General features: G+C 74.9%; 101 protein-coding genes (1 of these 101 running past the window's edge). 53 read left to right on the forward strand and 48 right to left on the reverse strand.

Annotation, left to right across the window (positions count from 1 at the left end):
* Positions 1-207: 207 nt before the first annotated feature.
* Together H299_RS0105705 and H299_RS0105710 are read right to left on the reverse strand one after the other, a co-directional pair.
* On the reverse strand, positions 208-600 hold the full coding sequence (locus H299_RS0105705; RefSeq protein ID WP_027747622.1) for an SCO5389 family protein: 393 nt from the start codon (positions 598-600) through the stop codon (positions 208-210).
* Positions 601-759: 159 nt separating this feature from the next.
* A complete protein-coding gene (locus H299_RS0105710) occupies positions 760-1,722 on the reverse strand; it encodes a nucleotide-binding protein (protein ID WP_027747623.1) in 963 nt (320 codons plus the stop codon).
* 300 nt (positions 1,723-2,022) lie between these two features.
* On the opposite strand from H299_RS0105710, the gene H299_RS0105715 reads away from it, so the two are divergent.
* Both H299_RS0105715 and H299_RS0105720 read left to right on the forward strand, forming a co-directional pair.
* Entirely contained in the window at positions 2,023-3,165 is a 1,143-nt protein-coding gene (locus tag H299_RS0105715; protein ID WP_027747624.1) for a lactonase family protein, read from the forward strand.
* Between the two features lie 111 nt (positions 3,166-3,276).
* A complete protein-coding gene (locus H299_RS0105720; RefSeq protein WP_051262145.1) occupies positions 3,277-4,881 on the forward strand; it encodes a phosphatase PAP2 family protein in 1,605 nt (534 codons plus the stop codon).
* 154 nt (positions 4,882-5,035) lie between these two features.
* Here H299_RS0105720 and H299_RS0105725 read toward each other — a convergent pair whose 3' ends face one another.
* Entirely contained in the window at positions 5,036-5,443 is a 408-nt protein-coding gene (locus H299_RS0105725) for a RidA family protein (protein WP_027747626.1), read from the reverse strand.
* An 82-nt stretch (positions 5,444-5,525) separates the two neighbouring features.
* Here H299_RS0105725 and H299_RS0105730 point away from each other — a divergent pair, with 82 nt between their 5' ends.
* From H299_RS0105730 to H299_RS0105740, 3 genes are all read left to right on the forward strand, one after another.
* A complete protein-coding gene (locus H299_RS0105730) occupies positions 5,526-6,170 on the forward strand; it encodes a TetR/AcrR family transcriptional regulator (RefSeq protein WP_027747627.1) in 645 nt (214 codons plus the stop codon).
* 40 nt (positions 6,171-6,210) lie between these two features.
* The gene (locus tag H299_RS0105735; protein ID WP_027747628.1) at positions 6,211-6,675 is read left to right on the forward strand and encodes a GNAT family N-acetyltransferase; all 465 of its coding nucleotides are present in this window, start codon (positions 6,211-6,213) and stop codon (positions 6,673-6,675) included.
* Between the two features lie 181 nt (positions 6,676-6,856).
* Positions 6,857-7,387, forward strand: a complete 531-nt coding sequence (locus tag H299_RS0105740; RefSeq protein ID WP_027747629.1) for a GNAT family N-acetyltransferase — start codon at positions 6,857-6,859, stop codon at positions 7,385-7,387.
* Positions 7,388-7,619: 232 nt separating this feature from the next.
* On the opposite strand, the gene H299_RS0105745 is transcribed toward H299_RS0105740, so the two are convergent.
* On the reverse strand, positions 7,620-8,351 hold the full coding sequence (locus H299_RS0105745) for an HAD family hydrolase (protein WP_051262175.1): 732 nt from the start codon (positions 8,349-8,351) through the stop codon (positions 7,620-7,622).
* Between H299_RS0105745 and H299_RS0105750 the strand changes: the two genes are divergently transcribed.
* Positions 8,350-9,543 (forward strand): lactonase family protein, encoded by a 1,194-nt coding sequence (locus H299_RS0105750; protein WP_486587160.1) that lies wholly within the window; start codon positions 8,350-8,352, stop codon positions 9,541-9,543. The genes H299_RS0105745 and H299_RS0105750 overlap by 2 nt on opposite strands.
* Before the next feature lie 110 nt (positions 9,544-9,653).
* On the opposite strand, the gene H299_RS0105755 is transcribed toward H299_RS0105750, so the two are convergent.
* Positions 9,654-10,580, reverse strand: coding sequence for a hypothetical protein (locus H299_RS0105755; protein WP_199782395.1), 927 nt, complete (start codon positions 10,578-10,580; stop codon positions 9,654-9,656).
* A 143-nt stretch (positions 10,581-10,723) separates the two neighbouring features.
* Positions 10,724-11,785, reverse strand: a complete 1,062-nt coding sequence (locus H299_RS0105760) for a BadF/BadG/BcrA/BcrD ATPase family protein (protein ID WP_027747633.1) — start codon at positions 11,783-11,785, stop codon at positions 10,724-10,726.
* A gap of 197 nt (positions 11,786-11,982) precedes the next feature.
* On the opposite strand from H299_RS0105760, the gene H299_RS0105765 reads away from it, so the two are divergent.
* Entirely contained in the window at positions 11,983-12,660 is a 678-nt protein-coding gene (locus H299_RS0105765) for a uracil-DNA glycosylase (protein WP_027747634.1), read from the forward strand.
* A 33-nt stretch (positions 12,661-12,693) separates the two neighbouring features.
* Here the strand turns inward: H299_RS0105765 and H299_RS0105770 are convergent, their stop codons facing one another.
* The 8 genes from H299_RS0105770 to H299_RS0105805 all read right to left on the reverse strand — a co-directional run bounded on the left by H299_RS0105770 (position 12,694) and on the right by H299_RS0105805 (position 20,082).
* Complete coding sequence (locus H299_RS0105770) at positions 12,694-13,800, reverse strand: sialidase family protein (protein ID WP_027747635.1); 1,107 nt, start codon at positions 13,798-13,800, stop codon at positions 12,694-12,696.
* A gap of 175 nt (positions 13,801-13,975) precedes the next feature.
* A complete protein-coding gene (locus H299_RS0105775; protein ID WP_027747636.1) occupies positions 13,976-15,328 on the reverse strand; it encodes an FAD-dependent oxidoreductase in 1,353 nt (450 codons plus the stop codon).
* A gap of 128 nt (positions 15,329-15,456) precedes the next feature.
* Positions 15,457-16,116, reverse strand: a complete 660-nt coding sequence (locus H299_RS0105780; protein ID WP_027747637.1) for a TetR/AcrR family transcriptional regulator — start codon at positions 16,114-16,116, stop codon at positions 15,457-15,459.
* A 164-nt stretch (positions 16,117-16,280) separates the two neighbouring features.
* Entirely contained in the window at positions 16,281-16,994 is a 714-nt protein-coding gene (locus H299_RS0105785; RefSeq protein ID WP_027747638.1) for an HAD-IA family hydrolase, read from the reverse strand.
* On the reverse strand, positions 16,991-17,719 hold the full coding sequence (locus tag H299_RS32405) for a phosphatase PAP2 family protein (RefSeq protein WP_051262147.1): 729 nt from the start codon (positions 17,717-17,719) through the stop codon (positions 16,991-16,993). The genes H299_RS0105785 and H299_RS32405 overlap by 4 nt, the downstream gene beginning before the upstream one ends.
* Before the next feature lie 33 nt (positions 17,720-17,752).
* Complete coding sequence (locus tag H299_RS0105795) at positions 17,753-18,694, reverse strand: M56 family metallopeptidase (RefSeq protein ID WP_027747639.1); 942 nt, start codon at positions 18,692-18,694, stop codon at positions 17,753-17,755.
* A 291-nt stretch (positions 18,695-18,985) separates the two neighbouring features.
* Complete coding sequence (locus tag H299_RS0105800; RefSeq protein WP_027747640.1) at positions 18,986-19,600, reverse strand: DUF5134 domain-containing protein; 615 nt, start codon at positions 19,598-19,600, stop codon at positions 18,986-18,988.
* Positions 19,601-19,689: 89 nt separating this feature from the next.
* A complete protein-coding gene (locus H299_RS0105805; RefSeq protein WP_027747641.1) occupies positions 19,690-20,082 on the reverse strand; it encodes a VOC family protein in 393 nt (130 codons plus the stop codon).
* A 91-nt stretch (positions 20,083-20,173) separates the two neighbouring features.
* Between H299_RS0105805 and H299_RS0105810 the strand changes: the two genes are divergently transcribed.
* Entirely contained in the window at positions 20,174-20,710 is a 537-nt protein-coding gene (locus H299_RS0105810; protein ID WP_027747642.1) for a GNAT family N-acetyltransferase, read from the forward strand.
* On the opposite strand, the gene H299_RS0105815 is transcribed toward H299_RS0105810, so the two are convergent.
* Entirely contained in the window at positions 20,694-21,377 is a 684-nt protein-coding gene (locus H299_RS0105815) for a glycerophosphodiester phosphodiesterase family protein (protein WP_027747643.1), read from the reverse strand. The genes H299_RS0105810 and H299_RS0105815 overlap by 17 nt on opposite strands.
* 170 nt (positions 21,378-21,547) lie before the next feature.
* Here H299_RS0105815 and H299_RS0105820 point away from each other — a divergent pair, with 170 nt between their 5' ends.
* From H299_RS0105820 to H299_RS0105835, 4 genes are all read left to right on the forward strand, one after another.
* Positions 21,548-22,945: a DUF6421 family protein gene (locus H299_RS0105820; RefSeq protein WP_027747644.1), complete on the forward strand. Its 1,398-nt coding sequence runs from the start codon at positions 21,548-21,550 to the stop codon at positions 22,943-22,945.
* A 58-nt stretch (positions 22,946-23,003) separates the two neighbouring features.
* A complete protein-coding gene (locus tag H299_RS0105825; RefSeq protein WP_027747645.1) occupies positions 23,004-23,771 on the forward strand; it encodes an SDR family NAD(P)-dependent oxidoreductase in 768 nt (255 codons plus the stop codon).
* On the forward strand, positions 23,768-24,859 hold the full coding sequence (locus H299_RS0105830) for a threonine aldolase family protein (RefSeq protein ID WP_027747646.1): 1,092 nt from the start codon (positions 23,768-23,770) through the stop codon (positions 24,857-24,859). Before H299_RS0105825 ends, H299_RS0105830 begins: the two co-directional genes overlap by 4 nt.
* 68 nt (positions 24,860-24,927) lie before the next feature.
* The gene (locus tag H299_RS0105835) at positions 24,928-25,503 is read left to right on the forward strand and encodes a transglutaminase-like domain-containing protein (protein WP_027747647.1); all 576 of its coding nucleotides are present in this window, start codon (positions 24,928-24,930) and stop codon (positions 25,501-25,503) included.
* A gap of 94 nt (positions 25,504-25,597) precedes the next feature.
* On the opposite strand, the gene H299_RS0105840 is transcribed toward H299_RS0105835, so the two are convergent.
* Entirely contained in the window at positions 25,598-26,317 is a 720-nt protein-coding gene (locus H299_RS0105840) for a lysophospholipid acyltransferase family protein (RefSeq protein ID WP_027747648.1), read from the reverse strand.
* 211 nt (positions 26,318-26,528) lie between these two features.
* Between H299_RS0105840 and H299_RS0105845 the strand changes: the two genes are divergently transcribed.
* The 6 genes from H299_RS0105845 (at position 26,529) to H299_RS0105870 (ending at position 32,890) form a co-directional block, all read left to right on the forward strand.
* Complete coding sequence (locus H299_RS0105845; protein ID WP_037757767.1) at positions 26,529-26,846, forward strand: thioredoxin family protein; 318 nt, start codon at positions 26,529-26,531, stop codon at positions 26,844-26,846.
* A gap of 92 nt (positions 26,847-26,938) precedes the next feature.
* A complete protein-coding gene (locus H299_RS0105850) occupies positions 26,939-27,472 on the forward strand; it encodes a flavin reductase family protein (RefSeq protein WP_051262148.1) in 534 nt (177 codons plus the stop codon).
* A gap of 223 nt (positions 27,473-27,695) precedes the next feature.
* On the forward strand, positions 27,696-28,481 hold the full coding sequence (locus H299_RS0105855) for an electron transfer flavoprotein subunit beta/FixA family protein (RefSeq protein WP_027747651.1): 786 nt from the start codon (positions 27,696-27,698) through the stop codon (positions 28,479-28,481).
* 76 nt (positions 28,482-28,557) lie between these two features.
* The gene (locus H299_RS0105860) at positions 28,558-29,520 is read left to right on the forward strand and encodes an electron transfer flavoprotein subunit alpha/FixB family protein (RefSeq protein WP_027747652.1); all 963 of its coding nucleotides are present in this window, start codon (positions 28,558-28,560) and stop codon (positions 29,518-29,520) included.
* Between the two features lie 179 nt (positions 29,521-29,699).
* Positions 29,700-30,983, forward strand: coding sequence for a DUF6986 family protein (locus tag H299_RS0105865; RefSeq protein ID WP_027747653.1), 1,284 nt, complete (start codon positions 29,700-29,702; stop codon positions 30,981-30,983).
* A gap of 71 nt (positions 30,984-31,054) precedes the next feature.
* Positions 31,055-32,890, forward strand: coding sequence for a serine/threonine-protein kinase (locus H299_RS0105870; protein WP_027747654.1), 1,836 nt, complete (start codon positions 31,055-31,057; stop codon positions 32,888-32,890).
* Positions 32,891-33,233: 343 nt separating this feature from the next.
* Here H299_RS0105870 and H299_RS0105875 read toward each other — a convergent pair whose 3' ends face one another.
* Positions 33,234-33,785 carry a glycoside hydrolase family 25 protein gene (locus H299_RS0105875; protein ID WP_027747655.1) on the reverse strand — a complete coding sequence of 184 codons (552 nt, stop codon included), beginning with the start codon at positions 33,783-33,785 and terminating at the stop codon, positions 33,234-33,236.
* A 120-nt stretch (positions 33,786-33,905) separates the two neighbouring features.
* Positions 33,906-34,892, reverse strand: a complete 987-nt coding sequence (locus H299_RS0105880; protein ID WP_078512507.1) for a LacI family DNA-binding transcriptional regulator — start codon at positions 34,890-34,892, stop codon at positions 33,906-33,908.
* Positions 34,893-35,218: 326 nt separating this feature from the next.
* On the opposite strand from H299_RS0105880, the gene H299_RS0105885 reads away from it, so the two are divergent.
* Positions 35,219-36,169, forward strand: coding sequence for an ROK family protein (locus H299_RS0105885; protein ID WP_027747657.1), 951 nt, complete (start codon positions 35,219-35,221; stop codon positions 36,167-36,169).
* A gap of 289 nt (positions 36,170-36,458) precedes the next feature.
* Positions 36,459-37,481 (forward strand): NUDIX hydrolase, encoded by a 1,023-nt coding sequence (locus H299_RS0105890; protein ID WP_027747658.1) that lies wholly within the window; start codon positions 36,459-36,461, stop codon positions 37,479-37,481.
* 149 nt (positions 37,482-37,630) lie between these two features.
* On the opposite strand, the gene H299_RS0105895 is transcribed toward H299_RS0105890, so the two are convergent.
* On the reverse strand, positions 37,631-39,004 hold the full coding sequence (locus H299_RS0105895) for a M20/M25/M40 family metallo-hydrolase (RefSeq protein ID WP_486587161.1): 1,374 nt from the start codon (positions 39,002-39,004) through the stop codon (positions 37,631-37,633).
* Positions 39,005-39,174: 170 nt separating this feature from the next.
* Here H299_RS0105895 and H299_RS32410 point away from each other — a divergent pair, with 170 nt between their 5' ends.
* Positions 39,175-40,440, forward strand: coding sequence for a geranylgeranyl reductase family protein (locus tag H299_RS32410; protein ID WP_486587169.1), 1,266 nt, complete (start codon positions 39,175-39,177; stop codon positions 40,438-40,440).
* 51 nt (positions 40,441-40,491) lie between these two features.
* Here H299_RS32410 and H299_RS0105905 read toward each other — a convergent pair whose 3' ends face one another.
* Positions 40,492-40,956 carry a nitroreductase family deazaflavin-dependent oxidoreductase gene (locus H299_RS0105905; RefSeq protein WP_027747660.1) on the reverse strand — a complete coding sequence of 155 codons (465 nt, stop codon included), beginning with the start codon at positions 40,954-40,956 and terminating at the stop codon, positions 40,492-40,494.
* Between the two features lie 211 nt (positions 40,957-41,167).
* Between H299_RS0105905 and H299_RS32415 the strand changes: the two genes are divergently transcribed.
* Positions 41,168-41,950, forward strand: a complete 783-nt coding sequence (locus H299_RS32415; RefSeq protein ID WP_051262150.1) for a TetR/AcrR family transcriptional regulator — start codon at positions 41,168-41,170, stop codon at positions 41,948-41,950.
* Here the strand turns inward: H299_RS32415 and H299_RS0105915 are convergent.
* A complete protein-coding gene (locus H299_RS0105915; protein ID WP_027747661.1) occupies positions 41,908-42,714 on the reverse strand; it encodes an AfsR/SARP family transcriptional regulator in 807 nt (268 codons plus the stop codon). The genes H299_RS32415 and H299_RS0105915 overlap by 43 nt on opposite strands.
* A 163-nt stretch (positions 42,715-42,877) precedes the next feature.
* Here H299_RS0105915 and H299_RS32420 point away from each other — a divergent pair, with 163 nt between their 5' ends.
* Genes H299_RS32420 through H299_RS0105930 form a run of 3 tightly spaced genes read left to right on the forward strand, consistent with a single transcriptional unit; the run spans position 42,878 to position 47,129 of the window.
* A complete protein-coding gene (locus tag H299_RS32420; protein WP_051262151.1) occupies positions 42,878-45,157 on the forward strand; it encodes an MMPL family transporter in 2,280 nt (759 codons plus the stop codon).
* Positions 45,158-45,210: 53 nt separating this feature from the next.
* A complete protein-coding gene (locus tag H299_RS32425; RefSeq protein ID WP_078512482.1) occupies positions 45,211-46,467 on the forward strand; it encodes a sensor histidine kinase in 1,257 nt (418 codons plus the stop codon).
* Positions 46,464-47,129, forward strand: coding sequence for a response regulator transcription factor (locus H299_RS0105930; protein WP_027747662.1), 666 nt, complete (start codon positions 46,464-46,466; stop codon positions 47,127-47,129). The genes H299_RS32425 and H299_RS0105930 overlap by 4 nt, the downstream gene beginning before the upstream one ends.
* Here H299_RS0105930 and H299_RS0105935 read toward each other — a convergent pair.
* Positions 47,090-47,404 carry a DUF6332 family protein gene (locus tag H299_RS0105935; RefSeq protein ID WP_486587162.1) on the reverse strand — a complete coding sequence of 105 codons (315 nt, stop codon included), beginning with the start codon at positions 47,402-47,404 and terminating at the stop codon, positions 47,090-47,092. The genes H299_RS0105930 and H299_RS0105935 overlap by 40 nt on opposite strands.
* 115 nt (positions 47,405-47,519) lie before the next feature.
* Here H299_RS0105935 and H299_RS0105940 point away from each other — a divergent pair, with 115 nt between their 5' ends.
* The gene (locus tag H299_RS0105940; RefSeq protein WP_027747664.1) at positions 47,520-48,125 is read left to right on the forward strand and encodes a TetR/AcrR family transcriptional regulator; all 606 of its coding nucleotides are present in this window, start codon (positions 47,520-47,522) and stop codon (positions 48,123-48,125) included.
* Complete coding sequence (locus H299_RS0105945) at positions 48,122-48,682, forward strand: hypothetical protein (RefSeq protein WP_027747665.1); 561 nt, start codon at positions 48,122-48,124, stop codon at positions 48,680-48,682. Before H299_RS0105940 ends, H299_RS0105945 begins: the two co-directional genes overlap by 4 nt.
* 27 nt (positions 48,683-48,709) lie before the next feature.
* On the opposite strand, the gene H299_RS0105950 is transcribed toward H299_RS0105945, so the two are convergent.
* Positions 48,710-50,017: an MFS transporter gene (locus H299_RS0105950; RefSeq protein ID WP_486587163.1), complete on the reverse strand. Its 1,308-nt coding sequence runs from the start codon at positions 50,015-50,017 to the stop codon at positions 48,710-48,712.
* A gap of 17 nt (positions 50,018-50,034) precedes the next feature.
* On the opposite strand from H299_RS0105950, the gene H299_RS0105955 reads away from it, so the two are divergent.
* From H299_RS0105955 to H299_RS0105980, 6 genes are all read left to right on the forward strand, one after another.
* The gene (locus tag H299_RS0105955; RefSeq protein ID WP_027747667.1) at positions 50,035-51,267 is read left to right on the forward strand and encodes an ROK family protein; all 1,233 of its coding nucleotides are present in this window, start codon (positions 50,035-50,037) and stop codon (positions 51,265-51,267) included.
* A gap of 5 nt (positions 51,268-51,272) precedes the next feature.
* Positions 51,273-51,809 carry a GNAT family N-acetyltransferase gene (locus H299_RS0105960; protein WP_027747668.1) on the forward strand — a complete coding sequence of 179 codons (537 nt, stop codon included), beginning with the start codon at positions 51,273-51,275 and terminating at the stop codon, positions 51,807-51,809.
* Positions 51,810-51,864: 55 nt separating this feature from the next.
* Positions 51,865-52,248: a PPOX class F420-dependent oxidoreductase gene (locus H299_RS0105965; RefSeq protein WP_027747669.1), complete on the forward strand. Its 384-nt coding sequence runs from the start codon at positions 51,865-51,867 to the stop codon at positions 52,246-52,248.
* A 143-nt stretch (positions 52,249-52,391) separates the two neighbouring features.
* Positions 52,392-52,679, forward strand: a complete 288-nt coding sequence (locus H299_RS0105970) for an SHOCT domain-containing protein (protein WP_027747670.1) — start codon at positions 52,392-52,394, stop codon at positions 52,677-52,679.
* Complete coding sequence (locus tag H299_RS0105975) at positions 52,676-53,473, forward strand: ABC transporter ATP-binding protein (protein ID WP_027747671.1); 798 nt, start codon at positions 52,676-52,678, stop codon at positions 53,471-53,473. Before H299_RS0105970 ends, H299_RS0105975 begins: the two co-directional genes overlap by 4 nt.
* Positions 53,470-56,046 carry an FtsX-like permease family protein gene (locus tag H299_RS0105980; RefSeq protein WP_027747672.1) on the forward strand — a complete coding sequence of 859 codons (2,577 nt, stop codon included), beginning with the start codon at positions 53,470-53,472 and terminating at the stop codon, positions 56,044-56,046. Before H299_RS0105975 ends, H299_RS0105980 begins: the two co-directional genes overlap by 4 nt.
* Positions 56,047-56,151: 105 nt before the next feature.
* Here the strand turns inward: H299_RS0105980 and H299_RS32430 are convergent, their stop codons facing one another.
* Positions 56,152-56,667, reverse strand: coding sequence for an ATP-binding protein (locus H299_RS32430; RefSeq protein WP_051262152.1), 516 nt, complete (start codon positions 56,665-56,667; stop codon positions 56,152-56,154).
* A gap of 188 nt (positions 56,668-56,855) precedes the next feature.
* The gene (locus H299_RS0105990; protein WP_027747673.1) at positions 56,856-57,170 is read right to left on the reverse strand and encodes a hypothetical protein; all 315 of its coding nucleotides are present in this window, start codon (positions 57,168-57,170) and stop codon (positions 56,856-56,858) included.
* A gap of 133 nt (positions 57,171-57,303) precedes the next feature.
* On the opposite strand from H299_RS0105990, the gene H299_RS32435 reads away from it, so the two are divergent.
* Positions 57,304-58,446: a PLP-dependent cysteine synthase family protein gene (locus H299_RS32435; RefSeq protein WP_037757780.1), complete on the forward strand. Its 1,143-nt coding sequence runs from the start codon at positions 57,304-57,306 to the stop codon at positions 58,444-58,446.
* 27 nt (positions 58,447-58,473) lie between these two features.
* On the opposite strand, the gene H299_RS32440 is transcribed toward H299_RS32435, so the two are convergent.
* Positions 58,474-59,400, reverse strand: coding sequence for a DeoR/GlpR family DNA-binding transcription regulator (locus H299_RS32440; protein WP_078512483.1), 927 nt, complete (start codon positions 59,398-59,400; stop codon positions 58,474-58,476).
* A gap of 181 nt (positions 59,401-59,581) precedes the next feature.
* On the opposite strand from H299_RS32440, the gene H299_RS32445 reads away from it, so the two are divergent.
* A complete protein-coding gene (locus tag H299_RS32445; protein ID WP_486587164.1) occupies positions 59,582-62,056 on the forward strand; it encodes a hypothetical protein in 2,475 nt (824 codons plus the stop codon).
* A 7-nt stretch (positions 62,057-62,063) separates the two neighbouring features.
* Here the strand turns inward: H299_RS32445 and H299_RS0106010 are convergent, their stop codons facing one another.
* From H299_RS0106010 to H299_RS0106020, 3 genes are all read right to left on the reverse strand, one after another.
* A complete protein-coding gene (locus H299_RS0106010; protein WP_027747674.1) occupies positions 62,064-64,490 on the reverse strand; it encodes a right-handed parallel beta-helix repeat-containing protein in 2,427 nt (808 codons plus the stop codon).
* 105 nt (positions 64,491-64,595) lie between these two features.
* A complete protein-coding gene (locus H299_RS0106015; protein ID WP_027747675.1) occupies positions 64,596-65,201 on the reverse strand; it encodes an Rv1733c family protein in 606 nt (201 codons plus the stop codon).
* Positions 65,202-65,577: 376 nt separating this feature from the next.
* The gene (locus tag H299_RS0106020; RefSeq protein WP_027747676.1) at positions 65,578-66,045 is read right to left on the reverse strand and encodes a DUF6643 family protein; all 468 of its coding nucleotides are present in this window, start codon (positions 66,043-66,045) and stop codon (positions 65,578-65,580) included.
* Positions 66,046-66,285: 240 nt separating this feature from the next.
* Here H299_RS0106020 and H299_RS0106025 point away from each other — a divergent pair, with 240 nt between their 5' ends.
* Positions 66,286-67,611, forward strand: coding sequence for a TerD domain-containing protein (locus tag H299_RS0106025; RefSeq protein ID WP_027747677.1), 1,326 nt, complete (start codon positions 66,286-66,288; stop codon positions 67,609-67,611).
* Between the two features lie 13 nt (positions 67,612-67,624).
* On the opposite strand, the gene H299_RS0106030 is transcribed toward H299_RS0106025, so the two are convergent.
* The gene (locus tag H299_RS0106030; RefSeq protein ID WP_027747678.1) at positions 67,625-68,782 is read right to left on the reverse strand and encodes a glycosyltransferase; all 1,158 of its coding nucleotides are present in this window, start codon (positions 68,780-68,782) and stop codon (positions 67,625-67,627) included.
* Positions 68,783-68,854: 72 nt separating this feature from the next.
* On the opposite strand from H299_RS0106030, the gene H299_RS0106035 reads away from it, so the two are divergent.
* Together H299_RS0106035 and H299_RS0106040 are read left to right on the forward strand one after the other, a co-directional pair.
* Positions 68,855-69,652, forward strand: coding sequence for an aspartate/glutamate racemase family protein (locus H299_RS0106035; RefSeq protein ID WP_027747679.1), 798 nt, complete (start codon positions 68,855-68,857; stop codon positions 69,650-69,652).
* A gap of 147 nt (positions 69,653-69,799) precedes the next feature.
* Positions 69,800-70,384, forward strand: a complete 585-nt coding sequence (locus H299_RS0106040) for a hypothetical protein (RefSeq protein WP_027747680.1) — start codon at positions 69,800-69,802, stop codon at positions 70,382-70,384.
* Positions 70,385-70,485: 101 nt separating this feature from the next.
* Here the strand turns inward: H299_RS0106040 and H299_RS32450 are convergent, their stop codons facing one another.
* On the reverse strand, positions 70,486-71,517 hold the full coding sequence (locus H299_RS32450; RefSeq protein WP_078512484.1) for an O-antigen ligase family protein: 1,032 nt from the start codon (positions 71,515-71,517) through the stop codon (positions 70,486-70,488).
* A gap of 179 nt (positions 71,518-71,696) precedes the next feature.
* On the opposite strand from H299_RS32450, the gene H299_RS0106050 reads away from it, so the two are divergent.
* The gene (locus H299_RS0106050; RefSeq protein ID WP_027747681.1) at positions 71,697-72,188 is read left to right on the forward strand and encodes an NUDIX hydrolase; all 492 of its coding nucleotides are present in this window, start codon (positions 71,697-71,699) and stop codon (positions 72,186-72,188) included.
* A 25-nt stretch (positions 72,189-72,213) separates the two neighbouring features.
* Here the strand turns inward: H299_RS0106050 and H299_RS0106055 are convergent, their stop codons facing one another.
* Both H299_RS0106055 and dhaK read right to left on the reverse strand, forming a co-directional pair.
* Positions 72,214-72,648 carry a PTS sugar transporter subunit IIA domain-containing protein gene (locus H299_RS0106055; RefSeq protein ID WP_027747682.1) on the reverse strand — a complete coding sequence of 145 codons (435 nt, stop codon included), beginning with the start codon at positions 72,646-72,648 and terminating at the stop codon, positions 72,214-72,216.
* A 156-nt stretch (positions 72,649-72,804) separates the two neighbouring features.
* Complete coding sequence (gene dhaK, locus H299_RS0106060; RefSeq protein ID WP_027747683.1) at positions 72,805-73,797, reverse strand: dihydroxyacetone kinase subunit DhaK; 993 nt, start codon at positions 73,795-73,797, stop codon at positions 72,805-72,807.
* A 252-nt stretch (positions 73,798-74,049) separates the two neighbouring features.
* Here dhaK and H299_RS0106065 point away from each other — a divergent pair, with 252 nt between their 5' ends.
* From H299_RS0106065 to H299_RS0106075, 3 genes are all read left to right on the forward strand, one after another.
* The gene (locus H299_RS0106065; protein ID WP_027747684.1) at positions 74,050-76,308 is read left to right on the forward strand and encodes a serine/threonine-protein kinase; all 2,259 of its coding nucleotides are present in this window, start codon (positions 74,050-74,052) and stop codon (positions 76,306-76,308) included.
* A 40-nt stretch (positions 76,309-76,348) separates the two neighbouring features.
* The gene (locus H299_RS0106070; protein WP_027747685.1) at positions 76,349-77,932 is read left to right on the forward strand and encodes a phytoene desaturase family protein; all 1,584 of its coding nucleotides are present in this window, start codon (positions 76,349-76,351) and stop codon (positions 77,930-77,932) included.
* A gap of 137 nt (positions 77,933-78,069) precedes the next feature.
* Entirely contained in the window at positions 78,070-79,530 is a 1,461-nt protein-coding gene (locus tag H299_RS0106075) for an amino acid permease (RefSeq protein ID WP_027747686.1), read from the forward strand.
* Positions 79,531-79,545: 15 nt separating this feature from the next.
* On the opposite strand, the gene paaK is transcribed toward H299_RS0106075, so the two are convergent.
* Positions 79,546-80,844, reverse strand: coding sequence for a phenylacetate--CoA ligase PaaK (paaK, locus tag H299_RS0106080; protein WP_027747687.1), 1,299 nt, complete (start codon positions 80,842-80,844; stop codon positions 79,546-79,548).
* A gap of 215 nt (positions 80,845-81,059) precedes the next feature.
* Here paaK and H299_RS0106085 point away from each other — a divergent pair, with 215 nt between their 5' ends.
* The gene (locus H299_RS0106085) at positions 81,060-81,293 is read left to right on the forward strand and encodes a DUF397 domain-containing protein (protein ID WP_027747688.1); all 234 of its coding nucleotides are present in this window, start codon (positions 81,060-81,062) and stop codon (positions 81,291-81,293) included.
* On the opposite strand, the gene H299_RS0106090 is transcribed toward H299_RS0106085, so the two are convergent.
* On the reverse strand, positions 81,286-82,017 hold the full coding sequence (locus H299_RS0106090) for a leucine-rich repeat domain-containing protein (RefSeq protein WP_199782396.1): 732 nt from the start codon (positions 82,015-82,017) through the stop codon (positions 81,286-81,288). The genes H299_RS0106085 and H299_RS0106090 overlap by 8 nt on opposite strands.
* An 86-nt stretch (positions 82,018-82,103) precedes the next feature.
* Between H299_RS0106090 and H299_RS0106095 the strand changes: the two genes are divergently transcribed.
* Positions 82,104-82,601: a hypothetical protein gene (locus H299_RS0106095; protein ID WP_027747690.1), complete on the forward strand. Its 498-nt coding sequence runs from the start codon at positions 82,104-82,106 to the stop codon at positions 82,599-82,601.
* 24 nt (positions 82,602-82,625) lie between these two features.
* Here the strand turns inward: H299_RS0106095 and H299_RS0106100 are convergent, their stop codons facing one another.
* From H299_RS0106100 to H299_RS0106110, 3 genes are all read right to left on the reverse strand, one after another.
* Complete coding sequence (locus H299_RS0106100) at positions 82,626-84,683, reverse strand: peptidoglycan recognition protein family protein (RefSeq protein ID WP_078512508.1); 2,058 nt, start codon at positions 84,681-84,683, stop codon at positions 82,626-82,628.
* A gap of 394 nt (positions 84,684-85,077) precedes the next feature.
* A complete protein-coding gene (locus tag H299_RS0106105) occupies positions 85,078-85,953 on the reverse strand; it encodes a hypothetical protein (protein WP_027747692.1) in 876 nt (291 codons plus the stop codon).
* A gap of 130 nt (positions 85,954-86,083) precedes the next feature.
* Positions 86,084-87,196 carry an aminoglycoside phosphotransferase family protein gene (locus H299_RS0106110; protein WP_027747693.1) on the reverse strand — a complete coding sequence of 371 codons (1,113 nt, stop codon included), beginning with the start codon at positions 87,194-87,196 and terminating at the stop codon, positions 86,084-86,086.
* Positions 87,197-87,453: 257 nt separating this feature from the next.
* Here H299_RS0106110 and H299_RS0106115 point away from each other — a divergent pair, with 257 nt between their 5' ends.
* Positions 87,454-88,923, forward strand: a complete 1,470-nt coding sequence (locus tag H299_RS0106115; RefSeq protein ID WP_027747694.1) for a DNA-binding protein NsdB — start codon at positions 87,454-87,456, stop codon at positions 88,921-88,923.
* A gap of 69 nt (positions 88,924-88,992) precedes the next feature.
* Here the strand turns inward: H299_RS0106115 and H299_RS0106120 are convergent, their stop codons facing one another.
* Positions 88,993-90,528 (reverse strand): SpoIIE family protein phosphatase, encoded by a 1,536-nt coding sequence (locus H299_RS0106120; RefSeq protein ID WP_027747695.1) that lies wholly within the window; start codon positions 90,526-90,528, stop codon positions 88,993-88,995.
* A gap of 296 nt (positions 90,529-90,824) precedes the next feature.
* On the opposite strand from H299_RS0106120, the gene H299_RS0106125 reads away from it, so the two are divergent.
* Positions 90,825-92,333, forward strand: coding sequence for a hypothetical protein (locus H299_RS0106125; protein WP_027747696.1), 1,509 nt, complete (start codon positions 90,825-90,827; stop codon positions 92,331-92,333).
* A 516-nt stretch (positions 92,334-92,849) separates the two neighbouring features.
* Here the strand turns inward: H299_RS0106125 and H299_RS0106130 are convergent.
* From H299_RS0106130 to H299_RS32455, 4 genes are all read right to left on the reverse strand, one after another.
* Positions 92,850-93,671 (reverse strand): SAM-dependent methyltransferase, encoded by an 822-nt coding sequence (locus tag H299_RS0106130; protein ID WP_027747697.1) that lies wholly within the window; start codon positions 93,669-93,671, stop codon positions 92,850-92,852.
* Between the two features lie 127 nt (positions 93,672-93,798).
* Complete coding sequence (locus tag H299_RS0106135) at positions 93,799-94,578, reverse strand: glucose 1-dehydrogenase (RefSeq protein ID WP_027747698.1); 780 nt, start codon at positions 94,576-94,578, stop codon at positions 93,799-93,801.
* A gap of 86 nt (positions 94,579-94,664) precedes the next feature.
* The gene (locus H299_RS0106140; RefSeq protein ID WP_027747699.1) at positions 94,665-95,546 is read right to left on the reverse strand and encodes an MmyB family transcriptional regulator; all 882 of its coding nucleotides are present in this window, start codon (positions 95,544-95,546) and stop codon (positions 94,665-94,667) included.
* Positions 95,543-96,172, reverse strand: coding sequence for an AAA family ATPase (locus H299_RS32455; RefSeq protein WP_051262153.1), 630 nt, complete (start codon positions 96,170-96,172; stop codon positions 95,543-95,545). The genes H299_RS0106140 and H299_RS32455 overlap by 4 nt, the downstream gene beginning before the upstream one ends.
* Before the next feature lie 154 nt (positions 96,173-96,326).
* Here H299_RS32455 and H299_RS0106150 point away from each other — a divergent pair, with 154 nt between their 5' ends.
* From H299_RS0106150 to H299_RS0106160, 3 genes are all read left to right on the forward strand, one after another.
* Positions 96,327-97,838 (forward strand): hypothetical protein, encoded by a 1,512-nt coding sequence (locus tag H299_RS0106150; protein ID WP_027747700.1) that lies wholly within the window; start codon positions 96,327-96,329, stop codon positions 97,836-97,838.
* A gap of 95 nt (positions 97,839-97,933) precedes the next feature.
* Positions 97,934-98,866, forward strand: a complete 933-nt coding sequence (locus H299_RS0106155; protein ID WP_027747701.1) for a hypothetical protein — start codon at positions 97,934-97,936, stop codon at positions 98,864-98,866.
* Positions 98,867-98,969: 103 nt separating this feature from the next.
* Positions 98,970-103,652: a hypothetical protein gene (locus H299_RS0106160; protein WP_027747702.1), complete on the forward strand. Its 4,683-nt coding sequence runs from the start codon at positions 98,970-98,972 to the stop codon at positions 103,650-103,652.
* On the opposite strand, the gene H299_RS40230 is transcribed toward H299_RS0106160, so the two are convergent.
* On the reverse strand, positions 103,582-104,058 hold the full coding sequence (locus tag H299_RS40230; protein WP_486587165.1) for a hypothetical protein: 477 nt from the start codon (positions 104,056-104,058) through the stop codon (positions 103,582-103,584). The genes H299_RS0106160 and H299_RS40230 overlap by 71 nt on opposite strands.
* 236 nt (positions 104,059-104,294) lie before the next feature.
* Between H299_RS40230 and H299_RS0106170 the strand changes: the two genes are divergently transcribed.
* Genes H299_RS0106170 through H299_RS0106185 form a run of 4 tightly spaced genes read left to right on the forward strand, consistent with a single transcriptional unit; the run spans position 104,295 to position 108,546 of the window.
* Positions 104,295-106,979: a nitrate- and nitrite sensing domain-containing protein gene (locus H299_RS0106170; RefSeq protein WP_027747703.1), complete on the forward strand. Its 2,685-nt coding sequence runs from the start codon at positions 104,295-104,297 to the stop codon at positions 106,977-106,979.
* Positions 106,976-107,446 carry a roadblock/LC7 domain-containing protein gene (locus tag H299_RS0106175; RefSeq protein WP_027747704.1) on the forward strand — a complete coding sequence of 157 codons (471 nt, stop codon included), beginning with the start codon at positions 106,976-106,978 and terminating at the stop codon, positions 107,444-107,446. Before H299_RS0106170 ends, H299_RS0106175 begins: the two co-directional genes overlap by 4 nt.
* Before the next feature lie 13 nt (positions 107,447-107,459).
* Positions 107,460-107,948, forward strand: a complete 489-nt coding sequence (locus H299_RS0106180; RefSeq protein ID WP_027747705.1) for a DUF742 domain-containing protein — start codon at positions 107,460-107,462, stop codon at positions 107,946-107,948.
* A complete protein-coding gene (locus tag H299_RS0106185) occupies positions 107,929-108,546 on the forward strand; it encodes an ATP/GTP-binding protein (protein ID WP_027747706.1) in 618 nt (205 codons plus the stop codon). The genes H299_RS0106180 and H299_RS0106185 overlap by 20 nt, the downstream gene beginning before the upstream one ends.
* Before the next feature lie 39 nt (positions 108,547-108,585).
* On the opposite strand, the gene glpK is transcribed toward H299_RS0106185, so the two are convergent.
* The 4 genes from glpK to H299_RS0106205 form a co-directional block, all read right to left on the reverse strand.
* Positions 108,586-110,091, reverse strand: coding sequence for a glycerol kinase GlpK (gene glpK, locus H299_RS0106190; protein ID WP_027747707.1), 1,506 nt, complete (start codon positions 110,089-110,091; stop codon positions 108,586-108,588).
* A 72-nt stretch (positions 110,092-110,163) separates the two neighbouring features.
* Positions 110,164-110,898, reverse strand: a complete 735-nt coding sequence (locus tag H299_RS0106195; protein WP_027747708.1) for an MIP/aquaporin family protein — start codon at positions 110,896-110,898, stop codon at positions 110,164-110,166.
* A gap of 245 nt (positions 110,899-111,143) precedes the next feature.
* Positions 111,144-112,052 (reverse strand): M15 family metallopeptidase, encoded by a 909-nt coding sequence (locus tag H299_RS32465; protein ID WP_078512486.1) that lies wholly within the window; start codon positions 112,050-112,052, stop codon positions 111,144-111,146.
* 21 nt (positions 112,053-112,073) lie between these two features.
* Positions 112,074-113,046, reverse strand: the end of a protein-coding gene (locus tag H299_RS0106205; protein ID WP_037757786.1) for a glycoside hydrolase family 31 protein. 1,361 nt of this gene lie beyond the right edge of the window; 973 of the gene's 2,334 nt are visible here — the last part of the coding sequence; the start codon falls outside the window, past its right edge; it ends in the stop codon at positions 112,074-112,076.

The raw sequence follows: 113,046 nt of genomic DNA on the forward strand, positions 1-113,046 counted from the left end.
AGGGTCGGCCGCCATCCGGATGGGGCCGCACATGCGTCAGAGTATGGCCCGCTCATGGAGCAGCTGCAAAGTAATACGGATGATTACCCATGCAGGTGCGCACCACTTGGGATGAACTGCCGGAGGCGGCGAGGGCCTCCGGCGCGGCGGACCTCCCGCGCGGCCCCGGCACGCGCGGCGCTCGCGCGTGCCGGGCCGCCCCGCCCCTCAGCAGTCGCGGAACTCCGGCGACTGGTTGAGGATCTGCGACCGCTGCGAGGTGAAGCGGGTGTGCGTCTCACCGCCTCGCGCCTCGGGGTGGAAGACGGCGACCCGGTGGCAGTTCATGAAGGCCAGGGTGACGCCGAAATGGCGCTCCAGGCTGCCCCGGATCGCGTCGCTGGAGAGCGCGCGCAGCAGTTGGCCGCGCTCCTTCTCCGAGGGCGGCGGGGTGTGGTTGTCGGCGAACTCGGCCTTCCCCTCGCGCAGTTGGCCGACGAGCCCGGCCACGAGGGTGTAGGCGTAGGGCAGTGAGACGCGGACGGTTTCCACGAAGTCCTCTTCGCGGACCTCGCCGCGTTCGGCTTCGGCGAGCAGCTTCGGGGGGACGTCGAGTGACATGTGAAGGGCTTTCTGTGGAGTGGGTCGGTTCGGTGGTGCGCTTGCGCCGGTAGCGGTGGTAGGGCACCGGCGGAGGGACCGGGCCTGCGGTTGGCGCGGGCCGGGGGAGGGCGGGACAGTCAGGCCAGGGGGTCGGCAAGGCCGTGAAGCCCGGTGAGGTCAGGAGGAGGCGGCCGAGAGCGCGGCCGGGCCGTGCCGGAAGTCCGGGTCGACCTGCCCGGCGAGCCGTGTGCCCGCCGCCTCGTCCCCCTGCGCCGCCGCGTTGCGCAGGTGGAAGGTGACCGCGTGCCGCTGGAACGCCGCCCAGTCCTTCGGGCGGGCGTCGACCGCGCCGCGCAGCTGGTCCAGGGCCCGGACGGTGTGCGCCTCGGGCTCGCCGCCGGTGCGCCCCTGCTCCCGGCCGCGTACCCAGGGGGAGTACCCGCAGCAGGCCAGCAGGTCGTCCCCGACGTGCTCCTTGAGGAAGAGCAGGTCGTCCTCGCCCGTGACCTTGTTGCCCACCACCGCCACCGGGATGCCGAACTCGCGGGCGTGGTCGCGGTACTGGCGGTAGACGGAGATCCCCTTGCGGGTGGGCTCGGCGACCAGGAAGGTCAGGTCGAAGCGGGTGAAGAGGCCGGAGGCGAAGGCGTCGGCCCCGGCCGTCATGTCGACCACGACGTACTCGCCCGCGCCGTCCACGAGATGGTTGAGGTACAGCTCGACCGCGCCGAGCTTCGAGTGGTAGCAGGCCACGCCGAGGTCGCTCTCCTCGAACACGCCGGTCACCATCAGCGGGACGCCGCCCACCTCCTGGACGTGGCAGCCGTGCACCGCGTCGTCCCCGAGCAGCCGCAGCAGCCGCGAACCCGCGCCCGGCGGCGTCGTCTTGACCATGGCGGCGGCGGAGGCGATACGCGGGTTCGTGCCGCGCAGGAACTCCTTGATCTCGCGCAGTCGGGCGCCGAGCGGCGGTGCGCTGAAGGGCTCACCGTCACCAGGCCCCAGGGCCTCGGCGAGGTGCTGGTTGATGTCGCCGTCGATGGCGAGGACGGGCGCGCCGGAGCGCGCCAGCTGGCGGGCGAAGAGGGCGGACAGGGTGGTCTTGCCGCTGCCCCCCTTACCGACGAACGCGACGCGCACGGTCAATCACCGGCCCAGTTGAAAATGAATGTCATGTCGCCAGATTCGCCGAGGTGCTGACCCTCTGTCAAGTCGGCGCGCCCGGACGGAGGGCGAGGCGGCAGGGGTGCGGGCCGCCGGTCGGCGGCCGGGGCGGGGGGTGTGGTCTGGACCTGCCGGGTGGGGGCGGCATGCTCTTGGCAGAGACATGCCATATCCCCCCATCGAGAGGCCCCAGCCGTGCCGTCACACCCCCCACAGGACCACCGGCGTGCCCCCGCGACCCCGGCCGGCGCCGGCCGCCGCTCCTTCGTCGGCGCCCTGGGCGCGGGCCTCCTGGGCACCGCCGCACTCGGCGCCGTGCCCGCCGCCCACGCGTCCCCCGCTCCGTCCGCCGCCCCGCGCCCCGCCCGGCACCCCTGCGGCGCCTCGCGCACCGTCTACCTCGGCACGTACGGCGGCGGGATCGTCGCCTGCTCCTACGACACCGCCACCGGCGCGCTGACCCGCACCGGCGGCTTCGCGGCCGTGACCAACCCCGACTTCCTCGCGCTCAGCCCCTCCGGTGAGGTGCTCTACTCGCTCGACGGCGGCGGGCCCGAAGGCGGGGTGCGCGCCTTCGCCATCGGCGCGGACGCCGCCCTGACCCCGCTCGGCCAGGTGCGGTCGACCGGCGGCCGGGGCGTCACCCACCTGTCCGTCCATCCCGGCGGCGGCCACCTGCTCAGTGCGAACTACACCTCCGGCAGTGTCGCCGCGCACCGGATCGAGGCCGACGGCAGCGTCGGCGAACGCACCGGCTTCGTCCAGCACACCGGCTCCGGCCCCGACCCTGACCGCCAGAGGGGGCCGCACGCCCACCAGATCGTCACCGGCCCGGCGGGGGACTTCGTCCTCGCCGTCGACCTGGGCACCGACTCCGTCCACACCTACGCGCTCGACCCCGGCAGCGGCGCCCTCCAGCACGTCTCGGAGGCCAAGTCGGCACCGGGCGCCGGGCCGCGGCACCTGGTCTTCCACCCCGCGGCCCCGTACGCCTACGTGGCCAACGAGCTGGACAGCACGGTCACCGCCTACGCCTACGACGCCGCCTCCGGCGCGCTCACCCGGGGGGACAGCTGGTCCACGCTGCCCGGCGGCGCAGACCCCGGCGCCAACTACCCCTCCGAGGTGACGATCTCCGCCGACGGCCGGTTCGTCTACCTCTCCAACCGTGGCCACGACAGCGTCGCCTGGTTCGCGACCGAGGCGGGCGGCGCGGGCCTGCGGCTGGCCGGCACGGTCCCGTGCGGCGGCTCCTGGCCCCGGCACATCAGTCTCTCGCCGTCGGGCGGGCTGCTCTTCTCGGCCAACGAACGGGCCGGGAACGTGGGTACGTTCACGGTGGACGCGGAGTCCGGTGCGCCGGCGCCCTCCGGCGCCCCGTTCGCGACCAGCTCACCGGGGTGCGTGCTGCCTCTGTGAGGCGCCGGGGGGCGCGGGCACGGGCGGCCGAGTGTGCCGGATCACTCTTGGTCCGCGCCGGAGCGGGTACCGTCACCGCACGTCAGTACCGCGCCGTCTGCGAGGAGTGTCATGGGAACAGCGGTCACAGCGGCCCGCTTCGACGGTGTCGGCGGCCCGCCCGACACCGCCCGGTGGATACCGCACGCCCGCCGGGTCAGCGCCTGGGACCGCCGCGCCTTCCACGGCGTGGCGTCCCGGCATCTGCCGGGCGCGGACCGGGTGCTTCCCGGGCTCAGCCGCGCGGCCAACCACGGCGGGCTGTGGTTCGCGATCGCCGCCTCGCTGGCGGCGGCCGGCACACCCGCGACCCGCCGCGGCGCACTGCGCGGAGTCGCCTCGCTGGCGGTGGCCTCCGCCGCCGTGAACACCCTGGGCAAGGGCGCCGTGCGGCGGGCCCGGCCGCTGGCCGACGCCGTACCGCTGATCCGCAGGCTGCACCGGCAGCCGGTCACCACCTCCTTCCCTTCCGGCCACGCGGCCTCAGCCGCCGCGTTCGCGGCGGGGGTGGCGTTGGAGTCGCCTCGCTGGGGCGCCGCGGTCGCCCCCGTCGCCGCCGCGGTGGCCTTCTCCCGGGTGTACACGGGCGTCCACTACCCCAGCGACGTGCTCGCCGGTGCCGCGCTCGGCGTCGGCGCGGCACTGGCCGTACGGGGCCTGGTGCCCACCCGCTCACAGCTTCCCGCCCCCGCCCGGCCGCTCGCGAGCGCCCCGGCCCTGGGGGACGGGCGGGGTCTCGTGCTGGTGGCCAACACCTCCTCCGGGCAGCGCTCCGCCGACCGGGGCGGGGCCTCCCAGAGCGGCTCCGACGACGACGCCGCAGCGCAGCCCCCGGTCCTCGCCGCCCTGCGCGCCGCCCTGCCGGAGTCCGAGATCATCGTCTGCGACCCCGCCTCCGGAACCCTCGTCCAGACCCTGGAGGAGGCGGCGGAGCGGGCCGCCGGGCTCGGCGGCGCCCTGGGCGTCTGCGGCGGCGACGGTACGGTGAACGCCGCCGCCACGGCCGCCGTACGGCACGGCCTGCCGCTGGCCGTGCTGCCCGGCGGCACCCGCAACCACTTCGCGTACGCGCTCGGGGTCGAGCGGGCCGAGGACGCCTGCCACGCCGTCCGCAACGGCGAGGCCGTCGCCGTCGACCTGGCCCGCTTCGCACCCGGCCCCGGAGACCCCGAGGGCGCCTCCGGATACTTCCTCAACACCTTCAGCCTCGGCTCCTACCCGGAGCTGGTGCGCATCCGGGAGCGCTGGGCGCCGCGGCTGGGCGCCTGGCCCGCCGGGGTCCTCGCCGCGCTGCGGGTGCTGCGTACGGCCGGGCCGGTGGAGGCGGGGCTCGGCGGCCGGCAGCGGGCGATGTGGCAGCTGTTCGTCGGCAACTGCTCCTACCGTGGATTCGCCCTGGCCCCGGTGCGCCGCCACGACCTGGCCGACGGGCTGCTGGACGTACGGGTGGTGCCCGGGGGCAGGTGGCCGCGCACCCGGCTGTTCGCCGCCGCGCTGACCAGCGTGTTCGGGCAGTCCCCGGTGCACAGCACCGCCCGGCTGCGGCGACTGCGGATCACCGGCATACCGCCGGGCACGCACCTCGCCTACGACGGCGAGGTCGCCCCCGCACCCGGTGAGCTGATCCTCGACAAGTGCCACGAGGCCCTGACGGTCTACCGCCCGCTGCGGCCCTGAGCGGGAGCCGCGCACACCGTCGGGCGGGCGGCCCGACCCGACCCGGCGCGCCCGCCGGGCGGGCGGGTCCGGCGACGCACGGGTACCTCCCGGCGACGCGGGGGAGAGGCGCGGGGCCGGGCCTCGCGGGCCGAGGAGGACCGCCGGGACGGAACTACGCGAGGACCGCGGTCGCCTCGACCTCGACCAGGAGGTCGGGCTCTCCCAGGGCCGCGACGCCCAGCAGGGTGATCGGCTTGACCGGGTCGATGCCGAGCTTCGCCGCCGCGCGGCCCACCCCCTCACCCAGCAGCGGCATCTTCTCGGGCTTCCAGTCGACGAGGTAGACGGTCAGCCTCGCCACGTCGTCGAAGGTGCCGCCGACCGCGGCCAGGGCGGTGGCGATGTTGAGATAGCACTGCTCGACCTGCGCGGCGAGGTCCCCGTCGCCCACCGGCCGCCCGTCGGCGTCGCGCGCGACCTGCCCCGCGAGGAACACCCACTTCGATCCGGTGGCGACCGACAGCTGCCGGTAGACCTCGGGCTTCGGCAACCCGTCGGGGTTGACCAGTGTCACGGACATGGACCGCCTCTTCCTCTTGTCGTCGAGGGCGGCAGGAGCCGCACCCCGTTTAAGCATAGCAATGCTATGTATTATGAGGCTCATGGCGAGGACGAAAGATCCGGCGGTCCGCTCCCTGCTGCTCGACCGGGCCGCGCAGATGCTGCGGACGAGGCAACCGGTCACGCTCCGCACACTGGTGGCCGGTACCGGCGTGTCCACGATGGCCGTCTACACCTACTTCGGCGGCATGGACGGCCTGTGGCGGGCGCTGCGGCAGGAGGGCTTCGTCCGGCTGGCGAGCGGCCTCGCGGCCGTCCGGCCCTCCGCGGACCCTGTACGGGACCTCGCCGCGCTGGGGGCGGCCTACCTGTCGCACGCGCTGGCGAGCCCGGACGTCTACCGCGTCATGTTCGACGCGGGCTTCGAGCTGGAGGATTCCGCAGCCGCGGACGAAACCCTGCACTGCCTTGTCGCCACCGTCGAACGGGCACAGGCGGAGGGCCGCTTCCACGGCGGGGCCGACCCGCTGGCGCTGGCGACGCAGAGCTGGGCCATCGGCCACGGACTCGCCTCACTCGTCGCCACGGGCCCCCTGCCGCATCAGGCACTCGCGCACGGCGTCCCCCTGCTCACCGCGCTGTTCACCAGCGCGGGCGACGAACCCGCACGATGCCGGCGATCGGTGGAGCGCGGCTGGGCACCGATGCCCCCGGCCGGTCCGGGCGCGGAGGACCGGACCGGCTAGCGCCGCGCAACGGTCTCCCTGTTCGTGCCAGACTGCTGGGATGATCGTCAGACTCGCAGGAGATGAGGATTTTCCTGGCTTTCTCGGCCTGGCGGCCCAGGTGGAGCACTGGTTCGGTCCGATGGTCGGGGACGGCGGTTTCCAGGACGCGGTGCGTGAGCATCTGCGTCGGTCCAGGGCGCTCGTCGCTGTCTCCTCGGGGTCGGAACTGCTGGGCGGACTGCTCTTCGGAGCGGAGGCGTCGACGTACCACGTCCACTGGCTCGTCATCTCGGAGCAGGCGCGGGGGAAGGGCGTCGGCCGTGCACTGATGTCGGACGCGATGCGCAGGTGGGTGCGGGGCCCGGGCAACGTCGAGGTGGTCACCTTCGGGGCCGACCACCCCGGTGCCGTCGCCAGCGGCGCGCGGGTCTTCTACGAGCGCCTGGGCTTCGCCCCGGCCGAGGCGGCCGATCCGGGACCCGAAGGCGGGTCCCGGCAGATCTACCGCCGCGCCGTCACCTGACACATGCGAGGGTGGGCCCAGGCGGTCACCGCTCGTAGGCGCTGGCCGTCAGCGTGACCGCTCCGCCAGCCGATGCATCGGCGGAACACGCTGCCCTGTTCCTCGTGGTCGGCGTGGTCGTGCGGTACCGCGGTGGACCCGTGCGAGAGTCTGTCCGCCGGGGGGACCTTAGACTCCCGCCGTGAACGACGCCACAGACGGGTTCCGGACCAGACCGGTCAGTACGGCTGACGCGCCGGCCGTACTCGACATGCTCGACGCGGCCGTGGTCTGGATGAACGAGCGGGGCAACACCGAGCAGTGGGGCACGACGCCGTACTCGCGGCGGCCCGGCGGGCAAACACGGGTCCAGCGGTACCTGGGGCAGAACGCTCCCTTCATCGCGGAGCTGGGCGCCGCCTCGGTCGGAGCCCTGGTGATGGACTCCGGGCCCAGCCCGGAGCTGCCGATCACACCGGCCGGGGAGCCCGAGCGGTATGTCCGGCTGCTGGTCTCCGACCGACGGCGGGCCGGCCGGGGCATCGGGGCGAAGCTGCTCGCTCATGCCGTCGACGAGACGCGGCGTGCGGGCGTCGGACTGCTGCGGGTCGACTGCTGGGCAGGTGGCGGGGGAGAGCTGGTCGCGTTCTACGAGCGCAACGGCTTCACCCCCACCGAGCGCTTCCTGTCCGGGTCCTGGCCAGGGCAGGTGCTGACCAGACGGGTGGGCTGACGGACCGGACCGGACCTTGTGCTCTACCGGGAAGGGCAGCACGTCAGGGGCAGTTCCACCTCGTGGTCATGGGATCGGATCGCGTCGACACACACCCCCCGGTCGCGGCCTCGGCGTCCGCGCACCTGAGCCCCTCCGCCACGGAAACGCCCACGGAAACGCCCACGGCACCGACGAGCGGCCGGTCCCTCTCGTGCTCAGCCGCAGGCCCGGGACCCCTTCCCGGTCAGCGTTAGCCGGCGTCGGGCACCGGCCCGCCGCCCGGGGTGCGAATCCACTCGTACGCCCGCCGCGCGTCGAACTCCCGCTGGCCGCCGGTGAAGAGCAGGCCCGCGCCCCGGAAGCCGTCCGCACCGGCCGACGCCGCGACGTACGGTACGGCGACGCACCGCATCCCCGCCCGCCGCGCCGCCTCCGCCCCCGGTGCCGCGTCCTCCAGGGCGACGCACGTGCGCGGAGCGGCGCCGAGCAGGCCCGCCGCCGCCAGGTAGACGTCCGGCGCGGGCTTGCCCCGGGGCACCTCGTCGGCGGAGACCCAGCGGGTCAGCATGGTGTCCAGCCCGGTGCCGCCGAGGACCGCCGCGATGGCGGACCGCGAGGAGCCGGAGGCGACCGCCAGTGGGTGTCCGCCGGCGTGCAGCAGCTCCACGAGCTTGCGCATCTGCGGGAAGACCTCCATCGAGGTGCGGGCGAGTTCCAGGTAGACGCTGTTCTTCCGGGCCAGCAGCTCCTCCACGGGGGCGTCGATGGAGTGCCGTGCGCGCAGCGTGCCCAGGGTCTCCCGGGTGCCGATGCCGATGAACTCGGTGTGCTCCTGCCAGCTGAAGCCGGGCACGCCGTACTCGGCCAGGACGCGGCGGCCCGCCTCGTAGTAGTGGGGCTCGCTGTCCACCAGCGTGCCGTCGAGGTCGAAGATCACCGGGGGCGGCCCGGTGGCGAGGGCGGGAGCGGGGGAGTGGCGCATGCCGTCCAGCATGCCAAGGCCCGGCGGCATCGGCGTCGCGGACGGGCCGTGGGGTGCCCGGGCGGCGGCTGCTACCGTCGGCGTGATCACCGACGTCGGCGGAAGAGGTGCCTGGGCAGTGAGCAGCGACAGCCAGGGACACGGGCGGGGACGGACAGCTGGGAGCCGGGCCTACATCGGCTCGTTCACCTCGGCCGGCGGCCGGGGCGTCACGACCGCCGCCGTCGATCCGGACACCGGCGCGCTGCGCGTGCTGCGGCACACCGAGACGGCCCTGCCGGAGCCCTCGTACCTCGCCCTGGGCCAGGGCCTGCTGTACGCGGTGTGCGAGACGGCGGACGGAGCGGCGGCCGTGCTCTCCCTGGAGGACCCGGACCGGCCCGCCCTGGTCGGCGGCCCGGTGCCGGTGGGGGGCGCCGCCCCCACCCACCTCACGCTCGCCGCCGGGCGGCTCTTCACCGCGAACTACACTTCCGGGAGCGTCAGCGCGCTGCCGCTGCGTGCCGACGGCACGCTCGGCGGCGGTCACGCGATTGCCTACCCGCACCAGGGCAGCGGCACCGACCCCGAGCGCCAGTCCGCGCCGCACGCGCACGCCGTGGCGGCCGACCCCTCGGGCCGCTGGCTGCTCGCGGCGGACCTGGGCACGGACTCGGTGTGGGTCTACGGCCTCGACGCGTCCGGCGGCGAGGTCCGCCCGCACGCGGAGGTGGCGCTGCCGCCGGGCAGCGGCCCCCGGCAGCTTCGGTTCCACCCCGGCGGCGGATACGCCTACGTCGTGGGCGAGCTGGACTCGACGCTGACGGTCTGCCGCTGGGACGACCGGACGGGCACGCTGGAGCCGGTCGGTGCGCTCCCGGTGCTGCCCGCGGGGGCGGAGGGGCCCAACTACCCCTCGGAGCTGGTGGTGCGCGCGGACGGCCGCCACGCCTGGGTGGCCAACCGCGGGCACGACAGCGTCTCCGTCCTGGAGATCGACGCCTCAGGCGGAGCGCTGACGCTGACCGGCACGGTCGCCTGCGGCGGCCACTGGCCGCGCGGCCTCGCCCTCCACCCCTCGGAGCGCTGGCTCTACGCGGCCAACGAACGGTCCGGCGACCTCACCTGGTTCGCGCTCGACGAGGCCACCGGCATGCCCCGCCGTACGGGGTCGACCGAGGCGCCGGCCGCCTCGTGCGTCGTCTTCGGCTGACGGTGCACGAGGCGGCCGGTCCGGGGAGGCCAGGCGGGCGGTGAGGCACAACGGCTGCCGGACGGGCGGAACAGTTCGGGGGGCTCTGCGGCAGGGCCCGGCCCGCTCGCTCAGCGGGCGGGCATCCCCTGCGCCTGCTGCGGCAGTCCCAGCTTCGCCCCGTACGCCGAGGCGACCAGCTTGCCCAGCGCCGGATAGGGGCCCAGCGGCTCGGCCGACGCGCAGCCCGCCTCCTGGGCGGCGGCCTCCAGCAGCCCCGCCGGGACCTCGGGGCCGATCAGGCAGGGTGCGACGGCGAGCTGCTGGGAGCCGGAGTCGCGCAGTTGGTCGGCGACCCGGGCGATCGCGCCCTCCTCGTCCAGCCCGGCCGCGAGCACCGGCACCGCCAGCCGCGCGGCCAGCAGCATGCCGGTGATTCCGGCGGCCTGCACGGCCTCCTCGCCGCCCAGGGTGGCCAGCACGATGCCGTCCGCCGCCGTCGTCACCGTGAACAGGCGCGCGCGGTCCGCGCGGGCCAGACCCGCCTCGGAGAGCTTGACGTGCACCGCCTCGGCGAGCAGGGGATGCGGGCCGAGCACGTCCGTCAGCTCCGCCCCGGAACCGCTGTTGAGCACCGCCTGCCGGATCTGCCGCATCCGGGCCGCGTCCGGACCGGCCAGCAGCGGCACGACCACGGCCACCAGGTTCTCCGGAGTGGGCGGCACGGCGTCGGCGGGTACGTCGCCCGCGGCCTCCGCAGCGGCCGAACGCTGCGCCGCGGCCTCGGCGAGCACGCTCTCCAGGGACGGGAACTCGTCGTCGCCGCCCTCGGCATAGCCGATCCGCGCGTCCAGGCCGGGCAGCTCGGAGCGCGCGATGCTCACGACCTCGGCGGCCAGCCCGCGCGTCGTACCGGTGGGCTCGCCGGGGACGGCCAGCACCAGCGCCGGAGCGTCCTCGGGGGCGACGACGGGCTCCGGCCGGCGGTGCCGCCCGGACTGGCGGGGACGGGGCATTCGTACAGGCAGGCCATTGCCCGGCCCATTGGGGGAGCTCATATGCCCGCATGTTAATGCCTTGGCGGGCCGCACTGTTCGGGCGGGGAGGTACCGTCCGAATTTGTCTGTTCCATCCCGCGTGTCGAACGGCCCCGCTCCTCGCTGCGCACGGCGGGCGGCGCAGGTCAGCGGCCTGCGGCAGGTCAGTCCACGGTGAGCAGCGCGGGGTCGGCGGGCAGCCGCAGCGAGCCGTCGGTGAGCCGGGCGGCGACCAGCACCGCGCCCTCCAGCGGATCGCTCCCCGAGATGCCGACACGCGCCTGCGGCAGCCGTACGGCAAGCTCCCGCCGCAGGGGCGCCAGCAGCACCTCGCCGACGCGGAAGAGGCCCCCGGTGAGGGCCACCTCCAGCGTCTCCGTGCCGCCGGGGGCCGTGCCGTCCTGGTCCGTGGCCGCCACGGGCGGGCAGGCCGCGGCGGCGGTGGCGGCGATCTCGGCGGCGGCCCGGTGCATGATCTCCACGGCCACCGGGTCCGGCGGCCACTCCGGCGCGCCCTTCGCGTCCGGCGGACCGCCTGCTGCGCACCGGGCGACCTCCGGGGCGAACGAGGCCAGCACCGCGGCCCGGTCGGTACGCGGGTACAGCACGCCGGGCAGTTCGCCGACCGGGCCCAGCAGCCGCTCCGCGCGCTCCAGCAGCGCGCCGGAGCCGCCGCGGCCGTCGTGCGCGCGCAGCGCCGCCTCCAGCCCGGCCCGGCCGATCCAGGCGCCGCTGCCGCAGTCGCCGAGCAGGTGGCCCCAGCCGTCCACGCGGCGCCAGCTCCGCAGATCGGTACCCAGGGCGATCGTGCCGGTACCGGCGGCCACCACGACACCGGGCCGCTGCCCGAGCGCCCCCGCGTAGCCGGTGACGGCGTCGGCGGTGAGCGCGAGCCGCCGGACGCCCAGCGCCTCCCGCAGGGCGGTGGGCAGGACCGCGCGCAGTTCCCGGCCCAGCGTCGCCATCCCGGCCGCGCCCACGCACACGGCGTCGATCCGGATGTCGCCGGGCGGCCCGTCCGCGCGGGCGTCGGCCCACAGGTGGCGGACGGCCGGCAGCAGCTGCCCCAGCAGGCGCCCGGCGGCGATCCCCGAGCCGCCGGTGGGCACCGGTTCCCCCGAGGCGCGCCCCACCGTCTCGTGTGCGCCGTCCGGGGTGACCCGGGCCAGCGCCGTGCGCAGGCCGGAACCGCCGGAGTCCACGCCCAGCACCCAGCCCCGCGTCACGACGGGTCACCGGGCCTGACCACGGGAGGCGGCGTGCCGCCGCCGCTCTCGAACAAGTGCCTGCGGGACCTCATGGGTACGGCTCCGGGGACGAGGGAGGATCGAGGAGTGTGTCGGCGGGAGCCTATCCCGCACCGGCGCGGCCGAGGAGGGAGCGCGTACCGGGCACGCTCCGGGCGCCGGTACAGTAACGGGCTGTGGCAGCACGACCGTTGAGTGAGCTTGTCGAGCCTGGCTGGGCCAAGGCGCTGGAACCGGTGGCGAGCGGTATCGCCGCGATGGGTGACTTCCTGCGCGCGGAGGTCGGGGCCGGCCGCACCTATCTGCCCGCGGGGGAGCACGTCCTACGCGCCTTCCAGCAGCCTTTCGACGAGGTGCGGGTGCTGATCGTGGGCCAGGACCCGTATCCGACGCCGGGCATGGCCGTCGGGCTCAGCTTCTCGGTGGCCCCCGAGGTGCGTTCCCTGCCGGGCAGCCTGGAGAACATCTTCCGGGAGATGCACACGGACATCGGCGCGCCCCGTCCGTCGAACGGTGATCTGACCCACTGGGCCCAGCAGGGCGTGCTGTTGCTCAACAGGGCGCTCACCACGGCTCCGCGCAAGCCCGCCGCGCACCGGGGCAAGGGCTGGGAGGCGGTCACCGAGCAGGCCATACGGGCGCTGGCGGCGCGGGGCCGTCCGCTGGTGTCGGTCCTGTGGGGGCGGGACGCCCGCAATCTGCGACCGCTGCTGGGCGACCTCCCGGCCGTCGAGTCCGCGCATCCTTCGCCGATGTCCGCCGACCGCGGCTTCTTCGGCTCCCGTCCGTTCAGCCGCGCCAACGAGCTGCTGGAGCGGCAGGGGGCGCAGCCGGTGGAGTGGCGACTGCCGTAGGCGCGAGCGCCCTGCGGACGCCGCTCCGGCGCTTCAGCCGATCACCGCCGCCCGTACGCACAGGATGTCCGGCAGGTGCCCGGCCAGCTGCTGCCAGCTGTCGCCCTCGTCCGCGCTGGCGAACAGCTCGCCGTTGCGGTTGCCGAAGTAGAGCCCGGCCGGGTCGGCGTCGTCGGTGCACAGCGCGTCGCGCAGGACCGGACCGAAGTGGGCGGACTCCGGGAGCCCCCCGGAGAGTTCCTGCCAGCTGGCCCCCGCGTCCTCGGTGCGGTGCACACGGCAGCGCCGCCCCGCGGGCACCCGGTCGTAGTCGGCGTTGAGCGGGAAGACGTAGGCCACCCCGCCCCGGCGCGGATGGGCCACGACGGGGAAGCCGAAGTCGGAGGGGAGCGTGTCGCCCACGGACTCCCACCGGGTGCCGCCGTCGTCGCTGCGGTAGACGCCCCAGTGGTTCTGGAGGTAGAGCCGGTCGGGGTCGGCGGCATCCCGGGCGATCTTGTGCACGCACTGCCCGTGGTCGGGGAAGCGCTGCTCCTCGGGCAGGAAAGCCGCCTGCACGCCGCGGTTGCACGGCTCCCAGCTCAGCCCGCCGTCCGCGGTGCGGTACGCCCCGCCGGTCGAGACCGCGATCGTCACCGCCCGCGCGTCACGCGGGTCCACCAGCACCGTGTGGAGGCCGAGACCGCCGCCGCCCGGCACCCAGCTCTCCCGCGTGGGGTGCTCCCACAGCGGACGCACCAGGGAGAAGCTCTCGCCGCCGTCCGACGAGCGGAAGAGGGCACCGGGCTCCGTACCCGCGTACACCACGCCGGGCTCGGCCGCGGTGGAGGGCTGGAGCTGCCACACCCGCTCCAGCGAGGTGCCCGTGTCCGGCGGGAAGCGCACCGCGGGCTCGGCCGGCTCCGACCAGCTCGCGCCCAGGTCGTCGGAGCGGAAGACCGAGGGGCCCCAGTGCGCGCTGTCCCCGCCGACCAGCAGCCGGGGCGCGGTGGCCGGACGGGTGTCGACGCCGACCGCGTAGACGGCCTGCGCGTTGAAGTGCGGCCCGTCCAGCTCCCAGCGCCCATGACGCCGGCCGACGGGCTTCCGGGCCAGGAAGAGGCCCTTCCTGGTGCCTACCGCGAGAAGTACATCCGTCATACCGGCCACCGTCCTGGACGCCGTTGTCCGTCTCGTGTGCGTGGGTGTGAGGTGTCGCAGCGCCGCATCGGGTGCGACACGAGGCAGTCTGCACCCTGCCACTGACAATCACGCCGAGGCGGCGGCACGGGGCGGCGCCGCACCGCCCGCGAGTGCCGCCCCCGTCAGCCGCCGGTCAGCCGCCGTCGGCGGCCGACAGCAACCCCGCCCAGTCCGGGATCTTCACCCGGGCGCGGTCCAGCGAGCGGCCCAGCGCCGCCTCCGCCGCCTCGATGGCCAGCCAGCCCGGCCACTCGACCGGCCGTCGCCCGCTTCGCCGCAGCACCTCCAGCGGGTCCCGCTCGCGCGGCCCGGCCGCGCGCAGCAGCTCCTCGGCGTCGGCCAGCAGCGAGACCACCGTCTCCTTGGCGCACGGCCGGTTGGTCCCGATCACGCCCGTCGGCCCGCGCTTGATCCACCCCGCCACGTACTCGCCGGACGCGGCGGCGCCCTCGCGCAGCACCCGGCCCGCCGCGTGCGGGACCGTGCCCGTCGAGTCGTCGAACGGCAGCCCCGCCAGCGGCACTCCGCGATAGCCCACCGACCGGAGCACCAGCTGCGCCGCGATCTCCTCGTACCGGCCGGTGCCGGTCACTCCGCCGCCGCCGTCCGGCGCCGTACGCTCGAAGCGCACGGCGCGCACCGCTCCCCGGCCGTCGTCCAGCAGTTCGACGGGCCGCAGGAAGAAGCGCAGTTCGACGGAGCGGCCGTGCGCGCGGCCGGTGCGCCGGGCCCAGTCGCGCAGCACCGCGAGGTTGCGGCGGGGCGCGGGCGGCAGGTCCTCCGGGTGTGCGTACGCCGGGTCCAGGGCCAGTTCGGACTCCCGCACCAGGGCGTCGGCGCTGGGCAGGGCGCCCAGCTCGCGCAGCTCCTTGGTGGTGAACTTCGCCTGCGCCGGGCCGCGCCTGCCCACCATCGAGATCTCCCGGACGCCGCTGGCGGCCAGACCGACCAGGGCGTTGTGCGGTACGTCGGTGTGCCGCAGCTCGGCGGCCTCGCGGGCCAGCACCCGGGCCACGTCCACCGCGACGTTGCCGATGCCGATGACCACGGCTGACCTGGCCTCCAGGGCGAAGGAGGGCGCCGCGTCCGGGTGCGCGCTGTACCAGGAGACGAAGTCGGTCGCCGAACGGCTGCCGCGCAACTGCTCGCCGGGGATGCCCAGGTGCCGGTCGGTGGCCGCGCCGACGCAGTAGACCACCGCGTGGTACATGCCCAGCAGCTCGGCGGGCGGGACGCCCTGCTCGCTGACCTCCACGCCCCCGAGGAAGCGCACCCCGGGGCGCTCCAGGACCGTCCGCAGACTGCCTTGCAGCGACTTGATCTTCTCGTGGTCGGGCGCGACGCCGTAGCGCACGAGGCCGTAGGGGCAGGGCAGCCGGTCCAGCACGTCGACCGCCACCGTACGGCCGTCGGCCTCCCGCGAGGTGAGGCCCTGGGCGGTGTACACGCCGCTGGGGCCGGAGCCGACCACGGCGACACGAAGCAGGTCTGACACAGCAGGTCCTTCCCGCCGGGGTCACCAGGATCTCACCGAAGGGGGCACGGGCGGGAGAGTGCGGCACCGGCGCGTCCGGGGGGCGCTCCGGTGCACGCGGAGTGTGGCGGGGCCCGCCGTCAGCCCTGCGCGTACGGCTCGGCGGGCAGCCGCCGCGCGGGGCGGGGCGGCTGCCCGCCGGGCGGCGGCACCCCCAGCTCCCAGTCCAGCCCGTACCGCCCGAACAGCTCGGCGCGCAGCCGGGCGAGCGGCATCGGCGCGCCGGGCAGCAGGACGGCCACCACCGCGCCCATCAGCAGGGCGCGCAGCAGCGGGTAGTCGGTGTCGGGGTCGGCCGAGCCGTACCGGGTGACGGCCCGGTGCAGCAGCATCGCCAGCCTGCGCTGCTCGTCGCACTGCACGAAGCCCTCCTGCTGGAGGATTCCGGCCATGTGGGCCCGCATCAGCACCGGGTGGTCCCGGGCGAGGCCGAGGATCGCGTCGATGGCGCGGGCCAGCGTCTCCCGGCCCGCGTCCGGCCCCTGCGGCGCCGGTTCCCGGTCCAGCGCCTCGGCCAGCGTCAGATGCATCAGCCGGTGCACCGAGGACTGGAACAGCTGCCGTTTGCCGGGAAAGTAGTAGGAGATCAGACCGCGCGCCGTACCCGCCCGGTCCGCGATGTCGCCCAAGGTCGTCGCCTCGAAGCCGTGCTCTCCGACAAGATCGACAGTTGCCTGGAGCAGTCTTTCGCGGGAGCGGCGGCGCAACTCTTCATTGACCGATGCGCGCCGAGGGGACATCCTGTAACTCCTGCGTTGACTGGCTGTGAGCCAATATACTCACGGGACTCCGGGCGCCGTCCTGTCCACCGGACGGAAACCCGGTTCAGCTGCCGATACCGGGGCGACGCGGGGGATCGTCCCGGTATCGGCGTACCACCTGCGGCGGGAGCCGCGGGGGCGGCTCACGCGGGCGCCGCCACCAGGCCGAGTACGGGGAGCAGGCCCCGCGGGCGCCGCCGGGCCGGCAGGTGCTCCACGAGATGGACGGCGCAGCCGACGGCCGCGGCCCCGCCGTCCGCGCGCGCGGAGTCGCCGACCATGAGCACCTCACCGGGCGGGTGGCCGAGCCGCTCGCAGGCCGTGTGGAAGAGCCGGGGATCGGGCTTCTGGACGCCGTGCTCGAAGGAGAGCACGTACGCGCTCACGTACCGGTCCAGTCCGTGCGCGTGGAAGACGGGGCGCAGGTCCCAGCCGATGTTGCTGACCACCCCCATCGGCACGCCCCGCCGCAGCAGCGCGTCCAGCACCCGCACCGTGTCCGGGTAGGGCTGCCACGCCTCGGGCTCCATGTGGCGCTCGTACAGCAGGTCCGCCAGGGCGTCGGGGTCCGGGCCCGGCAGCGCCGCCCGGCGCGTGAGGGCGGTGTACGCCTCCCGGTGCAGCCGCGCGCTGCGGTCGCGCTCCGCCCAGAGCCCCGCCAGTTCGGGCGGCAGCGCGCTGGGCGGTGCGCCGCCGGGCAGCGCCCCCTCCTCCTCCAGCCGCGCCGCACACCGCGCGAACTCCGGCGCGGAGAGCGTCACACCCGCCCGCGCCAACGCGGTGTCCAGCCAGCGCGTCACGGGCTCGACCCGCAGCAGGGTCCCGGAGAAGTCGAAGAGCACCGCGTGTGCAGTCATACCGTGAGGGTGCCCGACTTCCGGCGCCCCCGTACGTCCGCCCCCGCGCACGCGGCGATCGCCGCGCCCAGGAGGGCGCCCACCAGCACGTCGGTGAGCCAGTGCACGCCCAGGTAGATCCGGGTGAACGCGACTCCGGCCACGGACACGGCCGCCACGGCCACCGCCGTCCGCCACACCAGGGCCGGCACCCGCAGGCAGCGCAGCAGCCACAGCAGCAGCCCGCACACGAGCGCGGCCGTCATCACGTGACCCGAGGGCATGGCCGCGTAGTGCGCCGAGTCGACGGGCTCGGCCCACTGCGGGCGGTCCCGGTCCAGCGCCGCCTTCAGCACCTGCTGCGCCCCCGCCCCGAACAGCCCCGCGACCGCCAGCCGCAGCGCGAGGCCGCGCTCGGCGCGCCACCACAGCCACAGCACGGCCGCCGTCAGCAGCGCGCGCATCGTCCAGGTGTCCCACACCCAGTCGGTGAACACGCGTGCCGTCCTTGTCCAGCCCGGGTGGGCGAGCGCGAACTCGTGCAACTCGCGGGCGACCGACGCGTCCAGGTCCAGCAGCGGCTGCCAGCCGGCGGCGACCAGGGCGATCAGCGCCGCCCCGAGTGCGCACAGGATCGGCGCGGCCGTACGCCAGCCCCGCCGCCAGGCCGGCGGTGCGGACCGCGTCACCCCCTCGCCGCGGCCGGTTGTGGGACGGGGGCGGGGGAGCGGACGGGAGGCGGGCATGGTCCGATCCTCACGCACGGGGGGCGGGCCTGGCTAACCCAGGGTGCTGAGGCCGGGGACGAAGGCGACCAGCAGGGGCACGACGGGCACCAGCGAGGCCACCGCACCGGCCCGCAGGCGCTGCCCCACCGGCAGCCGGTGGGCGGGCGCGAGCAGCCGGTGCACGCGCTGCGGCAGCAGGGAGCGGGGCGAGCCGCACGGCCCGAACACGCCGCGGTCCTCGTTGAGTTCGACCAGAGCCATGGCGATGGTCATCCGGCCGTAGCGGCGGGAGGCGACGTCGTCGGCCGCGAGTTCGACCAGCCGGTGCACCTGGTCGCGGAAGGCGGCGAAGACCGGCACCCGGCGGAAGCCGATGGCGAGGGCGTCGGCGCTGTGCAGCAGCCAGTCGTGCCGGGCCCGGGCATGACCCTGCTCATGCTCCAGCACGGCGTCCAACTGCCGTCCGCGCAGGCGCCGCAGGGCGGCGGTCGTGATCACCAGCTGCGGTGCCGCGCCGGGCAGCCACCAGGCGTCCGGCCGCTCGCCTTCCAGCACCACCAGCCGGTCGCCCGCTCCCCGCGGCTCCTCACCGGGCAGCTTCGGCGCGCGTACGCGCAACTCGGCGCGGCGGTGCCGGCGCCGCAGCCGGGCGTCGCGGATCTCGCGCAGCAGCATCGCGCCCGTCCAGGCGCCGCCGCAGGCCAGCAGCACCGCCAGCGGTGCGGCCCAGGTCTCCAGGAGGCCCAGCCGGTACGCCTCTTCCACGCCCTGCGGGGCGGGGGCGAACACCTGGCCGCGCACGACCTGCCACGCCGCGGCGGCGGAGAGCGCCATCGCGAGCACACAGCACAGCAGGACGGCGGCCACGACGCACTGCCACACCCACAGCGCGAGCACCGGCTCGCGGTCGGGCCAGGAGGAACGGGCCAGCAGGCGCGGGGCAAGAGCTGCGGCGACGGCGCCGAGGGCCAGCAACGCGAGCGGGACCAACATGGCACCCAGACTATGCGGGGCGGACGCACCGGCGGTACGCGAACGGACGCGGAAGTGACGCATCACTCACCGGCGGCCGGCGTCTCGGGCCGGCCCGTCGTCACGGGTGGTGCACCGAACAACCTCCGGCAGATTCAGCAGTGCGGAGTTGAGGGAAGTTCCTCGCCGATGTCGGCCATGACCCGCAAGGCCGCAGACGCGGCGATCTCTGCGACTGCCATGCGTGAGCCGGAAGTCCCCGCTTCAGCCCGGGAGGGTGAGGAACCCCCTCCCCTCCGGGGAGGGGAGGATTCACAGCGTCAGCAGCATCGCGAAGGACCCGAGGGCCAGCGCGAGGCGGCACGCCTGCGCCGTTGCCGGCGCCCCTCCCGCGTCTGCGGCTGTGCCCGGGCCCGTTCCCTGGCCCGGCGGCGTTCCCAGGCCCGGCTCCGGCCCTGACGCGGCGGCGGGCGCCAGCCGGGTGCCGGTACGCAGCGCGTACAGCGCGAAGTAGACCAGCAGCGCCCCGGTGACCGCCGGTATCCCGCCGGGTGCGGCCGGGTGCCCGAGGTGCGCGCCGCCGCCCGCCGCCGCGTGCATCGCGACCGCCATGTAGGCCATCGCCAGCGCCTCCAGCACGTGGTGCAGACAGTGGGCGGAGCCTTGCCCGTGCGCGGGCGTCCCGCGGGCGAGCCCGCCCAGCGCGTACGCGGCCGTGGCCCCGAAGAGGACGGCGAAGAGCAGGGGCAGCGGGGCCGCCGCCGTGCCCGGCAGGGCCATCGCGGCCATGCCCAGGCCCATCGCGGCCTCGATCCCGGGGCCGCGCCGCTGCCCCGGGACGCCGCCGCGCACGCGCGCCAGGCAGTACGCTCCGGTCGCTCCGCACAGCGCGACCAGCAGCCAGCTCACCACGGCGGGCCCGTGCATGGGCACCTCCCCTGGCGTCCCCGGTACGAGGCTGCCCCGGCCCGCCGGGCTTACGGGAGCGCACGGGGGCACCGCGGGGGCGTGGCGGCTCAGACGCCCGCGCGGTAGCGCAACGGGTGGTCCGCGGGCACCTCGACCACGCACAGCCGTACGCCGTCCGGAGCCGCGGCCCACAGCTCGATCAGCCCCCACGGTTCGCGGCGCGGTCCGCGCGTGATCCGCACGCCACGGGCGGCCAGTTCCTCGTGGGCAGCGGCGGCGTCCGCCACCTGGAGCCACAGGCGCAGCCCGGCGTGCTCCGGCCGCGGGGCCCGTCCGGACACCTCCAGGAAGCCGCCGCCCAGGAAGTACACCGTGCCGCGCTCCTGACCGGAACCGAACTCCCGGTATACGGACAGCCCCAGCGCCCCGCCGTAGAAGGCGCGGGCCGCCTCCGGGTCGGTGGGCCGCAGCAGGACGCGGCTGCTCAGCACGTGCACCATGCGGCGGACGATACGGCCGCGCGGCGGCCTCCGCCCGGTGGCGCACGAAAGCGACCCTGGGGTGCCCCGGCCTCCGTTAGGCTGTGGCCCCATGGACGACGCCTACGAGCCGGTCTTCCGCGACGCGACGGAGGACGACATACCGGCGCTGGTGCTGCTGATCGAGTCCGCCTACCGTGGCGACGCCAGCCGGGCGGGCTGGACCACGGAGGCCGACCTGCTGGCCGGGCAGCGTACCGACCCCGAGGGCGTGGCCGCCGTCGTCAAGGACCCCGACAGCAGGCTGCTGGCCGTCGAGCGCGCGGGCGAGCTGGTCGCCTGCTGCCAGCTGGAGCGGCGCGAGGGGCACGCCTACTTCGGGATGTTCGCCGTGCGCCCGCACCTCCAGGGCTCCGGCCTGGGCCGGGCCGTCCTGGCCGAGGCCGAGCGCGCCGCCCGTACGCGCTGGGGCGCCACCGAGATGCACATGACCGTCATCACCCAGCGCGACGACCTGATCGGCTGGTACGAGCGGCGCGGCTACGTGCGTACGGGCCGGATGAGCCCCTTCCCGTACGGCGACGAGCGCTTCGGCCTGCCGCAGCGCGACGACCTGGCCTTCGAGCTGCTCGTCAAGCCGCTGCCCTGACGGCCCGCAGGATCTCCGGCTGGTCGGTGACCACTCCGTCCAGCCGCAGCGCGCGGGCGCGGTCCAGCTGCTCGGGGGTGTTCACCGTCCAGCTGATGACCTTGATCCCGAAGCCGTGGCAGCGCTGTACGGTCTCCGCGTCCAGGTGACGCAGGTCCAGCGAGACCATCCCCGCGCCCAGCTCCCGCGCCCGCTCCGGGGCGCTCGGCGAACTCCTGCTCGCCACCAGCACCAGCGGCATCGCGGGCAGCTGCTCACGGGTCTCGCGCAGCGCGTCGTCGTGGAAGGAGATGACGGTGACGCGGTCGTGCAGGTCGTGCTCCCGGACGGCGTCCGCCAGCACCCGGGCCGCCGCCCGGTCCTTGATCTCGGCCTGGAGGGGTGACCGCACCGCCTCCACGACCTCCTCGAACACGGGGACCCGCTCGCCCTGCCCGGCGTCCAGGCCGCGCAGCTCGGCGAGGGTGAAGTCGCCGATGGGGCCGGAGCCGTCGGTGGTACGGGCCACGTCCGCGTCGTGCATCACCACCAGCGCGCCGTCCTTGCTCAGGTGCAGGTCCAGCTCGATGACGTCGAGCCCCTCGCGCTCGGCCCGGAGGAAGGAGCGCAGGGTGTTCTCGGGCTCCACGCCCATCAGCCCGCGATGTCCGACGGTGAGCAGTGACACGGCGCGTCCTCGCTTTCGGTGCGTGCGGAGCGTACGGGCACGTACGCGCGGCCAGCCTAGAGCCTCTCCCGCCGAGGTGGGGCGCAGCCGGTTCGTGAGGGCCACTTGAGCGCGGGATCGTCTTGCGGTTACCGTGTTCGTACGAGATTTTCTCCCGTGGAGGGCTGGTCATGACGGAAATTCTTTCGCCAGTCGGCAAGGGTGGTGACCTCCTGTCCGCGGACCGGGTGGTGGATCAGCCCGCGTGGCCGGTGCTGAAGGCCGCCGTGGAGGCGATCCGCCCCGCGCAGGACAAGCAGGGCGCTATCGACTTCACGGCGGAGGGCGCGCCCGCCCGGGCGGCCGTGGAGGCCGAGCTGGAGCGGGTGGTGACGGCGGTGGTGGAGCTGTCCCCGCTCCTGCCGCACGACGCCGCCTACCTGGAAGCGCTGGTGGCCGATCTGCGCCGGTGGGGCGCCGAGGGCTTCGGCGTGCCCGACTTCCTGGACTCCCTGCTCGCCTTCCAGCCCGCCCAGCAGCGGGCGGACGGCCTCCAGCACCTCGTGGTCTTCCCCATGTACACGCAGAACGGCAACCCGGACCGCAACCTGGAGGCCGTCGCCCTGCGCATGGTCTGGCCGGACTGGCTGGCCGAGCTGGAGCGCACCCGCTACGACAACCCGATGTTCTGCGGCATCACCTTCGAGGACTTCACCGCCGGCTACGACACCAACTCCGCGGTGCTCTTCCCGGAGACCATCGCGGTGCGCGAGGCCCCCGAGCGCTTCACCTGGGGCGGCATCTTCTGCGACCGCGAGGCTGCCCGCTTCCGCCGCGTCGTGGACGCCGCGTGCAAGGTCACCAGCCTGGAGCTGCCCGAGGACGCCCGCGGACTGCTGGCCGACCAGCAGCGCTGCCAGCAGACCTTCGTGCTGTGGGACATGATCCACGACCGCACGCACAGCCACGGCGACCTGCCGTTCGACCCGTTCATGATCAAGCAGCGGCAGCCGTTCTGGATGTACGGCCTGGAGGAACTGCGCTGCGACCTGACCGCCTTCCACGAGGCCGTCGCGCTGGAGGCGGACGGCTTCCCGCAGGGGCGCGACGTCCAGTACGCGGTGCTGCTCGACCGCCTCTTCCGCTTCCCGGTCACCGGCGCGCGCAACCGCAACTACGACGGCCTCGGCGGCCAGCTCCTCTTCGCCTACCTGCACCAGCACGACGCGCTGCGCTGGCGGGACAACCGCCTCACCGTCGACTGGGACCGCGCCCGGGAGGTGACGGTGCGGCTGCGCGAGGAGATCGAGACGCTCTACCGCGACGGCATCGACCGGCCCAAGATCGTGCACTGGTTCAAGGCGTACGACCTGGTGTCCGCCTACCTCGCGCCGCACCCGGGATCGACCTGGGCCAAGGGCCCCGACGCCCTGGACCTGAGCCTGCCGCCGCGCAAACTCGTGGACGACGTGCTCCCGGACGAGTTTCCGCTCAGCATGTTCTACGAGGCCCTCGCGAAGAAGCTGCGCGGTGTGATCACATCGACCAAGGGGATCACGGCGGAGTCCGCCGCCCTCGCGGCAGCGTGAAGGCCGGTACGGCCGGTACGGCGGGCGCGAGGGCGCCTGCGACAAGGAGGCTACGACGATGACGACGACACAGAGCAACGGGGCCGAAGCCCGGCTGGACGGCGCCGTCGTCGCCGTGGCCGGCGCGGGCGGCCCGGCGGGCCAGGCGGCGCTGCTGCGGCTGGCCGAGGCGGGCGCGACGGTGGTCGCCGCCGACGCGGACGCCCAGCGGCTGGCCGAGGCCGTGGACGCGGCGCGCTTCGCGCACGGCGGCGCGACGGTCACGGGGGACACCGTCGACCTGCTCGACCTGGACGCGAGCCGCCAGTGGGCCACCCGTACGGAGAAGGAGTTCGGCCGGGTGGACGGCCTCGTGCACCTGGTGGGCGGCTGGCGCGGTTCGGCGTCCTTCGCCGAGACCGATCTGGCCGACTGGGACGCGCTGCACAGCCTCCTGGTGCGCACCGTCCAGCACACCTCGCTCGCCTTCGAGGGCGGGCTGCGCCGCAGCGGCAACGGCCGCTACCTGCTCATCAGCGCCGCCGGAGCCAGTCGGCCGACGGCGGGCAACGCGGCGTACGCGGCGGCCAAGGCGGCGGCCGAGGCCTGGACGCTCGCCCTGGGCGACGCCTTCCGCAAGGCCGGAGGCGACGGCCCGCCGCCGGCCGCCGCGGCCGTCCTGGTCGTCAAGGCCCTGGTGAACGCGCAGATGCGGGCCGAGCGCCCGCAGGCCAAGTTCGCCGGATTCACGGACGTCAAGGAACTGGCGGAGGCCATCACCGGCACGTGGGCCGAGCCCACCCAGGAAGTGAACGGGACGCGCCTGTGGCTCACCCCCCAGCCGTGACGGCGCACGGCGCGGCCACCGCCGCCACGCAGGCCAAGCGGCGCCACGATCCGCAGGTGCGCGGCTTCGCCAGCGACAACTACGCGGGCGCGCACCCCGAGATCCTGGCGGCGCTCGCGCTGGCCAACGGCGGCCACCAGACGGCCTACGGCGGCGACGACTACACCGCGCACCTCCAGCAGGTGATGCGCAGCCACTTCGGTCCGTACGCGCACGCCTTCCCGGTCTTCAACGGCACCGGGGCGAACGTCGTCGCGCTCCAGGCGCTCACCGACCGGTGGGGCGCGGTGATCACGGCGGACACCGCCCACATCCACGTCGACGAGTGCGGCGCCCCCGAGCGGATCGGCGGGATCAAGCTGCTCACCGTGCCCACCGAGGACGGCAAGCTCACCCCCGAGCTGATCGACCGCGAGGCGTACGGCTGGGACGACGAGCACCGCGCCATGCCCCAGGTCGTCTCGATCGCGCAGAACACCGAACTGGGCACGCTCTACACGGCCGAGGAGATCCGGACCCTGTGCGAGCACGCGCACGAGCGCGGCATGAAGGTCCACCTCGACGGCGCCCGGCTGGCCAACGCGGCGGCCTCCCTCGACGTGCCGATGCGTGCTTTCACGCACGCCGCGGGGGTGGACATCCTGTCCTTCGGCGGCACGAAGAACGGCATGCTCTTCGGCGAGGCCGTGGTCGTGCTCGACCCCGGCCTCACGCGCGCGATGAAGCACCTGCGCAAGCTGTCGATGCAGCTCGCCTCCAAGATGCGCTTCATATCCGTGCAGTTCGAGGCGCTGCTGGCCCGCGACCTGTGGCTGCGCAACGCCCGCCACGCCAACGACATGGCCCAGCGCCTGGCCGCCGGGGTGCGCGCGGTGGAGGGCGTACGCGTCCTGCACCCCGTCCAGGCGAACGCCGTCTTCGCCCGCCTGCCGCACGAGGTGAGCGAGCGGCTCCAGAAGCGCTACCGCTTCTACTTCTGGGACGAGGCGGCCGGGGACGTGCGGTGGATGTGCGCGTTCGACACCACGGAGGAGGACGTGGACGGCTTCGTGGCCGCGCTGCGCGAGGAGATGGCCAAGGCACCCTGATGGCATAAATATACGGCCGACCGCAAATCCATTGACTCGCGGTCGGTCGTATTCCTACGCTGTGGTCCATGATCCTCACCCTGGAGACCGCCGACGAGGGAGCCTTCCTCGCCGCCGACGACGTCATCGACCACGAGCACCCGCTCGTCCGCGCCACCGCCGCCGCCCTGCGCGAGAAGGCCGCCGACGCGACCGGCTACGCACGGGCGGCCTTCACCTTCGTGCGCGACGAGATCCCGCACTCCAGGGACACCGGCGACCCCCGCGTCACCTGCCGCGCCTCCGAGGTGCTGCGCGAGCGCACCGGCATCTGCCACGCCAAGGCCCACGCGCTGGTCGCGCTGCTGCGGGCCGAGGGCATCCCCGCCGGGCTGTGCTACCAGCGGCTCGGCGTCGTGCACGGCTTGATCGCCCTCCGGCTCCCCGGGCACGGCTGGCAGCGCCAGGACCCCCGGGGCAACACCTCGGGAGTGGACGCCCGCTTCCGGCTCGACCGGGAGCAGCTGGCCTTCACCCCGGACCACCGCGCGGGCGAGTTCGACTTCCCGACGCTCTACGCCACGCCGCCCGGTGCCGTGCTCGACGCCCTGCGGCGCGCGCCCGACCGGGCCCGGCTGGAGGCCATGCTCCCAGTCACCCTCTGAACCACGGCACCGCGCGGCCTCCCGGCGCGGCGGCGCTCCCGCGGGGCCGTCCCGGCAGGGCGGGTCCCGCACGCTCCGTGCCGCTCGGCGCGGCTCAGAGCGCCTTCGCCTCCGCCGGGGTCGGCGCGGTGCCGCCCAGATGGGCGGGCAGCCACCACGTGTCGTCCTCGCTCCGGGGTACGCCCGGATACGCCCGCTGCGCCGACTCCAGCAGCTCCTGCACCCGGCCGCGCAGCCGTCTGGTGACACTCGCCGCGTACTCGCCCGGCTCGGCCTGGAGCGTCTCGCCCACGCGGATGGTGATGGGCAGGTGGTTGCGCCCGAAGTCCCGCTTGTGGCCCTTGGTCCACAGCCGCTGCGTGCCCCACAGCGCCACCGGCAGGAGTGGCACCTGGGCCTCCTGCGCCAGCCTGGCCGCACCCGACTTGAAGCTCTTGAGGGTGAAGGACTGCGAGATCGTCGCCTCCGGGAAGACGCCGATGATCTCTCCCGAACGCAGCGCCTTCAGCGCGTGCTTGTAGGCGTGCTCGCCCTGCTCGCGGTCGACCGGGATGTGCTTCATGGCCCGCATCAGGGGCCCGGACACCTTGTGCCGGAAGACCGACTCCTTCGCCATGAAGCGCACCAGCCGCTTGGCCGGCCGCGCGGCGAACCCGGTGAAGATGAAGTCCAGATAGCCGATGTGGTTGCTCACCAGTACCGCGCCGCCGCGCTCGGGCACGTTCTCCGCGCCCTGGATGTCGAACCGGAGGTCGAGGGCCTTGAAGAAGGTGCGCGCGACACCGATCACTGGTGGGTACACGAGCTCTGCCATGCGGGGGGACCCTTCTCGCCGGCGCCTGGGGTGGGGTCTCCCGGCGGCTTCATCGGAATAAGAACCTACGGATACGTAACTTCTGGCTGCCGCAGATCGTGCCCGAAAGACCCGCGGACGGCCACAGCGGGGGGTGGCCGGAGCGCGAGATCCTCATCACGTGCACGGCCTACCCGTGCGCCCGCGCCTCCCGCGCGTGCATCCTGGTGGCATGACCGGGCACCTGTCGGCCGCCGACCTCGGCGCCGAGCGGCTGGGCGAGCGAGCCACGCTCGTGCAGTTCTCGAGCGCCTTCTGCCAGCCATGCCGGGCCACCCGGCGGGTGCTGCGGGAGGTCAGCGCGATGATCGAGGGCGTCGCGCACTTGGAGATCGACGCCGAAGAGCACTTCGCGCTGGCCCGCAGCCTGCGGATCGCGGGTACGCCGACGGTCCTGGTCCTCGACGCGCGGGGGCGCGTCGTGCGGCGCGCGCTCGGGCAGCCTCGCAGGGTGGACGTGATCGCGGCGCTCGGCGCCGCCGTCGCGTGATCGGGCTCCCGAACTCCCGGCGCCGGGTTGACGCCCCGCGCCCAGTATCGTCAGGGTGACACTATGCCGGAGACAGGATCAGGACCAGGGCGTTGAGCGCGCCGAGCGCCGAGGGACCGGTGCGTACGACGGACCGGGCCGCGGAATCCGGGCTGCTGCGGGCCGCCTTCCGGGAGCACGCGGCCGGGGTCGCCGTGATCACCGCGCGCGGGGCGGCCGGGCCGGCGGGCTTCACCGCCACCTCCCTCACCTCCGTCTCCGCCGAACCGCCGCTGGTCTCCTTCGGTATCGGCACCGGCTCCTCCAGCTGGCCGGCCGTCGCCGAGGCCGGGTATGTCGGCGTGCACATCCTGGACGGGTCGTGCCGCGAACTCGCCGCCACCTTCGCGCGCAGCGGCGCCGACCGGTTCGCGCCGCCGACACGCTGGCACCATGGGCCCCACGGCGTACCGGTGCTGGACGGGACCGGGGCGTGGCTGGTGTGCCGGGTGGCGGCGCGGGTGCCGGCCGGTGACCACCGGCTGGTGCTCGCCGAGGTGACCGGCGGGGAGGTCCGCGGTGGCGGCGCGCCGCTCCTCTACCATCGGGGCCGCTTCCGCGTCCTGGGCGACCGGGAGCAGTCCTGAGAAGGCCCGGCCCAGGACGCGCGGAGGCGGCCGGGGCGCAGGCCGTGCAGGGTTGGCAAAGTCACATTCCGGCGCCCTTGATCTCGCCTGGCACGCCGCGTGTACTGGCGAGTAATATTGAGCGCACTGGCAAGCAGTAACGGGCAGCCACGAGTAATAAGCTGAGAGAAGACCGTCCTTCCCGGCCGGGAAGCGTGAGAGACGATGCAGTAGGAGAGCCGGCGTGAGCTTGAGGATCGTTGTCTGTGTGAAGTACGTGCCCGACGCCACCGGCGACCGGCGCTTCTCGAAGGACCTGACCACCGACCGCGACTCGGTGGACGGCCTGCTCTCGGAGCTGGACGAGTACGCGGTCGAGCAGGCGCTCCAGATCGCCGGCGAGGCGGACGACGCCGAGGTCACCGTGCTGACCGTCGGCCCGGAGGACGCGAGCGACGCACTGCGCAAGGCGCTTTCCATGGGCGCGGACAAGGCCGTGCACGTCGAGGACGACGACCTGCACGGCACGGACGCGCTGGGCACCTCGCTGGTGCTCGCCAAGGCCGTCGAGAAGACCGGGTTCGACCTGGTCGTCTGCGGCATGGCCTCCACGGACGGCACCATGGGCGTGCTCCCGGCGATGCTCGCCGAGCGCCTGGGCGTGCCGCAGGTGACGCTGCTCTCCGAGGTCGCGGTCACCGGCGGCACGGTCACCGGCCGCCGCGACGGCGACACCGCCACCGAGCTGCTCGAGGCGTCCCTGCCGGCCGTCGTCTCGGTGACCGACCAGTCGGGCGAGGCCCGCTACCCCTCCTTCAAGGGCATCATGGCCGCCAAGAAGAAGCCGGTGCAGTCGCTGGACCTGGACGACCTGGACATCGACGCGGACGAGGTCGGCCTGGAGGGCGCCTGGACCGCGGTCGACGAGGCCACCGAGCGTCCGCCGCGTACGGCGGGCACCGTGGTCAAGGACGAGGGCGAGGGCGGCAAGCAGCTCGCCGACTACCTCGCGGCGCAGAAGTTCGTCTGACGCCGCCCGGCGGACCGTACCGCCAAACCGTCCGCCCCCGCCCGTCCCGCACTCTTTACCTCGCAGGAGAACCCTCATGGCTGAAGTCCTTGTCTACGTCGACCACGTGGACGGCGCCGTCCGCAAGCCCACCCTCGAACTGCTCACCCTGGCCCGCCGCCTGGGCGACCCGGTCGCCGTGCACCTGGGCCCGGGCGCGGCGGAGGCCGCCGAAGTGCTCGGCGAGTACGGCGCGGTGAAGGTGCTGGCCGCCGACGCCCCCGAGTTCGCCGACTACCTCGTCGTACCGAAGGTGGACGCGCTCCAGGCCGCCTTCGACGCAGTCTCCCCGGCCGCCGTGCTGGTGCCCTCGTCCGCCGAGGGCAAGGAGATCGCGGCCCGGCTCGCGGTCCGCACCGGCTCCGGCATCATCACCGACGCCGTCGACCTGGTGGGCGGGGACGAGGGTCCGGTGGCCACCCAGTCGGCCTTCGCCGCCGGATACACCACCAAGTCGCGCATCACCAAGGGCACCCCGGTCATCACCGTGAAGCCCAACTCGGCGGCCCCCGAGGCCGCTCCGGCGGCCGGCGCGGTCGAGGAGCTGGCCGTCTCCTTCGGTGAGCAGGCGCGGGGCACCAAGGTGACCTCGCGCTCCGCGCGGGAGTCGACCGGCCGTCCCGAGCTGACCGAGGCCGCCATCGTGGTCTCCGGCGGCCGGGGCGTCAACGGCGCCGAGAACTTCCACGTCATCGAGTCCCTGGCGGACTCCCTCGGTGCGGCCGTCGGCGCCTCCCGCGCCGCCGTGGACGCGGGCTGGTACCCGCACTCCAGCCAGGTCGGCCAGACCGGCAAGTCCGTCTCGCCGCAGCTCTACATCGCGGCCGGGATCTCCGGCGCCATCCAGCACCGGGCGGGCATGCAGACCTCCAAGACGATCGTGGCCATCAACAAGGACGCCGAGGCCCCGATCTTCGAACTGGTCGACTACGGCGTCGTCGGCGACCTCTTCCAGGTCGTCCCGCAGCTCACCGACGAGGTGCGCGCCCGCAAGGGCTGAGCCGCCCCGCCGGCCGGCGGCTCGCCCGCCCCGGACCCCCGTACGCGCCGCGTGCGGGGGTCCGCGCTTTCCGCCGCGCCCCCCTTGACGGCCGCGAGGGCCGGGAATAGCGTCCCGGCCAGGAGTTCAACGATTTGTTGATTTCTGCTCGGCGGTACGGCGACGGGAGTGCGGCGCACATGACGCAGGACGAGGACGGCAGGACGGCCACCACCTTCGCGGACTCCGTACACGAGAGCATCGGCGCCTCCCTCGCGGGCGTGGACGCCGAGCTGGCCCGCCGCTACCCCGGTGACCCCGGCACCCGGCAGCCCGTGCACACCGTCTACGTCCCCGCCGACGCCGTCACCGCAGACACCGCCCGCACCTGGGGCGAGGAGGCCCTCGCCCTGCTCGACGCGCACGCCCCCGACGCCGCCGCCCTCGCCGCCGTGCTCGGCCTCCCCGACGACGCCGCCGCGCCCGTCCACCAGCGCCTGCGCGCCAAACTCGAACGGGAGCCCGTCGAGGACCTCCGCATCGACTTCGAGGACGGCTACGGCACCCGCCCCGACTCCGAGGAGGACGCGGACGCCGCCCGCGCCGCCCGCCTGGTGGCCGACGCGTACGCCCCCGGCGCCCCGGGGCCGGTGCCCGTCTGGACGGGCATCCGGATGAAGTGCCTGGAGGCGGCCGTCCGGGACCGCGGCATCCGCACCCTGGACATCTTCCTGACCGGGCTCATGGAGGCGGGCGGGCTGCCCGAGGGGCTCGTCCTCACCCTGCCCAAGGTCACCTACCCCGAGCAGGTGCGCGCGATGGTGCGGCTGTGCGAGGAGTTCGAGGAGGCACGCGGCCTGAGGGCCGGCCGGATCGGCTTCGAGATCCAGATCGAGACCACCCAGGCCGTCCTCGGCGCGGACGGCCGCGCCACCGTCGCCCGTATGATCGACGCCGCCGGCGGGCGGGCCACCTCCCTGCACTACGGCACGTTCGACTACAGCGCCGCCTGCGGGGTGAGCGCCGAACACCAGGCGATGGACCACCCCGCCGCCGACCACGCCAAGGCGGTGATGCAGGTCGCCGCGGCGGGCACCGGCGTACGCCTCTCGGACGGCTCGACCAACGTCCTCCCCGTCGGCTCCGCCGTGCGGGTGCACGAGGCATGGCGGCTGCACTACTCCCTCGTGCGGCGCTCCCTGGCCCGCGCCTACTACCAGGGCTGGGACATGCATCCGGGCCAACTGCCCACCCGCTACGCCGCGGTGTACGCCTTCTACCGCGAGGGGCTCGAACGCGCGGCGGCCCGGCTCGCCCGCTACGCGGGCCGCGCCCCGGGCGACGTGCTGGACGAACCGGCGACCGCCCGCGCACTCAGCGGGCACCTGCTGCGCGGTGTGGACTGCGGCGCCCTCGATCTCGCAGAGATCGCCCGGCTCACCGGCCTCACCCGCACCGAGCTGGACCGGCTGGCCGGGCGGTGAACGCGAGAGTAGCCTCCGCCTGCCCGTAGGCTGGCGTCCGCACGAGGCGCGGACGATGGGGGCATACGTCAGTGAAGTCTTCGGGGGAGAACGGGGCGACGGGGGCCGGCCGGCTGCTCGCCGGCCGCTACCGGGTGATCGACCAGCTGGGCCGGGGCGGCATGGGCGTGGTGTGGCGCGCCCTGGACGAGGTGCTGGGGCGCGAGGTCGCCGTCAAGGAACTGCGGGCGTACCCGGACGCCCCGGCGGCCGAACTCGCCGCCCTGCGGCTGCGGATGGAGCGCGAGGCGCGCGCGGCGGCGCGGGTACGGCACCCCGGTGTCGTCGCGGTGCACGACATCGCGGAGCATGAGGGCCGTCCCGTCATTGTGATGGAGCTGGTCAACGGGCCGTCGCTGGACGACGTACTGCGCGAGCGGGGCACCCTCCCGCCGTCCCGGGCCGCCGACATAGGGGCCAGTGTGTTGGACGCGCTCGCCGCCGCGCATCGCGTCGGAGTGCTCCACCGCGACGTCAAACCGGGCAACGTGCTGCTGGAACACGGGGGTCGGGTGGTGCTGACCGACTTCGGGATCGCCACGTTGGAGGAGTCCGGCGAGGGTTCGGTCACCCGGCTCACGGGCAGCGGTGAACTCGTCGGCTCCCTCGACTACCTGGCCCCGGAGCGGGCGCGCGGAGAGGAGCCCGGTCCGGCGTCCGACGTCTGGTCCCTGGGAGCCACGCTGTACGCGGCGCTGGAGGGCGCCTCGCCGTTCCGGCGCACCTCGACCTGGTCGACGCTGACCGCGATCGTCGTCGAACCGCTGCCGGAGCCGCGCAACGCCGGGCCGCTCGGGCCCGCGCTGGCCGAACTGATGGACAAGGACCCCGCCCGGCGGGCCGACGCGGGATACGCGGCGGCGGTGCTGCGTGCCGCCGCCGCGGGCGAGCCGCGCCCGGCCGCGCCCGGCACCCTGCGGCTCCGGCCGGACGAGGCGGAGGACTCCGGGGACGCGGCCGGCGCCGACGAGGCGGAGGGCTCCGCCGCCGCGGGCGTACCGCATGCCCCGACCGTACGCAGCGAACCTGGCCCGGCGCCGGAGGGTTTCGGGCCGCCGCCCGCCCCCGTCGCGCCCGAGCCGGTGCCGGACCCGGTGGCCGTCGTGTCGGGCGGGCAGGGGACGCCGCCCGCCCGCGGGGCGGCCCTGCGGCGCAGGCGCCGCGCGGCGGTGGCGGCCTCGGTGGCCGCCGTGCTGCTGGCCGGGGCGGGCGCGGCCTACCTCGCCGTGTCCGGAGGCGGCGACGGCGGGACGGCGGCATCCCCCGAGGGTTCCCAGGCACCGGCCGCCGAGGAGCGCGTGGCCGACGACGACGCAGAGGGGACCGGGGACCGTACGGAGCACTCCGATCCCGCCCCGGACAAGTCGGCCCCGGAGAGCGAGGAACCAGCCGGTGTGCCGGACGGCTCCTCGGACGAGGGTGCGGGAGCTGACCGGGGCGAGGAGAAGGATCAGGAGCGGGAGGGCGGCTCCGAGGGGGCGTCAGGCTCCCAGGGCGGCAGCGGGGGAGCGGACGGCGGCTCCGGCGGCGACACGGGCGGCTCGGACACGGGCGGCGGTTCGGACGAAGCGGACCCAGCTCCCGCGCCCACCTGCCACGCCATCGGGGACGGCAAGTACAACTGCGAGGTGTGGCAGACGGCCGACTCCTACAACGACGCGCACCAGGTGGTCGGCACGCTCCGGAAGGGCACCAACTACTTCTTCTGCCAGCAGCGGACGGCCCGCCGCGTGACCTCCGGCCGCTGGACGAACGTCTGGTGGGCCAAGACCGACGACGACAGCGGCAATCGCGCGGTGTGGGTCAGCGTCGTCTACGTCAAGGGCGGCGACAACGACGCGCCCGTGCCGGGCCTGCCCCGGTGCTAGGCTCTGTCGTCAAAATGGCGGCGTCCGGCCGGAGGCCGGGCTGTGCGGCGTGTGGTGCGTGCGCTCGCAAGGCTACGGACTCGTCCTCGTACCGGGCTGTACGTGGGCGGTTCCGACGGCGCGGCGAGCATGGGGCCTCCCCAGGCCCGAAGGGCCGAGGCATGGGGCCTCCCCAGGCCCGAAGGGCCGAGGGGACGCGTGCCAGGTGTCGCACAGCAGGCGACATTGTGACGCATGCCCGCCTTGCGGGCGGACGGCGTCACTTGTCAGTCGCCACCTAGGTGTACGAGCCCACTCGGCGCTGGACGACGCGCCCCGGCGGGCCGGGGCGGTCGCCGGGGGGTCAGGCGGTGGCCCAGTCGCGCAGCGCGGCGCGGCTGGAGAAATCCGCGACGTTCTTGTCGAGCGGGTTGCTCGTGTACTGGTGGATGCGCCACTTCGCCTGGATCCGGGGCTTGCCCGCCGACACGTAGTCGGCGATCCACAGCCCGTCGCCCGCGTACGAGGTGGTGTCGCGGTTGAGCCAGAAGTCGCGGTTGCAGTAGAGCAGGACGCGGTGCGAGGGCCGGAGCTTCTTCACCTCGCGGATGAACTGGTCCTTCTGCGCGTTGCTCGCGGCGCTGCCCTCGCTCGTCCTCTCCCAGTCGGCCGCGAGCAGGTCGCCCTTGCGCTCGCCCGCCTTGGAGACGAAGTACTCCGCCTGCGCCTTGATGTTCCCCGGCCACAGGAAGTGGTAGAAGCCGACGACGCAGCCCGCGTCGCGTGCCTTCTTGGCCTGGTCGGACATGCGTGGGTTGACGTAACTGCGGCCCTCGGTCGCCTTGGTGATCACGAAATCCAGGCCGTCCGGGTCAAAGGAGGACTGGTGCGAACTCACATCGATTCCGCGCAGCATGCGGCCCGCCTCCAAACTGGGGTGGGGGGAGCGGTCCCCACGGAGTGTTCCCGCCGATTGGATGGTTTACGCCGATATCGGAGCATGCAGTGTGCCGAAGCACCCGTATTCGCCCAACTCTCAGTCACGCGGGGGCAGTTCGCCCGATCCTCGGATGATGAGCCGGGTCGGCAGGGTGCGCCGCTGGGTGGTGCGGTCCGCGCCCTCCAGCCGCCGGAAGAGCAACTCTGCTGCGGTGCGCCCCAGTTGCGCCGGGGCCTGGGCGACCACGGTGACCGCGGGCGAGAGCAGGTCGGCCAACTCGAAGTCGTCGAAGCCCACCAGTGCGACCCGTCGGCCCAGGGAGGCGAGCACCCGCACCATCGTCACCGTGACCCGGTTGTTCCCGGCGAAGAGCGCGGTCACCGCGCCGGGCCCGTCCAGCAGGCGCGTGGTCTCCGCCGTCACCCGCGCCGGATCGGTGGAGCCCATGGAGACCCAGGACTCCTCCACGGGCAGCCCCGCGTCCTCCATCGCCGCCCGGTAGCCGCGCAGCCGCTCGGCCGCCGTCTGGATGCGCGGCTGGTCGCCCACGAAGCCGATGCGCCGGTGCCCGTGCGCGATCAGGTGCGCGGTCCCCTCACGCGCGCCCGCGAAGCTGTCGGTGAGTACCACATCGGCCTCGATCAGCCCCGGCGACCGGTCGACGAAGACGGTCGCCACCCCGGCCGCGATCTCGGGCTGGAGATAGCGGTGGTCGTCACCGGCCGGGACGATCACCAGGCCGTCCACCCGGCGCGCGCACAGGGCCAGTACCAACTCCTGCTCGCGCACCGGGTCCTCGGCGCTGGACCCGTTGATCAGGAGTGCGCCGTGCAGTCGCGCCACCTCCTCGACCGCGCGGCTCAGCGGGGCGTAGAAGGGGTCCGCCAAGTCCTCCAGGACCAGCCCGACGCTGGCGGTACGGCCCTTGCGCAGCACGCGGGCGCTGTCGTTGCGGCGGAACCCGAGCGCGGTGATCGCCTCGTGCACCCGGCGCACGGTGTCCGGGGAGACGCCCTCCTCGCCGTTCACCACGCGCGAGACGGTCTTGAGCCCGACGCCCGCGCGGGCGGCGACGTCCTTCATGGTGGGCCGGTTGCCGTAGCGGCTCGCCGTGTTGGCGGCGGTGGGACGAGCGGCGGTGGGACGGGAGGCGGTGTCGGGCACGGGAGGGTTCCTGTTCTCGTTGTCCGCGGAGCGACCGGGACGGTGACGCGGTGGTGGTGCGGTGGTGGCTCGGTGCTGCGGAAGCCTGGCGGGGCGGGTGGTGCCGTAACGGAACCACGCCCCGCCGCGCTGAGCGTGGTGACCGGGACATCCTAGCTGGACAACGTTGTCAGCACGCGCGAGACTGACCTCCGCACCGCTCCCGCCCGGGGCGCGGGAGGGCCTCACCGGGAGAGACGGACAGTATGCACACCGACCTCGTCGCCGCGCTCGACATCGGCGGCACCAAGATCGCGGGTGCCGTCGTGGACGGAACCGGCGCGCTGCTGGCCCGCGCGCGCCGCCCCACGCCCGGGCGGGCGGAAGCCGGGCAGGTGATGGCCGCGGTCGCCGAGGTGCTCGGGGAGCTGACCGCGCTGCCGCTGTGGCCGCGGGTCGGCGGGGTGGGCATCGGCAGCGCCGGCCCGGTCGACGCGGTGGCGGGCACGGTCAGTCCGGTCAACATCCCGGGCTGGCGGGCCTATCCGCTGGTGGCCGAGGTCCGCGAAAGGGTCGGCGGACTGCCTGTGACCCTGGTCGGCGACGGCGTGGCGATGGCCGCCGCCGAGCACTGGCAGGGCGCGGCGCGCGGCCGTACGGCGGCGCTGTGCATGGTCGTCTCGACCGGCGTGGGCGGCGGGCTGGTCCTCGGCGGCGAGCTGTACACCGGGCCGACGGGCAACGCCGGGCACATCGGCCATGTCGTCGTCGACCTGGACGGCGACCGCTGCCCGTGCGGCGCCCGCGGCTGCGTGGAACGCATCGCCAGCGGCCCGAACATCGCGGCCCGGGCGCTCGCGGAGGGCTGGCGGCCCGGCCCGGACGGCGACCGCAGCGCCGCCGCGGTCGCCGCCGCGGCCCGCGCCGGCGACCCGGTGGCCGCGGCCTCCTTCGCGCGCGCGGCCCGCGCCCTCGCGGCCGGGATAGCCGCGACGGCGGCACTGGTCGAGATCGAGATCGCGGTGGTGGGCGGCGGCGTGGGGCGCGCGGGCGAGGTCCTCTTCACGCCGCTGCGCCGGGCGCTGTCGGAGTTCGCCACACTGTCGTTCGTGCGGGAGCTGCGGATCGTCCCCGCGCAGACGGGCACCGACGCCGGGCTGCTCGGCGCGGCGGCGGCCGGCCGGGACCTGTGGCGGCGCAACGCCCCCGCACGCTGAGGGAGTTCTCGGCACGGCGCGGTCCGCGCGACGCCCTTTGCGGCAGTTTTCGTGGCCGGTTCGCTACGGTCCATGGCCCGTCCAGTGCCGCGCCGGATGTCTTGCGCGCCCCGGTGCCGTGGAGTTTCCGCTGCTCCAGGCGCCTGCCACGGCCGCGCCAGGCGGACGGCGTGCGCGCCGTAGCGCGGGGCGCGCGCCGTGCCCGCCCCACGCGGGCGGCGACCCGGCGCGTTTCCGTGGCAGGGTGCAGTGGGCAACTGAACGGAGGGGCGAAGGAAGAGGGGGAAGCGTGATCGTCTGGCTGAACGGCGCCTTCGGCGCAGGCAAGACCACCGCGGCGTACGAACTTCTGGACCTGATCCCGGGAAGCACGCTCTACGACCCGGAGCTGCTCGGCGCGGGGTTGCGTGTGATGCTGCCCAAGGAACGGATGGGGCAGGTGGACGACTTCCAGGACCTGCCCGCCTGGCGGCGGCTCGTCGCCGACACCGCCGCGGCGCTGCTGACCGAGGTGCCCGGCCCGCTGATCGCGCCGATGACGCTGCTGCGCCAGGAGTACCGGGACGAGATATTCGGTGCGCTGGCCGCGCGCCGGGTCTCGGTGTGCCATGTCCTGCTGCATGCCGAGGAAACGATCCTCCGGCACCGCATCGGCAACCGCGCCGCGATCGGCGGCGGCTCCACGGCCGACTGGTGCCTGGACCGGCTCGCGGAGTACCGGGACGCGCTGCCCTGGATCACCGCCGACGCGCACACCGTCGACACCAGCCGTCTCAGCCCGCGCCGGACCGCCGAGCGGGTGGCGGAGGCGATACGGGAGGGCGCCGGGGCGCTGGACATCGTGCAGACACCGGAGCCGCGGGCGGAGACCCTGGCGGCGGGTGTGCTGCTGTTCGACGAACATGACCGGGTACTGCTGGTGGACCCGACCTACAAGCCCGGCTGGGAGTTCCCCGGCGGCATCGTCGAGCCGGGTGAGCCGCCCGCCCGTGCCGGGATGCGCGAGGTCGCCGAGGAGCTCGGGATCGAACTGGCCGATGTGCCGCGGCTGCTGGTGCTCGACTGGGAGGCGCCCTGCCCCCCGGCCTTCGGCGGTCTGCGACTGCTCTTCGACGGCGGGCGGCTGGAGTCGGCGCGGGCCGCGGACCTGCTGCTCCAGGGGGACGAGCTGCGGGACTGGCTCTTCGTGAGCGAGGAGGAGGCGGCGCGGCTGCTGCCGCCGGTGCGGTACCGGCGGCTGAGGTGGGCACTGCGCGCACGGGAGCAGGGCACCACTCTCAACCTGGAGGCCGGCGCGCCGGTCGGCATCTGACGCCGACGGCGCGCCCGCATGGCGGAGGGCCGTCCCCGTGCCGGGCGTACGCGGCTGGTCCCGACGGCGCGGCGACGGATGGGGTCTCCCGCGTGCGCACGCCAGGCGCCATGTGCCGGACACCGGCCCAGGACCGGCCACGCCCCGGCTCAGCCCGCGACGTGCGCCGCCGCGTACTTCCGCAGGAAGAGCGCCTCGCCCACCGACATCGCCTCCAGCTCGCCGGGGGAGACGCTCTCGTCGACCGCGTGGATACGGGCCTCCGGCTCGCTCAGCCCGATCAGCAGAATCTCCGCCTCGGGGTAGAGCGCGGCCAGCGTGTCGCACAGCGGGATCGAGCCGCCCTCGCCGGCGACGGCCATCTCCGTACCGCCGTACGCCTCCCGCAGCGCCTCGGCCATCGCCGCGTACGCCGGGCTGGTGGTGTCCGCGCGGAACGGCTGGCCCTGGCCCACGACTTCGGCCCGCACCCGCGCCTTCCACGGGGCGTGCGACTCCAGGTGCGCGATCAGCAGGGCGGTGGCCTCGTCGGCGTCGGTGCCCGGCGGCACCCGCAGATTGACCAGCGCCCGCGCAGTGGCCGGTACGGACGGGGTGGCGCCGACCACCGGCGGGCAGTCGATGCCCAGCACGGTGACGGCCGGACGGGCCCAGAGGCGGTCGGCCACCGTGCCCGATCCGATCAGCTCCACCCCCTCCAGCACGTGGGCGTCCTGGCGGAAGGCCGCCTCCTCGTACTGGAGGCCGTCCCAGCCGGCGCCCGCCTCCAGTCCGTCGACGCGGGTCGTGCCGTCGGGGGCGCGCAGCGAGTCGAGCATCCGTATCAGCGCGGCGAGCGCGTCGGGGGCGGCGCCGCCGAACTGCCCCGAGTGCAGGTTGCCTTCGAGGGTGTCGACCTGGACGGTGACCTTCGTCATCCCGCGCAGGCTGGCGGTGACGGTGGGCAGGCCGATCCGGAAGTTGCCGGTGTCGCCGATGACCACCGCGTCGGCGGTGAGCAGGTCGGGGTGGGCCTCCGCGTACCGCTCCAGGCCTCCGGTGCCCTGTTCCTCGGAGCCCTCCACGATCACCTTGACGCCGACGGGGATGCCGCCGTTCGCGCGCAGCGCCCGCAGGGCGAGCAGGTGCATGATGACCCCGCCCTTGCAGTCCGCGGCGCCCCGGCCGAACCAGCGCCCGTGCCGCTCGGTCAGTTCGAAGGGCGGTGAGGTCCAGGCGTCCTCGTCCAGCGGCGGCTGCACGTCGTAGTGCGCGTACAGCAGCACGGTCGGCGCGCCCGGCGGGCCGGACAGCTCGCCGTAGACGGACTGGCTGCCGTCGGGCGTGTCCAGCGTGCGGACGTCCTCGAAGCCCTCGGCGAGCAGCGCCTCGTGCACCCAGCGGGCCGCCGCCTCGCACTCGCTCACCGGGAACTGCGCGGGATCGGCCACGGAGCGGAAGGCCACCAGCGCGGCCAGCTCCCGCCTGGCTTCCGGCAGCAGGGAGGAAACGGTGTCCGCCAGCGGGCTCCGGCTCAGGGTCATGGGAACGCTCCTTGGGGGCGCGACGTTGGGCACGTAGTCACGCACATGCGTGCGAGGGTGAGGCAGGCCGATCCTCCCACAGCGCGACCGGGCACCGGGGGCGCCGTAGGATGCGGTCGGGCCTTGGCGGACTACTCGACGTACTCGACGACCGGGAGCGGCAGCACATCGTGAGCAGCGAGAACGCATCCAGTGGCAGTGAGCCGGAGCGCATCGTGTGGGACGTCGTCGTGGTGGGCGCCGGCCCGGCCGGCGCGTCCGCGGCCTACGCGGCGGCCGTCGCGGGGCGTCGCGTACTGCTGCTGGAGAAGTCCGAGCTGCCGCGGTACAAGACGTGCGGCGGCGGCATCATCGGCCTCTCGCGGGACGCCCTGCCGCCGGGTTTCGAGCTGCCCCTGCGCGATCGGGTGCATGCGGTGACCTTCTCGCTCAACGGCAGGCTGAGCCGTACGCGGCGCTCCAAGCGGATGCTCTTCGGGCTGATCAACCGCCCGGAGTTCGACCACGCGCTGGTGGAGTCCGCGATCCGCGCCGGTGCCGCGGTGCGTACGGGCGTCACGGTCTCGCGGGTCGAGCAGCACGGCTCCTTCGTGCCGGACCGGCGTACGGTCGCCGTCGTCCTGGCGGGCGAGGAGGAGCCGGTGCTCGCCCGCGCGGTGGTCGGCGCGGACGGCAGTGCCAGCCGCATAGGGGCACACGTCGGGGTCAAGCTCGAGCAGGTCGATCTCGGCCTGGAGGCGGAGATCCCGGTTCCCGACAGCGTCGCGGAGGACTGGGCGGGCCGGGTGCTCATCGACTGGGGCCCGCTGCCGGGCAGTTACGGCTGGGTGTTCCCCAAGGAGGGCACGCTCACGGTCGGGGTGATCTCCGCGCGCGGCGAGGGCGCCGCCACCAAGCGCTATCTCGACGACTTCGTGGCGCGGCTCGGCCTGGCGGGCTTCCCGCCCAGCGTCTCCTCCGGCCACCTCACCCGCTGCCGGACGGACGACTCGCCGCTCTCCCGCGGCCGGGTCCTGGTGTGCGGGGACGCGGCCGGACTGCTGGAGCCGTGGACGCGCGAGGGCATCTCGTTCGCGCTGCGGTCCGGGCGGCTCGCGGGCGAGTGGGCGGTGCGGATCGCCGAGTCGCACGACGCGGTGGACGCCCGCCGCCAGGCGCTCAACTACGCCTTCGCGGTCAAGGCCGGGCTCGGCGTGGAGATGGGTGTCGGACGCCGGATGTTCAAGATCTTCCTGCGGCGCCCCGGCCTGCTGCACGCGGCCCTGACCGGCTTCCGCCCGGCGTGGAACGTCTTCGCCCGGATCACCCGGGGCACGACCTCGCTCGCCGAGATCGTCCGCGCCCACCCCGTGGCCCGCCGGGCACTGGACACGCTGGACCGGCCGCCGGCGGCGGCGCCCGTCGCGGCGGCGGAGCCGGCCACCCGGGCGGACTGAGGGCCGGACCGCGCGTGGAGCGGGAAGGACGGGCGGAGGGGGCTGGGGTGCTCAGGAGGCGCGCGCCCCGGTGATCACGAAGACCGGGTGCCGGTGCGCCGCCTCGAGCAGTTCCTCGTCGCTGGACTTCGCGGTCACCCCGCCGAAGAAGCGGCCGACCTCCCAGCCCCAGCGCTTGAGGTAGGAGCGCAGCACCTCCACCTTGTCGGCGTCGGCGACCTCGGCGGCGGTGACCGCCTCGGCGCGCCTGCCGACGCGGATCTCGCCCTCGCCCTGTGCGCGCAGGTTGCGCACCCACTGGGTGTTGCCGCGCGGGGCCACCAGATAGCGGCGGCCGTGGAGGCTGAGCGGGTTGACCGGGGTGAGGCGCCATTCGCCGCTCTTCCGGCCGCGCACGGCGAGCACGCCTTTGCCGTTCAGGGCGATGCCGCGCTGGTTGAGCCAGGTCATCGGCCGGTGCAGCAGGGCTAGCTCGAGCTTGCCGGGCTTGATGTAGTGCGCCTGTGTGGTGTCCATCGCCACTGCCTCCTGGTGTGGTGCGCCTGCCCGGGGTCCTGCGCCGGACCGGGCCTGCCTGGCCGCCTGTGCCTGAGCCTGTATCTGAGAGCACTGCTCTCGATTAAGATCAGCGCTTCTGTATGAGGAGAGTGTGGCATCTTCCGCCAGAGAAAACAAGAGCAGTGCTCTCGTATGGGGTCGGTGCTCTGTCAGGTGCGACACTGGTCCCATGACCAGGATCACCGGGGCCCGGGAGCGGGCCCGCAGCGAAATCACCTCGGCCATCAAGGACGAGGCGCGCCGCCAGCTCGCGGAGGAGGGCGCCGCCAGGCTCTCGCTGCGCGCCGTCGCCCGCGCGCTGGGCATGGCCTCCTCGGCCCTCTACCGCTACTTTCCCAGCCGGGACGACCTGCTGACCGCCCTGATCATCGACGCCTACGACGCCGTCGGCCAGGCCGCGGAGAGCGCCCTTGCCGACGCGCCCCCCGCCGCCTCGCCGCTCGCGCGCTGGCAGGCCGTGTGCCATTCGGTGCGCGCCTGGGCGCTGGCGCACCCGCACGAGTACGGGCTGATCTACGGCTCGCCCGTGCCCGGATACGCCGCCCCGCAGGCGACCACGGGCCCCGCCGCACGGGTCGCCCGCACGCTGATCACGGTGGTCCGGGACGCGCGCGAGGCCGGCACTCTCACACCGCCGCCCGCCGACGGCCGGGACGCCGGGCCGCCGCCCGCGCTGCGCGAGGACGCCGAGCGCCTCGTCGCGGAGCTGGACGTCCCGCTGCCCGCCCTGCTGATGGCCGATCTGGTGGCCTGCTGGGCGCAGTTGTTCGGCCTGATCACCTTCGAGGTGTTCGGCCAGTTCCACCGTGTCGTCGACGCCCGCGCCGAGTTCTTCGACCGGGCGGCCACGGCGCTTGCGCTCGGTCTGGGTGTGCCCGGCGACCCGCTGCCCGCCGCGGAGGCGCCGGATCAGCCCGGCGCGGCCGACGCGAGCAGCAGCGAGGGCTCCTGACGGAGAATCCGGCCGTGCAGCGCCCGTAGCGCCGGGCCGGGGTCCGCGCCCATCTCCGCGGCGATCCGGCGGCGGGCGCCCTCGTACGCCACCAGTGCGTCGGAGGACCGGCCGCTGCGGTACAGCGCCAGCATGAGCAGCCACACGAGCCGTTCGCGCAGGGGGTGGGCCGCCACCTGCCGCAGCAGTTCATGGACGCACTCGTGGTAGCGGCCCCGTTCCAGTTCGCCCTCGAGGCGTGCCTCCAGCACCGTCAGCCGCTTCTCCGCCCAGCGCACGCGCTCCGCATCCAGATACGGTCCGGTGAGCCCCTCGGCGAACTCGCCGCGCCACAGCGCCTCCGCCTCCCGGGCGAGCGCGCCGGCGCGGCCCAGGTCACCGGCGCCGCGCGCGTCGAGCGCGGCGCGGATCAGGGCGCGGCGCTCGCGCAGGTCGTCGACGGCGGCGTGGCCGAGCCGGTAGCCGCTGCCGGTCCACACCACCTCCGGGGCCGCCTCGGCGCCCCCGCCGTCCGCCTGCCCCTCGCGCACCGCCAGCGCGCGCCGCAGCCCGGACACGTACTTCTGCACGAGGTTGCGCACGTGGACCGGCGGTTCGGCGCCCCACACCGCGTCCACCAGCGCCTGGTACGACAGGGCGCGCCCGTCCTGGAGCAGCAGCACGGCGAGCACGGTCCGCTGCCGCGGCGGTCCCAGCGCCAGTTCGGTGCCGGCGCGCACCGCCCGCAGCGGGCCGAGCATCTCGAATCTGGTGCTGCCAGTCATCCGCGCCCCTCCCTCGCCGCCGACGAGCCTACGTCCTTGGCCGCGCCCGCCGTTCCGGGGACGTCCGGCGGCCTTCCCGCGGGCGTTCCAGCGGATCTTCCAGCGGACGGTCAGCGGCCCGGGTGAACGTGACCGCACACATCCCGTACGGAGAGGAACCCGCATGGCACGGCAGGAAGGCCGAAGGGACCGGCGCGGTGGCGCCCTGGCGCGCGCCGGAGCACTCGTGGCACGGCGCGCGGGCGCGGTGCTGCTCGCGGCGCTGGTGCTGCTGCTGGGCCTCGGCGCGTACGGGGCAGGGGCGCAGGACGACCTCGAACTCTCCCGCTGGGACGCGCCGGGCACCGAGTCCGTACGGGCGGCGGGGCTGCTGCGCGACGAACACGGCACCGGCAACCCCAATCTCGCGCTGCTGGTCACCGCGCGCGGGGGCGACGTCGACCGCCCGGCCGTCGTCGCCGCCGCCCGGGACCTGGGGGAGGAGCTGGGCGAGCACCCGATGGTCACCGAGGTGACCTCCTACTGGGAGGGCGGCAGCCGGGCGCTGCGCAGCGAGGACGGCGCCCGCGCGCTCATCCTCGCCCGGCTGGAGGGCAGCGCGACCGACACCCGCGCCGAACTCGACGCGCTCTCGCCCGAGCTGGCGCGCGAGACGCCGCAACTGACGGTCGAGGTAGGCGGCCAGGAGGAGGTCTCCCGGCAGGTGAGCGCCCAGGCGCGGCAGGACTTCCTGACCGTCGAGGTGCTGGTGCTGCCCGCCGTGCTGCTCCTGCTGGTCCTGGTCTACCGGCGTACCACGGCCGCCCTGCTCACGCTCGGCGTCGGACTCTTCTCGGTGCTCGGCACGCTGGCCGGGCTGCGGCTGCTGGCCCAGTTCACCCAGGTGTCCACGTTCGCCGCGAACATCGCGCTCGTGCTCGGACTCGGACTGGGCATCGACTACAGCCTCTTCGTCATCAGCCGCTACCGGGAGGAGCGCGCGGCCGGACGCGCCCAGCACGACGCCGTGGTCCGCACGGTCGCCACCGCCGGCCGCACCGTGGTCTTCAGCGGCGTCACGGTGGCCGTCTCGCTCTGCGCGCTGCTGGTCTTCCCGTTCTTCTTCCTCAGCTCCTTCGCCTACGCCGGAATCCTCGTGGTGGTCACCGCCCTCGCCGGTGCCGTCCTCGTACTGCCCGCCGCGCTCGCCCGCTGGGGCCACCGGGTGGAGCGGCCGGGAGCCCCGGCCGTCGGCGGCCGGTTCTGGCACCGCACCGCGCTGCGGGTGATGCGCCGCCCGGCGCTCACCGGCGCGGCCGTACTGGCGCTGCTGCTGCTCGCCGGTTCGCCGCTGCTGGGGCTGCGGTTCGGGCTGCCGGACGAGCGGACGCTGCCCGAGGGCACGGCCTCGCGCACCACCTCGGAGACGATCCGCGCCGAGTTCGCGGCCGAGCCGACCGACACGCTCTACGTCGTCGCCGAACGGGAGACGCAGGCGGCGGAGGCCGGGCAGGTCACCGCGCGCTACGCGGCCCGCCTCTCCCGCATCCCCGGCGTCCACCAGGTCGAGTCCGCCGCGGGCGTCCACCGCGACGGGCGCCTGGCCGTGCCGCCAGGGGCGCGGGGCGCGGAGCCGGCCGTGCTCGCCGTCGTGCCCACGCAGGAGGCGATGCGCGGGGACGTGCCGCGGCTGGTCGAACGCGTCCGCGCCGTCACGGCACCGTTCGACGCCGTCGTCGGCGGCTACCCGGCGGAGACCTCCGACTTCCGGGACACCCTGCTGGACCGGCTCCCGTACGTCGTCGTCCTGGTCCTGGCGTCCACCTTCGTGCTGCTGTTCCTGCTGACCGGTTCGTTGCTGCTGCCGCTGAAGGCGACGGTGCTCAACCTGCTCAGCCTGTCCGTGATGTTCGGCGCGCTGGTGTGGATCTTCCAGGAGGGCCATCTGTCCGGGCTGCTCGGCTTCACCCCCACCGGATCGATCGAACCCAGCATCCCGGTGCTCATGTTCTGCGTCACCTACGGACTCTCGATGGACTACGAGGTCTTCCTGCTGTCCCGGATCAAGGAGGAGTACGCGCGCACCGGCCGCACCGACCTCGCCGTCGCCGCGGGCATCAGCCGCACCGCACCGCTGATCACCGCGGCGGCGGGCATCCTCGCGCTCAGCTTCGCCGCCTACGCCACCGGCGGCGTCGTCTTCCTCAAGGAGCTGGGAGTCGGCACCGCGCTGACGATCCTCGTCGACGCCACCCTCATCCGGACCGTGCTGCTGCCCGCCTCCATGCGGCTGGCGGGCCGGGCCAACTGGTGGGCGCCGCGCCCGCTGCGCCGACTGCACGAACGGATCGGACTCCACGAGGCGCCGCCGCCCGCGCCCGTGCCGGAGCCCGTCTCCGCGTCCGCCCCGGCATCCCCCCAGGAGGCGGCACCGCAGGCCGTACTGCCCGGGGAGTACGGGTGAGCACCGCGTCCGGCTGACGCCGCGGGGGCGGTACCGGGACTAGCGTGGCCGGTATGGAAAAAGCTCCTCCGCGCCGCGGCGCCGCGGACGCACCGCTGTGGCAGCGCCTGGTGGAGCGGCCCCCGGCCATGGCGCGGCTGCCCTGGCTGTCGACCTTCGTGATCACCGTCATCACGCTGGGCGGCTCGCGCGTCGCCGAACGCGAGCACCTGCGGCACGAGCCGCTCGACGTGGTGCCGCTGGACTCGTTCGCCCGGGTCCTGCTCTTCCTCGGCCCCGCGCTGCTGATCGTGCGGCGGCGGCATCCGGTGCTGACCGCCTTCGCCACGGCCGGGACGTGCCTGGTCTACATCGGCGCCGGCTATCCCGTGGGACCGGTCTACCTCTGTGTCGTGGTCGGCGCCTTCAGCGCCGTCGTCGCCGGGTACCGGTGGGCGGCCTGGAGCGCGCTGGGCATGCTCTGGGCCGGTCATCTCCTGGTCGGCGTCTGGCTCTACCGCTGGCTGCCGCCCTCCGGCGACGACGGGCTGGGGTGGAGCGCCGGACTGGCGCCCACCGCCTGGCTGGTGGCCGCCGCCGCCGCGGCGGAACTCGTACGGGGGCGCCGGGAGCAGTGGGTACGCCAGCGCGAGGAGCGGGAGGCGGCCGAGGTGCGCCGCGCCGACGAGGAGCGGATGCGCATCGCGCGGGAGCTGCACGACGTCCTGGCGCACAGCATCTCCGTGATCAACGTGCAGGCCGGGGTGGGCCTCGCGCTCCTGGACTCCGATCCCGAGCAGGCGCGCAGCGCGCTGCGGACGATCAAGTCGGCCAGCAAGGAGGCGCTGGGCGAGGTCCGCCACGTGCTGGACACGCTGCGCACCCCCGGTGACGCCCCCCGGGCCCCGGCGCCGGGCCTGGACCGGCTCCCCGAGCTGTCCGAGCAGGCGGCCGGGGCCGGACTCCAGGTGGTGACCCGGACCGAGGGCGAGGTGGTGCCGCTGTCGCCGGGCACGGATCTGGCCGCCTTCCGGATCATCCAGGAGGCGCTGACGAACATCATGCGGCACTCCGGCTCACGGGAGGCCCGGGTCCTGGTCGGCTACGGGCAAGCCGAGGTGCGCATCCGCATCGACGACGACGGGCCCGCGGCCGAGAACGGCCCCTCCGGCGGCGGCAACGGCCTGGTCGGCATGCGTGAGCGCGCCGCCGTGCTCGGCGGCAGCGTGGCGGCCGGTCCGCGCGCCGGGGGCGGATTCCGCGTACTGGCCCAACTTCCCCTCAAGACCCCGGATACGGTGAGCGGATCATCCCAGAGGGAGGCATCGTGATCCGCGTACTGCTGGCGGACGATCAGCTGCTCGTCCGTGCGGGGTTCCGCGCGCTGCTCGACGCGCAGTCCGACATCGAGGTGGTGGGGGAGGCCGCCGACGGCGAGGAGGCGCTCGCCCTCGTCCGCGAGCGGAACCCGGCGCTGGTCCTGATGGACATCCGGATGCCGATCCTGGACGGGCTCGTCGCGACTCGGCGGATCAGCGAGGACCCGGAGCTGTCCCACGTCAAGGTCGTCATGCTCACCACCTTCGAACTCGACGAGTACGTCTTCGAGGCGATCCGCTCCGGAGCCGCCGGGTTCCTGGTCAAGGACACCGAGCCGGAAGAACTGGTGCGCGCGGTGCGGGCGGTGGTCGAGGGCGACGCGCTGCTCTCGCCCGGAGTCACCCGCCGGCTGATCGCGGAGTTCGCGGCCCGCTCCAAGGAGCCCGCCGAGGCGGCGACGCTGGCCGAGCTGACCGAGCGGGAGCGCGAGGTGATGGCGCTGGTGGGGATCGGGCTGTCCAACGAGGAGATCGCCCGGCGGCTGGTCGTCTCCCCGCTCACCGCCAAGACGCACGTGAGCCGGACCATGGTCAAGCTGGGGGCCCGGGACCGGGCCCAACTCGTCGTGCTCGCCTACGAGTCCGGGCTCGTGCGCCCGGGCTGGCTCGGCTGACGGACGGGGTGGCGCAGCAGCACCCACAGCACCCGCCCGACGAACACGGTGCCCCCGGCCCACTGGGCGTACTGGATCCAGCCGACCGGGGCGTTCCCGAACAGCGCCGGGCTGGCCAGCGCGAGGAAGACGGCGCCGGCCAGCAGCCCGCCGCTGACCAGCGCGAAGCCGATCTCCACGATGGTGGCGTCCCGCTCGGCCTGGGACCGAGGCCCCGGCCGGGGCATGCGCCCGGCCGCCATGGGCGCCGTGCCTGACTGCCGCTTTGAGTCCATGCGGTGATTCTGCCACCGGAGGCACGGGCGCGGTATGCCCGCCGCGGCCCGGAGCGGTTGACCGGGCTGCGCGGCCCGTTAGAATGACTGACCGGTCAGTCATTGGAGGTCGCTGATGTGCGCAAGGAAGGTCGAGGCCGCCGCGCGCCGGGAGATGATCCTGAACGCTGCGGTGCGCGTGTTCGCCCGGCAGGGGTACGCCGGTACCCGGGTCGATGACGTGGCCAAGGAGGCGGGGATCGCCAAAGGCAGTGTGTATCTGCACTTCGACAGCCGGGACGCGCTGCTGGCCGCCGCCTTCGAGGTGTACGGGGCCCGGTCGCGAGCCGTGCTCCAGCAGGCGCGGAGCGGCACCGGGCCGGGTCTGGAGCAACTCGCCGCGCTGGTGCGGTCGGTGGTGGCGATGATGACCGAGGAGCCGGAGGTCACCCGCATCCTGATCGACCTGTGGGCCGCCGGCAGCCAGGAGGCCGGTCCCGCGGTGGACATGTCCGCCGAGTACCGCGAGTACCGGGCCGTGATCGCCGAACTGCTGGCCAGGGCCGAGGCCGAGGGGACTTTGCGGGCCGGGGTGGGCGCGAGCCACGCGGCCGTGGTCGTCGGCGCGATCGAGGGCTGCCTGGTGCAGTGGATCGTCGATCCGGCGCTGCCGGTCGCGGAGCTGGCCGAGCCGATCATCGAGGTCTGCGTCGAGGGTCTGCGTCTCCGGGGAGAGTCATGAGCACGGCGGGAGCCTCGGCGGCCGTCCGGTGGGTCGACGCGCGGCTCGTGGCGCCGCAGGCCGACCGGGGCGAGCGGTTCGTCTGCTACGCGAGCGCGTTGCTCGGCGCGGCCTTCGCCTTCGCCGTCGTCCGGGCGGCCGGACTGCCGCTGGCGGCGCAACTCGTCGTCGCGGCGGTGGCGTTCGACCTCTTCGGTGGGGCGGTCGTCAACGCGACCCGGGCGGCCAAGCGCTGGTTCCACCGGCCGGGACGTACCGCCGGGCACCACTTCGCCTTCGTGGCGGTCCACGTCCAGCCCTTCCTGCTGGCGCTGGCCGTGCCGGGGTTCGGCTGGCTCGCGGCGGCGGTGGGCTACGGGCTGGCGGTCGCCGGGGCAGCGGCCGTGCTGTGCGCGCCGCCGCCGCTGCGGCGGCCCGTGGCCTTCGCCGTCACGGTGCTGGCCGCGGCCGGGGTGCTGGCCCTGGTCCCCGTTCCCCCTGAACTGGCCTGGGTCATCCCGGTCCTGCTGATCAAACTGCTGCTGGCGCACCTGCTCGCCGAGGGGGAGCGGCCCTGAGTCCCGCGCCCGGTGTCCGGGCGCGGGTCACACCATGCGCCGCACCGCGTACGCGACGGCCGAGGCCGTCGCCGCCAGAAGCGCCACGGTGGTGAGTGCGGCGGTCAGCGAGAACCACTCCGCCAGGAAACCGATCGCGACGGGGCCCAGCAGCATGCCGCCGTAGCCCAGGGTGGAGGCGGCGGCGACCCCGCGCGGGCCCGCGAGCGCGCCGGCGCGGGCCATGGCGATGGGGAAGATGTTCGCCAGGCCGAGCCCGGTGATCACGAAGCCGGTCAGGACCAGCCAGACGGTCGGGGCCAGGGAGCCCAGCAGCATGCCGCCCGCCGCCGTCGCGCCGCCTCCCACCAGCAGGCGGGTCTGGCCCATCCGTTGCAGCAGGTAGCTGCCGCTGAGCCGGCCCGCGGTCATGGCCAGGGCGAAGACCGAGTAGCCCGCCGCCGCGACGCTCGTGCTCGCGCCGAGGTCGTCGGTCAGGTGGAGTGCGCTCCAGTCGGCGAGCGCGCCCTCGCCGTAGGCCGTGCACAGGGCGATCAGGCCGAGGACGATGACCAGGGCGCGGGTGCGCTTGGCGGCGGCGTCCCGGGCCGCGGTGGCTCCGGCTGCGGTGCCTTCGGCCGCGCTGCCCGCGGACGCCTCGGCGCGTGTCCCGGCCGGTGCCTCCGTACGCTCCTCGGCCGGCGCCGCGCCCGGGTCGGCGGGGAGGGTGCCCGCCAGCAGCGGGCGGGCGGCGAGCGCGGTGATCAGCAGCCCGGCCGCCGCGAGCAGCGCCAGGTGCGGTGCGGGGCCCAGCGACCCGGCGAGCAGGCCGCCCAGGCCCGCGCCGAGCATGCCGCCGAGGCTGAACGCGGCGTGGAAACTGGGCATCACCGGGCGTCGCAGGGCGGCGATCAGATCCACCGCGGCGCTGTTCACGGCGACGTTGACCGCGCCGTACGCGGCGCCGAAGACGAGCAGGACCAGGCCCAGCGCGAGCGCGGAGTGGGTCAGCGCCGGCAGCGCGATGCTGAGCGAGAGCAGCACGCTGGCCACCACCGTCACCCGTCGGCTGCCCAGGCGGTCGCACAGGCCGCCGGTGAGCATCATGGTCGCCACGGCGCCGCCGGAGACGCCCAGCAGCGCGAGGCCGAGATCGCTGGCGGAGGCGCCGGTCTGCGCCTTGATGGCCGGGATGCGGACTACCCAGCCCGCGAAGAGGAGGCCGTCGAGGGCGCAGAACGCGGTGAGCGCGATCCGCATCCGCCGCAGGACGGGGTCGGTCGGGGGCCGACTGGCGGCGCTTCGGGAGGGTTTGTCACTCGTACGGGTGGTCCGAAGTTTGTTTATTCGCGGCACAAAGCCAGAATAGGGGGGTGACCCAGACTCGGACAACAAGACTGGAGCGGGGCCGCGGCGCCCTGGGACCGGCACTCGAACTCGTGCACACCGGCCGGGCGCCCACGCGCGCGGTGCTCACGGCGGAACTGGGCGTGACCCGCGCGACCGCCGGAGCCGTCGCCGCCGAGCTCGCGGCACTCGGGCTCATCACCGTCGACGCGCGTCCCGGCGCCGCCGTCGGGCACCAGGGCCGCCCCTCGCACCGGCTCGCGGTCGCCCCGGACGGTCCCGTCGTGCTCGCCGCCCAGGTGCACCCGGACGGCTTCCGCGCCGCCCTGGTCGCCCTCGGGGGCCGGATCGTGGCCACCGCCCCGGGCAGCACGACCGTCTCCGCCGATCCGGCACAGGTGCTCGGCGAGGTCGTCGCGGCCGGTGCCGAGCTGCTCCGGCGCTCCGGCCGGCGCTGCGTGGGCGCCGGGCTCGCCGTCCCCTCGGCGGTCGCCGAGCCGGAGGGCACGGCGCTCAAGCCGCTGCACCTGTCCTGGGCCGTGGGCTCGCCCGTACGGGAGATCTTTACCCGGTGCCTCGCCGAGGCGCGCATCCCCGGCCCCGCCGGAGACGCTCCGGCGGCCGGGTTCGCCGCGAACGACGTCAACCTCGCCGCCCTGGCCGAGCACCGGCACGGCGCCGGGCGCGGCGCCCAGCACCTGCTGGTCGTGGGCACCGGGCACCGCGGCGTGGGCGGCGCGCTCGTACTGGACGGCCGGCTGCACAGCGGCAGTTCGGGCCTGGCGCTGGAGGTGGGCCACTTGACCGTGGACCCGGGCGGACGCCCCTGCCACTGCGGCAGCCGCGGCTGCCTGGACGTGGAGGCCGACCCGCTCGCCCTGCTCACGGCGGCCGGCCGGGAGCCGGGCCCGGAGGTCTCGCTGCTGGAGCAGGCACAGGCCCTCATCCGTACGGAGTACGCCACCGACCGGCGCGTGCGCGCCGCCGTCGACCTGCTCATCCAGCGGCTCGGGCTCGGTCTGGCCGGACTGGTGAACATCCTCGATCCCGACCGGATCATCCTCGCCGGGCTGCACCGCACCCTGGTGGAGACGGACGGCGAGCGGCTGCGCGCGGTGGTCGCGGACCGCAGCCTGTGGGGAGGCAGCGGCCAAGTGCCCGTACTGGCCTGTTCGCTGGACCACAACAGCCTGGTCGGGGCGGCCGAGCTGGCCTGGCAGCCCGTGCTGGACGACCCGCTCGGGTTGCTGGGAGGCTAGCCCGCATGCTGATCAGACCGGGCCGCGAGGCCGAGCTGGAAGAGCTGCGCGAGATCGAACGGGCGGCGGGGTGCTGGTTCCGCGACATCGGCATGGCGGAGATCGCCGAGCACGAGCCCCCCTCCGCCGAGGAACTGCGCGCTTTCCAGCGGGCGGAGGGGGTGTGGGTCTGCGAAGGGGAGGACGGCCGCCTCCTCGCCTACGCCCTCCTGGGGCCGGTCGACGGCAGCCTCCACGTCGAGCAGATCTCGGTGCGTCCCGAGGCCGCCCGGCGCGGTGTCGGGCGCGCCCTGCTCGAACACGTCGCGCAGCGCGCCGCCGTCGACGGTGTGCCCGCGCTGACCCTGACCACCTTCACCGAGGTGCCCTGGAACGCGCCTTACTACCAGCGCTGCGGCTTCCGGCGGCTCACCGACGCCGAACTGACCCCCGGCCTGCGCCGCATCCGGGACCACGAGGCGGAACTGGGCCTGGACCGCTGGCCGCGGGTGTGCATGCGGCGCGAGCTGGCCGCGTCGGTCGGCGGCGGCACGGCAGGGTAGGGCCGCCGCGCGGTTCGGGTCCGTACACCCCGCGAGTGCGCCTACCCTCGGCGTCATGGTTCCCCGCCGGATCGCCGACAGCCCCTACGTCAGCCTCGCCACCCGCCGCCGCGACGGCACGCCCGTGCCGACGCCGGTGTGGGCGGCCGAGGACGCCGGTGAACTGCTGGTGTGGACCCGCGAGGACAGCGGAAAGGTCAAACGGCTGCGCCGGGACCCGCGGGTCACCGTCACCCCGTGCGACGTACGCGGGCGCACCGCGGCAGCCGCGCGCCCCCTCGAGGGCACCGCGCGGCTGCTGGAGAGCCCGGCCGAACTGCGGCGGGTGCGCCGGGCGCTGACCGCCAAGTACGGCTGGCGCTTCCGCCTGGTGGACTCCGGCGGAGCCCTGCTGCGCCGGGGCCGCCGCCCGCACACCGGCGTCGCCGTCGCACTCTGACCGCGCGGGGAGCAGCGCGCCGGGCCGCGCCGTACTCCCGGCGGGGTACGCCGGGAGCCGCTGGCCGTACGACGACGCGGACCCCCCTCGGGCGCGACTCTCGGTGGTGTCGAACGCGGTCACTACCGAGGAGCTGAACCGGCATGAACACCATGGCGCACTGGGCCGACGGCGGGGGCCCCGGCCCCTGGATTCTGTTGTTCCCGCTGATCTGGGCCGCCGCCATCGTCGGCGTGGTCACCCTGCTGCGCCGTACCGTCGGGCGGGTCGGCCGCGGCGGTCGCGGGCCCTGGGCGGCGGTGCGCGAGCCGCAGCAGTCCAACGCGCCGCTGGAACTGCTCGCCCACCGCTTCGCCTCGGGCGAGATCGACGAGGACGAGTACTGGATGCGGCTGTCCGTGCTCCGTGAGAGCAAGGGCGGTGCGGAATGAGCGCCGACACCTCCACCGGGACCTCCGCGGGCGTCGCCGCACGCGTGGTCGACGCGGTCAAGATCTACGGTTCCGGCGACACCGAGGTACGCGCCCTCGACGGGGTCTCCGTCGACTTCCACGTGGGCCGGTTCACCGCCATCATGGGCCCCTCCGGCTCCGGCAAGTCCACGCTGATGCACTGCGCGGCCGGACTGGACACGCTCACCTCGGGCGAGGCCCACATCGGCGGCACCGCGCTGAGCACCCTGAGCGACAAGAAGCTGACCTTGCTGCGGCGCGAGCGGGTCGGCTTCGTCTTCCAGGCGTTCAACCTGCTGCCCACCCTGACGGTCGCCGAGAACATCACGCTGCCGCAGGACCTCGCCGGGGCGCGGTCGGACAGCGAGTGGACCGACGCGCTCATCGACGTCGTCGGGCTGCGCGACCGGCTGCGCCACCGGCCCAGCGAGCTGTCGGGCGGTCAGCAGCAGCGCGTGGCGGTCGCCCGCGCCTTCGCGGGCCGCCCCGAGGTGGTCTTCGCCGACGAGCCGACCGGAAACCTGGACTCGCAGTCCGGCGAGGAGGTGCTCGGCCTGCTCGGCAGAGCCGTGCGCCAGATGGACCGCACCGTCGTGATGGTCACCCACGACCCGGTCGCCGCCGCGCACGCCGACGAGGTGATCTTCCTCGCGGACGGCCGGCTGGTCGACCGGATGGAGGCGCCCACCGCCGAGCGCGTACTCGACCGGCTCAAGGCGCTCGACGGGGTCCGCGGCCGCAAGGAGAAGCACAAGGAAGAGGTAACGACGTGAGCGGCACCCGCGCCTCCGTGCGCATCAGCCTGTCCTCGCTGCGGACGCACAAGCGCCGGTTCGTGGGAACGGTGTCCGCGGTGGTGCTGGGCGTCGCCTTCCTCGCCGGCACGCTCGTGATGGGGGACACCCTGCGGGCCAGCTTCGACGACCTCTTCGACACCGCGAGCAGCGGCACCGACACAGTCGTCCGCAGCAGCGACGCCATCACCACCGACGCCGACGCCGAGGGCACCCGGGAGCCGGTCGACACCGGCCTGCTGGCCGCCATCGAGAAGGCGCCCGGGGTGGCCGCGGCGGCGCCCAACATCGAGGGCATGGGCCAGCTGCTGGACGCCGACGGCAAGGGCCTGGGCGGCGAGGGTCCGCCGACCGTCGCCGGGAACTGGATCGCCGACAAGGAGCTGAACCCCTATCAGCTCGCCGAGGGCCGCGCCCCGCGCGCGTCCGGCGAGGTGGTCATCAACAAGGGCGTCGCCGAACTGGGCGACCTGAAGATCGGTGACACCACCACGCTGCGCACCCCGGGCCCCGTCGAGGTGAAGATCGTCGGGCTGGCGACCTTCGCGGGCGAGGACGGCCTGGCCCAGGTGACCTTCACGGGGATGACCCGGGCCGACGCGGAGAAGTACCTCATGCCGGAACCGGGCCTGGCCGCCACCATCAAGGTGCGCGCCGAGCCCGGTACCAGCCAGGAGGAGCTGACCAAGGCGGTGAGCGCCCAGCTCCCCGGCGGCGTCGAGGCGATCACCGGCCAGGCGGCCAGCGACGAGGCCCTGGAGAACAACACCAAGGACTTCCTGACCATCTTCACCACCCTCCTGCTGGTCTTCTCCGGCATCGCGCTGTTCGTCGCGACGTTCTCGATCCACAACACCTTCGCGATCGTCGTCGCCCAGCGCACCCGGGAGAACGCCCTGCTGCGGGCGCTGGGCGCGTCCCGCCGCCAGGTACTGGGCTCGACCATGATCGAGGCCGGGGTGGTCGGGCTGTTCGCCTCCGCCGTCGGTCTGGCAGGCGGCATCGGCATGGCCGTCGGCCTCCAGGCGCTCTTCCCCGCGGTCGGCTTCCCCTTCCCCGAGGGCTCCCTGGTCATCAGCGTGCTGTCGATGGTGCTGCCGCTCATCGTCGGCGTGCTCGTCTGCCTGGGCTCCGCCCTGCTGCCCGCGCTGCGCGCCAGCCGTACGGCCCCGCTCGCCGCGCTGCGCGAGACGGCGGTGGAGAGCGCGGGCGCCTCCCGCTCCCGCGCGGTCACCGGCGGGGCACTGGGCGCGGTCGGTGTCGCTCTCGCCGTGGCCGGCGGACTCATCGGCGGCGACGCGGCGATCATGCTGACCGCGCTGGGAGCGGTCCTGGTCCTGATCGCCTTCGTGGTGCTCGGCCCGGTGGCCTCCTCCGCCGCGATCCGGGCGCTGGGGGCTCCCGCGGCCCGGATGCGCGGCATCTCCGGTTCGCTGGCCCAGCGCAACGCGCTGCGCAGCCCCAAGCGCACCGCGGCCACCGCGACCGCGCTGATGATCGGTGTCACCGTCGTGTCGCTCTTCACGGTCTTCGCCTCGTCGCTGAAGGCGACGCTGGACGACACGGTCTCGCGAAGCTTCGCGGGCGACGTCGCGGTGAGCACCCCCGGCTTCGGCGACGGCGGCAGCGGGTTCAGCCCGCGGCTGGAGCCGGAGGTCAGCCGGCTTCCCGAGGTGGACGCGGCCGTCGGCCTCGGCAACGGGGTCGCCCGTATCGACGGCAAGGGCACCGAGCTGACCGTCACCGACCCGGCCCGGCTCCAGAGCGTGATGAACCTGGGCGAGGTGAGCGGTTCGTTCGAGAACTTCGGCACAGACGGCCTCGCCGTCTCCGAGCAGAAGGCGGACGACGAGGGCTGGAAGGTCGGCTCCAAGGCCGAACTGGCCTTCACCGATGGGGCGAAGCAGACCTTCACCGTACGGGCGCTCTACGAGACCTCGGAGCTGACCGGCCACTACATGGTGACCCGTGAGGCGTGGGAACCGCACCGCACCCAGGACAGCAACCGGCTCATGGTGGTCGCCTTCAAGGACGGCGTGGAGACCGGCGCCGGAAAGGCCGCCGTCGAAAAGGTCGCGCAGAACTTCGGCAACCCGGACGTGCAGACCCGCGACGAGTACATCGAGACCTCGGCGGGCGCCATCGACGCCATGCTGGCCCTGGTCTACGCCCTGCTCGCACTGGCCGTGTTCATCGCGCTGCTGGGCATCGCCAACACCCTCACGCTGGCCGTGCACGAACGCACCCGCGAACTGGGGCTGCTGCGCTCGGTCGGCCAGACCCGCGCCCAACTGCGGTCGATGGTGCGCTGGGAGTCGGTGATGATCGCCGCCTTCGGCACCGCGGGCGGGCTGGTGCTCGGCGGGTTCCTCAGCTGGGCGCTGGTGAGTGCGGCCGACGGGCAGAGCAGTACGCCCTTCTCCTTCGCCCTCCCGCCGACGCAGCTGATCGTCATCGCGCTGGTCGGCGTGGTGGCCGGGCTGCTGGCGGGCTGGCGCCCGGCGCGCCGCGCGGCCCGGCTGGATCTCCTGCGGGCCATCGCCACGGAGTGACCGGGCAGCCGGTGACCGGGCGGGCGGCCAACGGCCGCCCGGTCACCGCGCCACCGCAAGGCCGCCGCCGGGGATGACCGGCGGCGCGTGGAACGGCACGCCTGCTCAGGCGTGCGAGGCGTGCGGCCGTCGCTCAACCCCCGAAGCGCCGGCCGCACCGCCGTCCGGTGCCCACCGCACCACGGGCATCCGGGCCGCCGCCGCGACGGCGCGGGTGGCGGTGAACGGCGCGGGCAGGGTGAACCACACCACCTTGCCCGTGCCGTCCGGCCGTACCCGCATGCCCCAGCTCTCGCTGACCGCGGCCACCAGCGCCAGCCCCCGGCCGTTGGTGGCCAGCGCGCCGGAGGCGCGCACCCGGGGCGGGCTGGGATCGCGGTCGCGCACCGAGATCGTCACCTGGCCCTGGAGCAGCACGAGTTCCACGGTGCAGCGCTTGTCGGAGCCGGTGTGCTGGTGCACGTTGGCCAGCAGCTCGGTGACCCCGAGCGCGGCGCGGTCGATCAGCGGATCGAGGTGCCAGTAGCGCAGCTGGGCGGAGACGATACGGCGGACCTGGCCGATCCGCGACGGCAGCGCCTCGAACTCCACGGCGCAGTGCCTGCTGGGGCGACTGATCACAGCGGCGACTCCCTGGAGAAGGCTCTGGGACACAGAGCTGATCGCATGTGACGTGAGTCACAAGTTCCAGGGTGCGGTCGCGCCGGCCGCGCCGCAACTCGACGCGGGCCGCACCGTCCCGCCGCGCGCCGCAGCGTCGCGCCGTCCGTACTCCCTCACCGCCCCCGGCCCGTACGGACCGGGTCTCCTCAGCGGCCGAGCACGCCCCGTTCGGCGTCCGCCTTGGCGCGGGCCGTGCGCACAGCGGCCAGCAGGCCCTCCCGGTGCGCGAGCCCCAGCCGCAGGAGGTAGCGGGTGCCGCCGAGTGTGGCCACGGCCCGGCCCCGCGAGCCGTACCAGCCGCTGACGCGGACCTGCTCCAGCGGGGCGCTGTCGATCTCCCGGCCGTAGCTCGTCAGCAGCTCCAGCCGCCCGTCGCGGATCAGCACCCGGCCCGCCCTGGTCAGCGAGCGCAACCAGCGCTCGATCCGCACGCCTCCGGCATCGAACTCGGGATCCGCCATGCCGCACCGCCCTCCGCCTCGACACTCGCAGCCGGGGACACACCCGGCCGGGCGCCGCGCACCCTTTCCGGCAGTGTGCCGCGCATCCGGCGCGTCCACCAGAGCCGCCGCACGCCGCTTCTATGATCACCAGGTGAGCGACACCGAACCGGCCCCGCCGCGGCAACCCGCCGCTGCGGCCGTCACCCTCGACGTGGACCGCAGCGACTCCGCCTACCGCTCCTGGCTCAAGGAGGCGGTCCGCAAGGTCCAGGCGGACAACCAGCGCAGCGCCGACACGCACCTGCTCAGCTTCCCGCTGCCCGAACGCTGGGGCATCGACCTCTACCTCAAGGACGAGTCCACGCACCCCACCGGCAGCCTCAAGCACCGGCTGGCCCGCTCCCTCTTCCTCTACGGCCTGTGCAACGGCTGGATTCGCCCCGGCAGGCCGGTCATCGAGGCGTCCAGCGGCTCCACCGCCGTCTCGGAGGCGTACTTCGCCAAGCTGATCGGGGTGCCCTTCATCGCGGTGATGCCGCGCACGACCAGCAAGGAGAAGTCCCGGCTGATCGAATTCCACGGCGGCCGGTGCCATCTGGTGGACGACCCGCGGACGGTGTACGAGGTCTCCGCCGCGCTGGCGGCCGAGACCGGCGGGCACTACATGGACCAGTTCACCTACGCCGAGCGGGCCACCGACTGGCGGGGCAACAACAACATCGCCGAGTCCATCTTCCAGCAGCTGCGCCTCGAACGCTTCCCCGAACCGGCCTGGATCGTCGCCACCGCCGGCACCGGCGGGACCTCCGCGACCCTCGCCCGCTACGTGCACTACACGCAGCACGACACCCGGATCTGCGTCGCCGACCCGGAGAACTCGTGCTTCTTCGACGGCTGGGTGCGCGGCGACCCGGGGGCCACCAGCGACGCCGGCTCCCGCATCGAGGGCATCGGCCGCCCCCGCATGGAGCCCAGCTTCCTGCCGTACGCCGTGGACCGGATGATGAAGGTGCCCGACGCGGCCTCCGTGGCGGCCGTACGGGCCCTGGAGTCGGCCATCGGGCGCAAGGCGGGCGGCTCGACGGGCACCGGCCTCTGGAGCGCCCTGCGCATCGTCGCCGAGATGGTCGGACGGGGGCGGGGCGGTTCGGTGGTCACCCTGCTGTGCGACCCCGGCGACCGCTACCTCGACAAGTACTACTCGGACGCCTGGCTCGCCGGACAGGGCCTGGACATCGCCCCCTACAGCGCCGCGCTGACGGCCTTCCTCGCCACCGGCACCTGGCCGCGCTGAGCGGCGCGCACCGGCGCCGGGGCCGCGCTACGGCCCGTCCGCGGCGCGGTGGTTCGCGGCCTCGCGGTCTGCGGCACGGTGCCCGCTGGCGCTGCGGTCCCTGGTGCTGTGGTCCCCGGTGCTGTGGTCCCCGGCGGTGGCCACGATCAGCCCGGGCAGCTCCGCCGCCATCTCCTCGCGCACCGCGCCGACGGCCCCCGCGTCCGTCACCAGCGTGTCGACCTGCGCCAGCGCGGCGAACGAACACAGCCCCACAGAGCCCCACTTGGTGTGGTCGGCGACCACCACGACCCGCCGCGCCGCACCCACGAACCGCCGGTTGGTCTCCGCCTCGGCCAGGTTGGGCGTGGACAGCCCCGCCTTTACCGATATGCCGTGCACCCCGAGGAAGAGCACGTCGAAGTGGAGCGAGCCGATGGCCGTGTCCGCCACCGGGCCGACCAGCGAGTCCGACGGCGTCCGCACCCCGCCCGTGAGCACCACCGTCGCCGCCGAGGACCCCGGCTGCCGCCCGCCGTCCGCGGCGCCGGGCCGCGCGCGGTGGAAGACGTCGGCCACCCGCACCGAGTTGGTCACCACCGTCAGGTCCGGGACCTCCAGCAGGCGGCGGGCGAGCGCGTAGGTGGTGGTGCCGCCCGACAGGGCGACCGCACTGCCCGGCAGGGCCAGTCCGGCCGCCGCCCGCGCGATGTCCTCCTTGGCGCCCGGCTCCAGCACGGACTTCGCCTCGAACCCGGGCTCGTGCGTGCTGGGTTCCGCCGCCCTGACCGCGCCGCCGTGCACCTTCGCCAGCGAGCCCTGCCGCGCCAGTGCCTCCAGGTCGCGCCGCACCGTCATGTCGGAGACCCGCAGCGTGCGCGTCAGTTCGTTGACCCGGACCCCGCCGCGCCGCCGCACCTCTTCCAGGATGAACGCGCGGCGCTGCTCCGCGAGGAGGTTCTGCCTGTCGTCCACCGCGCTCGTCCGTTCCTTGTTCGTCCGTTCCCTGGGTCCCCACCGGCCGGGGTCATCCTCCCATGGCGGTTTCGTGGCAGCCGGGTCACGATTTCGGGCGCTCTTGGCGGGGTGGGCTGCGCGCCGGCCGCGCGAGCGGGATGCTGTGACGCGGTCAGCAGGCATCTGTGGGGGGAGCGGTATGCGTTCGGACCGGACAGCGGAACCACCCGCGGCACCCGAGGCCGGGTCCCAGGACGCGGACTTGGGCGGGCTCGCGCTCGAACTCCTGGTGCACGGCGTCGGCGGCACCACCCCGCAGGAGATGCTCGGCGACCCGCGCACCGAGCGGATCACCGGCGACGACACGGCCGCCGTCCACCGCCGCACCGCGGACGCGGACGCGGAGGACCGGCCGCGGGAGTACGCCGACAAGCCCATCCCGGAGGCGTACTGCTGGTCCAACCTCACCTCCGGCAACAGCACCCGCGCGCTGTGGCTGATCCTGCTGCCGTTCATGGTCGTCAACCTCGCCCACTGGATGCGCCCGGCGGCCGACACCAGGCACCGGGCCGTACGGCTGCACGGGACGCTGGTGCGGCTGCTGGCCCTGAGCCTCACGGTGCTGCTGGTGGCAGCCGCCTGCGAGGTGGCGCTCGACCTGGCGGCCTGGCAGTGCGCCGGGACCCCGGAGTGCGGGCAGGAGCGCTCCTGGCTCGCCTTCATGGCCGTGGAGGGCGGGGGCGGCGCGGACGGCGCTGGCGGCGGCTGGTGGAGCCAGCCCGGCCGCCGCCTCGCGCTGGCCGCCGTGGTGCCCCTGGCGCTCACCACCTTGCTGTGGTGGCTCTCGCACCGCACCTGGAGCGCGTACGAGTCCCAGCCCCCGTGGCGCGGCCCGGACAGCCGGGAGCGCGCTGAGGCGGCCGACCGCTCGCCGCTGCGCCTGCCCGGATTCTGGTACGGCAGGCGGCTGGTGGCCCGCCTGCGTGCCGCGCACACCGCAGCCGGGCTGCTCACGGTCGCCGCCGCACTGTCCGGCGCCACCGCCCGCTTCGACCGCGAACCGGGCGGCCCGGCCGCCCTGGACGCGCTCGGCTGGGCGACCGGCGCGCTGATCGTGGCCGGCGGCCTGTGGGTGCTGCACGCGGTGTGCCGCCGCGGCCGCAAGGAGAGCGAGGCCGACGAGCGGACCGACCGGCTGACCGTGCGCGGACTGCCCGCGGCCTCCGTGGCGGTGCTCGCCCTGGCGGTCGTGCACGCCGGGTGGTCCCGGCCGGAGTGGCGCAGCGCAGGCGAACTGCCCGGCGACGCGACCTTCAGCGTGCTCGCCGTCGCGCAGGGGGTGCTGGTGGTGGCACTCGGGGCGATCGGCGTCGTGCTCCACCGGGCCGCGCCCGTGCCCCGTACGGCGCTCGCGGGCCTCGCTTCCGCGGCGGTGGCGATGCTCGCCTGCGCGCTGGGCGGGGTGATGTCCGGCGGCGTCGCGCAGTGGTTCGCCGACCGGCTGGTGGGGCCCGTCTCCGGGCCGCCCACGCTGCTGACCTGGCAGGCGTCCACGATCCCGGTGCTGCTGGGCGTGCTGCTGGTACTCCTGTGCGGGCTCGCGGTCCAGGTACGGGTGCGCAGCGGGCGGCTCGCCGGGCAGATCCACCACGCCTACCCCGGCGCACAGCCCGACGCGCCCCGCTCACGCCGCATCGGCCGGTCCATCGCCCGCGCCGCGCTCACCGACTCCGCACCCGCCCTGCTCGGCGCCGTCGCCGCGCTGGGCCTGCTGCTGGGGGCCGCCGCCGTGCTGGGCACCTGGCTGAGCGGGGAGGCGCCCGGCAGCGCGGCCGACGCCGCGCCCTCCGCCGTCGACGGCTTCGCCGACGCCGTGCAGTCGCTGGGCTCCTGGCTCATCGGCTTCGTCTTCCTGCTCTTCCTCACCTGCGGGCGCCGCGCCTACCGGGACGCCTCCGCCCGCCGCACCGTCGGCATCCTGTGGGACGTGGGCACCTTCTGGCCGCGCGCCGCCCACCCCTTCGCGCCGCCGTGCTACGCGGAGCGCGCCGTACCCGACCTGGTGTGGCGCATGGCGACCTGGACACAGGAGCGCGAGAGCGGCCGTATCGTCCTCTCCGGCCACTCCCAGGGCAGCGTCCTGGCGGCGGCGGCGGTCTGGCAGCTCGACCCGGTCACCCGCCGCCAAGTCGCCCTGCTCACCTACGGATCGCCGTTGGAGCGGCTCTACGGGCGCTGGTTCCCGGCCTACTTCGGACCGCAGCCGCTGGAGGCGCTGCACCGCGAGCTGGACTGCTGGCAGAACCTGTGGCGGCTCACCGACCCCATCGGGGGGCCCGTCCGGCTGCCCGGCCACGAGGGCCACCGGGTCGACCGGGGGCCGCTCCAGGACCCGCTGGCCTACGGGCGCACCCCGCAGCGCCCCCTGCCCGGGCCGCTGCTGGGGCACAGCGACTACCAGGCCGATCCGGCGTTCGGGGAGGAGCGGGACCGGCTGCTGGCCCGGCTGCTGACGCGGCGCCGGTACGGCGGGGCCGGCCTCGGTTCCGCCCCCCCCCCCGCCTCTGCACCCGCGCCGGAACCGGAGCCGCCGTCCGGCGGCGGAGGACTGCCCGGCCCGCGCACCCGCGAACCGGCCGGAGAGGGCGCGGAGGGCGGCGCGGACGGGACCTGAGCGGGCGTCAGATCGGCGCGGGCAGGTCCTCGCCGAAGAGCAGCGTCAGATCATCCGTGCTCGGCTCCGCCAGCAGCGACACCCGCCCCGCGTGCCGCTCGACCATCGCCTCGAAGGTCTGCCGGGCGGTGCGCCCGTTCCCGAACGAGGGTCCGCGCGGGATCACCGTGAAGTGCTTCAGCAGGGCCTCCTGCGCGCCCTCGCCCAGCTGGTACTCGTGCTCCTCGGCCTGCTGCTCCACGATGAGCAGCAGCTCCTCGGGGCTGTAGTCGCCGAAGGTGATGGTGCGTGAGAAGCGGGACGCCACACCGGGGTTGACCGCCAGGAAGCGCTCCATCTCCTCGGTGTACCCGGCGGCTATGACCACGACCTCCTCGCGGTGGTCCTCCATCAGCTTCACCAGGGTGTCGATCGCCTCCCGGCCGAAGTCGCGGCCGGAGTCCTCGGGCGAGAGGGCGTACGCCTCGTCGATGAAGAGGACACCGCCGCGCGCCCGGTCGAACGCCTGCTGGGTGCGGATCGCCGTCGAGCCGATGTGCTCGCCCACCAGGTCGACCCGCGACACCTCGACCAGGTGCCCGCGCTCCAGCACGGACAGCGCGTACAGGATCTCGCCGTAGAGCCGGGCGACGGTCGTCTTGCCGGTGCCCGGGGCACCGGTGAAGACCAGGTGGCGGCGCGCGGAGGCGGCCTTGAGGCCGGCGCGCTGGCGGCGGCGGCCGACCTCGATCATGTTCGTCAGGGTGCGGACCTCGCGTTTGACGCTCTCCAGGCCCACCAGGGCGTCGAGTTCGGCCAGCACCTCCTCGGAGGGGCGGGGCGGTTCGGGCTCGCCGGGCGCGGCGGCCCCGGGCTGCTCCGTCCCCCCGGCACCGAGCCCGGCCCCCGCGGCGGCGGGCGCGGTCAGCAGGCCCCCGGCCGAGACGGGGCTAGCGGGCCGGGCCACGGGCGGCGGGGGCACGGCGGCGCTCTCGTCGCTGGTGCAGTCCTCCACCAGCGGCCCGTCCTCGGCGAACTCGAAGCCGCCGCGCGCGCACCGCTCCGTCCGGCAGCGGCGCAGCGTCGTGCGGCAGCCGTCGATGACGTGGAAGCCGTAGCCCTGGGAGCCGGTGACCCGGCAGGCGTGGAAGGTGCCGCGGCCCTCCGCCGAGACGTAGACCCCCGCCTCCTCCGCCGCGGTGACGGTGCAGCGCTCGACGGTCGGATCGGCGCCCTTGGTCACGATCAGGCCCGTCGCGGCGGCGTCGATCGTGCAGTTGGACAGGTGGCCGCCGCTGCCGTGGTCGCGGAACCAGGCGCCCGTACCGGCTTCCCGGATGCGGCAGTCGTCGAGCTGCACCGTGGCGCCGTCGCTCACCGAGACGGCGGTGCCCCGGACCTGGGAGAGGTCGCTGTCCAGCACGTCCGCCCGCGAACCCCGGTCGAGCACGAACAGGGCGTCGGGCACGCTGTGCACCCGGCAGGACTCCAGCACGGCGGCAGCGCCGTCACTGATCCACACGGCCGGGTAGTCGCCCGTACTCTCGTGGATCTCGCAGCTGTTGGCGTCCACCCGGGTGCCCGGGTCCCAGACCGAGAGGCCGTTGCGGCCGAAGCGGCGCACGGTGGAGCGGGTGAGGGTGAGCACGGAGCGGGACCGCAGGTCTATCGCGTTCTCCGGTATGTCGTGGATCTCGCAGTCGGCGAGGGTCAGCACGGCGTCGGTGTCCAGGGTGATGCCGTCGGCCGTGGTGCGGTGCACGCGACAGCCCGTCAGATGGCCGGCCGCTCGGTCGGCGACGAGCAGACCGGTGCCCTTGACCTCGTACACCTCGCAGCCCACCGCCTCCACGGCGGTGCCCTCGCCCTGGAGCGAGAGCCCGGCGCCCGAGGCGTGGTGGACGCGGCAGCGCTCCAGCCGGGGGTGCGCGCCGTCGCGCACCGAGATGCCCGACTGGCCGGCGGCGACCACCTCGCACTCCTCGTACACCCCGCCCGCGCCGCCGCTGACGCTGATGCCCAGGCCCGCCGGGTTGTCCACCGTGCAGCGGCGCACCGTGGGCCGGGCGCCGCCGCGCACCTCTATCCCGGCGGCGGAGCGGGTCAGTACCCGGATGCCGGTCAGCTCGGGCGCGCAGTCCTCGACCAGCAGGGCCGGCACGGACGCGTCCTGGCCCTCCAGCTGGAGGTCGTGCACGACCGCCGAGGAAAGGACCGTCAGCGCCACCCCCTCCGTCGGCGCGACGCGCACCGAACCGCTGCCCGCCCGCTCCGGGCCGCGCAGCGTCACCGCGCGGTCCAGGACGAGGTTCTCCCGGTAGGTGCCCGGCGACACCGTCAGCACATCGCCGTCCGACGCCGCCTGGAGCGCGGCGGACAGCGAACCGTACTCTCCGGTGCGCCGCCGCCAGCGCGAGGTGCCGGTATGCGTGACCTGGACCGAGGGCTGTCCCATGGACTGCTGCGTCCTCACTTCGTGCGATCTGGAACTGCGGTGCCGCGACGCCGCGGCGGGCCGAGACCACCACCGTAGCGTGCGCGGAGCGGCGGCGATGACCGGTCAGTTGCCGGTCCCCGCCCGCCCGGAGTCGGGGCCGATCCGCGCCCACTCGTCGTCCCACCGCGCGTACCGCCGCCGCAGCAACTGCCGTACGGCCAGGCGCCGTCCGGTCTCCACGGCCGCACCGGCGGCCACCGCCGCGACCAGCCCGGCCAGCAGCGCCTGCGAGGAGGCGGTGCCGGCGGACATCGGGGGAGTGGTGATCTGCCCGTCGTCGTCCGTCCACACCCGGAAGCGGTCTCCGGGCAGCACGGGATGGCCGACCTCGGCGGGGCCCGTGCGCGTCGCGCCGTCGGGGCCGGGCCAGTAGGCGATGACCTGCCGCCGCCCCTCGTCCTCCGACAGTTCCTCCGTCTCGGAGTCCAGCGGGCGGCGGGGAACCACCAGCTGCTGCACCGTGGCCCGCACCGAGTGGCGCTCGGCGCGCTGCGCGGCGACGGAGGAGAGCAGCTTCTCGTGTGCCAGGACACCGACCAGCATGCCCACCACCGGTGCGCCGCACAGGATCAGCGCGGCGGCGCCCAGCGAGAGCCACGCCTCGTGGCGGTCGCTGCGGCGGCACAGCGGGTTGCGGCGCCAGCGCCACAGTCCTGCGACAGTCCGCACGTCCTCACCCCCGTTCCCCTCGGCCCGACTTTACTCGGGTGCGGGGGTGTTTCGGGGCCATGGTCGGCGCGGTCGGAATGCGCCTGTGACCTGGCCGTGCTCCCAGGCGCCGGTTTGCCGCGGCCGATGCGTGGCAGCCGGGGTGCCGTACGGCACGCAGAGCGCCCAGAGACGCCCGGGAACGGGGGAGTTACCCGGCTTCGGCGCCGCCCATCCGCCGGGCAGGCTCATCCATCGAGTGAATCGCCAGGGCCGGACCGGCCCAGCCCCCGGCGCCCCCGGACAGCAGTGGGCCGGACGGCGATACGGGCCCCCGCGACAGCGTTCCCCTATCTCCGCCCGGCCCCGGACCTGCCCTACGGGGCGAGCAGTGCGCTCAGTAGCCCCGGCCGGGGTACGGGCGCCCGTACTGCTCGTCGTAGCCGGGCATCTGCCGCGGCGCGGCGGGCCGGGGCGGTGCCACCGGCCGCATCTGCGGCTGAGGCTGCTGCGGCTGCTGTGCCTGGCCGTTCGGATATCCCGGGTAGCCCTGGTACCCGCGCTGCGGCGGCTGCTGCTGCGGTATGTACGGAGCCGGCGCCTGCTGGAGCGGCGACGGCTGGGGTATGGGCTGGGCGACGGGATGCCCCTGCGCCGGGGCCTGCTGGTGGCTCGGCCCGGAGGGCAGCGCGGGAAGCGCCGGAAGTGCGGGGAGGTGGCTCCCCGTGTCGTACGCAGCGGGCACCCGGATGGGAGCGATCTGCGGAGTGCCCCGCTCGGCGACGAGCATGTCGTAGATCGGAGTGTCGGGGAATGGTGGCGCAGCGTAGTAACCGCCGCCGTAGGTACCGCGGGGGGAGGTCATAGTCCATAAGTTAAGCCCACGATGTGCTGGTTGGGGAGTCCGGTAGGAGAGTCATTTTGCGTGCTCGGAGCGGTGGCGAGGGAGTAAGAGTGGCAAACCGGAGCAATACGGTCGTCACGGCACGCGTCGGCGCTGGTCCGGAGGGCGGCGCGCACCGCCGCTGACCGCGACGGGCGGGGTGCAATAGATTGGAGACCGCAGCAGGCACGCAGGCATGAGCACGAGGGGATCGACATGACGATGCGCAAGGGCACCAACGTCCCACTACCGGCCCCGGCGGTCCGGGTCGAACTGGGGTGGCGTACCGGCCCCGGTGTACCGGACGTGGACGCCTCCGCGCTGCTGCTGGTCTCCGGCAAGGTCCGCTCCGACGACGACTTCGTCTTCTACAACCAGCCCCGGCACACGGCCGGAGCGGTCCGGCACGAGGGCAAGCGGCCCGAGGGTGCGGCGGTGACCGACACGCTCGGCGTCGACCTCGACGCAGTCGAGGCCGAGGTGGAGCAGATCGTCATCGCCGCCTCGGCCGACAGCGGCACCTTCGGACAGGTACCGGGGCTCTACGCACGGGTGCTGGACGCGTCGAGCGGCGCCGAACTGGCCCGCTTCGACGTCGCGGACGCAGGCACGGAGACGGCGTACGTACTCGGCGAGGTCTACCGCAGGCAGGACATCTGGAAGTTCCGCGCCGTCGGCCAGGGCTACGACACCGGACTGGGCGGGCTGGCCACGGACTTCGGCATCAGCGTGGACGAGCCGCAGGCCCCCGCGGCGCCCGCGCCCGCCCCGGCTCCGGCGGCCCCCGCGGCCCCCGCGGCGTCGGCCGCCCCCATGCCGTCCGCGCCGCAGGCGCCCGCCGCCCCCATGCCGTCCGCGCCGCAGGCCCCGACCGCCCCCGCTCCCGCAGCGCCGCAGGCCGGTGCGCCCGTCCGGCTGACCAAGGTCACGCTCACCAAGGACGCCCCCTCCGTCTCGCTCAGGAAGCAGGGCGGCACCTCCGGGGCGCTGCGGGTCAACCTCAACTGGGAGGTGCACAAGCAGTTCAAGGGCTGGGGCGCCAAGATCGGCCGCGCCATGGCGATGCACTCCGACCTCGACCTCGACCTGTGCGCGCTCTTCGAACTCGCCGACGGCCAGAAGGGCGTGGTGCAGGCGCTGGGCAACTCCTTCGGCTCGCTGCACCAGCCGCCGTTCATCCAACTCGACGGCGACGACCGCACAGGGGCGGTCTCCTCCGGCGAGAACCTCACGGTCAACCTCGACCACATCAAGGACCTCAAGCGCGTCCTGATCTTCGTCACGGTCTACGAGGGTGCCCGCAGCTTCGCCAACCTCAACGCCACCGTCACGCTCCAGCCCCAGCACGGCGCCCCCGTCGACTTCTCGCTCGACGAGTGCACCGTCCCCTCGACGGTCTGCGCCCTCGCCCTGCTCACCAACGAGGGCGGCGACCTGGTCATCCAGCGCGAGGCGCGCTACCTGGTGCCCGAGCGCGGCGTCAGCCCGCAGCGGACCGTCGACTACGCCTACGGGTGGGGCATGCAGTGGACCCCGGGCCGCAAGTGACCCCGGGCCGCGCTCAGGAGTAGGTGCGCCCCTTCCAGGCCGCCCCGCGCCCCTGGTAGTGCCGTACCGCCGAGTCGACGGTCATCAGCACGTAGAAGACGGCCGTCACCGGCAGCGCCAGGGCCTGCCACCAAGGCTGCCGGTAGTAGCGCGTCATCGGCAGGTAGGTCGCGGTCATCACCGCCCAGGCGAGCCCGCCCGCCGCAGCCGTGGCCGGGCTCCCGGCCGCCGCGCCCGCCAGCGCGGCGGCCGGCGGCACCAGGTAGGTCAGCACCAGGCCCGCGACGGTGCCGAGCAGGAGCAGCGGGTGGTGGCGCAGTTGCGCGTACGCGCTGCGCGCCACCATCCGCCACAGCTCCGCCAGCCCGCCGTACGGCCGCACGCTGGTGACGTCCCCGGCCAGCCCGAGCCAGATCCGGCCGCTCCCGGCCCGCTTGACGGCACGGGCGAGCGTCACGTCGTCGATCACCGCACCCCGGATGCTCTCGGGCACCCGCGCCCGCTCGGCGGCGTCCGCGCGCAGCAGCACGCAGCCGCCCGCGGCGGCGGCGGTGCGTCCGCCCGGCCGGTTCACCCACCGGAAGGGGTAGAGCTGCGCGAAGAAGTAGACGAACGCCGGGACCAGCAGCCTCTCCCAGCCGCGCGACGCGCTCAGCCGCGCCATCTGCGAGACCAGGTCCAGCCGGGCCGCGCGCGCCGCGCTCACCAACTTCCGCAGCGAGTCGGGGCCGTGCGCGATGTCCGCGTCCGTCAGCAGCAGGTACTCGGCGTCGGTGCGGACGCGCGCCAGCGCCATCCCGTGCCGTACCGCCCACAGCTTGCCGGTCCAGCCCGGCTCGGGCGGGCCGGGGGAGTCCACGGTCAGCGGCAGCCCGCCGGGCCGCTCCGCCGCGAGCGCGCGGGCCGCCCGCCCGGTGCCGTCGGTGCTCCCGTCGTCGATCAGGAAGATCTCGGCGCGGCCCGGATACTTCTGGGCCAGCAGTGACGGCAGGCTCAGCGGGAGCACCTCCGCCTCGTCCCGGGCGGGCACCACCACCGCGACCGAGGGCCACCGCTCCGGCTCCCCGGCGCGCGGCAGCCGCACGTCCGTACGCCAGAACCACCCCTGCCCCAGCAGCAGCCACAGCCAGACCGCGAGCGACGCCGCGGCCGTCCAGGTCCATACGCTCATCCGCCGAAGTCTGCCGCACCCGGCGGCCTCCCGACGGCTCGGGCCCGCGCGCCGCACCGTAGTCTTGAGCCCGTGAAGATCGCACTCATGGACTCCGGCACGGGGCTGCTCGCCGCCGCCGCCGCGGTACGCAGGATGCGGCCGGACGCCGATCTCGTGCTCTCCTCCGACCCCGACGGCATGCCCTGGGGGCCCCGTACGCCGCAGGACATCACCGCCCGCGCGCTCGAGTGCGCGCGCGCCGCGGCGGCGCACCGGCCGGACGCGCTGATCGTCGCCTGCAACACCGCCTCCGTGCACGCGCTCGTGCGGCTGCGCGCCGAACTGGAGCCGCAGATTCCGGTGGTCGGGACGGTGCCGGCGGTGAAGCCCGCAGCCGCGGCCGGAGGACCCGTCGCCATCTGGGCCACCCCGGCCACCACCGGCAGCGCCTACCAGCGGCGGCTGATCGCCGAGTTCGGCAACGGCACGCAGATCACCGGGGTGCCCTGCCACGGCCTGGCGGACGCCGTCGAGGAGGGGGACGAGGCGGCGATCGACTCCGCCGTCGCCGCCGCGGCGGCCCTCACCCCGGCGGACGTACGGACGGTCGTGCTCGGCTGCACGCACTACGAACTGGTGGCCACCCGCATCCGGGCCGCCCTCCCGCACCCGTCCGGGGCCGGAGCGCCGCAGGTCACCCTGCTCGGCTCGGCGCAGGCGGTCGCCGCCCAGGCCCTGCGCCGGGCCGGGGCCGCCCCGGACCCGGGGGCTCCGCCCGTCGGCGGCCTCACCGTGCTGCTCAGCGGCGCGCCGGGCGAGCTGTCCGCGCGGGTCCTCACCTACGCCGAGGGGCGGCTGCTCGCCGCCGCCAGCCCGGCCCGCGGCTGATACCGCCACCATTCGCTGACCCCCGCCACCACGTGCCCCGCCCCGGCCACCACGCCCCTCGCGGGCTGTCAAGCGGGCCCGGCCGCCGTCACTCCTCCGGGCGCACGGGCCCGGTCGGCGCGTCCGTGCGGGCGTAGGCTGCCCGTCATGGACGACCACCCCCGGGAGGAAGGGGCGCGCCCCGACGCGGCCCCTGGGCCCGACCCCGTGCCGGAAGTCTGGACGGGCCGTGCCCGCAACCGTCTCCAATGGCCGCTGGCCGCCCTGGGCGCGGGCTGCCTGGCCCTGGGCATCGTGCTCGCCGTGCAGACCGCCTGGAGCCACAGCGCGGCGCCGCTGGCCATGTCCGTGGTCGGCTGCGTCGCGGCCGGGCTGCTGATGCTCTTCGGGACGCTCGCCTTCGTGACCGTGCGGGTGAGCGTCGACAGCGAGGCGCTGGAGGTGCGCTGCGGCTACGCCGGGGTGCCGCGCCGGCGCATCCCTCTGCACCAAGTCGTGGGCGCGCACCACGCGCCCGTGGTCACCCCGCGCCAGTGGGGCGGCTGGGGCTACCGCTGGCGTCCCGAGCGGGGCACGGCCGTCGTGGTGCGGCGCGGCGAGGGCGTCGTGCTCACACTGGGCGACGGCCGGGTCTTCACCGTCACGGTGGACGACGCGGAGGCGGCGGTCCGCGTCATCCGGGACCACCTGGGCCTGCCGCCGCACGCCGACGGCGGCCCGACCCCCGCCTGAGCGCCGGGCCCTCCGGGGGCATGGAGTCCGGCTCCGCAGCTGGCCGCGCGGGTGGTCCTCCGCCGCGCCGTGTACGGCACCGGACGCCGCGGGCTGCCGCGTCAGTCCGGTGGCGTGCGCGCCGTGGCGATCCCGGCCAGCAGGCCCGCGCCGGCGGTGACGCCGGTGAAGCTGAGCGCGTTGGAGACGGTGGCCAGCGCCGCCAGGGCGGTGAGCGTGGCGGCGGCCGTCAGCACCACGGGCGTGGGCCGGGGCGACGCCCGCAGCGCGAGCAGCAGCCAGGCGAAGGCGGCTGCCAGCAGTGCCGCGCCCGGCACGCCCTGTTCCGCCGTGACCTGGAAGAGCGCCGAGTGCGCCTTGCCGTCCGGTTCGGCGGCCCGCTGCGCGGTCGGGCTCAGCCCGCCGAAGGTGTCCGGTCCGGTGCCCTTGAACGGACGCTCCCGCGCCAGGACGAGGGCGTCCCGCCACAGCCCCGTGCGGTACTCGGTCAGCTGGCCCTCCATGGAGGCCGTCAGTCCGCCCGGCAGCCGGTCCTCGGCCACCGCGTAGCTGCCGCCCGCCACTGCGAGCATCACCAGGACCAGGCCCGCCAGCCCCAGCAGCCGCTGCCGCATCAGATCCGCCGCCAGCGAGCACAGCAGGACCGCCAGGGCGAGGAAGAAGGCCGTGGCCGAGCCCAGTACCAGCGCCGCGCCCACCGTGCACAGTGCCAGCAGGCGCAGCGCCAGCCGTAACCGGGGCGAGTGCGCGGACCAGGCGGCGCAGCAGGCCGCGCCGACCGACAGCGCGAACTGCGCCGCCGTGGCTCCCGTGCGCCCCACCGGCGCCGTGTCCAGGGAGTCGTCCGCCACCGCGGGCAGCAGCTCCGGCGAGACCAGCACCACCACGATGCCGCCGAGCGCCGCCGCCGCGGGCGCGCCGACCGGCAGCAGCGATCCCGAGATCCGCCCGCAGGCGTACCCGGCGGCCACCGCCAGGACCGCGAGCAGCACCCCCTCGGGGCGGGCGTCCCGGCCCGCCGCGCTGAAGAGCGCCCAGGCCGCGCAGCAGCCGAGCACCGCCACCCCGATCATGTCGAACGCGCTGCTCTGGCGCTCGGGTGCCGCGGACTGCGCCGGTACGGGTGACGCCATCGCTGTACGCCCCTTTGAGACCTGATGGTCGCCGCGTCGCCGGGTGGGGGCCGGATGCGGGCCGTGACTCCGGCTGCCCACCGTAATGGCTGGGCCGCGCCGATGGGGACGGATCGCGTGGGAACGATGGTGCCCGTGCGCAGTGAGGAGGCCTTTCGCGAGCACGTAGGGTCGGGCGCATGGCGACTCCCGACTTCATCCGCGAACTGCGTGCCAGCGCGGGGCGGCAACTGCTCTTCCTGCCCGGTGTCAGCGCCGTCGTCCTCGACGGCGAGGGCCGGGTGCTGCTGGCCCGGCGGGCGGACACGGGCGGCTGGTCGATCATCGGCGGCATCGCGGAGCCCGGTGAGCAGCCCGCCGCGACGGCCGTGCGCGAGGTGTACGAGGAGACGGCGGTGCGCTGCGTACCGGAGCGCGTCATCCTGGTGCAGGGCCTGGAGCCGGTGACCTACCCGAACGGCGACCGCTGCCAGTTCGTGGACATCTCCTTCCGCTGCCGGGCCGTCGGCGGGGCGGCGCGGGTCAACGACGACGAGTCGCTGGAGGTCGGCTGGTTCGAGCGGGACGCGCTGCCGCCGCTGGAGGACTTCGCGCTGGAGCGGATCAAGCAGGCCATGGACGAGGGCCCGGCCTGGTTCGAGAGCGTCCCGCCGCCCGGCGCGGACGGCTGACCCGGCGGCTCCCCGCGCGCCGCCCTCACGACTTGCGGTAGTCGTACGCCTCCCGCGCCGCCGCGGCCACCGCCGCCCGGTCCGCGCCGGTACCGGCGGCGAACAGCGCGGCCACCGCGCCCTCCACGAACGGCGCGTCGGCCAGCTCCGAGTCCGGCGGTAGCTCATCGCCCTCGGCGAGCAGCGTCCGCACGGTCAGCACGGCGCTGCCCAGGTCCGCCAGGAGGACGACGCCCAGGCCCTGGTCCACCTCGTGCGCCGCGCGAGCGACAGCCTCCGCGTCGGTGCCGTAGCCGCCGCCCGGGATACCGCCCGCGGCGGCGACGGGCGCGGTGGCCGCGGCCCCCGCGAGCGCTGCGGCCAGGCGGGCGACGGAGGCGGCGACCTCGGCGCTGTGCGAGACGAGGACGAGGCCGACCCGGGGCGGCTCCGCCGGCCGGGCCGGATCCGTACCGCTCACCGGCGGCCACCTCCCCGCGGTCGGCACACGTCGGCGGCGGGCATCGGGTACGGGGCGGGCGCGGTCATCGGCTTCTCCTCGGCGGTCGGTGCGGTGTCCAGCGGCCGGACGGCCGGACGGCCGGACGGGAGGCGGCTCGGCGGGCCGGCGGGCCGCTCACTCCCCCCAGCGCAGCCCGGCGGTCCGTACGGGGGCGTCCCACAGGCGCAGCAGCTCCTCGTCCACCCGGCACAGCGTGACCGAGGCGCCCGCCATGTCCAGCGACGTCACGTAGTTCCCCACGAGGGTGCGGGCCACCGGCACGGCGCGCTCGCCCAGCACCCGGTGCACCTCGGCGCCGAAGCCGTACAGCTCCAGCAGCGGGGTGCCGCCCATCCCGTTCACCAGGGCGATCACCGGACCGCCGGGCGGGAGTTCGGCCAGCACGGCGTCCACCGCGTAGTCCGCGATCTCGCCGGAGGTCATCATGGCCCGCCGCTCGCGGCCCGGTTCGCCGTGGATGCCGACGCCCAGCTCCAGCAACCCGGGCGGCAGGTGGAAGGTCTCGCTGCCCTTGGCCGGGGTGGTGCACGCGCTCAGCGCGACGCCGAAGCTGCGGGAGGACTCCGACGCCTGCCGCGCCACCGACTCCACCCGCTCCAGCGTCGCCCCGGCCTGTGCCGCGGCGCCCGCCATCTTCTCCACGAACAGGGTGCCGCCGGTGCCGCGGCGGCCCGCGGTGAAGAGGCTGTCGGTCACCGCCACGTCGTCCTGCACCAGGACCTTCGCGACCTGGATGCCCTCGTCCTGTGCCAGTTCGGCGGCCATGTCGAAGTTGAGGACGTCGCCGGTGTAGTTCTTCACGACGAAGAGCACGCCCGCGCCGCTGTCCACGGCCGCCGCCGCCCGCACCATCTGGTCCGGCACCGGTGAGGTGAAGACCTCGCCGGGGCAGGCGGCGTCCAGCATGCCCGGGCCGACGAAGCTCCCGTGCAGCGGCTCGTGGCCGGAGCCTCCGCCGGAGACGAGCCCCACCTTCCCCAGCACGGGCGCGTCGCCGCGCACCACGACCCGGTTCTCGACGTCCACGGTGAGTTCCGGATGGGCGAGGGCCATTCCGCGCAGCGCGTCCGCCACCACGGTCTCGGGCACATTGATCAGCTGCTTCATCTCGGGTCTCCCGGGCCGGGGGCATCACGGACCCCACCACTCAAGCAGTTCCGCGCCGCCGTTGGAACGACCCCGCAGCCTGAACTCCCACGGTGCCGCCGCACCGTACGGGGGGCCACGCGTGCGCCGCCGCACCGCGTCCGTACGCCAGCACTGCGCCGGTGCACCGGTGCCGCAGGGCATACACACCGCGCGGCCTGGCAGCCATACTGGAGTGGGGAGGACCATGCGATGACGGGGGCGACTGCGGCGATGGCGGACACCGCGCTGATCCAGGGCCGTTACCAGCTGCTGGATCTGATCGGGCGCGGCGGCATGGGCGAGGTGTGGCGTGCCCGGGACGAGTCACTGGGCCGCCTGGTGGCCGTCAAGTGCCTCAAACCGCTGGGGCAGCAGGGCGACGCCGCGCACCTGCGGGTGCTGCGGGAGCGCTTCCGCCGGGAGGCCCGGGTCGCCGCGGCGCTCCAGCACCGCGGGGTGACGGTCGTGCACGACTTCGGGGAGCACGACGGCGTGCTCTACCTCGTCATGGAACTGCTCGACGGCCACAACCTCAGCCAGCTGCTGGAGGCGAACGGGCAGCGCCCGCTGCCGGTCCCCGAACTGGTGGACATCGCCGACCAGGTGGCCTCCGCCCTGGGCTACACCCACGACCAGGGCATCGTGCACCGCGACCTGAAGCCCGCCAACGTCATGCGCACCGCCGACGGCGCGGTGAAGATCTGCGACTTCGGCATCGCCCGGCTGGGCCACGACATCGGCTTCACCTCCAAGCTGACCGGCACCGGCATCGCCATGGGCACCCCGCACTACATGTCGCCCGAGCAGATAGGGGGCACCGCCGTCGATCACCGCAGCGACCTCTACTCCCTGGGCTGCGTGCTCTACGAACTGGCCACCGGGGCACCGCCGTTCGACAACGGCGACGCCTGGGCGATCCTGGTCGGGCACCGCGACACACCGCCCGAGCCGCCGCGCACGCACCGGCCCGAGCTGCCCGAGGCGCTGGAGCACGTCATCCTGCGGCTGCTGGCCAAGGACCCAGCCGACCGGCCGTACGACGCCTCCGACCTCGGCCGGCTGCTCGCCGGAGTACGGACCGCGGGCGCGGCCGGTACGTCTCTGCGGACGGTGCCCTCGGCGGCCCGGCGCCTACCCTCCTGGACGCGCGGCATGACCACCGGCTGCAAGGCGGGCGGAGTGGACGGCGGGCGCCGGGCCACCCCGCCCGGCGGCCGGCTCAGCGCGCTCACCGGGCCCTGGACGGCTCCGGTGCAGCCGCCGCCGGCCACCGCCGCCCCGGGCGCGCAGGCCCCGGCGGCCGAGGGGGCGCCGCCGCCCGCTCCGTCCGCGGCGTCCACGCCCTCCGGGCAGTACGCCGCCCTGGTCGGCAGACACAACGAGGGGCTGAGCCTGGGGCGGCTGGGCCGCTGGGAGGAGGCGGAGGCCGTGCACCGGGCCGTCGCCGCGGAGCGCGCCCGTGCGCTGGGCCCCGGCCACCCCGACACCCTCGGCAGCCGCTACGAGGTCGGCTTCGCCCTGTGCCGCCTGGGCCGCTACGCCGAGTCGGCCGACGTCTACGAGCGCGTGGCGGGCGAGCGGGAGCACGTCCTGGGCGGGGACCACCCCGACACCCTGGCCGCCCGTCAGGAGACGGCCTACGTGCTGGGCCGCCTGGGCCGCCACACCGAGGCGCACCGCACCTACACCGCCGTCCTGGCCGCCCGCGCCCGCACCATGGGCCCCGACCACCCGGACACGCTGCGCTGTCGCCACAACCTCGCCTTCAACCTCAGCCGCCTCGGCAGGCTGGAGGAGTCCTGCCAGATGGCGCGGGAGGTCGCCGACGCCCGGGCGCGGGTGCTGGGCGAGACCCATCCGGACGCCCTGGTCACCCGCTACGAGGTGGCGTACGCGCTGGGCAGGCTCGGCCGCTGGGAGGAGGCGCTCGACACCTACCGCGCGGTCGCCGACGCCCGCGCCCGCACCTTGGGCCCGGACCACCCCGACACCCTCGCGACCCGCTACGAGACAGGTGTGAGCCTGGGGCGGCTGGGCCGGTCCGAGGAGGCCCTGGAGGTCTACCGCGAGCTGGCCGCCGCCCGTACGCGCGTGCACGGCCCCACCGACCCCGAGACGCTGCGCGCCCGGCACGGGCTGGGCGTCAACCTGGGGCGGCTGGACCGCTGGGAGGCGGCGCTGGCCGAGTCGCGCGAGGTGAGCGAGGTGCGCGCCCGCGTGCTGGGCCCCGACCACCCGGACACCCTGGTCAGCTGCCGCGAGACGGCCGTCGCGCTGGGGCGGCTGGGGCGCTGGACGGAGGCGCTCGGGCTCTACCGCAAGGTCGCCGACGCCCGCCAGCGGGTGCTGGGCGCGGCCCACCCGGACACGCACAGCAGCCGCAACGACGAGGCGCACTGCCTGGCCCGCCTGGGCCGCTCGGTGGAGGCCGCCGACCTCTACCGCCAGGTGGCCGCGCTGACCGTCCGCCAGACCGCCCCCGGGCACTGAGGACTGGCCGCCGCGCGCCGCGCGTGCTACCAAGTCAGGCATGCCCGCCACCGCGCCCACCCGGCCCGACTACGACGCCGTGGTCGTCGGCGGCGGCCACAACGGCCTGGTCTCCGCCGCCTACCTGGCCCGCGCCGGCCTGCGCGTGCTCGTGCTGGAGCGCTCCGGGCGCACCGGCGGGGCGGCCGTCTCCACCCGCCCGTTCGCCGGGGTGGACGCGCGGCTGTCCACGTACTCCTACCTGGTGAGCCTGCTGCCGCGCCGGATCGTCACCGACCTCGGGCTCGGCCTGCGGCTGCGCAGGCGCGACGTCTCCTCCTACACCCCGGCGGTGCGCGCGGGGCGCCCCACCGGGCTGCTGGTGGGCGGCGGTACGGCGCGCTCCCGGGAGGCCTTCGCCCGCTTCACCGGCTCCGAGCGGGAGTTCGACGCCTGGCAGCGCTTCTACGGCATGACGGGGCGGGTGGCCCAGCGGGTCTTCCCCACCCTGACCGAGCCGCTGCCCAGCCGCGCCGCGCTGCGCGAACGGATCGGGGACGACGCCGCCTGGGAGGCCCTCTTCGAGCGGCCGGTCGGCGAGGCCGTCGAGGAGTACTTCCACGACGACGCCGTGCGCGGCGTGGTCCTCACCGACGCGCTCATCGGCACCTTCTCGCACGCGCACGACCCGTCGCTGCGGCAGAACCGCTGCCTGCTCTACCACCTGATCGGCGGCGGCACCGGAGACTGGGACGTCCCGGTGGGCGGCATGGGCGCGCTCACGGACGCCCTCGCACGGGCGGCCCGGGAGGCCGGTGCGGAGATCCGCACCGGGCACCAGGTGCACGGGATCGACACCGACGGGCGCAGCGCGGCCGTGCACTACCGCACCGGCGACACCGAGGGCACCGTCGCCACCCGCGACGTCCTGGCCGGCACCTCGCCGCACGCCCTCGCCGCGATGCTGGGGGAGGACGGGCCCGAGCCGGCCGCCGGTTCGCAGCTGAAAGTCAACATGCTGCTGCGCAGGCTGCCCCGGCTGCGGGACGGTGCGGTCGACCCGCGCGAGGCGTTCGCGGGCACCTTCCACGTCAGCGAGGGGTACGGGCAGCTGCGCACCGCCTACGAGGAGGCGAGCCGGGGCGAGCCGCCGTCGGCCCCGCCCTCGGAGATCTACTGCCACTCGCTGACCGACCCCTCGATCCTGGGGCCGGACCTCGCGGCACGCGGCTGGCAGACGCTGACCCTCTTCGGGCTGCTGACCCCGGCCGGGCTCTTCGGCGACGGGGCCCGGAAGACGGGCCGCGTCGCACTCCTGCGGGCCACCCTCGCCCAGCTCGACACCCACCTCGCGGAGCCGATCGAGGACTGCCTCGCCGTCGACGGGGACGGCAGGCCCTGCATCGAGGCCAAGACCCCGCTGGACCTGGAGCACGAACTGCGGCTTCCCGGCGGCCACATCTTCCACGGCGACCTCTCCTTCCCCTACGCCCAGGAGGGTGCCGGGCGCTGGGGCGTCGCCACCCGGCACGCGAACGTGCTGCTGTGCGGCGCGGGCGCCGTACGGGGCGGGGGCGTCAGCGGCGTCGCCGGGCACAACGCCGCCGTGGCGCTGCTGGAGAAGCGCCGCTCCGGCGCCGGCTGACGCGGCCTCACCCACTCATCCACCCGGCCGGGCACGGCTCGCCCCGACGGCGGCGCGGGCGCTCGCGGAGCGGGGACGCATGACGTAGAACCGGGGAAGCCGCGTCGGCACGACCGCATCGAGGGTGAGGTGTCCCCATGGCCGGGCTGTGGAGCGAACAGGGTGTGCTGCGCCGCAAACCGATCGAGCAGATCGAGGAGGCGGAGGGCGCCTCCGGCGAGCAGCTGACGCGGGTGCTCGGGCTCTGGCAGCTCACCGCCATCGGCGTCGGCGGCATCATCGGCGCCGGCATCTTCGCCCTGGCGGGCACCGTCGCCAACGGCACGGCCGGGCCGGCCGTCCTCGTCTCCTTCCTCATCGCCGGTGTCGCCAGCGCCGCGGCGGCCATGTCCTACGCCGAGTTCGCCGGCCTGATCCCCAAGGCCGGGTCCGCCTACACCTACGGCTACGCCGTGCTGGGCGAGCTGGCGGGCTGGTTCATCGGCTGGGACCTGCTGCTGGAGTACACCGCCATCGTGGCCGTCGTGGCGATCGGCATCTCCGGCTACTTCTCCTTCCTGGTGGAGGAGGCGGGCGCGGAGCTGCCGGTGTGGATGCTGGGGGCGCCGACGACCGGTGACGGCCACCGGGTCGACCTGTTCGCCCTGGTGCTGTGCCTGCTGATCGCCTACCTGCTCAACCTCGGCATCAAGAACGCGGCCCGCTTCGAGATGATCGTGGTCGTCCTCAAGGTACTGGTGGTGCTGCTGGTCATCGTGGTGGGCTTCTTCCACATCGACACCGGCAACTACGACCCCTTCTTCCCGTACGGCGTCGGCGGCGCGTTCACGGGCGCGGCCACCGTCTTCTTCGCGGTCTTCGGCTACGACGCGATGAGCACCGCGGCCGAGGAGTCCAAGGACTCGCAGAAGCACATGCCGAAGGCGATCATCTACTCGCTGGTGATCTCGATGGTGCTCTACGTCCTGGTGTGCCTGGTGCTCACCGGCATGCAGCACTACACGGACATCGACCCCGAGAGCGGCCTGTCCACCGCCTTCAAGGCGGTCGGGCTGAGCGGGATCGCCGACGTGATCGCGGTGGGTGCCATCATCGGCATCCTCACCGTGATGTTCACCTTCATGCTGGGCGTCACCCGCGTGTGGTTCTCGATGAGCCGGGACGGGCTGCTGCCCAAGTGGTTCGCCAAGACGCACCCGACCCGCCACGTGCCCACCCGGGTCACCTGGATCGTCGGCGTCGGCTCCGCGCTCATCGCCGGTTTCGTGCCGATCGGGGAGGCCGCGGAGCTGACCAACATCGGCATCCTGCTGGCGTTCATCGTCGTGTGCGTCGCGGTGATCGTGCTCCGGTACAAGCAGCCCGACCTGCCGCGCACCTTCCGCTGCCCCGGCATGCCGGTGGTGCCGGTCATCGGGGTGGGGTTCTCCATCTGGCTGATCACCTACCTGGCCACCGAGACCTGGCTGCGCTTCGCGGTGTGGTTCCTGATCGGGCTCGTCGTCTACTTCGCCTACTCCTACCGCCGCTCGGAGCTGGCCAGGAACCCGCCCACGCCCGCCCCCGCGCCGGGGGACAAGGGCACCGGCACGCGCTGACGGCCCCTGTGCGGGTCAGCCGCCGCCCGCCGCCCCGCGCTCGTCCACCACCCGCCGGGACTTGCCCGCGGACCGCTCCAGCGTCCCCGGCGCGGAGACCTCCACCGCGACGGTCACCCCGATCCCCTCCCGTACGGCCGCGGCGACCTCCGCGGTGGCCGCCGCGCGCCGCTCGGGCGTGGCACCGGGGCGGGCCTCGGCCCGTACGGTCAGCTGGTCCAGCCGCCCCTGCCTGGTGAGCCGCAGCTGGAAGTGGGGTGCGAGCCCGGCCGTGGCCAGCACGATCTCCTCGATCTGGGCCGGGAAGAGGTTGACCCCGCGCAGGATGATCATGTCGTCGCAGCGCCCGGTGACCTTCTCCATCCGGCGGAAGGCGGGGCGCGCGGTGCCCGGCAGCAGCCGGGTGAGGTCGCGGGTGCGGTAGCGGACGACCGGCATGGCCTCCTTGGTCAGCGAGGTGAGGACCAGTTCGCCGGGCTCGCCGTCCGGCACCGGCTGCCCCGTTCCGGGCGAGACGATCTCCGGCAGGAAGTGGTCCTCCCAGATGTGCAGACCGTCCTTGGTCGCCGCGAACTCCGCCGACACTCCTGGGCCGATGACCTCGGACAGCCCGTATATGTCGACCGCGTCGATCGCGAAGCGCTCCTCGATCTCGCGCCGCATCCGCTCCGTCCACGGCTCGGCGCCGAAGATGCCCACCCGCAGCGAGGTGCTCCGCGGGTCGACGCCCTGCCGGTCGAACTCGTCGAGCAGGGTGAGCATGTAGGAGGGCGTCACCATGATGATCTCGGGCGCCAGGTCGCGGATGATCCGCACCTGCCGCGCGGTCGCCCCGCCGGAGGCGGGAACCACCGTGCAGCCGAGCCGTTCGGCGCCGTAGTGCGCGCCCAGCCCGCCGGTGAACAGCCCGTATCCGTACGCCACATGCACCCGCATGCCCGGTGCGCCGCCCGCCGCGCGGATGCTGCGCGCGACGACCTCCGCCCACACCTCCAGGTCCCGCGCGGTGTAGCCCACCACGGTCGGTACCCCCGTGGTGCCGCTGGACGCGTGCAGCCGCCGCACCTGGTCCCTCGGTACGGCGAACATCCCGAACGGGTAGTTCGCCCGCAGGTCGTCCTTGGTGGTGAACGGGAAGCGCGCCAGGTCGGCCGGCTCCATGCAGTCCCGGGGGTGCACACCCGCCCGGTCGAACGCGGCGCGGTAGTGGGGGACGTTCTCGTAGGCGTGGTGCAGGGTGCCGCGCAGCCGCTCCAGCTGGAGGTGGCGCAGCTCCTCGCGCGTGAGGTGTTCGGCGGAATCCGTCAGCGGCATGAGCGCCCCCACTGGTCGGCCGGAGGCCCCGGCGTGCGGTCACGTAAGCAGGGCGGCGGGCGCCGGTCAAGACACCCGGTGCCGTGTCCGGCAACCGCCCGCCGTCCCGGGCCCGTACGGCCGCCGTCCCCGGCGCGATCCTGTGCGACGGCCTGTCGGCGGCCCGCCCCGGTGGCTAGGCTGAGCCCCGCAGGCGAACCGGGAGGAGCACGCACGTGGCCGAAGGCACCACCAGCACGACGACGGCGGTCAAGCCGGAGCTGGATCTCACCCACGCACACTGGCAGTCCGGCAGCAGGGGCAAGGGGGATGTGCAGATCGCCTTCGTGGAGGGCTTCATCGCGATGCGCAACGGCCGGCATCCGGAGGTCCCGGCACTGATCTTCACGCCGAGCGAGTGGCGTGCCTTCGTCCTCGGCGCCCGGCAGGGCGAGTTCGACCTCACCTGAGCACCACGCACCCGCGGCGATCCAGCTCCCGCGCGGCCGGATCGTCCTCGTGCACCCCGCTCCAGCGCAGGTCGAGCTTCTCCAGGGCGGGGAGCGAGGCGAGGGCGGCGGGCAGCGTACGCAGCGGGTTGCCGCGCAGGTCGAGCCCGCGCAGCAGCGGCAGCCCGCCCAGCGAGTCGGGCAGCCGCGTCAGCCGGGTCTCGCGCAGATCCAGCAGGCGGAGCTGTGTCAGCGCGCCCACGCTCGCGGGGAGCGAGGCGAGCGGGTTGCCGCGCAGCCACAGTTCGCGCAGGGCGCCCAGGCGGCCGAGCCGGTGCGGCAGCACGGTCAGCCTGGCGTGCTGCGCCCGCAGCTCCACCAGCGAGGCCAGGTCGCAGAGGCTGTCCGGGAGCGCCTCCAGCGGATTTTCGCCGACGTTGAGGTAGGCCAGCCCCGTCAGCCGCCCCAGCGAGTCGGGGAGCCGTGTCAGCCGGTTGTCGTGCACGTACAGGTAGCGGTTCAGGCGCGGCAGCGCGCCGATCTCGGGCGGCAGCCGGGTGAGCGCGTTGTGCGCCAGGTCCAGGGTGTGGAGCCGCCGCAGTCCGGCGATCCGCGCGGGCACCTCGGTCAGCCCGTTGTCCGCGAGGATCAGCACCTCGGCGTCCTCCTGCCGCCACACGTGCGCGGGCACCTCGCCGAGTCCGGCCCGCCACAGGTTCACCGTCACCGCCACCGGCCCGATCATGCCAGGTTCCCGCGCACGCCCGCGCCCCGTTCACGCTCCGAAGTCCCGGAGGAAGCAAGGCGCCCGGGCGACGTACCATGGCCACCATGTCCTTCCTCCGCCGCCGCAACGCCGCTGTGCCCGCAGGGCCGGACTTCGATGTCCTGGCCATGGACCCGTCCGACTGGCCGGGCAATCTGGGCGCCGGGCTGCTGCCCGCGCCCGACGGCAGCTGCCAGGGGGTCTTCCTGCGCTACGACCTCTTCGGCGGCCGGGGCCCCGCGATGATCATCGGCAACCTTCCGGCGGACTCGCCGGCCCGCCAGGTCGAGGAGGGGGAGGTGCCCTTCGAGGTCGCCCAGCTGCTGTCCGCGCTGGAGAACGACGAGCCGGTGACGGTGGTCGGGGTCGAGGACGATCCGGTCATGCACGAGGACAACCTGCTGATCGTCCGCCGCGTCAAGTGCTCGGAAGAGCGCATCTCCTGCGTCCAGTTCGACCGGAGTGACGGCGTGCTGGTGACCATCGCCTGCTGGGACCGGCCGATCACCAGCGATCTGTACGCGCTGCTGAAGCCGCTGCCCTCGGAGCTGTTCCAGCAGTAGCGGCCGGGGCCGCCCGCCCGCCGGTCACCGCCCGGTGCCGGACAGGGTGACGTCCGACGCCTTGACGAAGGCCACCCGGTGGCCGAACTGGATCTGGTGGTAGCGCCGCCCTCCGCGCACGCGCACGGACTTCTCACCGAGCGGGTCGTAGCTCTTGGCCCACAGGTAGGAGCCCCGGGTGGTGAGCCCCACGGCGTAGCGCTGCCCGGCCCGCAGCCGGTAGGGCAGCGGCTCGTTGTCCTGCGGGGGCACACCGGCCGGGTACGCGGACTCCTCCGGGTAGGCGCGGCCGTAGACGGGGATGCTGCCCCTGCCCTTCGCCGGGGTCACCACCGTGCCCCGGGTGGGGACGGCGGTGGGCCGGTCCGGGGGATTGCGGAACCAGGCCCGCTGTCCCAGGTACCAGACGGCGGTCCAGTCGCCCGCCCGTCCGGCCACCGCGTACCGCTGGCCCGTCCCGGCGCGCGCACCGGTGTCGTTCACGCCGTCGGTCGACGGACCCCCGTCCGGGCGCAGGCCGGCGTCGCGGACCAGCGGGGCGCCGGCGGACGGCCGGGTGTGCAGGCGTACGGCGCCGGAACCGTGGGGCGGGCAGGCTCCGCCGCCGCCCCGCTCGCAGCCGGTGTAGCGCGGCCGGTGGGCCCGGTAGTCCGGACGGATGGTGACCAACGGGGCGGCCCCGTCCCCGCCGGCGGCCCGCAGCGGCGCGCCCAGCAGCGCGAAGTAGTGCCGCCAGTCCCAGTAGGGGCCGGGATCGGTGTGCATGTCCGGCAGCGCAGCGCCGTCGCTGCCGGGCACGTTGTCGTGGCCCAGGATGTGCTGCCGGTCCAGCGGGATGCCGTACCTGCGCGCCAGATAGCCGGCCAGCCGGGCCGAGGAGCGGTACATCGCCTCGGTGTACCAGGCGTCCGGCGCGGTCAGGAACCCCTCGTGCTCCAGGCCGACGGAGGTGGCGTTGACGTACCAGTTGCCCGCGTGCCAGCCGATGTCCGAGGTGCGCAGATGCTGTGCGACGTGCCCGTCGGAGGAGCGCAGCGTGTAGTGCCAGGACACGTACTCCGGGTCCCGCACCAGGCGGGTGGCGCCCTCCCAGTAGCCCTCCACGTCGTGGATGACCAGGTAGTCGATGTCCGGCCCGGCGGGACGGACGCCCTTGTCGTGGTTGCCGTAGTCCGGCTCGCCCGCGTCGTTCGTGAACCGCTCGTGCGGAGCCGGGAGCCACTCGCAGGCGAGGTCGCGGGGGCACTCCGCGGCGGCGTCGCGCCGGGCGGCCTGCGGGGCGGCCCGCAGGCCCGGGGCCGCGCGGAGCGTCACCCGCTGGCCGGTGTCCGTCACCCGCGTCCCGCCCGTGCGCAGCACCGCGAACACCTCGCGGGCGAAGGCGGCGCCGCCGTCCCGGCCGGTGGTCGCGGGGAAGGCGGCGACCGCCTCGAACCAGTCGGTGGGATCGTCGCTCCGCGGGCGGCCCGCCCGGCGCTGCGCGTCGGCGAGCAGCGCGGCACCGCCCTCGATGTTCGCCGCGGGCCGCTCCCGCAGCGCCGCCCGCGAACGGCCGGTCAGCCGGGCCGCCTCCGCGAGCGTACGCAGCCTGGCCGGGAGCGGCGCGTTCGGCCGGGCCCCTGCGGCCGTCGCCGGTGCGGGCGCGGTGCGGGCCGGGCGGGAGGTGTCGCCGCGCGCGTCCGTTCCGCCTGCGTGGTACCTCCCCTCCTGCCGGAGCGCGGTGCCGAGGTCGGTGAGGTGCATGGGGCCGTAACCGCCGGAGACGCTGGGGCGGCCCGCGTGCGCGTCCCAGCGGGACTGGAGGTAGGAGACGCCCAGCAGCACGCTCGGGGGCACGCCGTACCGCTCGGCAGCGGTGTGGAACGCCGCCTGGAGCCACTGCTCCGACGGCCCCGGCCCAGCTCGGTCGCCGTCGTCGTCGGCGGCTGCGGGCACGGCGGCCAGCGGGAGCAGCAGCGCCGCGGCTCCCGCCGCCACCGCCCGGCGTGCGCGCCGCCCGGCCCGGCCCCGGCCGGTGCGCGCGGCGCGTACGGCGCGGGCGGGAGGCGCCGGGCGGCACGGTCGCGCGGCGGGTCCTGGCATGGCGGCCTCCTGTGCCGGGCACGGGGCCGCCGCGCGGTCGCGGTCGCCCCTGCCCGAGGTGCGGTGCGGGCGCCGTTCGGTCGCGCGGGGCGGCACGCGCCCGGGGCCCGTCCGGCTCCGGAAGATATAGACCGTCCGGAGTCCGGCCAATCACGCCCCGCCTCCCGTCGCTCTCGCAGAGCTGCGGGCAGGCGGCGCGGAGCACCGCGTGGCCTCCCAAGTTCTCGATTCCCCGGGCAGGACGCCTCGTGGAGCTGAACGGGTGGCGACCGCCGCCACGGCAAGGACGCCGGCCTGGCCGGTGCCGGCCGAAGGGGTCCCAGGAGGATTGCCCGTCCGCGCTCGTGCAGGTCACCACGCTGCTGGTGCGGGGACGCGGCCGGCGGGCAACGGCCTACTGGATCAGGCTGGTATGCGTGTAGCACTGCGGGCAGGTGTAGAGCTGCAGGTGATTGGCGTCGGAGACCTGGATTCCGGGCGGGTTCGACACGCTGTCGTCCTCTGCGCCGGCGAGGGCCTGGTCCTCGTAGGGGACCCAGCCCCTGCCGTCGGTGCTCCATTCGCCCGAGGCGATGGTCAGCAGCGGGCTCATCGCGGTGCCGCAGTTGACGCAGAACCGGGCGACGGGGTCGGTGAGGCCCCACGGCGCCCATCCGCCCACCTTCCAGCCCGGGGCGAGGGACAGCTCGTCCATGTAGTACTCCTGCGGGGCGATCTCGTAGGAGTCATCCACCGCGACGCCGGCCGCCTGCCACGCGCTCCAGTCGCTCAGCCGCTGCCGCAGATCCTCGTCCAGCTCCAGAAAACCGGGGTACTCGGTGACCTGCTCCGGTGCGAGCACGCAGGGCTCCGGTGCGTAGCCGTACTGCGCCTCGGACGGCCGGGGCGGCGCGGCGAGGACGTGGGTGACGTCGGCGGCCGTCCGCCAGACCAGCTCGGTCGGAGGCTTGTGCTCCGGCGGGTGCTCCGAGGGACACCACAGCACCTGGAGCAGGTCGGCCTGCGGGGGCGGACGCAGCAGCGGCACGTCGCGCACGTACAGCTGGGCCACGGGCAGCAGGGGGGAGACCGGACCCTCGTGCCACTTGTCGCAGTACAGCCACGGCTGACCGGCAGGCCACAGCAGCGGTCCGCCGACGGAGCTGTCGCGGGGCGTCGGAGCACCGGGGCGGGGGTGCAGCCGGGTCGCGGGGCGGGCCAGCGGGGCCAGTCGAGGAAAGACCGCAGCCACGTCGAACGGGCGCGGCGGGGTGGTACGGATCGCGTTCACCCGGGTGATCCTGCCAGCCGCCGCTGACAACCCGCATGCGACGCTCGGCCCCTGCCGGCCCTCCGGCTGAGCGGGCGCCGCCGGTCCCGCACCGGCGGCGCCCGGCAACCGTCCGGTCCACAGCCGCCGTTCAGCGGGTGCCCACGGCCGCCCGCACCGCCCGGCGGGCCATCCCGCAGTCGTCGTGCAGCCGCCGCAGCAGCAGCCGCTGCTCCTCCCCGGACGCGGGCACCCCGGCGCGGCCCGCCCCGCGGGCCGGCTGCCCGGCCGAGGGGGACGGGTCGCGCATGGTGCGCTGCACGGCCATCTCGTACGTGCGGATCTCCCGGGTCAGCACCAGCATCAGATTGATCAGGAAGGCGTCCCGTGCGGCCGGTCCGGCACTCTGCGCCAGCTGGCTGATGCGGCGCCGCGCGGCGGGCGCGTCGCCGAGCACGGCCCACTGCGTGGCCAGGTCGAAGCCGGGCAGGTACCAGCCCGCGTGCTCCCAGTCGATCAGCACCGGTCCGGCAGGGGAGAGCAGCACGTTGGAGAGCAGCGCGTCCCCGTGGCAGAACTGCCAGGGCCCGTGCCGCCGGCCGCTGCCCGCGCTCACCACGCCGCGCAGCAGCTTCTGCAGGTCTCCCAGGTCGCGGTCGGTCAGCAGGCCCAGATCGTGGTTGCGGACCAGGCGCGCCGGATAGTCGATCGGACGGTCGAAGGCGGCGGCGGGGGGCCGCCAGGCGTTGACCCGGCACACGGACCCGAGGATCGCGGTCAGCTCGGCGCGCCCCGGCAGCTCGAACAGGTGCCGCTGCAGTGCCGCGGGCCGTCCTGCCATCCGCTCGGTGACCAGCGTCCCGGTGCCCGGGTCCGCGGCCACCAGGCGCGGCACGCGGACCGGGGGGCGGTGGCGTACGAAGGTGCGGTACGCCGCTATTTCGTGCTGGAAGCGCTCCGCCCACGCCGGTGAGTGGTCCACCAGGCACTTGGCCACCACCGCGATCCGGCCGACGGTGCCGGCCAGCAGCACCGAACGCCCGCTGCGGCGCAGCAGCGCCACCGGCTGGAAGTCCGGACAGATGCGGTGCACCGAGGTGATGACGGTGCGCAGTTGGGCGCCTTGCGGTCCGGACAGGTCCAGCCTCCCGCTGACCGGCCGGGCCGCGGGGACCGGCATCCGGCGCGGCCGGACCTTCCTGCCGTACGGCTCCGTCAGACGCGGCCGGGGCAGTGCGGACACGGGGGCCGTTGCTGGATACATGGGCGAGCAGGATCCCTTCGTGTGCCGGCTGTTGGCTGCGCACCCGGCCCGCGGACCGGGGTCCGGCGGCGGTGCGCGCACCCTGGGGAGTGCGGACCGCCACCGGACCCGCGGACGGGCCGGGTGGCGCATTTCCAAAGGACACCCGCGCGCGGGTGGCACACCATGTGGCGAACCCTGGCGAACCCTGGCGAATGCTCGAATGCGGGGCTCAGCGGCCGTTACTGTCAACTCAGCCGAGAACCTGGGGGCTTGACGTGACCAAGGGACCCAACACCCGTCTCGCGGACCTGTTCGGCCTGGCCGACTGGTCCAAGGGCGAACTCGCGAGACTCGTGAACCGGCAGGCGGCGGCCATGGGCCACGCACAGCTGGCGACCGACACCTCGCGGGTGCGGCGGTGGATCGACGTGGGGGAGACGCCGCGCGATCCGGTGCCGAAGGTGCTGGCTGCCCTGTTCACCGAGCGGCTCGGTCGTGTCGTGACCATCGAGGATCTCGGATTCCGACAGCCGGGGCAGGCAGGTAGACGGCAGTCCGTGGACGGACTGCCCTGGGCACCGGAACGGACGGCCGCGGTCCTCACCGAATTCACGGGAATGGACCTCATGCTCAACCGACGCGGCTTGGTGAGCGCGGGTGCCGCGCTCACCGCAGGATCAGCACTCAGCGGTGCTCTGCACGACTGGCTCCGGACAGACCCGGCGCTGGTGGCCGACGCCACCGCCGTCGACCCCCTCCAGCAGGCCAACGCCCCCTACACGCCCTACGATCCGGAACCCGTGGGCGTCCAGGAGATCGAGGCGCTCGAGCACTCGGTCGAGGTCTTCCGTGCCTGGGACGCGGCCCGTGGCGGCGGCTTGCAGCGCAAGGCGGTGGTGGGCCAGCTCAACGAGGTGGGCGGCATGCTCACCCACCGGCATCCCGACCCCCTCCAGCAGCGGCTGTGGGGCGTGGCGGCGAACCTCGCCGTGCTCGCGGGCTGGATGTCGCACGACGTGGGCATGGAGCCCACCGCGCAGAAGTACTTCGTGATCGCCACCCACGCGGCCCGTGAGGGCGGCGACCGGCCGCGTGCCGGAGAGGCCCTCTCCCGCGCCGCCCGGCAGATGGTGCACCTGGGACGGCCGGACGACGCGCTGGACCTGATGCAGCTGGCCCACTCCGGCTCGGGCGGCGAGACGCTGCCCCGTACGCAGGCGATGCTGTACACCGTCGAGGCGTGGGCGCAGGCGTCGATGGGGCGGGGCCAGGCGATGCGGCGCACGCTGGGCAAGGCGGAGGAGCTGTTCGCCTCCGACCGCGGCGACGTGCCGCCGCCCAGCTGGATGCAGATCTTCAAGGAGGAGGACCTGTACGGGATGCAGGCCCTGGCCTACCGCACGCTGGCCGAGCACGACCCCGCGGCGGCGGGCCACGCGCGGCGCTACGCGGGCAAGGCGCTCAAGCTACGGGTGGACGGCCGGCACCGGTCCAAGATCTTCGACCACCTGACGATGGCCTCGGCCTGCTTCCTCGCGGACGATCCGGACCAGGCCGACCAGTACGCGCGGCTCGCGCTGCTGACGATCGGTCAGACCTCCTCGCACCGCACCTGGGACCGGCTCCGCGAGATGTACCGGCTCACCGGCCGGTACGCGGGCTACCCCAAGATCCAGGAGCTGCGCGCGGAGGTCCTGGAGGCGCTGCCCAAGGCGCCGCGGGGCGGCGGGACGGCGAGGGTGTGACCGGCCGGTGACGTGACCGGCCGGTGAGCGGCTCCACGGCGGGCGCGCCGCCCGTCCGGCCGCTTCCCCTCACTCACCGACCCGGGCGACCAGTACGCACGCGTCGTCCTCGCGCTCCCGGTCGCCGAACTCCTCGACGACGGCCCGCACGCACTCCTGCGGGGTCCGCGCGGTGGCGAAGCGCGGTGCCAGGCCCAGCAGCCGGTCGGCGGCCGTACGGGGCATGCTGCCGGCCGGGCCGTCGAACGCGGCGCTGCGCGGAGCCAGTCCGTCGGTGTGCAGGACCAGCAGGTCACCGGGCTCCAGCTCCTCCTGGCACTGCCCGTACGCGGCACCCGAGGTGGCGCCCAGCAGCACACCCTCGGGACGGGCCAGCGCCCGCCCCCGGCCGCCCCGGAACACCAGGGGCGCGGGATGGCCGGCCTGCGACCAGGTGAGCGTGCGGGTGCGCGGGAGGTAGCGGCAGCACACCGCGCTGCCCAGGGCGGGCTGCGCCGCGGCGTCCAGCAGTTCGTTGAGGTGGGCCATCAGCGCACCGGGCTCCACCCCGGCCACGGCCATCCCGCGCACCGCGCCGAGCAGCATCGCCATGCCGGAGGTGGCCGCGACGCCGTGCCCGGTGAGGTCACCGACGGTGAGCAGGGTGGCGCCGGCCGGCAGTTCCAGCGCGTCGTACCAGTCGCCGCCGATCAGCGCGCCGGTCGCGGAGGGCAGGTAGTGCGCGGCCAGCTCCAGCGCGCCGGTGAGCGCGCCGGCGCCCTGGGGCAGCCGCAGCGAGCCGCGCCACGGGGGCAGCACCGTCTCCTGCAACTCGACCGCCACCCGCCGCTCGGTCTGGGCGAGGTGCCGCTCGCGCTCCAGCCGGTCACCGGACTCGGCCACGGCCCGCTCACTGCGGCGCAGCGCGCTGACGTCCCGCAGGACGGCCCACATCGAGGCCGTACCGCCGTCGTCGTCGAGCACCGGCTCGCCCATCATGTGCACCGTGCGCACCGAGCCGTCCGGGCGCACCAGGCGGAACTCGCCGTCCACCGGACGGCCGTCCACCAGGCAGTCCGTGACCGCGGCGGTCAGCGCGGCCTGGTCCTCGTCCGCCACCCAGGACGGCAGCTCGTCCAGGGAGAGCGGGCCGTCCGCCGGGGTGCGCCCGAAGATGCCGTACAGCTCCTCGGACCAGGTCACCTCGTCCGTCAGCAGGTTCCAGTCGGCGCTGCCCACCCGGCCCACGAGCGAACCGGCGGCAGGCACCGAGGCGGCCGGGCTGTCGTACGCCGCCGCGCCGCCGTACGGACCGGGGGCGCCGCGCGCGGCGGAGGCGCCCGGCCGGCTCGCCGCGGAGGGAGCGGCGGGGCCGGGCGGCACCCCCTCGCGCAGCTGCCTGAGCTGGCCGCCGAGGTCGTCCAGGTGGTGCGCGGCCAGCTCGCACAGGGCACGCTGCCAGCGCTGCCGGGCGTCCGGTACGTCCTCCTCGCCTTCACCTACGGTCTCGCGGCGCACCGCGTCGATCCCCCCGCGCAGGCGGCGGGTCTCGGTGATGAGGGCGTCCAGTGCGCCGCCTTCGGGCGGCTGTGCGGCCGAACGGTCCGCATGGAGGTGGGAGGGCATGTGATTCTCCGATACGGGTCAGGTCCGCTCACGACTGTGACACAGGCGGCGACTGAGCGTAAGGGATTTGGCAACACCCGATTCAGTGGTGCTTCAGGCATATGTCAACGGCTTCCCGGTTCGCTCCGACCAGTGGGCCCCGAATCGGCGGAGCCGGAGTATCCGGGTAGGCTGCCGCCGCCGGACGGTCCGGGCAGCCCGGCTCCGGAAGGAATAGAACTGCCGCGACCGGCAAGGATGCCGGTCAGCGGAAATCCCGTTGCCAGCCGAACACCCCGCACCGGATGCTGACTCTTATGTTCGTCGATTCCGTCGATTCCGACATAGCGCCCAGCGGCACGTTGCTCGGCCTCCTCCAGCGAGGCCGTGGCGACGGGACGCTGCACGCCCTCGCGGCGCCGCGAGCCGAAGCGCTGTCCGCTCTTCGGCAGTGCGTGCTGCACGATCCACGGCGCGACTGGCAGATCGAACACCGGTCGCTCTACTACGCGCGCCTCCACATGGAGCTGGACGGCGGCCTCGACGACATCGAGAAGCACCTCTTCCACCCGCACGACCACCTCACCGCCGAGGGCACCGAGGAGCGCACCGGCCTCGCCCTGTCCGTCCTGGGCCACCTCGCCTCCTACGGCGACCGCGGCGCGCTCCTCCTGCTGCGCCGGTACGCGGTGGCGGGCGCCAACTGGCAGTGGGCGCTCGACGAGCTGGCCGTGCGCGACGACGACGCCGGACTGCGCGCACTCGGCGCCGGCGTGCTGGCCCGCTTCCCGCACACCCCAGATGGGGACGCCGAGCTGGCCGAAGCCGCCCGCGGCGCCTTCGAGCCCCGGCCGTGGCGGCTGTGGGCGGAGGACCCGGCGCACCCCCGGCGGGCGGAGCGGCTGCGCCGCCTCCAGGAGCAGGGCTCCTTCGACCGCTGGCAGCGCCAGCTGGACAACCGCGGGCCGCGTCCGGGCTGGAGCGTGCGCGAGGTGCTCGACTGGGCCGAGGACGGCGGCGACCCGGCGGACACCGGCAGGCCGTCGGAGGGCTACGGCGAGGGCGGCCGGCACCGCGAGGCCGCCGCCGCCCGCTGCCTGGCGGCCGTCGCCGGCCCCGAGGACCGCGCGGAACTCCTGCTGGCCGCCCGGAGCGGCACCGACACCCGCCGGGCCGCCGCCCTGCGGCACCTGGCCGAACGCGGCGACCCGGACGTCCTGGACCTGCTGCGGGACGCGGTGAGCGCCTCGGCTCCCACCGTCGCCGACGGGCCGCTACCGCCGCTGGCCCGCTCGGCGCTCGACTCCTTCGCCCGGATGCGCAACACCGCCGCCCTGGCGCGGGCCCGGCAGTGGGCCGCGCACCGAGAGGACGCGCTCGGCCTGGTCGCCGCCCAGATGCTCGCCTGCCGGGGCGGGCAGCAGGACACCGGCGCCGTCCTGTCCGCGCTGCGCCGTACGCTGCGTGACCACGGGCCCGACAGCGACGAGCTGTGGCCGCTGGTCGACGGGGCCGGCCGGCTGGCCGTGCACTGCGCCGCGCCCGTGCTGCGCCACATCTACCGTGAGACCTCCTCCTCGCAGCTGCGCGGGCGCACCGCCCGCGCGCTGGCCGTCACGGACCCCGCGTTCGCCGCCGGGTTCGCCATCGAGTGCCTGTGGGACTGCGAGGAGTCCACCCGGGAGATCGCCGCGCAGCACGCCACCACGGGTGACGCGCGCGTGGTGGAGCGGCTGCGGCGGCTGGCCGCGGACCCGGCCGAGGAGGCCGGGGTGCAGAGCGCCGTGCGCGGCAGGCTCCGGCCGGAGGGCGGTTCGCCCGGGTGACACCCTCCGGGTGACCGGCACCCGGGCGCACGGGGCGCGTACCCGCCCCGTGCGCCCCCGTACGCGGCAACGCCGCCGGCACGATGGAGGGATGGCCGGGCGCTGGGAGTCCTGAATCCTGCATAGTCGCAAGTCGGCGGGGTGTGGACGGCCTGAACGGTCGCGCGGTGACCCTGCTCAGCGGCCACCGCCGGGTGCCGCCGTACGGCATGGCGGGTGGTGGCGCGGGCGCGCTGGGGGGCAAACACCCGCGGCGGACCCGGTCGGCCGCCGGGGCATACCGGAACCGCCCGGCCGCTCACGCGGTGCGTGCTGGCTCAGGTCAGTGCGCCGACCGTTTGCGCGCCGCAGAGACCAGGGGCGCACGCGATCCTCCGCGGCCCAGCCCTCCGTGCACGGCGCAGCAGCCCTCGCCGCTCGGCGCGTTCCGTCCTCGCCACGACCTCGTGGAGGTCATCTGCTGTCGGCCCACCGCCCGGGCCGGCCCCCGCGCCGGGCCGGGCAGCTGCGGTGCGGCTACGGCTTCCGGCCCACGGCGCAGAACGCGTCCACCTCTTCGGGCTCGTCCCACGGCCCCGCCTCGGGACGCCACCTGGTGCACGAGACCACTCCGGGCTCGGCCACCTCGAGACCGTCGAAGAACGCGCCGATCTGCTCGGGCGTGCGCAGCACCAGCGGCGCGGAACCGGAGGAGTTCCACAGCGCGACGATCTGGTCGGAGCGCTCGCGGTGGATGACGTTGGTGCCGTCGTACATCACCAGCCAACTGCCCGCGGGCAGCCCGGCCATCAGGCGGCCCACGACGTCGTACGCCACCTCGTCGTCCGTGACGAACTCCACGATGCCCATGAGCAGCAGGGCGACCGGCTGGTCGAAGTCCAGCGTGGCGGCGGCCTTGGTGAGGATCGTGTCGGGGTCGCGCAGGTCGGCGTCGATGTAGTCGGTGGCGCCCTGCGGGGTGCTCGTCAGCAGCGCGTGGGCGTGCGCCAGGACCAGCGGGTCGTTGTCGACGTAGACGATGCGCGACTCCGGCGCGATGCGCTGGGCGACCTCGTGGGTGTTGTCGACGGTCGGCAGCCCGGTGCCGACATCGAGGAACTGGCGCACTCCCTGCTCGCCGGCCAGGAAGTGCAGCGCGCGGTGCAGGAAGTGCCGGGAGGCCAGGGCCAGTCGGGGCACGTCCGGCAGGATCTCCTTGATCTGGTCACCGACGACGCGGTCGGCCTGGTAGTTGTCCTTGCCGCCGAGCCAGTAGTTCCAGATCCGGGCCACGTGCGAGACGGTGGGGTCGACTCCGGGCGGCGTGTCCTGCTCCGGGGCGGTCGGGTCGTGTGCCATGCCGAGGGTCTCCTGCCGTGCGTCGGGCCGCTGCCGGCACCCAACCTAGCCCGGACGGCGGCGGATCGGCCGACCGGGGATGCCCGCGACCGCACGGGCACCCCGCCGCACCCCCCGATGCGGGCCCTCAGACCTGGCCGGCCGGCGCCGCGGACGGTATGGAGCCGACGAGCCCGCCGTCGATCACGAGGTCCTGGCCGGTGATGTACGAGGCGTCGTCCGACAGCAGGAACGCCACCGCCGAAGCCACCTCCCCCGGGCCGCCGAGCGAACCGAGCGGCACCTGGGCCTTGGTGCGCGCCTCGGCCTCCGCACCGGGCAGTGCCTCGCGGTACATCTCGGTCTCGATGTAGCCGGGGCTCACGGAGTTGACCCGGACACCGCGCGGGGCCAGGTCGGCGCCCAGCGTGCGCGCCAGGCTCTGCACGGCGGCCTTGCCGGCGGAGTAGACGGAGGCCGCCGGCAGGCCGCGGTGCGCCGTCCAGGAGGCGTTGATCACGACGGCGCCGCCCGCCTTCATCAGCGGCAGCGCCTTTTGGATGGTGAAGAACACCCCCTTGACGTTGATGTCCAGGTTGCGGGCGAAGTCGTCCTCGGTGACCTCCTCGACCGGCTTGAACTGGGCGACCCCCGCGTTGGCGAAGACGGCGTCGAGGCCGCCGCGCCACGTGCGTACACGCTCCGCGAGGCTGTCGAGGTCGGTGAGCGAGGAGGCGTCGGCGCGTACGGGCAGGAGCCGGTCGCAGGGCCCCGCGCCGAGGCGTTCGGCGGCGCGGTCGAGGCGCGCCTTGTCGCGCCCGGTGATGACGACGTGCGCGCCCTCGTCCAGGAGCCTGCGGGCGGTGGCGAATCCGATGCCGCTGGTGCCGCCGGTGATCAGTGCTGTGGTGTCGGTGAATCGCTTCATGCCCTCGATCCTGGGGCGCGGCGCCGCTGCGCGGCAGGGTCGGCTGAGCCTGGGTGTGACACCACCACCTTCGCGCCCCGCGGTTCTCAGCGCACGGCCTGCGGCAGCGCCCTCGCGGCGGCCGGCGCGGCAACAAGCCGGGCCACCCGCTCATCCGTACCGGTTCCTGGTGCGGGCGTGTACAGCAGCAGCCGGTGCCCGGGCAGGTCGGGCAGCGGCAGCGTCGTGTACTCGAAGACCAGCAGTCCCGCCTCCGGATGGTCCAGCGCCTTGATGCCCCATCCGGCGCCGCCGACCTCGTGCCCCGCCCAGAGCCGGGCGAACTCGGGGCTGACGGCGGAGAGTTCGGCGGCGAGGCGGGGGAACTCCGGGTCGCCCGGATAGCGGGCGGCGTCCGCGCGGAGGCGGCCGACGATCGCCCGCGCCGCGTCCTCCCGCTCCCGGGGCCCGCGCGCGTCGGCGGGCAGGCCGCGGGTGAAGTAGGTGACCAGGCAGTTGTGGTCGCCCTCGCCGTAGCCGAACACGAGCCGGGCCGCGCGGTTGACCGTGACCAGGTTCCAGTGCCGGTCGAGGATGTACGCGGGGCGCGGCAGCCAGCCGTCCACCACCCGCCGCAGCTCCGGCGGGACCTGACCGGCCGCCGGAGGCGCCAGCGGCGGGTTGAGCCCGGCCAGCAGGTACAGGTGCTCGCGTTCGGCGGCGTCCAGACGCAGCACCCGCGCCACCGCGTCCAGCACCTGGGCCGACACGTTGATCTCCCGGCCCTGTTCCAGCCGGGTGTACCAGGTGACGTCGACCCCGGCGAGTACCGCCACCTCCTCGCGGCGCAGCCCGGACGTCCGCCGTCCGCCGCCACCGGGCATGCCGACGTCCTGGGCGGTCAGCCGGGAGCGCCGCGACCGCAGGAACGCCCGGATCTCGGCGCTGCGCTGCTGCCGTGCGGCCGCGGGAAGCCGGGAGATGCTCATCCGGGCCTGACAGGCAGCGCGTCCGGGCCGGCGGCTGCGCGCGGCCCGGCGTCCGGCGTCCCGTCGGACGGCCGGTCAGCGGGCAGCCGGCCGGCCACCACGTGGTCGGCCAGCACCGCGTCGGCCAGTTCGCGCACCGGCAGTGCGCCGTCCAGCCGGACGGTGCCGGCGGGCAGGGTGTCCGCCGCCGCCACGCACCGGCCGATCTGGCTCCGGCACCACCGGCGGACCGCCTCGTCGCGCTCGGGATCACCGGGCACCACGGTGCGCGCGTCGATCCGCCTGGTCAGGACCTCGGGGGAGGCGTCCAGGAAGAAGTGCCGGACGGTCACCCCCGCGGCGTGCAGTGTGCCGAAGATCTCCCGCGCGTAGCCCGGGTCGGTCAGTGTCATCGGCGCCACGAGCGGCCGGTCGTACTCCTCCAGCAGCCCCAGGGCCAGCGCGGCCACCTGCCGCCGCCACAGCCGCAGGTCCTGGAAGTCGCCGGTCGGCACGGGCACGATCTCCCGCAGCAGGTAGCCGACCTGCTCCGGGTCGTAGAGCAGGGCGGCGGGCCGGCGCCGGCACAACTCCTGCGCCAGCGTGGTCTTCCCGCTCCCGAACGCGCCGTTCACCCAGACGATCACACGTGCTCCCCTCCGGCCCGGCCGCCGCCCGGCGGCGCCCCGACCCGGCCACGCTACCGGTGCCCGGCGTCGGCCCCGCCCGGTGGCCCGGGGCCGGACCGCCGCATCCGTGCCGTTTCGGCCGTTGTCGGTGCGACCGCCTAATGTGTCCGTCGTGACTGAGCATGCCCCGGCGATCACCCCGGCACCAGCCCCCGGCCCCGCGGCCGACGAGGGGCTGGCCCGCAGGCTGCGCGCGCTGGCCTGTACGGCTCCGCTGCACGACCTGGACGTGCGCAAGGCCAACCTCGCCGGGGAGTACGGCGGGTACGCGATGGCCGAGGTCGCGCTCGCCGCCATCGACCTCATCACCTTGAACATGGACTTCGACACCGGCGCGGACCACGAGCAGATAGTGGCCAGACTGCTGCCGCGTGTCGCCGCCCAGGCCCCGCGGCGGGCGAGCGCCGAGCACGAGCGGGTCGCCCGCTGGGTCCTGGAGAACCTCATCAACGTCGGCAGCGTGGACCGCGGCTTCCGCGCGGTCTACGGCACCTTCGCCCCCGACGGCGCGTACGTCCGGCGGGACTACGACTTCAAGTTGGTGGAAGAGGTGCCCGGCCCGGGCGGCGGCGTCTACCTGCGCACCACCGACGAGGCGGTCAACGTCCTGGTCGGCGCCCTGGACACGGACGTCACCAGCGCGCAGATCGCCGCCGAGGTCAAGCTGGAGGTCCTGATCAGCCGGGGCCGCCTCGCCGACGCCCAGCTCGCCGCCGAGCAGGCCCGCTACCGGACGGTGCAGTACGCGGAGACCCTGCGCCGCACCCTGGAGGCCACCCGGCGCAACGTCCGCGCGGTCGACTGGCTGCGCACCGTGCCCGACATGATCGCCGAAGCCCTCGACCACGTCGCCGACCGCTACCGGCACGAGAACGCCATCCTCACCAACATCCGCCGCGCGCGCGACGAGGCCGCCTCCGAGCGGGGTCCCGACCACAAGCGCCGCGCCGCCGAGCTGGTCGACATCGTCAAGGACTGCATCCGCCGCCACACCCAGCTCCAGTCCCGGCTGCTGGAGGCCGGGCCGCTCTTCCGCGCCGAGCAGGACCGGCAGGCGTTCGCGCCGACCGCCGCCCGCGCCGGGCTCGACCTCTATGGACAGCTGGTCGCCCCGCTCCTGCCGCTCCCGATCGAGCAGGCGGGCCGGGTGACCGACGCGTTCTTCGCACACGGCGTGGGCCTGCGGACGCCCGGCGTCGTGCGCGTGGGGGACTTGATCGAGCTGCTGCTGACACCGCCCGCCCCGCGCGAGCACCTGGGCGCCGAGATGCCCGAGCCGGACCTCATCGCCACCCCCGACGACAGCCGCTTCAGCGCCGAGCAGCTGGAAGCCGCCACGGAGCTGCTCGACCTTCCGCCCGACGCCCCGCGCAGACTCTCCGGGCTGCTCGCCGACGCCCGACGGCGCGACCCGGGCCTGCCGTACCTGGTCGCCCTGCTCGCGGTGCACGCCGCGAGCCCGCCGGTGGGCACCGCCTACCGCCAGGGCGAGCGGCGGCTGCTGTTCGGCGTGGACGACGGCACCGAGCTGGACGACCCGGAGTTCGGCGGCGCCGACCTCATCGTCGGCACGGCGCTGCTGGACGCGGCGGGCATGGCGGCGGACCGCACGGAGGCGGCATGACGCCCCGGCCCGGCGCGGCGCCCGAGCCGCCCGCGTCCCGCGTGCCGGACACGCGGACCTACCCGCACCCACCCCGGACGGAGCGCTGAACCACCGTGACCGACCACGCCGTCGAGGCCGACACCCCCGGCCCCGGCACGTCCGCGCCCGCGACCGGGGGCGAGCCCGGCAGCGGTCCCGCCGCCCGGGTCGGCCAGGTCACGCCCGCCGACGCGGCGGACGCCGCCCGGCTCGTCTCCTTCGGCCTGCACCCCAAACTGCTCCCCTCCCGCGACGCCGAGTACGCTGAACTGCTGCGCCGCCACCGGGAGGAGCCCGCCTTCGCCCGGCTCGCGGACGCGGTCGCCACCGGTCTCGGGCTCGTCGTCCTGGAGGTATCCGCGCGTGCCGGGATGGCCGTGGCCGCCGCCGAGGACTCCGTCTTCGCGGTCCGCATGGGCGACTACGCGCGCCGCGCCACCGCCGACTCGGCCGACCGCTTCCTGCACGGCCTCGCCCATCTCGCCGTCGCCGCCATGGCCTTCCCCCGGCCCGAGGACCTCGCGGACGACGGCTACATCGGCCGGATCAGCGTCAACGGCGTCGACGCCTTCGTGCGCCAGGCGTGCCGCAGGCTGGAGGAACGCGCCGAGGAGCAGGGGGAGAACACCGATCCGGCCAGCGACAGCCCGGGCCTGGAGGCCTCCTGGCGGGTCTACTCCCGCCGCAGCGCCACGGGCGCGACCAAGGACGCGCGGCGGCTGGCGGGTTCGACCACGGGCATCATCGCCAAGGCCGTCGCCTTCCTCGCCGACTCCGGCTTCCTCCAGCGCACGGGGGAGGAGGCGGGCGGCACGTATCGCACCACCGCCCGCTACCAGCTCCAGGTGCGCGACGCCGCGGGCAGTTCGGCCATGGCCGAACTGCTGGAGCTGGGCATCGTGCCCGTCACCGACGGCAGCGCCAGCCTGCTGCTGCCCGCGGCGGGGGACGGCGCGGAGCTGGTCGCGGACGCCGGGCTGCCCTTCTTCGAGAGCGGCGGCGCCTGACCGCCCGCACCCCTTCCGTCCCGCCTCCCCGGTCTGCCCCGCCCGGCGCGCGCCGCCCGCGCGCACACCGCACGCAACGAAAGCCGAACGAGAGTCCGCCGCCATGTACGAGCTGTCCCGCATCCGCCTCTACTCCATCGGGCCCGCCGGTGCGCGCTACGCCGACACCGTGCTGGACCTGCGCGGAGTCGGCGAGCCGGTGCCCAGCCCGGCGCCCACCCAGGCGGACTTCTTCGAGGACGAGCCCACCGGCCCGCCCCGGCGCCCCGCCCCGGCCGGGGTGCTCTTCCTGGAGAACGGCGGCGGCAAGTCCGTCCTGCTCAAGCTCATCTTCTCCGTCATGCTGCCGGGCCACCGCAACACCCTGGGCGGCGCCAGCTCCGGCGTGCTGCGCAAGTTCCTGCTCGCCGAGGACTGCGGCCACGTCGCGCTCGAGTGGCAGCACACCCGTACCGGCGAGACGGTCGTGGTGGGCAAGGTCAGCGAGTGGCGCGGGCGCCAGGTCTCCGGTGACCCGCGCAAGTTCGCCGAGGCGTGGTACGCCTTCCGGCCCGGTCCGGGGATGAGCCTGGACTCGCTGCCGGTAGCCGAGTCCGCCGCGATGCGCCCCGCCGCCGAGGGCACCTCGGCCGCGCGCGGGCGCCGCCGCACGATGAAGGGCTTCCGCGACGTCCTGACCGAGACGGGCAAGGCCTACCCCAACCTCGACGTCGTCTGGGAGGAGATCCACGAGCGCTGGAACGAGCACCTGACCGGCCTCGGTCTCGACCCCGAACTCTTCCGCTACCAGCGCGAGATGAACGCCGACGAGGGCGAGGCGGCGGGCCTCTTCGCCGTCAAGAACGACTCCGACTTCACCGACCTGCTGCTGCGCGCCGTCACCGACACCCGGGACACCGACGGGCTCGCCGACCTGGTGCACGGCTTCGCGCACAAGCTGGGCCGCCGCGCCGAGCTGACCGCCGAGCGCGACTTCACCGCGGGCTCCCTCGACCTGCTCAACCGGATCGCGGAGGCGGCCGGCGTACGCGCCCGCGCCCGTGACGTCCACGCCGGGGCCGAGCGGCGCACCCGTACGCTCGCCCGCCGCCTCGGCGCGCGCGGCTCCCAGGAGCGCGGCCGTGCCGCGGCCCTCGCCGAGCGGCTCGCCGCCGCCGACGAGTCGGTGGCCGCCGCCGAGGACTCCTGCTCGCGCGCCGCCCTGATCGCGGCCGAACTCGCCTACCGGCACGCGTCGCTGGCGCTGGCGGCGGCCGAGAAGTCCGCCGCCGCGCAGCGCCGCGAGCTGATCGAGGCCCGTACGCTGCACGCCGCCTGGCAGGCCGCCGAGACGGTGCTCCAGCACCGCGCCGCCACCGACCGCGCCGCCCGGGTCGCGGCGGCCATCCGCGAGGCGGAGCGCGACGCCGCGCCCGCGCTCGCCGCCCGCGCGAAGGCCGCCGCCGAACTGGTGCGCGCCCTGCACGCGGCTGCGGGGGACGGCGAGCGCATCGCCGCCGAGCACGAGGAGCGCTCCGCCGCGCTCCAGGCGGCGGGCGAGGAGGCGCACCGGGACGCCACCGCCGCCGCCACCGAGGCCCAGCGTGCCCGCAGCGAGGGCGACCACCTGCGCGAGCGGCTGGCCGAGGTCGAGCAGGAGACGGCCGAGGCGGTGCGGTCGGGCTGGCTGGACGCCGCCGCGCCGGACGCCGACCCTGCCCGCGCGGCGCTGGCCGCCGGTGACGCCGAGAAGGACGCTGCCGCCGCGTGGGACACCGCCCGCGAGGCGGCCCGCCGCGCCGGCGACCAGGCCCAGGAGGCGGCGGCCGAGCACTCCCGTGCCGAACTGGGCGCGGCCCGCGCCGCCGACGCGGCCGACGCCGCCCGCGCGGCGTACGCGGCGGAGCACCGCGCGGCCTGCGCCCTGGGCGCCGACCCGCGGCTCGGGGAGCTGCTGGGGCTGCCCGCGGCGGAGCCGCCGGAGTCCGGCGCGCTCTCCGCCGAGGACCTGGACCGCAGTGCGGAGGAGCTGCGCACCCTGCTGGACGACTCCGTCGCCGCCTCGGAGCGCCGCCTGTTCGCCCTGCGTACGGCCGCCGCCGACGACTCCCGGATGCTGGGGGCGCTCGGTGACGGCGGGCTGCTGCCGCCCGGCCCCGACGTGCTGGCCACCGTCGAGTACCTCGGTGAGCACGGCATCCCGGCCCTTCCCGGCTGGCGCTATCTGGCCCAGGCCGTCGACCCCGTCGACCACGCCGACGTCCTCGCCGCCCGGCCCGAGCTGGTCGACGGCGTCATCATCACCGACCCGGCCAGCCACGAGCGCGCCCGCGACGTGCTGGGTGAGGCGGTGCTGCTGCCGCGTTCCGCCGTCGCCGTGGGCACCGCCGCCGCCCTGCTCGCCCCCACTCCCAGCCCCGAGACCCGCGACCGCGCGGTCTTCCTCGTCCCGCCCAATCCGGCTATGCACGACGAACGGGCCGCCGACGACGAACGGCGGCAGCTGCGCGGGCGCGCGCTGACCCGGGACGAGGAGATCCGCGCCCTCGCCGCCCGGCTGGCCGACGACCGCGCGCTGGCCGCCCGGCTCGCCTCCTGGCGCACCGGCTGCCCGCCCGGGCGCCTGGCCGAACTGGCGGCCGGGGCCGAGCGTTCGGGTACGGCCGCGCGGGCCGCCGCGGAGACGCTCACCGAGGCGCTGGCCGCCCTGGAGGAGGCGCGGGAGGCGGCGGCCGAGACCGCCCGCGTACGCGACGAACGGCAGGAGCGCGCCCGGCACGCGACCAGGTCGGCGGACGCGCTGGCGGGGCTCGCCTTCCGGCTGCGCGAGCGGGCGGGCTGGCAGGCCCGGCTGCGGGAGCTGGCGGACGAGGCGGCCGTGCCCGAGGCGCGCGCCGCCGCCTGCCTGGAGCGCGCCCGCGCGGCCGACGAGGACCGCCGCGCCGCGCAGCGCGCCGCCGACGACGCGCGGCGCACGGCGCGGGCCCTGCGTGCCGAGCGCGCCGAGATCGCGGGAGTCCCCGAGGAGGCGGGAGCCGAGGGCGCCGGAGCCGAGGGCGCGCGGACCGTACGCGGCACCGGACCCTCCGGCGGCTCCCCGGCGGCCTCCCTGCCCGACCTGCGCGAGGCGTACCGCTCCGCCTCGCGGCTGTACGAGAAGGTCGGCGTCGGCGCGGACCTGCGGGCCGAACAGGCACGGGCCGAGGGGGACGAGAGCGCCGCACTGGCCACCTTGGACCGGCTCACCAACAAGGTCCGCGTCCGCGCCGCCCAGCTGCTGGAGGGCCCCGAGGGTGCCGACGGGCCGTCCCGGCAGGCCGCCGCCTCCCGGGCCGAGGCGCTCGTGCAGATGCTGGAGTCCCGCGCCTCCGCGGCCAGCGAGCAGCTGGGCAGGCTCCGCGGTGAGACCGAGCGCCTGGCGCCCGCCGCGGACGCCCCCGCCGCGGACGCCGCTGGGGAAGCGGCCGCGCACACCGAGCTGCCGCCCGGGCTCGTGCCCGCCGACGCCGAGCAGGCCCAGACCCTGCTGCGCGGAGCCAACACCGAACTGGCCGCGTACCGGGACGAGCGGGAGTCGGCCCGCGCGGCCCGGGACACGCTGCGGCAGGCCCAGCACGCGGCCGGTGACGCGGCGGGCGCCTTCGAGGAGACCGCCGTCCTGCTCGCCGACCTCCTGCGCGAGCCCTCCGCCCCGGCGCCGGACGCGGAAGAGCCCGAGCCCTACCCCGGCAGCGCCGCCGAGGCCCGGCAGGCCGCCGCCGAGTCCCGCCGTTCACTGCGCGGCTGCGCCGCCGACCTCAGCGCCGCCGAGCAGGCCCTGCGCGAGGCCGGCGACGTGCTGGTGCGCCATGCCAACGCCACCCGGTACGAGCAGGTGCGTACGCCCGCGCGGCAGCAGATCCGCGAATTGCCCGCCGCTGCGCTGCCCGAGCACGCCGCGGCGTGGGCCGAGGCGTTCGCCCCCAGGCTGCGGGTGCTCACCGACGAGCTGGAGCAGCTCGAGCGCAACCGCGACAGCATCGTGGACCGGCTGCGCGGCCTGGTCGAGTCGGCCGCCGCCACGCTGCGCGCCGCCCAGCGGCTCTCCCGGCTCCCCGAGGGGCTGGGCGAGTGGTCGGGGCAGGAGTTCCTGCGCATCCGCTTCGAGGACCCCGACCAGGCGACTTTGACCGAGCGGCTCGGCGAGGTCATCGACGAGGCGACCAGGGCGGCCGTCCGCAAGAACTCCGACCTGCGCCGGGACGGCATGTCCCTGCTGCTGCGCGGGGTGCGCGCCGCCCTCCAGCCGCGCGGCGTCTCCGTGGAGATCCTCAAGCCGGACGCGGTGCTGCGCGCCGAGCGGGTCCCGGTCGGCCAGATGGGAGACGTCTTCTCGGGCGGCCAGCTGCTCACCGCCGCCATCGCGCTCTACTGCACCATGGCGGCGCTGCGCAGCAACGACCGCGGCCACGACCGGCACCGGCACGCGGGCACACTCTTCCTCGACAACCCCATCGGGCGCGCCAACGCGACGTACCTGCTGGAGTTGCAGCGGGCCGTCGCCGATGCGCTGGGCGTCCAACTCCTCTACACCACGGGCCTGTTCGACACCACGGCGCTGGCCGAGTTCCCCCTCGTGATCCGGCTGCGCAACGACGCCGACCTGCGGGCCGGGCTCAAGTACATCAGCGTCGAGGAGCATCTGCGGCCCGGCCTGCCGACCCCGGAGGCGGACGGCGAGCCGGTGCACGGCGAGATCACCGCGACGCGGATGTACCGCCGCCCCGAGGAGCGGAGCGCCCACGGGCAGCGCGGCCCCCAGCCGTGACCCCCTCGGCCCCGGGCGCCCGCCCGCCGGGCCGCCTGCCGGACGAACCACCGCCGCGCGCACGCGGGTTCGCGGCGGGGTCGCCGGCCGTCCCGCCGCCCGCGGCCGTCCCCGCGTCCCTCGGCAGGTGACCTCGGCCCGGCCGCGGGCGGGCCACGCTGCTGGGCTCGGACACCACGCCGTGCCGCTGCACCCACACCTGCCGGGTCACCCATACGTCCAGCACGCACCAGGTCGCCAGCACCGTCCCCGCCACGGTGCCCAGCACCATCGGGAAGGCCAGCCAGACCCCGGCGAGCGAACACAGCACCGCGACCATCAACTGCACCAGGGTGAGCGCGACGACTATCACCGCACGCACCGCCGCCGCCCTGACGGGGTCCGGCAGCCGGGGCTTGGCGTACATGGATCTTTCACTCCCCCTTCACGCTGCCTGACATGCACAACCTTCTTGACGCGTGTCCTGTGCCACATTCGGCGAAGGTGCCTCGGGGCATCGACGGACAACTCAGGATGAGGCACCCTGGACCACCGGGTCGGGCCTGTGGACACATCTACGGCTCGACCGTCCGGCAGTAGTAGGCTCGCGCCGTTTGCTGCCGAAACACCCTTCCGAACGGCAGGGTTGACGTAGGGGAGGCCATGCGCTTTCGCGGGAAGCCGATCCGCCGGAAGATCGTGGCGCTGCTGCTGGTGCCGCTGGTGTCCCTCGTGTCCATCTGGGCATTCGCCACCTACATCACCAGCCGCGAGGCGGCCGGCATGCTGACGGCCGCGAAGGTCATGGACAGGGTCGACGACCCGGTCGGCGATGCCGCCCGCGCCCTCCAGCGCGAACGCCGTCAGACCCTCGTCCACCTCGCCGACCCCCGGCGCTCCGACGCCCTGTCCCAGCTGCACCGCCAGCAGCGCGCCACCGACCGTGCTGTGGCCACGATAAGGGACGAGGCGGCCGACTCCGGACTCAGGGACGATCTCGCGCCGGCAGCCGGGAAGCGGCTGGACGCGCTGGTGGCGGGGCTGTCCGGCCTGGAGGACCTGCGCGCGAGGGTCGCCGAGAACAACCTGTCGCGCGGCGGCGCCTTCCAGGCGTACAACGAACTCGTCGACCCCTGCTACGTCTTCCTCACCTCGCTCCACGGATCGCACGAGGCGGACCTGGAGCGCCACGGGCGCGCCCTGGTCGGTCTCCTGCTTGCCCGCGAGTACCTCGCGCGCGAGGACGCCCTGATGGCCGCAGCCCTGGCGGCGGACGAGATGACCCGCGGCGACCAGCGGGCCTTCACCGACCGGATCGCCGAGCGCAACCTCGCCATGAGCACCAACCTCCCGCTCCTGCCCGCGGAGGACCGCCAGACCTTCGAGGACTACTGGCGGGGCACCGAGGGCCGCACGCTGCTGAGTTACGAGGACGCCGTCATCGGCGCGGGCGCCAAGGCCACCGACGGCGCGGTCACCGCCGAACGCTGGGAGAAGGCCGCCTCCGCCGTCCTGGAGGACCTGCGACGGATCGGCGACGACGCCCGGGAGCGCCACCAGGGCCAGGTCGACCCACAGGCCACCGGAGTGCTGATCCGGGCCTCCGCGTTCGGCGCCTTGGGCCTGCTGGCGGTGCTCGCCTCCCTGGTCATCTCCATCCGGGTCGGCCGCGGACTGATCCGCGACCTGGGCAGGCTCCGCAAGGAGGCCAACGAGTCCGCGGGCGCCCGGCTGCCGAGTGTGATGCGGCGGCTGGCCGCGGGCGAGCAGGTCGACGTCGAGACCGAGGCGCCCCGCCTTCAGTACCCGCCGGACGAGGCCGGGCAGGTGGGCCACGCGCTCAACACCCTCCAGCGCGCCGCCGTCGAGGCGGCCGTCAAACAGGCCGACATGCGGCGGGGCGTCTCCGAGGTCTTCGTCAACCTCGCCCGCCGCAACCAGGTGCTGCTGCACCGCCAGTTGACCCTGCTGGACACGATGGAGCGCCGTACCGAGGACGCCGACGAACTGGCCGACCTCTTCCGGCTCGACCACCTCACCACCCGCATGCGACGGCACGCGGAGGGCCTGGTGATCCTCTCCGGCGCCGCGCCCTCGCGCCAGTGGCGCAAGCCGGTGCAGCTGATGGACGTCGTACGGGCCGCCGTCGCGGAGGTCGAGGACTACGAGCGGATCGAGGTCCGGCGGCTGTCCCGGCTCGCCGTCGACGGCAAGGCCGTCGCGGACCTCACGCACCTGATCGCCGAACTCCTGGAGAACGCGACGGTCTTCTCCCCGCCGCACACGGCGGTGCAGGTGCTGGGCGAGCGGGTGTCCAACGGCTTCACCCTGGAGATCCACGACCGGGGCCTGGGGATGGCGCCGGACGCCCTCCTCGACGCCAATCTGCGGCTGGCCGAGACGCCGGAGTTCGAGCTGTCCGACACCGACCGGCTCGGCCTCTTCGTCGTCTCCCGGCTCGCCCTCCGGCAGGGCGCACGCGTCTCGCTCCAGCCCTCGCCGTACGGCGGGACCACCGCCGTGGTGCTGATTCCGGGGGCGATCCTGACCGAGACGCCCGACCGGGACGACGAGGAGCGCCGGTCGGTCGGGCGTGCCGACCAGGACGCGGGTGCCGGGGCCTCCTCGGCGGGCGGCCGGGACGGCAGGCGTGCCGTACTCGCCCAACTGCCCCGGGCGAGGCTGGAGAGCGGGGCACCGGCAGCCTCCGTGCTCAACGGGCCCGTCGAACTCGAGGCGCCGGTGCCGGAGACCGGGGAGGAGCCGGGCGCGACGGGCGGCCGGCAGCCGGCCGGGGGCAAGGGCCCGCGGCCGTTCGGCCGTCGGCGCACGGACCCCCAGCCATCCGCCGAGCAGCACGGACAGGCCCCCGACCAGGGCGGGCCCGCGCAGGCGCCGGACGACGGGCGGCCCGCGCCGCTGCCACGCCGCCGCCCCGGTGCGCCGGTGCTCGTCTCCGACCGCGGCCGGCGTGTGGGGGCGGGCGTCCGCCGCTCCGAGCGCGCTCCCGGCCCCAGCGGGTCCGCCGAGGGCCGGGGTCCGGGCGGGCCCGTCCGCCCGGACCCCGCCACCGCGCCGGACACGGTGGGCGGGCTGCCCCGCCGTATCCGCCAGGCCAGCCTCGCCCCGCAGCTGCGGACGGAGCCGGACACCGGCGACCTCCCGTCCCCTGGAGGCCCGTCAGCGCCGTCGGCGGCCCCCGAGGCGCGGGACGCGGACGAGGTACGCAGCCGGATGGCGTCGCTCCAGCGTGGCTGGGAGCGGGGGCGCCGACAGAACGACGATCCGTCGGGAGACGGAACGGCGGAGACCGCACCAGGAACAACTCCCGAAGGGGAAGGCCGATGACCGTATCGAAGGCCGCACACACCGCCGGGACGAACGGCGCGGCACCCGCCGCGGCGGGCGTCGGGGACGGCGGCGGCGAACTGAACTGGCTGCTGGACGAACTCGTCCAGCGGGTCGGCAGCATCCGCAGAGCCCTGGTCCTCTCGGGCGACGGACTGCCCCGGGGCACCTCGCGCGGCCTCACCCGCGAGGACGGTGAGCACCTCGCCGCCGTGGCCTCCGGGTTCCACAGCCTGGCCAAGGGCGTGGGGCACCACTTCGAGACGGGGGGCGTCCGGCAGACGGTCGTGGAGCTGGACCAGGCGTTCCTCTTCGTGACCGCCGCCGGGGACGGCAGCTGCCTGGCGGTGCTGGCCGACGCCGACTCCGATGTCGGCCAGGTCGCCTACGAGATGACACTGCTGGTCAAGCGGGTCGGCGCACACCTGGCCACCGCACCGCGTGCGAGCCTGGCCGGCGGAAGCTGACGGGACGGGGGCCATGACGGACCGCTGGTTCGACGACGCGGCAGGCCCGGTGGTCCGCCCGTACGCGATGACCCGCGGCCGTACCCGGGGCAGCGTCGGAGCGGACCAGCTCGACCTGATCGCCCTGGTGATCGCCGAAGGGCCGCCGGAGGGCGGCCCCACCGGCGCGGACGGCACCGCCGCCGCACGGCGCGAGGGCGGTGCACCGCCCGCGGGCGCCCGCGGCGGCGGTCCGCAGGCCGACGGTCCACGCGGTGACGACCTGGACGACGACCACAGCCTCGCGCCCGAGCACGTCGACATCGTGCTCTTCTGCCGCCGTGCCCCCCAGTCCGTCGCGGAACTGGCCGCCGAACTCGACCTGCCGGTGGGGGTCGTCCGCGTCCTCGTCGGCGACCTCATCGACGCGGAGCTGGTCCGCGTCACCCGTCCCGTCCCGCCGGCCGACCTGCCGGACGAGCACGTACTGCGCGAGGTGATCGATGGTCTTCGGGCGCTCTGAGCGGGCCCGCCGCCGGGCCGAGGCCGCGGCGGCCGACGATCCGGTGGCGCTCAAGCTGCTGGTGGCAGGCGGGTTCGGCGTGGGCAAGACGACGCTGGTCGGCGCGGTCAGCGAGATCAAGCCGCTGCGCACCGAGGAAGCGCTCAGCGAGGCGAGCCGGCCCTACGACGACACCGAGGGCGTGGAGGGCAAGGCCACCACGACCGTCGCCATGGACTTCGGCCGCATCACCATCAACGAGGGCCTCGTCCTCTACCTCTTCGGCACTCCGGGGCAGGACCGGTTCTGGTTCCTGTGGGACGAGCTGGCCCAGGGCGCGCTGGGTGCCGTGGTGCTCACCGACACCCGACGCCTGGAGGACTGCTTCGCCGCCATCGACTACTTCGAGCGGCGCGGCCTGCCCTTCACCGTCGCGGTCAACTGCTTCGACGGCGCGGGCCGCTACCCCGTGGAGACGGTGCGCCGCGCGCTCGACCTGGGGCAGACCGTGCCCGTCCTGCTCTGCGACGCGCGGCTGCGCGACTCGGTGCGGGACGTACTGGTCTCCGTCGTCGAGCACGCGCTGCGCACGACGGCGACCGGGTCCGCCCCGGCCTGAGCCCCCGTGCCGCGGCGCGGGAGGGCTCAGCGCGGCCGGTCAGTCCTCCTCGTGCCAGCCGAAGCTGCGCTCGACCGCCTTGCGCCAGTTGGCGTACTCGCGCTCCCGCGCACCGGCGTCCATCCGCGGCGTCCACTCGGCGTCGCGCCGCCACTGCGCGCTCAGTTCGTCCAGCCCGGACCACACGCCGGTGGCCAGCCCCGCCGCGTACGCCGCGCCCAGGCAGGTCGTCTCGGGTACCACCGGCCGGATCACCGGCACCCCGAGCACGTCCGCCTGGTGCTGCATGAGCAGGTTGTTGACGGTCATCCCGCCGTCGACCTTGAGCGCGGTGAGGGGGACCCCGGAGTCCTGGTACATCGCGTCCACCACCTCGCGCGTCTGCCAGCTGGTCGCCTCCAGCACCGCACGCGCCAGGTGCGCCTTGGTGACGTAGCGGGTGAGGCCGGTGATGACGCCGCGCGCGTCGGCGCGCCAGTAGGGGGCGAAGAGGCCGGAGAAGGCGGGTACGACGTACGCTCCGCCGTTGTCCTCGACACCGGCCGCCAGCGGTTCGATCTCCTCCGCCGAGGAGATGATGCCCAGCTGGTCGCGGAACCACTGCACCAGCGCACCGGTGATCGCGATCGAGCCCTCCAGGCAGTACACGGCGGGCTCGCCGCCGAGCTGGTAGCCCATCGTGGTCAGCAACCCGTTGCGGGAGGGGACCGGCCGCGTGCCGGTGTTCAGCAGCAGGAAGGAGCCGGTGCCGTAGGTGTTCTTCGCCTCGCCGACGCCGAAGCAGGTCTGCCCGAACACCGCCGCCTGCTGGTCCCCGAGCGCCGAGGCGACCGGTACCCCGGCGAGCGCGCCCACGGCGGTGCCGTACACCTCGGCGGAGGACCTGATCCGGGGCAGCACCGCCTCGGGCACGTCCATGGCGGTGAGGATCGAGGGGTCCCACTGGAGGGTCTCCAGGTTCATGAGCATGGTGCGCCCGGCGTTGGTGACGTCGGTGACGTGGACGCCGCCGTCCGTGCCGCCGGTCAGGTTCCAGATCAGCCAGGAGTCCATGGTGCCGAAGGCGATCTCCCCGGCCTCGGCCCGGCGCCGCAGTCCGGGCACGTGCTCCAGCAGCCAGGCGATCTTGGGTCCGGAGAAGTAGCTGGCCAGCGGCAGGCCCGTGCGGTCGCGGAAGCGGTCCTGGCCCGCCGTGCCGCCCAGTTCGGTGCACAGGGCCGCGGTGCGGGTGTCCTGCCACACGAGCGCGTGGTGCACGGGCTCGCCGGTGGCCCGGTCCCACAGGACGGTGGTCTCGCGCTGGTTGGTGATGCCCAGCGCGCTCAGTTCGGCCGCGTGCAGGCCGGCCTTGGCGAGCGCGCCGGTGACCACCGCCCGTACCGTCGTCCAGATCTCGGCGGCGTCGTGCTCCACCCAGCCGGGGCGGGGGAATATCTGGCGGTGTTCGCGCTGGTCGACGGCGACGGGGGAGCCGTGCCGGTCGAAGATGATGCACCTGCTGGACGTGGTGCCCTGGTCGATTGCCGCGACGTAGTGATCCCTCATGGTCACGTCCCCTTCACTCGGGTGCTGGGGTGCTCGGGCCGGCTGCGCGGGTCCTCGGGACAGGGGCGGGGTTCAGAACGCGACGTTGTAGATCGCGGCGCCCAGGGCGCCGCCGATCAGGGGTCCGACGACCGGGACCCAGGCGTAGCTCCAGTCGGAGGTGCCCTTGTTCGGGATGGGCAGCACCGCGTGGGCGATGCGCGGCCCCAGATCGCGGGCGGGGTTGATGGCGTACCCGGTGGGCCCGCCGAGGGAGAGGCCGATGCCCACGACCAGCAGCGCGACCAGCAGCACCCCCATGCCGGACTTGCCGATGCCCTCGTGCAGCCCGAAGGCCAGCAGCGGCAGCATCAGGGCGACGGTGGCGATGATCTCGGTGAACAGGTTGGCGGCCGGGTTGCGGACCTCCGGGATGGTGGAGAAGTTGCCCAGCGTCGGCTGCGCGTGCTCCCGGTCGGCGTTGGCGGCGAACTGCGAGTAGTAGACCCCCCAGGCGAGCACCGCGCCGACGAAGGCGCCGATCAGCTGGGCGGACAGGTAGACCGGCACCTTGCTCCAGCCGCCGCCCTCGACGGCCGTGCCCAGGGTGACGGCGGGGTTGATGTGCCCGCCGGACAGCGGCGCGGCGGTGTAGGCACCGGCCAGCACACCGAAGCCCCAGCCGAAGGCGATGGCGACCCAGCCGGCCCCCTTGGCCTTGGAATGACGGAGATTGACGGCGGCGCAGACGCCCGCTCCGAAAAGGACGAGAATCGCGGTGCCGATGATCTCGCCGACGAAGATGTCCCCGTTCGAGAATTGCTCCACAGCGGCTCCTTAGGGCCTTCGCCCGGGGTGGCGGCCCCGGCGCTCCTGAAGGTTAAGCGCTTGCCCGCCCTCGGAGGCGGTAGCGGGCGGGCAGCGTGAACCCCGTGTCGGGCGCACGTCCCCCCACCTGTCCCCGGTCCGTTCCCGGCCTTCCGCAGCGAGCGTGCCGGAAGTGTTCATCCGGCCCGATGCGCCGTCAAGACGGTGGACGCGACGGATCGCGGCGCAGCACCGGAGGTGTGTCATCACTCCGTCACCACTTCGCCATCCCGGTCACAGGCACCCCTCGGGTGAACCGGATCACGGGGTACGGCGTCCCCTACACATGACGGCGGTACGGGGCCCACGGGGGTGGTCCCGGCCGCCGTCCTCCGAGCGTCCCCGCGCGGTGGCCCGAGCGGAAAGTCGAAGTAGGTGTCCGGGAAGGGCTCCGGCGTGTACGTGAAGTGCCACCACTCACGCGGGTAGTTGGTGAAACCGGCCCGCTCCAGCCCGCGCCGCAGCAGCAGCCGGTGGGCCCGCCGCGCACCCCGTACCCGCGGATCGAGGGTGTGAGCGAGCGTGTCGAAGCAGTCGTAGCCGGTGCCCATGTCGACCGAGTCGTCCGGGAAGCGCTCGCCGCGCGGCGCGTAGCAGGGCACCAGCGGCTCACCGGGGACGTACGGGCGCGGCGCCGCCGCCGGCAGCCGCACCAGGCTGACATCCACGGTGCTGCCCCGGCTGTGGCCGGACTTCGCGGCGATGTAGCCCTCCTGGAACAGCCTGGACTTCCCGACCCGCGGGTGGAACTCCCGCCGCATCGCCCCCTTGCCCGGGGCCGCGGCCCAGCGCACGAACGCGTCCACCGCGCGCTGCGGGCGGTAGCAGTCGTACACCTTCAGGCTGTAGCCGAGCCGCTGGAAGCGCCGCTGTGCCCGGCCCAGCGCTCGGGCCGCCTCCGCGGTCAGCAGGCACACCGGGCCGCGGTAGCCCTCGACCCGCGCGCCGGTGAAGTTGTGCGCGGTGGCGTAGCGCATGTCCTGACGGATCGTCGGCGCCACCGCGCGCAGCGGGACGAACCCGGCCGGCGGCCCGGGCGCGGGGGCCGCCGCCTCCGGCGCGAGGGCCAGTGCGGCGGTGAGCGCCAGTGCGACGGCGGAGCGCGTGGTGGCCATGGCACCGCTCTACCACCTCGCTCAGCCGCGCACCCGCACCCGGCGGGTCACGGGTGTGCCGTCCTCGTGGGCCACCACCGGCACGCCGCCGTGCAGCCGCACCGTCAGCCGCTCCACCACCGGGCGCCCCCACCCGTCGCCCGGATCGCTGATCACCAGCCCGCTGCCGGTACGCCCCGGCGCCGGGGCCCACACCTCCAGCTCGGTCTCACCGTCCGGCCCGGCCACCGGGATCGCGGCCCCGGCCCGCGCCAGCACCGGAATACGCGCCAGCGGCGCCGCGATCTCCACCCGGGCCGGCCCTTCGTAGGCCTGGCCGGTCGCCGTGTCGTACCAGCGCCCGCGCGGCAGCCGCACCGTGCGGCGCACCGCGCCCTGCTCCAGTACGGGCGCCACCAGCAGCGCGTCGCCCAGCAGGAAGGCGTCGTCGCAGTCGCGCAGCGCCCGGTCGCGGGAGTGCTGCCACCACAGGGGCCGCGCGTAGGGTGCGCCGGTGCGGTGGGCCAGGTGGGCGAGCGTGACCAGGTACGGCAGCAGGCGCTCCCGCCGGGCCAGCGCTTCCCGGGCCGCCTCCAGCACCTCGGGCCCGAACTCCCACGGCTCGCGCCGACCCGCCCACTTCGCCGAGTGGGTGCGGAAGAGCGGCAGGTACGCGCCCAGCTGGAACCAGCGCAGGTACAGCTCCGGCGACGGTGATCCGGTGAACCCGCCGATGTCCGGGCCCGAGTACGGGACCCCGCACAGGCCCAGCCCCAGCACCAGCGCCAGCGAGGCGCGCAGCCCCGGCCAGCCCGTCCGTACGTCCCCCGACCAGGTGCCGCCGTACCGCTGCATGCCGGCCCAGCCGGAGCGGGAGAAGAGGAACGGCCGCTCCTTGGGGCGCAGTTCGCGCAGCCCCTGATAGCCGGCCCGGGCCATCGCCAGCCCGTACACGTTGTGGGCCTCGCGGTGGTCGCCGCCCCGGCCCTCCAGGGAGTGCCGGGAGGACAGCGGC

The sequence above is a fragment of the Streptomyces sp. CNH287 genome (assembly GCF_000424825.1).

What these genes read in the sequence shown, in the direction of transcription:
- H299_RS0105810 (WP_027747642.1), top strand. Translation starts at nt 20,174, where the DNA reads ATGGACGACGCCTACGAGCCGGTCTTCCGCGACGCGACGGAGGACGAC.
- paaK (WP_027747687.1), bottom strand. Translation starts at nt 80,844, where the DNA reads ATGCCGCTGACGGATTCCGCCGAACACCTCACGCGCGAGGAGCTGCGC.
- H299_RS0106110 (WP_027747693.1), bottom strand. Translation starts at nt 87,196, where the DNA reads ATGTATCCAGCAACGGCCCCCGTGTCCGCACTGCCCCGGCCGCGTCTG.
- H299_RS0106065 (WP_027747684.1), top strand. Translation starts at nt 74,050, where the DNA reads ATGGCGGACACCGCGCTGATCCAGGGCCGTTACCAGCTGCTGGATCTG.
- H299_RS0105785 (WP_027747638.1), bottom strand. Translation starts at nt 16,994, where the DNA reads ATGACTGCACACGCGGTGCTCTTCGACTTCTCCGGGACCCTGCTGCGG.
- H299_RS0105975 (WP_027747671.1), top strand. Translation starts at nt 52,676, where the DNA reads ATGAGCGCCGACACCTCCACCGGGACCTCCGCGGGCGTCGCCGCACGC.
- H299_RS0105845 (WP_037757767.1), top strand. Translation starts at nt 26,529, where the DNA reads ATGACCGGGCACCTGTCGGCCGCCGACCTCGGCGCCGAGCGGCTGGGC.
- H299_RS0105840 (WP_027747648.1), bottom strand. Translation starts at nt 26,317, where the DNA reads ATGGCAGAGCTCGTGTACCCACCAGTGATCGGTGTCGCGCGCACCTTC.
- H299_RS0106130 (WP_027747697.1), bottom strand. Translation starts at nt 93,671, where the DNA reads ATGGCACACGACCCGACCGCCCCGGAGCAGGACACGCCGCCCGGAGTC.
- H299_RS0105800 (WP_027747640.1), bottom strand. Translation starts at nt 19,600, where the DNA reads ATGCACGGGCCCGCCGTGGTGAGCTGGCTGCTGGTCGCGCTGTGCGGA.
- H299_RS0105960 (WP_027747668.1), top strand. Translation starts at nt 51,273, where the DNA reads ATGCTGATCAGACCGGGCCGCGAGGCCGAGCTGGAAGAGCTGCGCGAG.
- dhaK (WP_027747683.1), bottom strand. Translation starts at nt 73,797, where the DNA reads ATGAAGCAGCTGATCAATGTGCCCGAGACCGTGGTGGCGGACGCGCTG.
- H299_RS32405 (WP_051262147.1), bottom strand. Translation starts at nt 17,719, where the DNA reads ATGCCCGCCTCCCGTCCGCTCCCCCGCCCCCGTCCCACAACCGGCCGC.
- H299_RS0105745 (WP_051262175.1), bottom strand. Translation starts at nt 8,351, where the DNA reads ATGCGCCACTCCCCCGCTCCCGCCCTCGCCACCGGGCCGCCCCCGGTG.
- H299_RS0105860 (WP_027747652.1), top strand. Translation starts at nt 28,558, where the DNA reads ATGGCTGAAGTCCTTGTCTACGTCGACCACGTGGACGGCGCCGTCCGC.
- H299_RS0105905 (WP_027747660.1), bottom strand. Translation starts at nt 40,956, where the DNA reads ATGGACACCACACAGGCGCACTACATCAAGCCCGGCAAGCTCGAGCTA.
- H299_RS0106135 (WP_027747698.1), bottom strand. Translation starts at nt 94,578, where the DNA reads ATGAAGCGATTCACCGACACCACAGCACTGATCACCGGCGGCACCAGC.
- H299_RS32445 (WP_486587164.1), top strand. Translation starts at nt 59,582, where the DNA reads ATGCGTTCGGACCGGACAGCGGAACCACCCGCGGCACCCGAGGCCGGG.
- H299_RS0105970 (WP_027747670.1), top strand. Translation starts at nt 52,392, where the DNA reads ATGAACACCATGGCGCACTGGGCCGACGGCGGGGGCCCCGGCCCCTGG.
- H299_RS0105730 (WP_027747627.1), top strand. Translation starts at nt 5,526, where the DNA reads ATGGCGAGGACGAAAGATCCGGCGGTCCGCTCCCTGCTGCTCGACCGG.
- H299_RS0106090 (WP_199782396.1), bottom strand. Translation starts at nt 82,017, where the DNA reads ATGATCGGGCCGGTGGCGGTGACGGTGAACCTGTGGCGGGCCGGACTC.
- H299_RS0105865 (WP_027747653.1), top strand. Translation starts at nt 29,700, where the DNA reads ATGACGCAGGACGAGGACGGCAGGACGGCCACCACCTTCGCGGACTCC.
- H299_RS0105940 (WP_027747664.1), top strand. Translation starts at nt 47,520, where the DNA reads ATGTGCGCAAGGAAGGTCGAGGCCGCCGCGCGCCGGGAGATGATCCTG.
- H299_RS0106010 (WP_027747674.1), bottom strand. Translation starts at nt 64,490, where the DNA reads ATGGGACAGCCCTCGGTCCAGGTCACGCATACCGGCACCTCGCGCTGG.
- H299_RS0106020 (WP_027747676.1), bottom strand. Translation starts at nt 66,045, where the DNA reads ATGACCTCCCCCCGCGGTACCTACGGCGGCGGTTACTACGCTGCGCCA.
- H299_RS0106140 (WP_027747699.1), bottom strand. Translation starts at nt 95,546, where the DNA reads ATGAGCATCTCCCGGCTTCCCGCGGCCGCACGGCAGCAGCGCAGCGCC.
- H299_RS32425 (WP_078512482.1), top strand. Translation starts at nt 45,211, where the DNA reads ATGGAAAAAGCTCCTCCGCGCCGCGGCGCCGCGGACGCACCGCTGTGG.
- H299_RS0105805 (WP_027747641.1), bottom strand. Translation starts at nt 20,082, where the DNA reads ATGGTGCACGTGCTGAGCAGCCGCGTCCTGCTGCGGCCCACCGACCCG.
- H299_RS0105705 (WP_027747622.1), bottom strand. Translation starts at nt 600, where the DNA reads ATGTCACTCGACGTCCCCCCGAAGCTGCTCGCCGAAGCCGAACGCGGC.
- H299_RS0105825 (WP_027747645.1), top strand. Translation starts at nt 23,004, where the DNA reads ATGACGACGACACAGAGCAACGGGGCCGAAGCCCGGCTGGACGGCGCC.
- H299_RS0106050 (WP_027747681.1), top strand. Translation starts at nt 71,697, where the DNA reads ATGGCGACTCCCGACTTCATCCGCGAACTGCGTGCCAGCGCGGGGCGG.
- H299_RS0105915 (WP_027747661.1), bottom strand. Translation starts at nt 42,714, where the DNA reads ATGACTGGCAGCACCAGATTCGAGATGCTCGGCCCGCTGCGGGCGGTG.
- H299_RS0106170 (WP_027747703.1), top strand. Translation starts at nt 104,295, where the DNA reads ATGCGCTTTCGCGGGAAGCCGATCCGCCGGAAGATCGTGGCGCTGCTG.
- H299_RS0105780 (WP_027747637.1), bottom strand. Translation starts at nt 16,116, where the DNA reads ATGTCCCCTCGGCGCGCATCGGTCAATGAAGAGTTGCGCCGCCGCTCC.
- H299_RS0105755 (WP_199782395.1), bottom strand. Translation starts at nt 10,580, where the DNA reads ATGAGCTCCCCCAATGGGCCGGGCAATGGCCTGCCTGTACGAATGCCC.
- H299_RS0106160 (WP_027747702.1), top strand. Translation starts at nt 98,970, where the DNA reads ATGTACGAGCTGTCCCGCATCCGCCTCTACTCCATCGGGCCCGCCGGT.
- H299_RS0106095 (WP_027747690.1), top strand. Translation starts at nt 82,104, where the DNA reads ATGTCCTTCCTCCGCCGCCGCAACGCCGCTGTGCCCGCAGGGCCGGAC.
- H299_RS0105770 (WP_027747635.1), bottom strand. Translation starts at nt 13,800, where the DNA reads ATGACGGATGTACTTCTCGCGGTAGGCACCAGGAAGGGCCTCTTCCTG.
- H299_RS40230 (WP_486587165.1), bottom strand. Translation starts at nt 104,058, where the DNA reads ATGTACGCCAAGCCCCGGCTGCCGGACCCCGTCAGGGCGGCGGCGGTG.
- H299_RS0106185 (WP_027747706.1), top strand. Translation starts at nt 107,929, where the DNA reads ATGGTCTTCGGGCGCTCTGAGCGGGCCCGCCGCCGGGCCGAGGCCGCG.
- H299_RS0106075 (WP_027747686.1), top strand. Translation starts at nt 78,070, where the DNA reads ATGGCCGGGCTGTGGAGCGAACAGGGTGTGCTGCGCCGCAAACCGATC.
- H299_RS0106125 (WP_027747696.1), top strand. Translation starts at nt 90,825, where the DNA reads ATGTTCGTCGATTCCGTCGATTCCGACATAGCGCCCAGCGGCACGTTG.
- H299_RS32420 (WP_051262151.1), top strand. Translation starts at nt 42,878, where the DNA reads ATGGCACGGCAGGAAGGCCGAAGGGACCGGCGCGGTGGCGCCCTGGCG.
- H299_RS0105750 (WP_486587160.1), top strand. Translation starts at nt 8,350, where the DNA reads ATGCCGTCCAGCATGCCAAGGCCCGGCGGCATCGGCGTCGCGGACGGG.
- H299_RS32450 (WP_078512484.1), bottom strand. Translation starts at nt 71,517, where the DNA reads ATGGCGTCACCCGTACCGGCGCAGTCCGCGGCACCCGAGCGCCAGAGC.
- H299_RS0106070 (WP_027747685.1), top strand. Translation starts at nt 76,349, where the DNA reads ATGCCCGCCACCGCGCCCACCCGGCCCGACTACGACGCCGTGGTCGTC.
- H299_RS0105720 (WP_051262145.1), top strand. Translation starts at nt 3,277, where the DNA reads ATGGGAACAGCGGTCACAGCGGCCCGCTTCGACGGTGTCGGCGGCCCG.
- H299_RS0105835 (WP_027747647.1), top strand. Translation starts at nt 24,928, where the DNA reads ATGATCCTCACCCTGGAGACCGCCGACGAGGGAGCCTTCCTCGCCGCC.
- H299_RS0105945 (WP_027747665.1), top strand. Translation starts at nt 48,122, where the DNA reads ATGAGCACGGCGGGAGCCTCGGCGGCCGTCCGGTGGGTCGACGCGCGG.
- H299_RS0105735 (WP_027747628.1), top strand. Translation starts at nt 6,211, where the DNA reads ATGATCGTCAGACTCGCAGGAGATGAGGATTTTCCTGGCTTTCTCGGC.
- H299_RS32465 (WP_078512486.1), bottom strand. Translation starts at nt 112,052, where the DNA reads ATGGCCACCACGCGCTCCGCCGTCGCACTGGCGCTCACCGCCGCACTG.
- glpK (WP_027747707.1), bottom strand. Translation starts at nt 110,091, where the DNA reads ATGAGGGATCACTACGTCGCGGCAATCGACCAGGGCACCACGTCCAGC.
- H299_RS0105990 (WP_027747673.1), bottom strand. Translation starts at nt 57,170, where the DNA reads ATGGCGGATCCCGAGTTCGATGCCGGAGGCGTGCGGATCGAGCGCTGG.
- H299_RS0106100 (WP_078512508.1), bottom strand. Translation starts at nt 84,683, where the DNA reads ATGCCAGGACCCGCCGCGCGACCGTGCCGCCCGGCGCCTCCCGCCCGC.
- H299_RS0106025 (WP_027747677.1), top strand. Translation starts at nt 66,286, where the DNA reads ATGCGCAAGGGCACCAACGTCCCACTACCGGCCCCGGCGGTCCGGGTC.
- H299_RS0105795 (WP_027747639.1), bottom strand. Translation starts at nt 18,694, where the DNA reads ATGTTGGTCCCGCTCGCGTTGCTGGCCCTCGGCGCCGTCGCCGCAGCT.
- H299_RS0106180 (WP_027747705.1), top strand. Translation starts at nt 107,460, where the DNA reads ATGACGGACCGCTGGTTCGACGACGCGGCAGGCCCGGTGGTCCGCCCG.
- H299_RS0105885 (WP_027747657.1), top strand. Translation starts at nt 35,219, where the DNA reads ATGCACACCGACCTCGTCGCCGCGCTCGACATCGGCGGCACCAAGATC.
- H299_RS0105880 (WP_078512507.1), bottom strand. Translation starts at nt 34,892, where the DNA reads ATGAAGGACGTCGCCGCCCGCGCGGGCGTCGGGCTCAAGACCGTCTCG.
- H299_RS32415 (WP_051262150.1), top strand. Translation starts at nt 41,168, where the DNA reads ATGACCAGGATCACCGGGGCCCGGGAGCGGGCCCGCAGCGAAATCACC.
- H299_RS0106120 (WP_027747695.1), bottom strand. Translation starts at nt 90,528, where the DNA reads ATGCCCTCCCACCTCCATGCGGACCGTTCGGCCGCACAGCCGCCCGAA.
- H299_RS0105895 (WP_486587161.1), bottom strand. Translation starts at nt 39,004, where the DNA reads ATGACCCTGAGCCGGAGCCCGCTGGCGGACACCGTTTCCTCCCTGCTG.
- H299_RS0105725 (WP_027747626.1), bottom strand. Translation starts at nt 5,443, where the DNA reads ATGTCCGTGACACTGGTCAACCCCGACGGGTTGCCGAAGCCCGAGGTC.
- H299_RS0105875 (WP_027747655.1), bottom strand. Translation starts at nt 33,785, where the DNA reads ATGCTGCGCGGAATCGATGTGAGTTCGCACCAGTCCTCCTTTGACCCG.
- H299_RS0106175 (WP_027747704.1), top strand. Translation starts at nt 106,976, where the DNA reads ATGACCGTATCGAAGGCCGCACACACCGCCGGGACGAACGGCGCGGCA.
- H299_RS0105965 (WP_027747669.1), top strand. Translation starts at nt 51,865, where the DNA reads ATGGTTCCCCGCCGGATCGCCGACAGCCCCTACGTCAGCCTCGCCACC.
- H299_RS0106040 (WP_027747680.1), top strand. Translation starts at nt 69,800, where the DNA reads ATGGACGACCACCCCCGGGAGGAAGGGGCGCGCCCCGACGCGGCCCCT.
- H299_RS0105820 (WP_027747644.1), top strand. Translation starts at nt 21,548, where the DNA reads ATGACGGAAATTCTTTCGCCAGTCGGCAAGGGTGGTGACCTCCTGTCC.
- H299_RS0106030 (WP_027747678.1), bottom strand. Translation starts at nt 68,782, where the DNA reads ATGAGCGTATGGACCTGGACGGCCGCGGCGTCGCTCGCGGTCTGGCTG.
- H299_RS0105935 (WP_486587162.1), bottom strand. Translation starts at nt 47,404, where the DNA reads ATGGACTCAAAGCGGCAGTCAGGCACGGCGCCCATGGCGGCCGGGCGC.